Source organism: Pseudomonas khavaziana, from assembly GCF_036704165.1.
GTDB lineage: Bacteria > Pseudomonadota > Gammaproteobacteria > Pseudomonadales > Pseudomonadaceae > Aquipseudomonas > Aquipseudomonas khavaziana.
Genome location: NZ_CP129946.1, coordinates 3,345,369 through 3,458,430, shown reverse-complemented (window position 1 = coordinate 3,458,430; position 113,062 = coordinate 3,345,369). Strand labels below are relative to the sequence as shown.

The window sequence follows — 113,062 nt, the reverse complement described above, 5'->3', positions numbered from 1 at the left end:
GAGCCTGGGCATACTCCATGGCTTCAACGTGGTCGTAGATCTGCACCGAGACCACCCGGGTCTTGTCCGGGATATTGCCGCCGATCATCAGCACCACGCCGAACTCGCCAACGGTATGGGCAAAGCCGAGGATCGATGCGGTGATAAACCCCGGGCGCGCCAGGGGCAGGATCACTGTGACAAACGTGTCCCACGGATTAGCACGCAAGGTCGCGGCCACTTCCAACGGGCGGGTGCCGATGGCGGAGAAGGCGTTCTGCAACGGCTGCACCACGAAGGGCATGGAATAGATCACCGAGCCGATCACCAGCCCGGCGAAGCTGAAGGTGAGGGTGCCCAGGCCCAGCCACTGGGTGAACTGGCCGAAGTAACCGTTGGGGCCCATGGTCAACAGCAAGTAGAAACCGATGACCGTTGGCGGTAGCACCAACGGTAATGCGACCACTGCACCGATGGGGCCGCGCCACCACGAGGTGGTGCGCGACAGCCACAGGGCAATCGGAGTGCCGATGATCAACAGGATCACAGTAGTCAGTGACGCCAGCTTGATGGTCAACCAGATCGCGGAAAAATCAGCACTCGACAGGGGCATTTACAGCTCGTAACCGTAGGATTTGATTACAGCCGCTGCTTTCGGCCCTTTCAGGTAGTCAACCAGGGCCTTGGCGGCGGCGCTGTCCTTGCCCTTGTTGAGGATCACGGCGTCCTGTTTGATAGGATCATGCATGGATGCCGGAACAATCCATGCCGAACCTTTGGTGACTTTGCCGTCTTTGTAGATCTGCGACAAGGCGACAAAACCCAGCTCGGCATTGCCGGTGGATACGAACTGATAGGCCTGGGTAATGTTCTGGCCCTCGACGAGCTTGTCCTTGACCTGTTCGGTCAAGCCTTGCCTGGCCAGCACTTGGGTGGCGGCCAGGCCGTAGGGCGCGGCTTTGGGGTTGGCGATGGACAGGTGCTGGAATTGGTTTTTTTTCAGTACGTCACCCTTGGTATCCACGTAGCCTTCCTTTGCCGACCACAGCGCCAGGGTACCGACGGCGTACGTGAAGCGCGAGCCCTTGACGGTATCGCCTTCGGCTTCGAGCTTTTGCGGGGTGGTGTCATCGGCGCTGAGGAACACTTCAAACGGCGCGCCGTTCTTGATCTGGGTGTAGAACTGCCCGGTGGCGCCATAGGCGGCGACCAGTTTGTGGCCGGTGTCTTTTTCGAAGTCAGCGGCAATGGCCTGGATCGGCGCGGTGAAGTTGGCAGCCACCGCCACCTGCACTTCATCAGCGTGGGCCGAACCCAAGGCAAATACGGCAAGCAGGGGGGCCAGGCGTGAGATGCGGGTGATCATGGAGCAACTCCTTGGGATGTACGCTGTAGGCAAGTTGAAAGGTTAATCGCTATGTAGGTGAATATATAGCGAGTGGCCATTGTCGGTACAGCGCAATGTTGCCCAGGGGCGGTGCGATGCCAGTCAGTTAACGCTCTTGTAGGAGCGAGCTTGCTCGCGAAAAACTCACAGGCGCCGCGTTCATTCAGGAAGCACGCGTTATCGTTGACGTTTTTCGCGAGCAAGCTCGCTCCTACAGAGGGCAATGTACGCTCTGCGCGAGGTCAGTTACGCATGAGCCTGGTCAGTGCCTGCTCGGCCAGTTCGCAAGTCAGGTCATAGGTGGACCGGTCTTTGCCAAGCCTCAGGGCCTGGCCCGCCCATAGGTTGCTGAAACCCGCTTCATCCTTGGCCTTGAGCGGCATCAGTGCACCACCGGCTTTTGGGAACGCCGGCGCGACCGGGTTGATAGCGCCAAGTTCACGCATCACGCGGTTGACGATGCCCCGCGCCGGGCGGCCGGTGAACAGGTTGGTCAGTGCGGTTTCGCTGGCCTGGGCATGGCGCAGCGCGTGGTGATGGGAGGCGCTGATGCTGGCTTCGGGTGTGAACAAATACGCGGTGCCGATCTGCACCGCAGAAGCGCCCAAGGCCATGGCGGCGACAATACCCCGCGCATCACCGATGCCGCCTGCGGCAATCACCGGCACGCTGACCGCGTCGACAATCTGCGGCACCAGGGCCATCAAGCCGATCTGGCTGTTGAGGTCGTCACTGAGAAACAGGCCACGGTGCCCACCGGCTTCAACACCCATGGCGATAATCGCGTCGCAGCCGTGCTCCTCCAGCCAGATGGCTTCTTCGACGGTGGTCGCGGAGCAGAGCACCTTGGCACCGCTGGCTTTTACCCGGTCCAGCAAGGTTTTTTCCGGCAGGCCGAAGTGAAAACTCACCACCTCAGGGCGGAACTCCTCAACCACTTGGCAAGCAGCCTCGTTGAATGGTGCACGATTGGACACGGGCGTCGGCGCGTCAAAGTCGGCGCCCAATTCAAGATAGTAGGGCTCAAGCAAATCCTTCCAGCGGCGGTCACGGCCCTCATCGGCTTGGGGGGGCTGATGGCAGAAGAAATTCAGGTTCAGCGGGCGTGCACTGGCTTGGCGGATGACGGTCAGGGCCTCGCGCAGTTGCTCGATACCCAGCGCGGCGGCAGGCATGGAGCCCAGCGCGCCGGCTTGCTGGGCGGCAATTACCATTGCAGTGGTCGTTGCCCCAGCCATCGGCGCCTGGATAATCGGCACATCAATGCCGAGCAGCTCGAGAATACGGGTGTCTGGCCAGGTGCTCATGGGATGCGTCTCCAGCGTTAATAAGGCGTTTCGCTGTTTTAACAGGGCACCTGGTCGCCGGCCAGTCTGTTTTATTCACTGGACGAATGCAGTGTTTTGTGGAAACTGCATATCAGCGCAGCGTCTCGCGTTCCAGCAATTGGCGCTTGCGCTCCACGCCCCAGCGGTAGCCCGACAATTCGCCATCGCTGCGCACCACGCGATGACAAGGAATCGCCACCGCCAGGTGGTTGGCACCACAGGCCTGGGCCACGGCGCGAAAGGATTTGGGGGCGCCGATACGCTCGGCTATCTGCCCATAGCTGGCGGTGCTGCCCACCGGAATCTCGCGCAAAGCCTGCCATACGCGCTCCTGAAAGGCCGTGCCGCGCAGGTCCAGGGGCAGATCAAGGCCCAGGGCAGGGGCTTCGACAAACCCCACGACTTGGGCGATCAGCTGTTCGAAGCCCCGATCAGCGCCGACCAGTTCGGCCTTGGGAAACTGGTCTTGCAGGTCGCGCACCAACGTGTCCGGATCCTCACCGAGCAAAATCGCGCACACGCCACGTTGGCTCTGTGCCACCAGAATCGCCCCCAGCGAGCACTGGCCCACGGCAAAGTGAATAGTGTTATTGGCGCCGCCACCTTTGTAGTCGCGAGGCTTCATGCCGAGCAATTGATCGGCGGCTTCATAGAAACGGCTGTTGGAGTTGAAACCCGCGTCATACAGCGTGTCGGTCACCGAGTGCTGGCCCTTGAGGCCGTCGCGAACCTTGCGCGAACGCAGGGCACTGGCATAGCCCTTGGGCGTCAGGCCGGTGCCGGCTTTAAATACACGATGGAAGTGGAACGGGCTCAACCCCGCCTGACGGGCGAGCGCGCCCAGGCTCGGCGGCGTTTCAGCCTGTTCGATATGCCGGCACGCCTGGGCGACTAACTGCGCATGATGGGCGGCCAGTTGAGTTCGATCGCCAGCGGCGCGTTTGCTCGGACGATAACCCGCGGCTTCGGCCTGCGCCGGGGTGTCGAAAAATTCGATATTTTCCGGGCGCGGTAAACGCGAAGCGCTGCTGGGCCGGCAATATACGCCGGTGGTTTTCACGCCGTAGACAAACAGGGCGTCTGCCTTGGCATCGCGGGCAATGATGGCGGCCCAGCGCGGATCGTGTTCGTTGTTCATGGCCTGCACTCTTGACGGTTCACGAGCAGATTAACCGTGCCAGTTGCCCATGACACTCCGAAGCTTGCGGTCAAATCAGCCGGCAGTGCGAAAGGTCAGGTTGATGCGTTGCGGGCCCATGACGGGATGCTCGCCTTCCTTGATTGGCATCACCCCATGAAAGCGCAGGCGATCAACACCGCCCCAGACCACCACATCGCCATGGAACAGCGAGACCTTCTGCGGTTTGTCACTGCGCTGATGGCCACCAAACAGGAAAATAGCCGGCAGACCCAGGGACACCGAGACCACGGGTGCGCTGTAGCAACGCTCGTTCTTGTCCTGGTGCAGTGACATCTTTGCTCCAGGCACGTAGCGATTGATCAGGCAGGCGTCAGGTAAAAAGCCGCTGAAACCGGCCTCGACTGCCGCCGCCATTGCCAGTTGGCGCAAGGCGTCGGGCATGGCCGGCCAGGGTTGCTGGCTGCGTGGGTCAAGAGGGCTGTAGCGATAGCCGCGGGTGTCGGTGGTCCAGCCCAGCTCGCCGCAACTGCTCAGCGCCGCCGACATGGTGAAACCACCGGGGGTGACCATCTGCCGAAAAGGTGACTGGGCCAGGATACGCCGCAGTTCGGGCAGCAAACGATCAATCCAGGGCAGGGCGTAGCCCCGGAGTACGTAGGACTCTTCGCCAATCTGCTCGCGCCCCGCGGGTTGTTGCAGGGCACTATCGGCGAATAAATCGGCAGTCGGCCCCGACATGTCTTACAGCGCCTTGCTCACATTGATATCGGTGATTTCGTCACTGGCATCATGAATTTTCGCCAGGGCTTGCTTGGCTTCTTCGACGCTGTCGGTTTGCAATTGGGCAAATTCAAAGCGGCGCTCGCCGTTGAGTTTGTACTTGATGACGTATTTGGTTGTAGGGGTCACAGCTTTCTTCCTTTCAGGTGTTCAAATCAGCTCAACTTGGTGCTGGTGCGACGAACGATGCGAATCTTGTGGGACAGCGCCGGCTTGCGGGTCACGCTGATGGCACGACGGGTCACCACATCGAGGGTGATGTTCCAGAACCCAGTGCTGGGCGCGGTGATCTTGGCTGGGAACTTATCGAATGCGCCGCCGTGGTAGGTATGGCGGCCGCCATTTTTGAAGCTGCGGAAGTTCGCGTCGCTCATCAGGCGAATGTTGCAGGTCTGCGAGCATTCGATGACGACAATGTCTCCCTCGTTGAGGTGCTCACGCTGGTGGATGAATTTCATGGGGTGTCTCCAGAAGGGCTTTTTCTGAAAAATCAGAACGATACGTAGGTTAAGATGGAGTTTATCAGCCCCAGCGCGTTTATTATCGGGCCGTCGTCGACGACTTCGACAATTTAAAACAGTTATTTACCCTGTAATTAGAGATAAATCCTACGTTGGTGGGAGAAAATTACCATCCCCGCTGTCGTAGGGTCTTTATCGGAGGTTTTTGTATGAAGTGGAGTGTGTTGGTGCTGGCCTTGGCAATCAGTGGGTGTGCTTCGGTTGCAGATATCAAGCAGACCCCGCCCACATTGGTGGTCATCTCAGGCAAGAAGCCGCAGGAATACGCCGCGTGTGTGGTGCGTAAATTGGAAGCGACCCGCCGGCCACCGCAGATCGAGCCCCATAAAGACGGTATTCAGGTGATTGTGCCGCAGAAATTCTCGGCGGATCCTTCGGCGATCTTCGTAATCGAAGACCGCTCCAGTGGGAGCAGCATCAAGCTCTATGAGAGCATGTCCAATGTGCCGATTCGTCCCGGCGACGTGAAGAAAGCCGGGGAAGACTGCATTTCTGGCTGAGCCCCAGGCCTATCCTGCGCACCGGAGCCGATAAAAAAGCCATCACCCGTCAGTGGCGACATGCATTTGGGGCAGGGCATCCGTTAAACTGTCTGGCATTGACTATAAAGATGCCGCTCAGACCTTGGGTTTGAGCGGCATTTGTTTTTTCTGGAAAGCCTGTTATGAAACGCGAACTCGTCAAAGCCCGCCATGCTGAAGGTCAGATTGCGGCGACCCATGTCATTCAGAACCCCGCCGACCTGGGCGAGTGGATCGTATTCTTCAAGAAAAGCGGCGGTCGCAGCTACTTCCTGGTGGACGATCAGGATGAAGTCGAGTCATTCCCGCGCCTGGATGACCTGATCGAAATACTGCGTGGCCTGGGGATCAAGTTCGCCGAAGTGCATCTGTAGCACGCCGGCTTACTTGCAGACCACAACGACGCTACGGCCCTTGAAATTGCCCACATCCTGACCCAGGGTCTTGTCACTCTCCTTGAGCGCAGGCGTGCCATTGGTGCCGACGATACGGTAGCCGGTGCCCGCACAGGACGCGTCGGCTTTCTCGTAGCAACTGGCCCATGAGTTGGCCTCGCCCGAACAGTCGATTGTCAGGCCTTGCTCGCCATTTTTCAGCAGGGTGTCGGATGTGGTGGTGCAACCGGCCAGCGCCAGTACCGCAGTCAGTGCCAGGATCTTGTTCATAGTGGGTCATCGTTGAGAGAAGTGGAGGGCGCTGACACTGTCGTGGGGCGTTGGCGCGGATTATAGCGAACTGCCACCAAGTGCACAGTCCCGGATACAAGATCTTCGCCCGCGCCCCTTTTTTCTCAGCCCCGCCGATGCCTCATGGCACCCCCATCACCAGCACTCCACTGCCGCTTGTGGCGCCAGTCGCAGGCAGGGAACCCGCACGCCGAACCAGTGAAAACGTCACATCATCGCCGCCTACGCTATTGGTGATCCGAGTGAGGAATGAGCCATTGACCGAAACCGCAGAGCCCGCACGCACGAGGGCGGTCCCCAGGTTCGGATTGGTCATCATCAATAGCCGGTTGTCGAACGACGACTGTATGCCTTTGTAGGTAATGGTGATGGGCGAATCAATTCCGCCATCCGGGCACGAGTAGTTGAGCCTGCGGTTGACGCGAATAGGGGTGGTCAGGGGATCACTGCCCAAGGCGCGCTGAGGGACGTCGCCGAAGTTGATCTCGATTGGGTTGTTATTGTTGATCGTGCAGGTCGACGGCGACACGGTGAAGTCGTTGGCAGCGATATAGGTGACGGTCACCTGCGGTCGGGTGTGGTCCCAGTTGTTCGAGCTGCTGATGCGCAACATACCGAGTTCGTCATTGGCGACGACGTTGATCGGGTTGGAGGGGCTATTACGCATCAGAATGTAGGGGGTGATATTGATGGGATAAGCGACACCGTTATTGGGCATCGTCGCCACGCGGATACCCGAGGGCACCGGATTGTTCAGAAACGATCCGTTGATACGCAAACCGGCCCTTTCGTTACCGAAACGAGGGCCGGGGGTCCAGGGTGTCCCTGAGGCGTTCCCCGTTGCCCAGTAATCCTCCCCCCAGGCAGGGCCCTGGCCAGGGGAATACATGCATTCCAACCTGGCCCCCTCCATCATGATCCTCTGGCGGTCCGAGCTTAAGGTCACCATAACCGGAACGCGCAAGTTGGGATTACCCGTCTGCCACTGGCCACCATTGACTCGGCAATCGACGGCCAGCGCATTCGATGTCGTACCCATGAAGATGAGAAGCCCAGCGGCTTCACGCAGTCGTTTCATTGTGTTTTCTCGTTGCTGCACTATCGGTATTCCCACTTCTTTTGCCTGTTTCATGGCACACCCATCACCAGCACGCCGCTGCCGCTTATTGCCCCTGCCGTGGGGAGTGATCCCGCGCGGCGAACCAGTGAAAACGTCACATCGTCGCCACCTATGCTGTTGGTAATCTGGGTGAGGAATGAACCGTTGACTTCAACCGCTGCCCCCCTGCGGACCAGGGCTGTGCCCACGTCCGGATTGGTCATCAACAACAAGCGATTGTCGAACGACGACCGGGCCCCTTTGTAAGTGATGGTGATGGGGGCGTTAATTCCGCCATCTGGGCATGAGTAGGTAAGTCGGCGGTTGACACGAATGGGTGTTGTCAGGGGATCGCTGCCTATCGCCCGCTGACTGACGTCACCGAAGTTGATTTCGATCGGGTTGTTATTGTTGATCGTGCAGGTCGACGGGGAGATGTCGAAGTTGTTTGCGGCGATATATGTCAGTACCAGCCTCGTGCTGCCCAGGCTGTAATTATTGGTCTGTAGCAGATTCAGCGCGCCCAGGACGTCGTTAATCTGAACCTTGATGGGGTTGCTCGGGTCGTTTCGCAGCAGGATATAGGGGGTTACATTGATGGGGTACGCCCCGCCGTTATTGGGCATGGTAGCGATCCGGATGTTATACGGCACAGGCGTGTTATAAAACGCGCCGTTTATGCGTAAGCCGGTTCGCTGATTGCTGAAGTTAGGGCCGGGCACCCAGGGCGAACCGGCTTGCGCGGATGTCCCCCAATAGTCAATGCGCGTAGGGTGGGCAGGCGAGGGCGTAAAACGGCATTCCAGCCATGCACCTTCAAGAATGAGGCGGGTCTTGTCCGAATCCACACGGACATTGACAGGGACCTCCAGGTTCAGAATCCCGCCGTCCCCTACATATTGCCACTTGTCGCCATTGACTCGGCAATCAGCTGCTCGCACTGTTGTGGTAATACCCAGCAGTACGAACAGCACAATGGCTCCATAGAGTCGTTTCATCTTCATCACCCTTTAATCCTCTCCTCGACAGTCGCCCACAGGCATCCAGCCCGTGCACAAGTGCCCGGAAGAGATTGATGGTTTACCCAGGGCTGTGTTCAGCCCGTAAATGATCTACGGATAGTCCAGCGTGAACGTGGACGTCACCGTGTAGGCACCATGCCCGATGGTCTGGTCCTGGATGGCTCGCGGCTCTCCCTTCACATAGGCCTTGAGTTCGATCACATTGTTGCCATCGCTCAATACCTGTCTGTCGCTCACCGTATTCAGGGGCAGAGGCTTGTTAGCCAGTGTCTCGATGCCCACGCCGATGCCGGTGGCGCCGCTGCCACCATCAAGCGCGAGCAGCCCGGGCAGCGCCGGGTTTTCCCTGCCGCCGAAGGTGATCGTGACGGTGTTGCCCACCGTGGTGTCGCAGTCCACCAGATGAAGCTTGAAAGCCTTGCCCAGTGATCGCGTATTGAGGTACAGGTACTTGCTGGTCAGGTCCCAGAGTTCCAGGGTAATGGCCTCGTCCCCGGGACGAATGGTGCAAGCTTCTTCAACCAGGTTGCCTTTGAAACTGAGGTTGTCCGCAGCCTCGACGTCGGTGATCAAGCCCACACCAAGTACCAGTGCAGCGTAGGTCCAACCCTTGTGGATAGGTGTATGTCCCATGGTTTTCCAACTCCTACTGGTATTCGGCCAACAACGTGGCCACCGCGTTAAACCGGGCGGGGGTCAGGGTTGCGCCGGGTCGTTTGACCGGCACCACTTCCAATACCGGTGGCGACGACAGGCTGATTTCAAGCGGCGTATTGAGGGCAAACGGCTGGTTGTTCTGGAACACCCGGATGCCCAGTGCCGGCACACTGGTCTGCACGGCTGCGCCATCGAACGTTGTCGCGGTGCCGTTGACGCTCAACTTCAGCATCCAGGGCAGGGTGTCGGTGCCACAGCTGATGGTGTAGCTCAGGCCCTGGCGGTATTTCACACCGTCGACACGTTTTACCCCGACATCGCCAAAATCCACTTCAATGGTGTTGCCGGCATCGATGGTGCAGGGCGGCGGCTCGTTCAAGGTGCCGCTGAACGTCAGGTTGGCCGAGGCGCCACTGCACAGGCCGATGGCACACAGGGCGAGCAACGTTCGCTGCGGCCAAAAAGTCATGGTGCGTTTCTCTTCATGGTTGATCGGCTTCATTGGTAATCCACCACCAGGGTGGCGGTCGCATCGAAGGCGCCACCCGTCAATTTGCTGCCTGGGCGTTTGACCGGCACGGCCTGCACCACTGGAAAGTTGGGATAGGTAAACCTCACCGCGGTGTTCAAGGGCCAGTCAGCGCCATTGACGAACAGCTTCACGCCGAGATCGGGCTTGCGCGTCACCAACACCCGATTGTCGAACGCGGCGCCGGTGCCCTTGAGCTCCAGTGTCAGTGCATTGCTGTACGGCGCATCACAGGTGACGGTGTAGGGCACACCGCGACGGTAATTGACCCCGTCGATCCGTGAGGTGAGCAGGTCATTGCCAAACGGTACGTCGAGCGTACTGCCGCTGTTGATGACGCACGGCGGTGGTGCAATGATCACCGCGCGGATGGTCAGGCTGGTCTCGGCCTGCACCGCCTGACTGGCGGCCCACAGCAGGCCGCCTATAAACACGGCCCATGGGCCGTTTGACTTAGCCATTATTCTGCCCTTACTCATAGTTGAGCCTGAAATCCACCACGGCCCGGAACGCCCCGCTGGTCAACGGCGCCGAGGTGCGCGTGGGCCTGACCTTCCAGGTCTGTGTGTTGCCGCCCAGGGGCAGGAACAAAGGTTCGCCCCGTTGGCCCAGATTCACGTCCCGCCCAAGCACATCGGTCAACTGCAGGCCCATCCCAGTGATGCCTTGCACCTTGACCAGGCGTGGATCATCGGCATCGGCCGGTGCCAGGAACGCCACCGACAGCACCGGTTGAAAGGCACTCCAGGTCAGGTTCCCCGTGCGCTCGCTGCGGATGCTGCCGGCGATGCGGTTGCAATCGGTAAAGCGCAGTTGGAAAGGCACCGCCCTTGCCTGGTCACCGGGCCGGCGCAACTGGCTGGTGGAAACATCGCCCAGGTCAATGGTCTGGTGCAGCGAGGTCATCTCCAGGCTGCATGGGGTTTCATGCATGGACCCGGAAATATTCAGCCGGCCGCTCATGCCTTCTATATCGTCTTCTTCCTGGGCCTGTGCGCTGCCGACAATGGCCAGTAGCAGGCCGCCCAAGACCTTCACATAATGCGATTTCATCACTGACTCCGGCGGGCGTTACTGTGTGAGCGGGGCTGCTTGCGGGTTCACCTTGCAAGTCTCGCCGCTGCAGGTGAACCCCAGCAGCGGACGTCCGCCGTAGTCATTCACGTAGGCCAGGTAAGGCGCAGTGCCGAGTGCCTTGGCCGTCGGGCCCAGGGCCAGCGAGCCTTTGGGCGGCACCATCAGCGGCTCGAATCCCGGCACGGTCTTGCCGTCCTTGGTGCTGCGCGCATCCACCAGGGTTACGAAGTACGGCGTCGGGTTGTTCACCTGGTAATGTTCGCCCTGCCGGGAAAGAGTCAGCTTTTCCTGCCAGGGGTTGGACAGGTCTTGCTGGCTCGGCGTGATGGCTTGCGGTCGGTAGAACAACTTGATGCGGGTCTGCAGCGCGATTTGCAGGGTGTTGGCTTTATCGCTGCGCGGTGGAATTTCCCGCAGGTTGAAGTAGTAGACCGTCTCTCGATCCTGCGGCAAGGCTTTGGCCGCGGGCAACGCCTGGACTTTCACCTGGCTTTGTTTTCCAGGCTCCACGCGCTGCACCGGTGGCAGCACGATCAGCGGCGCGGTGATTTTCTGGCCTTGTTCATCTTCAATCCAGCCCTGGGCCAGGTACGGCAACTGGGTATTGTTGTTGGTGATGTTCACGCTGGTGGCGTCCTTGCCCCCGTCGAAGATCACGCGGGTACGGTCCAGCGCAATTGCGGCATTGGCGCCTTGGCATACGCCGATGGCCAGCAATGCGAGGGACGAAAGGGCAAGGCGGGTGTTGAGGCTCATGAGGATGTGTGCTCCGTGGCGGTGGGCTTGCCGGTCAGCTCTGCCGGCGAGGACAAGGTTTGATCAGTGGCTGCCATCCGGCAGTCCAGTTGCAGGGCATGGGTCAAGCCATCGGCCGGCAGGGCCTGCGGCAGTGTGAGGACGCAGCGTGAGCGTTCGCCCCAGCTGACGAACATTTGCTCGCCGGCCTGGATACCGCTCAGGTAGACGCTGCCGCCATCATTCACAATGCCGGTGTCCTGCTGATTGGCGTTCTTGACCTGCGCGCCGAAGGGCGGCGCACTGCCGTCTGATAGGCGCAGCACAGCCATGGCTTTCTCACCGGAAATCACTTCCAGGGACCGGTAGCCGATGGCGCCTTCGGTGAGGGTCACCTGCGTGACCGATTGGGTGGCCTCGACGTTCTTCGGCAGACGCTCCAGATCCACGCTGGCCGCCGTACGCTGGTAGCTGCTCAAATCGGCAATTACTGCTTTGCCAAAGGCGTTGCTGCGGGTCGGCGTGCCGTAACCGCGCACTGGCACATCGGCTACACCGCTGGTATCGACCATCAAGCGCGTGCCGCCCATGCTGCCGGTACGATGCAGTGCTGCGCCGTGGCGCGTGAGCGTGCCGCCGCCGCGAGCCGACATACTCAGGCTGGTGTTGCCTTGTTGGCGACTGGCTGCGAGTGTCAGGTCAGCCTGCTCACCCGTATGGCTGAGGTAACCACTGGCAGAATTGTCACTGGCACTGAGCTGGTAACTGTTGCGCTCATCCAGGCGATCGCTGTAACGCGTTGAAAAGCCATTCTTGCCTGCGGTCCGGTTGGCATCGAGCGACAGGGTGCCACTGCGTCCAAGTGGCAGGCTGACCGTCAGTGCCATGCCGTTATCCTTGTAGTTGTAGTCCTGAGTGCGATAAACGTTGAGGGACAGGCTCATGTTCTTGACAGTGCCGACATTAAAGTAACGAGACACTGATAAGTTCCAGCGCTGGCTGGCCGGCCGCGACCAGTAAGTTTGTTTGTTATAACTGGCGTACACCGTTGCGCCCAAGTCACGAAACTGCTTGTTGACGGTCGCGGTATACAGCGCCTTGTTGCCGCCAATCGGTTTGAATTCGCCAGCGTATTGACCAAACTCGTCGTATTTGCCGCGCCCTGCGAGTTCGCCGTTCATGCCGTAGTGACGCGCATCCAGATACTCGCTCATGCTCAGGAAGTTCTTATCGGAAAAGCGATAACCGGCGAAGGTTACTTGGCTGTCATATTGTTCAAAGTTCTTCGAATATTGCAGGCGATAGGATTTACCCGAGAGTGTTTGATTCCACACGTTTGCGTGGGACTGGGTGACGTCCAGGGATAAAGCGCCCAGCGCCAGCAGGTCACGACCCGCACCGACAGTGGCCGCACGGTAGTTGTTATCGGTGATGGCGCCACCGAACAGCGACCAGCCGTTGCTGATCCCCCAGGAGAACTCACCAGTACCGAAAAAGTTACCGTCGGCTCCATACTGAAGATCAGAAGGCCGTCCAGTCGCCAGCTTGTATCGAACCTGCCCCGGGCGCGTCAGGTAGGGAACGCCTGCGGTGTTGAGCTTGAAAGTCTGTACCGAGCCGTCCTGCTCTTCCACACGCACATCCAGCGTCCCGGTCACCGCATCATTGAGGTCCTGGATGCGAAAGGGGCCGGCAGCCACCAGGGTTTCATACAGCACACGCCCTTGCTGGCTGACCACCACCCTGGCATTGGTCTTGGCCACCCCGACGACCTCCGGCGCATAGCCGCGCAAGTTCGGTGGCAGTTGGCTTTCGTCCGAATTCAACGCCGCACCGGTAAAGCGGAAGCTGTCGAACAGGTCCGAATACAGGTAGTTTTCGCCGACCACCAGCCGCGCCTTCAATGAAGGAATGGCGCGATAAGCGTAGTAGCGGCTCCATTCCAGCTTCTGCTCCCCGGCTGACCGGTCCCTCGCGCTGTCGACGCGCCCCTGCCAATCGGCGCGCAGGCGCCAGGCTCCGGCATTGGCCCCCAGGGTGCCGTTGCCGCTGAGGTGATTGCGCGTGCGCTCGTTTTTCTGGGCGTTGGACTGCGCCGTCAGGTTGTAGTCCACCAGCAACCCCGGTACCCCCTCATCCCAGCGCGCGGGTGGATCCCAGTTCAGGGCGCTGTACTCGAGATAGGCATGGGGCAGGTTGATGTCCAGCGTGGAGGTCGCCAGGTCCGCGCTCACCTGCGCGCCCGGCAGGCCTTGAAGGTCCAGGCACTCGCCGTCTTTCCACGCGGTGAGTCTCGCGGCATCGGACGCCTTCAGGCCCAGCTGCTCCACCAGCGCGGGGGACACGCAAGCCTGGCTTCCCTTGGGATCATCTTCGGGGGGGTAGAACGCCACCGCTTGCTCGGAAATTGGTTGGCCATTGATCTGCACGAACATCGTGTAGGTGCCGGGCAGAATGAAACCGCCGCGTGCAAACCGGGACAAATCAATATTGCTGCGATCATTCAGATCAAGAACGTCGGTATTGAATTCGATATCGCCGGCACCCAAGGCAGTGCCTGCCAATGACATCAGCCCGCCAACCAGCCCGGGGCGAAGTGTATTTTTGATCTTCGACGCATTCAGCATGAAAGCAACCCATCAATGTTCAAAAGTATTCCAACTTGAACCGCACCGCGACACGGTGAGCACCTGGCGCCAGTGGCAGCCCGTTGCCGACCAGACGGAGCGTGTAGTGAAGTGTGATGTCACCCTCAGCCAGGGGATGCGGCGCCATCGGCTCGCCTGGCACGCTCTCCTGGCCAGCCGAGTCCCAGATATGGAAGGCCACTCCCTGTGAGTCACCGAAGGCGGCAAAGGAACGGCCGTCCCTGTCGCGAGGGCCGTCAAAGGTCACCCGCAGATGCTCCCAGTCAGGCAAGGTGGCGCCGGGCCGTGACGGATCCGGACGCGTCAGGGTGCAATTGACCAGGCGCAACTCAAACGGGTGCGGCTCCCCCAACGCATTGCGTAATAGCCTGCCTATGGGCTCGGGTGTCATCTCGATCGACTGGTCGGCACTGGTCAGTTCCAGCCCGCACGCGGAGTCGACGATCTCTCCACCGAGGGTGACGACGCCTTCGCCTTGCGACGGTTCCTGGGCAAACGCCCAGGGGCTGATGCACATCGTCAATGTGGAGGTGACTGCGAGGTTTAAGAGTGTTTTCACCGTTATCTCCCATCAGTTCCCCCCGCCACCCATGGGTGGCGGGGGGAAAGCCTTACTGATAAGCCAGGGTGAAGTTGGTGACCGCGCTGAAATCACCAGGGACGATGTCGCCGGTAGCGGCGCCTTGAACGTAGGCACCGAATTCCAAGGTGTTATCGCCGGTGGAAATCGCCTGCGGGGTGGTGGCGACACCCAGTTCAACGGGCTTGCCGCCATGGGTCATCATGATGCCGATGCGGCCAGCGCCACCGACGGTGCCGATCGCGCCCGGCACATCGTTGGAGGGAGCGGCGGTGAACGTGGTGGTCACCGTGTTATCGGTGAGATCGGTCAGGTCGCAGCCTTCCAGTTCGATTTTCACGCTGCGGGCTTCAGACTTGCCGCCTGCTTGCAGTTGATGCTTTGCGATTGCGCCAAGGTTGACGGTCTGGTCGATGGATTCAGGCTTGATTGAGCAGGCACCCGAGTGGACCGATCCCAAAAAAGTAACTGTTCCATCCGCCGCATGGGCAGCGGAGATCGAGCCCGCGAACAACCCGATGGTCAACAGCGCAGTTTTAAATTTAGTTTTCATTTGCAGATGCCTACATAAAAGATGTCATTGATTGAGCCTCGCCACGGTGTGAGCGGGACTTACTTCTTCGCTTCAAAAGTGGCTCGCGGAAAACCCGATCAAGCGTCTGGCGAGTTGTAGTCAAAAAACTGTTTTTCCAACTACTTGCATTGCAATTTCGCGTCACATTTGAGGCGAGGTGATTGTCCACGCTCGCCTTGAGTAAGTAAGTCGCCTGATTCGCTTAGTCGTGTAGCTGCACGGCATCACGTGCTATAGGAGGATTATGGCAATATGCCCAAACTTAAATTTAAGCTGTAAGAGATGGACTACATGCAGCTTAATGAGAATATTTTAGTTAGATGTGAGGCTGTAAGAAGGGGATTACAAAGCCTGAAAATTAACAGCGTCCAGGCGAGGCGAGCAACTTAGAGATGGTTTCAATGCACTACCAGGATCGACGCGCACAAAAAAGCCCCGTTAACCGGGGCTTCTTGTGCAGCCGGGGAGGCTTACTTGCTTTTCGGCCTTTTGCTCGATGCATGGCCCGCTTCATCCACAAACACTTCGGCGACCGCAATCGCCTGGCTTTCGGTGGCGAATGTGCCGGCAACACTGTCGCCGTGAAAATTGATCAAGTGCCAGCCGTCTGCTCGCTGCGTGATCAAGTAGCCGTTTACACCTTTTGGTTCTGACATCTATTGGCAATCTCGTGGTCGGGTTCAAGCTGTCCATGATAGCGCCAAATACCCAGGGGGCGGGCAAGATGTTGCAGGTCAGTGCTCGGCGGTTGAAAGCGTGCTAAAACGGTTGGCAGCCTTTTAAATAAAGGGGGCGGGCGTTTTTCGCCTGACCATTGGTGAAGCCCTTTGTAAGATCAGCGGAACTTACGCCGACATTTTTTCTCTATGATGACATCGCAACGCCAGCAGCCCCCATTGTAAGGTGACTGCGGCCTGATTAGACTGCGCCGAATTCCGTACGCACAGCCCTTTGTAAGGACTCATATGATCAAGAAATGCTTGTTCCCAGCAGCCGGTTACGGCACTCGCTTCTTGCCAGCGACCAAGGCCATGCCCAAAGAGATGCTGCCGGTGGTGAACAAGCCACTGATCCAGTACGGCGTCGAAGAGGCCCTGGATGCCGGCTTGAACGAAATCTCCATCGTGACCGGTCGTGGTAAGCGCGCCCTGGAAGACCACTTCGATATCAGCTACGAGCTGGAAAACCAGATCAAGGGCACCGACAAGGAAAAATACCTGGTCGGTATCCGTAAACTGCTCGACGAGTGCTCGTTCTCCTATACCCGCCAGACCCAGATGAAAGGCCTTGGCCACGCCATCCTCACCGGTCGCCCGCTGATCGGCGACGAGCCGTTCGCAGTCGTGCTGGCCGATGACCTGTGTGTGAACCTTGAAGGCGATGGTGTGCTGACCCAGATGGTCAAGCTCTACCAGAAGTATCGCTGCACCATCGTTGCGGTGATGGAAGTTGATCCATCGCAGACCAACAAGTACGGCGTGATCGCCGGTGACGATATTGGTGATGGCCTGATCCGCGTGCGCGACATGGTCGAGAAGCCAGCGCCGGAAGACGCGCCATCGAATCTGGCGATCATCGGTCGCTACATTCTGACTCCGGATATCTTCAAGCTGATCGAAGAAACCGAGCCAGGCAAGGGCGGCGAGATCCAGATCACCGACGCGCTGATGAAGCAGGCCAAAGATGGCTGCGTGATTGCCTACAAGTTCAAAGGCCAGCGTTTTGACTGCGGTGGTGCTGAAGGTTACATCGAAGCGACCAACTTCTGCTTCGAGCACTTCTACAAGACTGGCAAGGCTTACTGATTTACGCTTGCCCGTCTGTTTCAACAGAAAGCCACCTTCGGGTGGCTTTTTCGTTTTTCAGCCCCATGTAAGTCGGTATGCTGGCGTCCTGCCGAGGAGAATGAAATGGCCTACGATTTTGACCTGTATGTAATTGGCGCCGGTTCCGGCGGTGTTCGCGCGGCGCGCTTTGCCGCGGGGTTTGGCGCCAAGGTGGCCGTGGCTGAAAGCCGCTACCTGGGTGGCACCTGCGTGAATGTCGGCTGCGTGCCGAAAAAGCTGTTGGTGTACGGCGCGCACTTCGCCGAAGACTTCGAACAGGCCAGCGGTTTCGGCTGGTCGTTGGGTGAGGCGAACTTTGACTGGGCGACCCTGATCGCCAACAAGGATCGCGAGATCAATCGCCTCAACGGCATTTATCGCAACCTGCTGGTCAACAGCGGTGTAACCCTGCATGAAGGGCACGCACGCCTGGTTGATGCCCATCAGGTGGAGATCAACGGCGAGCGCTTCACCGCCAAGCATATCCTGATCGCCACCGGCGGCTGGCCGCAGATCCCGGAGATTCCAGGGCGCGAACACGCCATTGGCTCCAATGAGGCGTTCTTTCTTAAAGAACTGCCCAAGCGTGTGCTGGTGGTGGGCGGTGGTTACATTGCGGTTGAGTTCGCCGGCATTTTCCACGGTTTGGGCGCGCAGACGTCATTGCTGTACCGCGGTGATCTATTCCTGCGCGGCTTTGATGGCTCGGTGCGCAAGCATTTGCAGGAAGAGCTGACCAAGCGCGGCCTGGACCTGCAATTCAATGCCGACATCGAGCGCATCGACAAGCAAGCCGATGGCAGTCTCAAGGCCACTCTGAAAGATGGGCGTGTACTGGAGGCCGATTGCGTGTTCTATGCCACTGGTCGCCGCCCGATGCTGGACAACCTGGGCCTGGAAAATACCGGGGTCAAGTTGGATGAGCGCGGCTTCGTCGCCGTGGATGAGCTGTACCAGACTGCCGAGCCGTCGATCCTGGCCATTGGCGATGTCATTGGTCGTGTGCAGCTTACTCCCGTGGCGCTGGCCGAAGGCATGGCTGTGGCGCGGCGCCTGTTCAAGCCCGAGCAATACCGTCCGGTGGATTACGCCAATATCGCAACGGCGGTGTTCAGCCAACCGACTATCGGCACCGTAGGCCTGAGCGAAGAGGATGCGCGCGCCAAAGGCCACAAGGTGCAGATTTTCGAAAGCCGTTTCCGGCCGATGAAGCTGACCCTCACGGACTGTCAGGAAAAGACCCTGATGAAGTTGGTGGTCGATGCCGACACCGACAAAGTGCTGGGTTGCCACATGGTTGGCCCGGATGCTGGTGAGATCGTGCAAGGCCTGGCGATCGCGCTCAAGGCGGGCGCGACCAAGCAGCATTTCGACGAAACCATCGGCGTGCACCCTACGGCGGCGGAAGAATTCGTCACCATGCGCACGCCTGTGGCCGACTGATCAGGTTGGCTCCGTTGCCTCTGGCGCCGTCGCAACGGCGGCCGCCAGGCGCAGCGCGTCGATACTGGCCTGGGCCTTGATCAGGTCCAGTTCCAGCGCCTTGTTGTGCCGTTGGTGCTCAAGTAGCGCCTCCTGGCGTGACTGACTGTCCTGCATGGCAACACGTAAGCGTTCCTGAAGCAGGGTGCGCTCGCTGTCGATCCGGCTGAGCTGCTCGTTCAGTTTGAGTTGTGTGGCTTGATCCTTGCGGACCTGCTCTTGCAGCGCATTGAGTTCCTTGACTGTCACACGCTGCTCGATCAGCAGGCGTTCATTGTCCCGATGCAGCTGGGTGATTTCATCCTGGCGTACCAGTGCGTTTTGCTGGGCCTGGCGCAGCTCGGCCTGCACCTGTTGCAACTGGCCTTCATGGCGGCGCTGCTCCTGCTCGCGCTGCTCCTTGATCGCATTGCGGTAATGCTCAAGTGCATCCCGGGCATGCAGGTGCTTTTCTTCCAGGGAACGAATCTGCTCATCCTTGTCGCTGATCCTCAACTCGTAATCGCTGCACGCCTGGCTCAGCCCGGCGTTACGGGTCTGTTCGGCCTGCAGACTGGTACTGGCGGTTTGCAAGGCGGCGCTTTCTTCCGTCAGGGCCGCGGCCTGGATGTCCAATTGCTGCTTGAGCTGGACGTGCGCTTCTTCAAGGGCGTCAACCTGGGCGAGCAGGGCGGCTTTCTGTTGTTCGAATTGCGCCAGGGCCAGGTCAATCGGCTCCTGGGCTTTCTCTTTCAGGCGTTGGGCCAGGCGCGCGACCAGTTCGCCCAGCTCGTCGTCAATCGGCGCCTGGGTGATCGCCTGGCGGGTCTCGCTCTCGTCCAGCTCCTTCAAATAGCGATGAATGGTGGTTTTCGAGCCGGTATTGCCCATCTCGATACGTACGGCATCGATGCTGGGGTTTTCGCCGCGGGCGAGGATTGCCAGGCGTGCCGTCTGAACTACTGCTTTGTTTATGCCGCCGCGAGCCATGGGGTCTCCGTCGATTTGATAATGTGGTACGTAGTATGTATATACATACTATAACACGCTTGAAAACTCTTTGAAATTCATGATTTATCAGGTGGGATATTGGCGTATTATCCCGTGTCATAGCCATTTTCCTTGCCAACCCTCCCGCAAACAGTACGAAAGACGCCTATGAGCGACCTGGACCGATATCTCAACGCCGCCACCCGCGACAACACGCGCCGCAGCTATCGGGCGGCCATCGAGCATTTCGAAGTGACGTGGGGCGGGTTCCTGCCCGCCACCAGTGACAGCGTGGCGCGTTACCTTGTGGCGCACGCCGGCGTGCTGGCGGTGAACACTCTTAAGCTGCGGCTCTCGGCTTTGTCGCAATGGCATGTCAGCCAAGGCTTCGCCGACCCGACCAAGGCGCCGGTGGTGCGCAAGGTGCTCAAGGGGATCCGTGCGGTGCATCCGGTGCGAGAAAGACAGGCCGAGCCTTTGCAGCTCAAGCACTTGGAGCAGGTAGTAACGTCCCTCGAAAGTGAGGCCACGCAGGCCGCTGCGGATCAGGACATCCCTCGATTACTACGCGCCAAACGCGATACCGCACTGATCCTGCTGGGGTTCTGGCGCGGCTTTCGCAGTGATGAGCTATGTCGGTTGAGTATCGAGCATGTCCAGGTAGTGCCCGGTGCCGGCATCAGCCTCTACCTGCCCCGCAGCAAAAGCGACCGAGACAATCTCGGCAAGACTTACCAGACCCCAGCGCTGCTGCGCCTGTGCCCAGTACAGGCCTACAGCGAGTGGATCAGCGCGTCGGCCCTGGTGCGCGGCCCGGTCTTCCGCGGCATTGACCGCTGGGGCAACCTGGGCGAGGAGGGCTTGCACCCCAACAGTGTGATCCCCTTATTGCGCCAGGCCCTTGAGCGCGCAGGCATTCCGGCTGCGCAATACACCAGCCATTCCCTGCGCCGGGGCTTCGCTACCTGGGCGCATCGCAGTGGGTGGGATTTGAAGTCACTGATGAGTTACGTCGGTTGGAGCGACATGAAATCCGCCATGCGCTATGTTGAAGCGACGCCATTTCTTGGTATGACCCTGGCCACCCAACCGCTGTTGTGAGATTTCTTCTATTAATACTGTTACCTGATAGAGAAAGCCAATCGTCAACATCAGGTTTGCCAATGAGCCATCGACCGAGAGAGCCGGTAGGATTCACCTCATCAACTTACTAACCCCTGACGGAGAGTCAACGATGCCTATCATCAACAGCCAAGTAAAACCGTTTAAAGCCACTGCTTTCAAAAACGGCAGCTTCGTCGATGTGACCGACGCTGACCTGAAAGGCAAGTGGTCGGTGGTGTTCTTCTACCCAGCCGACTTCACTTTCGTCTGCCCAACCGAACTGGAAGACCTGGCTGACAACTACGCCGAATTCCAGAAACTGGGCGTCGAGATCTACAGTGTTTCCACCGACACCCACTTTGCCCACGCTGCCTGGCACAACACTTCGCCAGCCATCGGCAAGATCCAGTACACCATGATCGGCGACCCAACCCTGACCATCTCGCGCAACTTCGACGTGCTGATCGAAGAAGCTGGCCTGGCAGACCGCGGTACTTTCGTGATCAACCCAGAAGGTCAGATCAAGATCGTTGAACTGAACGACGGCGGTGTTGGTCGTGACGCTTCCGAGCTGCTGCGCAAGATCAAGGCTGCTCAATACGTCGCTGCCCACCCAGGCGAAGTCTGCCCAGCCAAGTGGAAAGAAGGCGAGGCCACCCTGGCGCCGTCCCTGGACCTGGTCGGCAAGATCTAAGTCTGTGAAGACGTATCAAGGGCGGGAATCCGCACTTAAGTAAGCTGCATCCGCCCTCAAAACGCCCGGGCGAGATTCGCTCGGGCGTTTTTTTTGTTTGCAATAAACCGAATCAATAGGAAATCGCCCGTATGTTGGACGCCAATCTTAAAGCTCAGTTGAAGTCATACCTGGAACGGGTCACCCAGCCGATCGAGATCGTCGCCTCCCTCGATGACGGCGCGAAATCCCAGGAAATGCTTGCTCTTTTGCAGGATGTCATCAGCCTCACCACGCTGATTACCCTGAAAACCGATGGCAATGATGCGCGCAGGCCATCGTTCTCCATCAACCGCCCGGGTGCCGATATCAGCCTGCGCTTCGCCGGCATCCCCATGGGCCATGAATTCACTTCGTTGGTGCTGGCCCTGCTGCAGGTCGGTGGCCACCCGTCGAAGGCCAGTGTCGAGGTGATTGAACAGATTCGTGCCCTCAAAGGCGAGTTCAGCTTCGAGACTTATTTTTCGCTGTCGTGCCAGAACTGCCCGGACGTGGTCCAGGCCTTGAACCTGATGGCCGTGCTGAACCCGAACATCCGCCACGTCGCCATCGACGGTGCGCTGTTCCAGGCCGAGGTCGACGAGCGCCAGATCATGGCGGTGCCGAGTGTCTACTTGAACGGGGTCAACTTCGGCCAGGGCCGCATGGGCCTGGAAGAAATCCTTGCCAAGCTCGACACCAGCGGCATCGAAAAAGCCGCGGAAAAGATCAGCGCCAAAGACGCCTTTGACGTACTCGTCGTCGGCGGTGGCCCGGCCGGTTCTTCGGCAGCCATCTATGCGGCGCGCAAAGGCATTCGTACCGGTGTCGCCGCCGAGCGTTTTGGTGGCCAGGTACTGGACACCATGTCCATTGAGAACTTTATCTCGGTACAGGAAACCGAAGGGCCGAAGCTGGCCAGCGCGTTGGAAGCGCATGTGCGCCAGTACGACGTGGACATCATGAACTTGCAGCGTGCCAGTAGCCTGATTCCGGCGAAAAATCCTGGTGAGTTGCACGAAATTCGCTTCGAAAGCGGTGCGACCCTCAAGTCCAAGACTGTGATCCTGGCCACTGGCGCCCGCTGGAGAGAGATGGGCGTTCCGGGCGAGCAGGAATACAAGGCCAAGGGCGTTTGCTTTTGCCCGCACTGCGACGGCCCATTGTTCAAGGGCAAGCGCGTGGCGGTGATCGGCGGCGGTAACTCCGGCGTTGAGGCTGCCATTGACCTGGCCGGGATTGTCAGCCATGTCACGCTGCTTGAGTTCGACAGCAAGTTGCGCGCTGATGCGGTATTGCAACGCAAGCTCTATAGCCTGCCGAACGTGGATGTGATTACCAGCGCGCTGACCAGTGAAGTCAAGGGCGACGGCCAGAAAGTCACCGGCCTTGCCTACAAGGATCGCGACAGTGGCGAGTTCAAGACCCTCGACCTGGAAGGTATCTTTGTTCAGATCGGCCTGCTGCCCAACACCGATTGGCTCAAGGGCACTGTAGAGCTGACTCCGCGCGGCGAGATTATCGTCGATGCCCGTGGCGAGACCTCATTGCCAGGCGTGTTTGCCGCCGGTGACGTCACTACCGTACCTTACAAGCAGATTGTGATCGCGGTGGGTGAGGGGGCCAAGGCTTCGTTGAGTGCCTTTGATCACTTGATTCGTACGTCGGCTCCGGCATAACCGAACCGTTGAAAAAAAAGCCCCACGATTGCTCGTGGGGCTTTTTGTGTTCTGTCGGAGTGAGGTTTACATCGGCGCTGGCTGGATAATCTCGACCCAGTAGCCATCCGGGTCCTTGATGAAGGCGAGGCTCTTCATGCGGCCATCCGTCAGGCGCTTCTGGAAGTCGCAGCCCAGTGCTTCAAAACGCTCGCATGCCGCGACAATATCCGGCACCGAGATGCAGATATGGCCAAAGCCACGCGGGTCAGTATTGCCGTTGTGATAAGCGAAGTCGGCGTCGTTTTCAGTGCCATGGTTGTGGGTCAGTTCCAGGATGCCCGGGATCGACTTCATCCACTGGGTGCGCTCGGCGGCGTCGGCCGGGATCTGGGCCTTGTCCACCAGGGCCAGGAAGTACAGGCTGAACTCGGCTTCCGGGAAGTCGCGTTTTTCAACCAGGGAAAACCCCAGGACACGGGTGTAGAAATCCAGTGACTGGGTGATGTTCTTGACCCGCAGCATGGTGTGGTTGAACACGAAGTTCGTCGTAGCGGTATCAGGCTGGGCGGTGACGCCCGGGAAAGTATTCAGATCGTGCAGGCTCATGGGCCCTCCGGAAAAATGGGGCAAAGCGGTCCCTTGGCTTGCGGCAGCCTCCGTGCAGCCGGACCATGATACGCAAGGCCTGCCCGCTGCGCCAAATGAAAAAGCGCACGCGGCCCTTGCGACCCGCACCGGCTGGGCCGCAAACTTTGCTGCTTGAACCTTGGGTGTTTTTTGCAATGATCGAGTTTCGTAGATTGCTGTTGAGCGCTGTGTGTGGGTTGCTGTCCAGTCCGTTGGTTCTGGCCGCCGACCCGGAGATTCACTGGCCCAGTGGCTGGCAGGTCGAGGAAGTCGTGCCTGACGGCGAAACACCCGCCAAGCCCCAAGCGGTGTCGCGCCAGCGTGCGATCAAGAATGATGAAAATGGCGCGACCCTGATGGTTATGGAGTTGACTGGTACACCGATTGAAACCGGACATGAAGTTAATCTTCCAGGCGTATTGCTGGAGATGCGCAAATCCATCCAGAAGGATTTTGCCCGAAGCGGTTATCAAAGCGTGTGCAGCAAGATGCATCCCAGCACATTAAGTCGTCTTGAAGCGCTCGAAACTACTTGTGTGATTACCGAGAATGGGCGGCACGTTCTGTCACAAACATTAGTCGCTGCAGTGGATGTCGATAGAGCCTATGTCTTTTCATACGCAGGCCAGGTGCAAGCCTATGAGGCGAGCAAGGATGAAGTGAGTTCGGTGCGTAATAGCCTGAAGTTATGACCCGCCCAAGTTGAGCGAATGTGAACAATGTTGAGGGTCAGACAAGTTCGCTTTCGAACCCATAAAGCAAAAGCCCCGCGTAAGCGGGGCTCTGTTTTAGTGGCTGTTGATCAGCCCCGAAGCCAGGAGTCTACAGTGGCGGCACCGTACTCTTCTTTCCAGGCTTTAAGGCCGCGGTGGTTGCCGCCCTTGGTCTCGATCAGCTCGCCGGTATGCGGGTTGTGGTAGACCTTGACGACCCGTGCACGCCGTTGTTTTGGCGCAGCGGCAACTGATGTGCCGCCTTTGCGTGGGGTTGGGTCAAGAATGGCGATGACGTCGCGCAGGCTTTTGCCGTAGCTGTCCATCAGCTTCTTGAGCTTTTCTTCGAATTCGATTTCTTTCTTCAGGCCTGCGTCGTTCTTCAAGGATTCCAGCTGCGCAAGCTGCTCTTGAAGGGCTTTTTCTGCTGCGCGAAATTCGGCGAGTCTGGACAAAATCTGTACTCCAATAGTGTAGTTGCTGATATCAACGGCAGACAAAGCAATCAGCCAGGAACGTTAAGATAACTCAACGGAAAACACCCTCTGCGAATTCTGCACAGGTAGGAAAAATTGTAGTAGTTAAATCATCTCGAGTAAATCATGTCTTTCGTCAAAAGAACAATCTTTCATCGACGCTGACGCGGGGCTATTCAATGATTGCTCAACGAGTTAATGAACTCGTCACAGGGTAACGGCCGGCCGAACAGATAGCCTTGTAAGAAATCCACACCTTGGGCAACGAGGTATTCGCATTGTTGTGCTGTTTCCACGCCCTCGGCAACAATGCCAAGGTCCAGCTTGCCGGACAGTTCTATGATGCTGTCCAGAATGTGCCCCGACAGCGCATCCACACCGATCATGGCGACAAAACTTTGGTCAATCTTCAAATAATCGACATTGAAGTTGCGTAAGTAAGCCAGGCTGGAGTGGCCGGTACCAAAGTCATCGATCGCGATCAGCACACCCAACTGGTGCAGGGCATCGAACAATTGGCGGGTGATATCGGTGGGCTCGATCAGCTCGCGTTCGGTCAACTCCAGCACCAGGCTTACCTGGCCAGGGGGGAAGGCGGCCAGGAACTGCCGACAGTCCTCCACCAACGCCAGGTCCTGGCAATGGCGTGCGGTGATGTTCACGCCAATATGGAAGCCTGGGCTGAAACGCGCGGCGTGGGGCGCCAGTTGCGCAGCGGTCTGGCGCAGCAGGGCGCGGGTCATCGGCACGATCAGGCCCGAGTCTTCGGCCAGGGGAATAAAAAGGTCGGGGCGCACCAGGCCCTCTTTGGGATGTTTCCAGCGCATCAGCACTTCACAGCCTGCCCATTGACGCGTGTCTCCGCGTACCACTGGCTGGAAATACGGGATGAATTCGTTGGCACTCAACGCACGCTGCAATTCCTGGGTGGGGGCGGACGAGCGTTTTTGCAGCCAATGCGCAAGGATGCCCGCCAGTACACCGAAGAACACCACCAGGCTGAACAACGCCGGATAGCGGGCCTGCATATAACGCCAGGTTTCCCCCTCGGGCATACCCGCCTCGACGCTGTAGTCATAACGCTCGGACGCCAGATGATGATGGGCCACGGCAAATTCCGGTACCACGCTGTCATGCACCTTGCCCTCGGCATCCAGCCAATGGGGGCCGACTTGCAAGACCAGATGGGTGTAACGGCTGATCAAGCGCAAGGCGTTGGTCAGGTGGTAGCTGTCAACCGAGGCGAACGCGCCCTGGTCGCCTTCCACCAGGCGATAGACCAGCAGCGCGGTATCTGGCGTGACAGGGTTGCCGTTCATCAGCCACAGCCGGCCATTCACATAGTCATTCGGGTTGACCGGCGACAGATGATTGCCGCCGAACAGCGAACTGCAATAAATGTTTTTCTGCCAGGACACTGTGGTGGCGCGTACAAACGGACGGCGCGTCACCTGTTCGCGCAGCGCCAATTGTGCCTGGCTGTCACATGGCTTACCCGCCAAAGGCAACAAAGATTGGGCGGCGAGGGCGGTATTGTCGAGCATCAGGTCGAACTGGCGCACCGCTTCTTGAGCGGTTTGGGCCGTGCTTTGCTCAAGCGTGCGCTCGGCTTGCCAGTAAAGAATTACAACCCCCAGCAGAACGGGCAGCAGCCCGCAGAGCGTGCTGATGAAATAGCGGGCGGCTCGGCTTCGTGGACCTTTGGCGGTCAGGGGCATAGAGGCAATCAATCGCAAAAAGAGAGTGGGCTATGGCGATGATAGATGGCATTTCGCGGCGCTGCTCGCTTGTTTGAAACCTGCTGACCTAGCCGTTCGGTCAGTTGTGGCGGGCACTTCGACTTGGCAACATAAACTTCGTTGCAAAACGTAAGAGACTCAGTAGCACTTAACCCCTACAGCCTCTTTCACAGCCACTCAGCCCAATTTTGGCGGGACGGTCCCGTCTCGCCCTTCGATTGTCGTGTCTTGGCTTGCAACACTTTTAATGACATTCACTAGGAAGTATCTGCAATGAAAACTATCGCATTGGCCGTTGTATTTCTGGCGGTCACCGGCGTTGCCGCCCTGCCTGCTGTTGCCGCAGACGGGAAGATCACCTTGACCGGTGAAATTACCGGCACCACCTGCAGCATCAGCGGTGGCACGGGCTCGGCGCCCGGCACCAGCCCGGATTTTTCGGTGCCGCTCAACAAGGTCCAGGCCAGCGCGCTCAAGGCGCCAGGCCAGACGGCCGGGGCGAAACCCTATTACATTCATGTCGGTTCCTGCCCGAAGGATACAACTGTCGCTGTGATGTATGAGAGCAGCAGTCCCGCGATCAACCCGGCGACCGGCAACCTGGTCAACCAGGCACCGGCAAAGCCGGAACCTGCCACCTTCGTTGAAGTGCAACTCGTGGACGGCGTCACCCACCGGCCCATGGACCTGCGCCTGGGCCAGAACTCGAGCCCCGCGAAAGTCCCTGCAAGCGGCGAGGTGTCGCTGCCCTTTGCTGCCCAATACATTGCCACGGGCACTGCGACGCCAGGCCCGGTCAGTACGCAAGTGCTGTATTCGGTGACGTTCCCCTGATCGAGGCCCGGTTGCCTGGCCGTGCGCCAGGCAAGGACAGACCAAATGCTTGCCCGGACATTGCTATTGAACCCCCTGCTGAGCGCACTGCTGATCAGTGTCGGGTTGCTGTCCGCCGCTCACGCCGGCGTAGTGATCGACGGCACGCGGCACATCTATCCGCAGCAGCGTCGGGAAATCACGCTGCGCCTGACCAATGACGATCAGCGAGCGCCGCGCCTGGTGCAAGTGTGGCTGGACCAGGGCGACCCGGCGCAAGCCCCCTCCGACAGCGAGGTGCCGTTCAGCCTTTCGCCGCCAGTGTTCCGCATGGACGCAGGCAAAAGTCAGGTGGTGCGACTGGTCTATACCCAGGATCCGCTGCCGGCTGACCGCGAATCGTTGTTCTGGCTCAACGCCCTGGAGATACCGCCCAAGGTCAACGTCGCACCGGACAGTCCGCAAGAGGCCTCCTCCAACCACCTGCAGTTCGCTTTTCGTATCCGCACCAAAGTGTTTTTCCGCCCGGCGCAATTGCCGGGCTCCGCGGACGAGGCGCCCACCCAATTACGCTGGTCCCTGCACCGGAGTGCCCAGGGGCCGCTACTGGAAGTGCACAACCCATCGGCTTATCACGTGACCTTCAATGAGGTTGCCTTGGCCATGGGTTCGGGTCCGGGTGCCCGCCTGTTACCGGCGGGAGAGGGCATGGTGGCCCCCGGCGGCAGCTTGAAGCTGCCCGTCAGGGACGTCGTACAGGCAATACCCGCGGACGCCCAGGTGCATTTCAAATACATCAATGATTACGGCGCATTCTCCGTGCCGCAGCGTGCTCTCCTGAAGTTCTGATCATGTATGCCTTACTGCAAATACCCGTTCACCGCGTCACTGCCTGGCTGTTCGCCAACCCCAGGGTGCTGTTATGGCTGGGCCTGCTCAGCACCTTGATAATGTCGGCAGAGGCCGCCCCCCTGTTGTTCGACATCGAGGCGTTCACCAGCGGCCTGTCCTCTTCGGCGGATATCTCACGGTTCAATACCAGTAACGTGCTGACGCCGGGTGTCTATCGCGTGGATGTGATGCTCAACGGGCAATCGATGGGACGTCGCGAGATCACCTTCGTTACCCGTGCCGGGCAGGACGACGCTCAGCCTTGCCTGAACGCTGCCGAGCTTGGCCAACTGGGGGTTTCTGTGCAGGCGCTGGGGGATAACACCGAGCATGCCTGTCGGGATTTTGCCGAGTGGATCCCCATGGCCAGCAGCCGCGTCGATATCGAGACCCTGACCCTGGATGTCAGCATCCCCCAGATCTATATCAATCGCTCCGCGCGCGGCTACATTGACCCGTCTCAGTGGGACAACGGCATTGACGCCGCGCTGCTCAACTACAACTTCAGTGCCGCGACGGCGACGGCGGGCACCGGTGAGGATCGTGGCTACCTGGGCCTCAACGGCGGTCTCAACCTGGGCGACTGGCGGCTACGCCATCAGGGTGGACAGGCATGGGCATCCAGTAGCGGCCTGGCACCTTATCAACACACCGCCACCTACCTGCAACGGCCCCTTGCCGCCTGGCGTTCACAACTGACCGTCGGCGACAGCTTCAGCAGTGGCCAGATCCTCGACGGTGTGCGTGTACGCGGCATAACCCTGGCCACCGATGACCGCATGCTTGCCCAGTCGCAACAAGGCTATGCGCCTCAGGTGCGCGGCATTGCCGACAGCAATGCAACCGTGACGGTGCGCCAGAACGGCTACACGCTTTACGAGACTACAGTGGCCCCAGGGCCGTTTGTCATCGATGACCTGTACCCCACCGGGTATGGTGGCGACCTGCACGTCAGCGTCACTGAGGTTGACGGTCGGCGCAGCACCTTCATCGTGCCATACTCCGTGGCGCCCTACCTGTTGCGTGACGGTGCCAGCCACTACAGCGCCACCCTGGGACAGTTGCAGCAACAGGGTGTCAGCGACGCCAGCCCTTTGATCTTCCAGGGTACGCTGCAGCATGGCTTGAGTGATCGCCTGAGCGCCTATGGTGGCAGCACGTTTTCCCAAGGCTACGGCCAGGGCAAGGCCGGCCTGGCGATGAGTACCGCGATTGGCGCGTTCTCCCTCGACAGCACCCACTCGCGCACCCAGGTACAGGGGCTGGGGGTCGTCGGAGGGCAAAGCTGGGGCCTGGCCTATAACAAGAACCTGCCGTTCTCGGGGACGCACTTTGCGCTGGGTGCCTACCGTTTCTCCACGGCCGGTTACCTGAACCTGCCTGACGCGCTTAATGTGCGCGAACTGGCCCACCAAGGCGCAAGTATCAATAGTTACGCCAGGCAGAAAAGCCGCCTCGACCTGACAATCAGCCAACAACTGGGCGCAGGCTCGCTGAGCCTGTATGGCAGTTCCATCGACTACTGGGCGGGCCGCCAAGGGCGCCAGACATCCTTCACCCTCAGTTACGCAGCCAATTGGAAGTCACTCAACTGGAACCTCTCGGCGCAGCGCTCGCGCGTCAGTGAAACCCACCCATTGAGCGATCACGAGCGCAGCGACGAGATCTTTTTTGGCCGCTCCGCGCAGGCCGGGCGCGTGGATAATCACCTGGTGCTGACACTGTCCATGCCATTGGGCGCGGGAACGCGTGCGCCGACCTTGAGCAGCAGCCTGTCGCGCGATGCTGGCGATTCACGCGGCAGCCAACATCAGGTGGGGATCAATGGTGTGCTGGGCAACGCCGGTGAAGCCAACTACGGGCTGACCGGAAGCCGTGGCACCGGCCACCAGGAAGGCTCCAGCTTCAATGCCTACGCCGGCTATCGTAGCCGCGCTGCCAGCCTGAGGGCTGGCTATGCCCAGGCCCGCGACAGCGCGCAACTGTCCATGAGTGCCGACGGCGGGCTGATTGCCCACGGGGGTGGCGTAACCTTTTCGCAGAATCTCGGTGAAGCCTCGGCACTGGTGTATGCGCCGGATGCACAAGATGCCCGGCTCGGCAGCAGCGGGGCGCGTATCAATAAGCAGGGCTATGCGGTGCTGCCAGCCCTCAGAGCTTATCAGCGCAATGACGTGGATATCGATCCCGAGGGCATGCCCATGGATGTGGAACTCAAGGAATCGAGTCACGCCGTGGTGCCGACGCTGGGGGCGGTCTCACTGGTCAGGTTCGAGACCGTCAGTGGCCGTGCCGTGGTGATCAAGGCCACCCATATGAACGGCCAGCCGCTGCCATTTGCCGCCCAGGTGTTTGACGAACGCGGCACTGAAATTGGAGTGATCGGCCAGGCGGGCAAGGCCTTTGTGCGCGGAGTCGCCGACCAGGGCCGGTTGACTGTGCGCTGGAATGCAGGGGCGGGTGACCAGTGCTTTATCCACTACCGTTTACCCCCGCGCAGGCCCGGACAACGCCAGGAAAACGCGGACCAGTTGGTCAGCCAGTGTTCGGACCACGGCGGCGCGGACAAGGAGCGCAGCTGATGAGCAAGCGACTGTTCAATACCATGTTCGGCATCGCCATGTCGGTACAGGCCGTGCTGGTCCATGGGGAAATCGTCATTGACCGCACCCGCATCATTTATATGGCCAGCGCACCGGGAGTGACGGTCAACCTGCGCAATGAAGCCGACGGCCCGCGATTGGTCCAGGTGTGGATTGATGCGGGCGACCCGCACGTCGTGCCTGAATTGAGTGATGTGCCCTTTACAGTCACGCCGCCGATCCTGCGCCTGGATGCCGGCCAGCGCCGCGTATTGCGGGTGATGTACCACGCACCTCAAGGCAAGGCTATTGCCGCGTCTCAAGAGTCGGTGTACTGGCTGAATGTGCTGGGGATCAGGCCGTCTGTCGACACCGGCAACCAGCTCCAATTTGCCTTTCGCACACGGATCAAGCTGTTCCTGCGCCCGGACGCCTTGTCAGGCCAGGCCCAGCAGGCGGTGGGAAGGTTGCAGTGGCACCTGGCGGACGACGGCGCGGTGCAGGTGCGCAACCCGAGCGCCTTCCATGTGAGTCTTTCCAGCGTGTTACTGACCATCGACGGGCTGGAGTATTGCAGTGAAGACCCGCCGATGCTGTTGCCGCAGTCGGTTGCCCGCATCCTGTTGAAGGGCCGGGCGCCGACGGGGCAGGGGACGGGCGCGGTGCGTTTTACCACCCTGGATGACCATGGCACGACACGCGAGCACACGGCGGTTGTTGGCCGCAGTAAGGAGTTGGCGCTATGAACGGTGTTCAATTGTTTCTGAGCAGGCTTTTACCGATTGGCGCGTGCCTGGGTGCTTGCGCATTCACCATGGACGCACAGGCGCATTTCAATGCAGGCGTCTGTACCCCGCAAGCCCCCGTGACGCTGTCTTTCCCACCCATCACCTTGCCTAACAACCTGCAAGTGGGCGAGGCGATTGGCTACCCGAGCGGTTATGACTTTGCCAGCAATGGCTTTGTCATGCAGTGTCGCTACACCGACTGGCCATTGTCGCAGCCGGTGTCGGCCAACCTCAGCGTGGTCAATTCGCCGGCAACCGGCATGACGTTCAACGCCAATGGGCTGACGTTGCCCGTCTACGCGACCAGCTATCCTGGCGTCGGATTCGTCATGATGGCCGGGGATCCGTCCCGGGATTTTAAAGTCATCACCCACACCGGCGTCACACTGTTGGACGCCAAGCACAACAAACCCAATGGCTGGGGCCTGCAAGGGCGCGTATACCTGGTGGCAACGGGCCCGATCACGTCGGGCACCCTCCCTGGAAACACAGTCGCCAGGTATGTGCTGACTAACGTCAGTATCGAGAGCCCCGGCGCTGGCTCGGTCAACTTTGCCGATACGGTGATACTGCCGCCGCAAAAACCGACTTGCCGGGTGACCACGCCGTCGCTTGCAATGCCGCTGGGGCTGGTGCCCAGCCGCGATTTCAAGGGAGTGGGCAGCCACGCCGGCAGCGTCAGTCGCAACATAACCCTGGACTGTGCCGGCGGCACCGGTGGCAACCTCGATGTCTGGATCACCGTGACGGACCAGACAGACCCCGGCAACCGCAGTAACCAGTTGTCGCTGACCCGCGACTCGGGCGCCCGTGGCGTCGCCCTGCAACTGCTCAGTGGCGACCGGTTGGTGAGCTACGGCCCCGATTCCTCCGGCGTGGGCAATCCGAACCAATGGCAGGTCGCAAGCACGGGCAACGGTACCCTGACGATTCCCTTGACCGCCCGCTACGTTCAAACCGCATCGACCATCAAGCCCGGGACCGCCAACGGCCTGGCCTCGTTTACCCTGAGTTACCGGTGAGTTGCGGGATCGGGGTACAGCGTTTGCGCCAGCGCGATAAACGCCAGGGTAGCGGGTGAGGCCTGGCGCCGATCCAGCACCGCCAGACCTATGCGCCGCCGTACGCTCGGCGACAAGGGGCGGGCAAGGTAGCGCGGGTGGGCATAGGTCGGCAGTGAGCCCTGGGCCACGATGCTCAGGCCGTCGCCGCGGCTGACCGCCTCCAAGGTGCTGAGCAACTGGGTGCAGCGATACCGCACTTTGGGCTGCAGCTGCGCTTGATCGAACAAACGCGTGACCAGCTCTAAGGAGCCTGCCTCGGTGAGGATGAACGGGTCATCGCACAACGCGTGCAAGGGTACCGCCGTGCTTGCCGCCAAGGCATGGTCGACCGGTATCAGCGCCACCAGTTGGTCTTCGAGCAGGGCCACGGTGTCGAAGCGTTCCTGCTCCAGTACCACGAAGCCCACATCCACCCGGCGCTGATCCAGCCATTGGATGACCTGCCGGTCTGGTCCTTCGTCCACATGCACCTCGATACCCGGGTAGTCCCGGCGAAAATGGCTGAGGATAGTCGGCAGCAAGTGGTTCGAAGCGGTTGGCCCGAACGAGCCTATGCGCAGCGTGCCGCGCTTCATCCCGCGGGCATCGGCGGCTTCCTGTTGCAAGGTATTGGCCAGGCCCAGCATGCCCCGCGCCCGCCCGAGCAACTGCTCGCCGATATCACTCAGTTCCACCAGGGTCTGATGACGGCGAAATAACTCCACCCCCAGCTCCTGCTCCAGGGCCTTGATCGCATGGGACACGGCCGACTGGCTGATGCCCAGGCGATGCGCCGCGCTGGTGAAGCCGCGCAGTTCGGCAACCAGTGAGAAGATTTCCAGCTGGGTCAGGGTCATGAGTAAAGCCTCATTTTACGATGACTGATCATTAGCCAAAGAATAACGCCATCCTCTCTCACGTTGAGCACATTCTTATGCATCCTGCCCGCGAAGGCCTCACTTACCTGAAGCTGGCCGCTGTCACCATGATCTGGGGCGGGACCTTCGTCGCCGGGCGCTTTCTGGCCGATCAAGTGGACCCGCTGCTCGCAGCCTGCCTGCGGTTTATCCTGGCCAGCCTGGCGCTGCTGCTGTTCCTGGCCTGCACACGGATCCCGCTGGCCCGCCCAAGTACAAGACAAATGGCACGGCTGATGCTGCTGGGGTTATGCGGCATCTTTTTCTACAACCTGTGTTTTTTCTATGGGTTGCACTACATCAATGCGTCGCGGGCGTCATTGATCGTGGCATTAAACCCGGCAGTGATTGGCTTGACATCGTGGCTGTTGTTCAACGAGCGCCTGGGCCGGGCCAAGTGGCTGGGCATCGGGCTGTGCCTGCTGGGGGCGGCGGTGGTGATTGTGAGCCGCAACCCCAACCTCCTGCAGGGAGCGCGCAACGCTTGGGTCGGTGACCTGTTGATCCTGGGTTGCGTAATCGCCTGGGGTGCCTATTCGCTGCTGTCCCGGGAGCTCAACCAGATGTTGGGACCGGTGCAAACCGTCACTTGGTCGGTGCTGTGGGGCACCCTGATGTTAACCCTTGCTACCCTCGCCACTGGCCGGCTGACGCTTCAAGGTGTCAGCGCGCTACTGCCGGCGCAGTGGTACAGCCTGCTGTACCTGGGTGTGCTGGGTTCGGCCCTGGCCTATATTGGTTATTACGACGGCATCCGGCGAATCGGCGCGACCCGCTCCGGTGTGTTCATCGCCCTCAACCCGCTGACGGCGGTGATATGCGGCACGTTGCTGCTGGACGAAGCCTTGACGGCGCCGATGCTGGCGGGTGGCGCGGTCATCCTGTTGGGCATCTACTTGTGCAATAAACCTCTTGCACGGGCCAGGGCAACAGGGATTTGATAAGAGTACGGACAAACTGGTTTACGCTGTGTAGAATCGATTTACGCATACAAGAATATGGACTTGCGCTCACGCAAGCCTCGGCCGTCAGAGACTGATGACACCATGAAGCTACTTGGCTCCCCACTCATCTTTGGTGACTTCCTCGCCCGCAGCGTGCGAGGCCTCTCCTGCGCGCCACCCTCGGACCTCATCCTTGCTTGCAACTAAACAATTGCTACCCACAAGAATGATGAGGCACCGAACATGACCGACCAATACGAAAACCCAATGGGCCTGATGGGCTTTGAATTTATCGAATTCGCCTCGCCCACCCCCGGTACGCTGGAGCCGATCTTCGAGATCATGGGCTTCACCAAGGTGGCGACCCACCGTTCCAAGGATGTGCACCTGTATCGCCAGGGCGAGATCAACCTGATCCTCAATAACGAACCGGGCAGCCTGGCGGCCTACTTTGCGGCCGAACACGGCCCGTCCGTGTGCGGCATGGCGTTTCGCGTCAAGGATTCGCAGCAGGCCTACAACCGTGCCCTTGAACTGGGGGCCCAGCCGATCCACATAGAAACCGGCCCGATGGAGCTGAACCTGCCGGCGATCAAAGGCATCGGCGGTTCGCCGTTGTACCTGATTGACCGTTTCGGCGAAGGCAACTCGATCTATGACATCGACTTCGTCTACCTCGAAGGTGTTGACCGCAACCCAGTCGGCGCCGGCCTCAAGGTCATCGATCACCTGACCCACAACGTCTATCGCGGCCGGATGATCTACTGGGCCAATTTCTACGAGAAGCTGTTCAACTTCCGTGAAGCCCGTTATTTCGATATCAAGGGCGAATACACCGGCCTGACCTCCAAGGCCATGAGCGCGCCTGATGGCAAGATCCGCATCCCGTTGAACGAAGAATCCTCCAAGGGCGCCGGGCAGATCGAAGAGTTCCTGATGCAGTTCAACGGCGAGGGCATCCAGCACGTAGCATTCCTCACCGACGATCTGGTCAAGACCTGGGACGCGCTGAAGAAGATTGGCATGCGCTTCATGACCGCGCCGCCGGACACTTACTACGAAATGCTGGAAGGCCGCCTGCCCAACCACGGTGAACCGGTGGACCAACTGCAATCGCGTGGCATCTTGCTGGATGGTTCGTCGGTCGCGGGCGACAAGCGCCTGCTGCTGCAGATTTTCTCGGAAACCCTGATGGGGCCGGTGTTCTTTGAATTCATCCAGCGCAAAGGCGACGATGGGTTCGGCGAGGGTAACTTCAAGGCGCTGTTCGAGTCGATTGAGCGTGATCAGGTGCGTCGTGGTGTATTGACTGCCGAGTGAGGCTGAACAAGCCCGGTCGAGGTCAACACTCGATCGGGCTTTTTATCGCGCGCCAATCAAGCTTTGCGCTGACGCACCAAATGCTTGAACCCTTCATATACCAGCACCATCACCGCCAGCCAGATGGGAATGTAAGTCAGCCATTGGCCACCCTCGATGCCTTCCCCCAGCAATAGCGCCACCGCCAGCAGCAACACCGGCTCGACGTAGCTGAGCAGCCCAAACAGGCTGAATGCGAGCAAGCGACTGGCAATGATATAGCTCACCAGCGCCGAGGCACTGATCAAACCCAGCATCGGAATCAAGGCGTACAGCTTGGGGTACAGATCGAGCACGGCAAAACCCTGTTCGCCGTTCTGCACAAACCACCACGCCACCGGCAGCATCAGTGCCATGTCCAGCCACAAACCACCCAAGTGATCGGTGGTCAGGTACTTGCGCACGACGAAATACACCGGGTAACCGATGATCACCACCAGGGTTGCCCAGGAAAAACCACCGGCCTGGTACAGCTCATTCAAAACGCCGAGCGCGGCCAGCACCACCGCGATCTGCTGCAGCCGCGACAAGCGTTCGCCATAGACCAGGCGCCCCGTCAGCACCATGGTCAGCGGCAACAGGAAATACCCCACCGACACATCCAGGCTGCGCCCATTCAGCGGCGCCCACATGAACAGCCACAATTGCACGCCCAGCAAGGCAGAAGAGACCAGCACACCGCCGACCAGGCGTGGCTTGGTCGCAAGCATGCGCAGCAGTTCCAACACCCTTCGCCATTCACCGCTGACGATCATGAACACCGTCATGCATGGCACTGTCAGCAGCATGCGCCAACCGAAAATTTCCAGGCCGCTCAGAGGAGTGAGCAATGACGTGAAGTAATACATCACGGCAAACAACACTGAGGCCAATACCGATAACACAACACCTTTAGACACGCTGCCCTCGCGAAAGCCGATTCATATCCAGTTCCAGGGGCGGAGTATGGCGGTTTTTGCGAGAAATAAAATGTGGCAGGGGCGGGCGACGATTCGTCTTGCTCCTGATAGGCAGTGTGGCAGCTACAGATGAACCGATTGCAGCACCGCTACCGGGAGCAACCCCCGCTCACCTTTTAATCTCCATGCATCAGGTAGATCTCAGCCAACTCGCCACGCCACACGGCCTGAGACGAAATGGCCGACATCGTTGAACCCTGGTGTGGATGAGTGCCCGGGTGTGACCAAGGAATCAATAAATGCCTCGTCTTCAGTAGTGATATTCACCGCCAGCGCCCCGGTGTACGCATCCCATTGCGCCTCGGTGCGTGGCCCGACAATCGCGGAACTCACCGCGCAATTGTTCAATACCCAGGCAATGGCAAACTCGACCATGCCCACGCCACGCCCTTGGGTGTATTGCTGGATCTGCTGGGCGATGCGCAACGACTCCGTCCGCCATTCGGTTTCCAGGATACGCTTGTCCTGGCGTGCGGCCCGGCTGCCGGGCTCGGGCGTCACGTCCGGCGCATATTTGCCGCTGAGCACCCCTCGGGCCAGCGGGCTATAGGGCACCACGCCCAACCCGTAGGCAGCCGCCGCGGTGATTTGCTCGACCTCGGCCTGGCGATTGACGATGTTGTATAGCGGCTGACTGATGACGGGTTTATCCACCCCAAGACGCTCGGCCATCCGAATCACCTCGGCGATACGCCAACCGCGGTAGTTGGACAGGCCCCAATAGCGGATCTTGCCTTGGCGGATCAGGTCGCCGATGGCCGACACGGTCACTTCCAGCGGCGTGTCATGGTCTTCACGGTGCAGGTAGTAGATGTCCAGGTACTCGGTATCCAGGCGCCCAAGGCTGGCTTCCACGGCGTTGAAAATACGCTTGCGGTTCAAACCACTGCGGTTGGGCAAGCCGTCGGCGGGTCCGAAGCCGACTTTGCTGGCCACGATCCAATCCTGGCGATTGCGCGCAATGGCTTCGCCGACGATCTCTTCGGAGCGCCCGCCAGTGTAGACGTCGGCGGTGTCGATAAAATTGATGCCCTGGTCCCAGGCCTTGTCGATGATGCGCAGCGAGTCTTCGGTACTGGTCTGTTCGCCAAACATCATGGTGCCGAGGGTCAATGCGCTGACCTTCAACCCGGATTGGCCCAGTGTGCGGTAAATCATGGAGAGCACCTCATCGCAGGGAAACGTGAGTACTGCAATACCAGAACCGACGCCTCTGGAACAAGCCCTGGGCGTGTTTGTTCATGCACCCAGTAACGTCTGGCAGCGGGCCTGTAGAAAACGGTGTAGCACTTTCACCCGTTCCGACACTTGCAGACGGTGGGGGCACATCAGGTTGAAAGGGGTCGGCTCGCCCTGCCAGTCGGGCAACAGCGCTACCAGCCGACCGGCCTGGATATCACGGGCAATATCCAGATTGGCTTTATAGGCGATGCCGTGGCCCGCCAGCGCCCAGCGGCGGACGATTTCTCCATCGTCGCTGAGGTAATCGCCGCTGACGTCGACCTCCTGGAGCAGCGCGCCCTGGCGGAAGTACCACGTGCTATTGGCCTGCCCGCGGCGCATGTAGCGCAACGTACTGTGCTGCGCCAAGTCCGCCGGCGTGCGCGGTGTGCCGTGGCGCGCGAGGTAGTCAGGGCTGGCGCAGGCCATGCGTTGGTGGCCGGGCACCACCGGCAATGCTACCAGGCTGGAGTCCCTTGGTACGCCAAAGCGCAGGGCAATGTCGACGGTATCTCGAAACAAGTCGGCATTGCTGTCGTTGAGCAGCAGTTGCAGGCGGATATTCGGGTGCACAAGCTTGAACTCATCCAGCCAGCCCAGTAACACATTGCGGCCGAAATCCGAAGGTGCCGCCAGCTGCAATAAACCGCTGAGGCTTTGGCCCTGTTGCTTGATGGCGTGTTCGCCCTCCGACAACGCTTCCAGCGCCACCCGCACGCTGTCCAGATAACGCCGGCCTTCTTCGGTCAGGCGCATGCTGCGGGTGGAACGGGCCAGCAGGCGGATACCGAGCCGGGCTTCCAGGCGCTTGAGGGCAATGCTGGCCGCTGCCGGTGTCAAGCCAAGCCCACGGGCGGCGGCTGTCAGGCTGCCGGTGTCGGCACTGCGCATAAAGACTTCAAGGTCGAGAATTGAGCTCATTATTAAAAATCCTTTAAAGATCTTGTCGTTTTACCGGGATTTTTTGCTGATTGCCAAGCTGGGAAGATCAACGCTCACTTTCTCATCCAGGTAGTTCTCCCCATGACATCTTCCCTCAGCGGTAAAACCATCATCGTGATTGGCGGCAGCAGCGGCATCGGCGCCGCAGTGGCCCAGGCAGCCACCGCTCGCGGTGCGCGCGTGGTGCTGGCCGGACGACGCTTGAACTCCGGCAGCGACAACGGTGTACGCAGTGAGCCGGTGGACGTCACCAACAGCGCGTCGTTGCAGCGCTTGTTCGAAACGGTGGGGCACTTTGACCACCTGGTCTACACCTCGGGGCCTTCGGTGCGGGCCAGGATCTTGAGCGAAACCGACCTTGACGAAGCCCAGGACAATTTCAATGTGAAACTCTGGGGCGCCCTACGTGCGATTCAACAGGCGCTGCCATTTTTGGGGGAGCACGGCAGCATCAGCCTGACTTCCGGTCAACTGGGGCGCAAGCTGGCAGCAGGGCAGCTCATCAAGACCGGCATCAACGCCGCGACCGAAGCCTTGGGCAAGCAACTGGCCAAGGAACTGGCGCCGCGTCGCGTCAATGTCATCAGCCCCGGAGTGATCGATACCCCAGCCTATGCAGGGTTGGCCGAAGAGCAGCGTTTGGCGATGTTCGCCAAGACCGGCGAGGCATTGCCGGTTGGCCGGGTAGGGCAGGCTGAAGAAGTGGCGGCGGGGTATGTATTGGCCATGGAGAACGGCTTCATGACCGGTGCCGTTATCGATATCGATGGCGGCGGTTTGCTGTAGATACAGGCCAAAGTGTGGGAGGGGGCTTGCCCCGATGGCGGTGGTTCAGTCACAGATGCGCTCACTGACACTAAATCCCCTCCACATTAAACCCAGTCAGGCCTTCAAGGTCCGCGTCATGCGCAACGCCAGCACACTACCGGCGACAATCACTGCCGCCAGCAGGTACAGCGCCACATCCGTGGACCCGGTGGCGTCTTTCACAAACCCCACGATATACGGGCTGAGAAAGCCCGCCATCTGCCCCATGGAGTTGATCAACGCCAGGCCACCCGCCGCGGCACCTGCGCTGAGCATGGCGGTAGGCACCGGCCAGAACATCGGCAGTCCGGTAAGGGCGCCCATGGTAGCGATGGTCAGGCCGAGGATGGCGATGGCCGGTGTGGTGGCGAAGTTCACCGCAATCAGCAAACCGATTGCACCCATCAGCATTGGCACCACCAGGTGCCAGCGACGCTCCTTGCGCAAGTCGGCCGAGCGGCCTACCAGCAACATGAACACTGCCGCCAACAGATACGGGATCGCACTGAGCCAGCCAATCACCAGGTTATCGCTGAAACCCAGGTTCTTGATGATCGATGGCAGCCAGAAGTTGATCGCATACACGCCGCTCTGGATGCAGAAGTAGATCAGGCCAAATGCCCAGATCGCCGGGTTCTTGAAAACATCGGCCAGGGAATCGCTGGTGGTTTTAGGCTTGTTCGCCACGTCCGTGGCCTGGTCGGCTTCCAGCACTGCGCGCTCATGGGGCGTGAGCCACTTGGCGTTGGCGAAGCTGTCACTGAGCAGGAAGTAGGCGAGGGCGCCGAGGATCACGGTCGGGATGCCTTGCAGCAGGAACATCCACTGCCAGCCCGCCAGGCCACCTTGACCGGCGGCAAAGTGGTTGAGAATCCAGCCGGAGAAGGGGCTACCGAGCAAGCCGGACACCGGGATCGCCGACATGAACAGCGCCATGATCCGTCCGCGACGGAAGGTCGGGAACCACTGCGAGAGGTACAGCACCACACCGGGGAAGAAACCGGCTTCAGCGGCACCGGTAAACAGGCGCAACGTGTAGAAATGCGTCGGCGTGGTCACAAACAGCAGGCAGGTAGACAGCGTGCCCCACACGATCATCATCAACGCGATCCAGCGCCGTGGGCCGAACTTGGTCAGCGCCAGGTTGCTCGGCACGCCACACAGCACGTAGCCGATAAAGAAAATCCCGGCCCCCAGGCCGTATACGGTTTCGCTGAACTTCAGCGCATCGAGCATCTGCAACTTGGCAAAGCCAACGTTTACCCGGTCCAGGTAGTTGAACAGGTAGCAGATAAAGATGAATGGGATCAGGCGCAGGGTGATGCGCTTGTAGATGGCGTTTTTATCGTCATCGCTGGCCAGTGCGGAAGTGGCGCTCTGTGACATGGGAATCTCTCTTTATTATGATTTTTCGCGGTGCGAGGTTAACGTTGACCGCCCCGACAGTCTCGATGACGTGATGGGCGACTGTCTTTGTGCTGGCGCACAGTGAAGCAGGCTTTGCGCTGTGCCAGTGAACAACCTGGTTTAGGAAATTAGCCCCATGTTCGAGCTCGATCACGCCTTGGCCCAGGAGATTGTCGATCGCACCATGGCCATCCTGCCCTATAACGTCAACGTCATGGACAGCCAGGGCCTGATCCTTGGCAGCGGCGAGCCGGAACGCATCAATACCCGCCATGAAGGCGCACAGCTGGTCCTGGCCAATGGCCGGGTGGTGGAGATCGATGGGCAGACTGCCAAGCATCTCAAGGGCGTGCAGCCGGGCATCAACCTGCCGTTGCTGCATGATCAACGCCTGATCGGTGTGCTGGGCATCACCGGTGAACCGGACGGGCTGCGCACCTATGCCGAACTGGTGCGCATGACCGCTGAAATGCTGGTCAGCCATCGCCACCAGCAAGCCGAGCAGCAATGGCGGCGCCAGCGCTGCGATGATCTGCTGGCCTTGCTGCTGGCCGACAGTGGCGACTCACCACGCCTGGTAGACGAAGCCCGGCAACTGGGGCTCAAGCCGCAGCTGTCGCGCACGCCGTACCTGTTCGAGCTGGGCCCGGGCCAAACGGCGGAAGACTTGAGTACATGGCTCACCAGCCGTTACCCGGACAGTTGGTGTGTCAGCCCTGCGCAGTTTTCCCTGCTGTGGTGCCGACCCGCCGCGTTGCAGGTCGACAACCCCCGCTTGCTGGAAAAGCTCGACGGCCTGGGTTGGAACATCCTGCGCGTTGCCATTGGTGGGCAAGCGGAGGGCTTGGCGGGGCTGCGCCGTTGTTATCGCCGGGTGGGCGATCTACTTGCGTATGGCCGCGATATCCTCCCGCAAATGCGGCTGTTGACCCTCAACCGTTATCGCCTGCCGGTCATGCTCTGGCGTCACCGCAATGACGATGCCCTCGACGAACTGCTCAACCCTTTGCGCAAAGTGCTGGCCAAGGACAGCAACGGGCAACTGCTCGCCACCCTGCGCAGTTGGTGCGAACACGACGGGCAAAGCCAGGCCTGCGCAGACGCGCTGGGCATTCATCGCAATAGCCTGCGTTATCGCATGGAACGCATTGCTGAACTCAGCGGCGTGGACCCGTTGACGCTCGATGGCATGCTGGCCTTGTACCTGGGCGTGCAGTTGTTGCCCCAGACTTTGTAGAAATGACCAACAAACCCTGTCCGCATCTGTGCAATTGACCGGCGTCATTACCCCAGCCAACTGGCAGCATGGGCATTATAAAAACCGGAGAAAGCCCATCATGAAGATCATCATCGCTCCCGACTCATTCAAGGACAGCCTCAGTGCTGCAGGCACTGCCCAGGCCATTGCCGAAGGGTTGGCCCAAGTCTGGCCGGATGCGCAGTTGATCGAGTGCCCTATGGCCGATGGGGGTGAAGGAACGGTGGACGCAGTGCTTGCCGCTTGCAACGGCGAGTTGCGCCGGCAAATGGTGCAAGGGCCACTGGGTGGCACCGTTGAGGCGCGGTGGGGCTGGTTGGCCGACAGCCATACCGCGATGATCGAAATGGCCGAGGCCAGCGGCTTGCAATTGGTCGCGCCGGAGCAGCGCGACGCGTGTTCCAGCACCACTTACGGAACCGGTGAATTGATCCGTGCCGCCCTGGACGCTGGGGCGCAACGCATCATCCTGGCGATTGGCGGCAGTGCCACCAATGATGGCGGGGCTGGGGCGATGCAGGCCCTTGGCGTGCAACTTCTTGACGCAGCCAGTCAGCCACTGCCTCCAGGCGGCCTGGCGTTGGCGCGTCTGTCGCGTATCAGTCTTGACACGCTCGACCCGCGCCTGGCCCAGGTGCGCTTTGAGATTGCCGCCGACGTCAACAACCCGCTATGTGGCCCTCACGGCGCCTCGGCAATTTTCGGCCCGCAAAAAGGTGCGAGCCCCGAGCAAGTGGCCCAACTGGACGCCGCCCTCGGCCACTTCGCCGACCACTGCGCCCAGGTGCTGGCCAACGACGTACGTGACCAACCAGGCAGCGGCGCCGCCGGCGGCCTGGGCTTCGCCGCCAAGGCCTTTCTCGGTGCACAGTTCCGCCCAGGGGTGGAGGTGGTGGCCGAACTGGTCGGCCTTGATGACGCCGTACGCGGCGCCGACCTGGTCATCACCGGTGAGGGCCGCTTCGACGCCCAGACCCTGCGCGGCAAGACCCCGTTTGGTGTGGCGCGCATCGCCCAGCGCCATGGCGTACCGGTTATCGTGATCGCCGGCACATTGGGCGAGGGTTACGAGCAGATGTATGCCCATGGCGTGGATGCGGCATTTGCCTTGCCGTCGGGGCCGATGAGCCTGGAGCAGGCCTGCCGTGAGGCGCCGCGCCTATTATGTGAGCGAGCTGCGGACATCGCGCGCGTTTGGCGCCTTGCATCTAATCACTAACCCCACGCGCTAACCGCTGCACCCACTGTGCCTGAAACTCCAGCAGCGCCTGTGCGGGCTGCTGCAACTGCACAAACTCCAGCATCGGGTCGTCCACCGCCGTGCGCACGCCGCTCAGTTCCTCCAGGGTCGCCAACCCACAAAACGGTACATAGGCCTCGCTGTAGCCGCCTTCGTGCACCAACACCAGGCGGCCCTGGCACAAGCGCTCGGCAGCCAGGCGCAGGGTGCGGGTCATCAGCCGGAACGATTCGCTGTGCAGCAGCATGCGCGCCAGAGGGTCGACGGCGCCTGCGTCATAACCGCAGGCGACGATGATCAGCTCCGGTTGGAAGCGCTCAAGGGCTGGCACCACGATGCGTTCCATCGCCTGCAAATAGGTGACGTGCCCACTGCCCGGCGGCAAGGGAATGTTGATGTTCGCGCCCAGGCCAGCGCCGCGACCACGGTCCTGTTCGCCGCTGTAGCCGGGTGGGTAGCAAGCATCCTGATGCAGTGAAATCGTCAACACATCGGCACGTTCCTCAAAGATCGATTGCGTGCCGTTACCGTGGTGCACATCCCAGTCGATCACGGCGACTTTGCCGAGCCCGTTATGGGCCTTGGCCGCTTCGATGGCGATGGCAATGTTGGCGAGAAAGCAGAAGCCCATGGCACTGTCTGCCAGGCAGTGGTGCCCCGGTGGCCGGGATAACGAATAGGCGTTATGCACCTGCCCCTTGAGCACGGCGTCCACGGCGGCGAGGGTCAAGCCTGCGGAGAGTTGCGCGATTTCATAGCTACCCGGTCCAATCGGTGCCTGGGGGCCAAGCTCACCGCCGCCTGCATCACTTAGCGCCTTGAAGCGCTTCAGGTAGGCGCGGCCGTGGACTCGCAGCAAGTCCTCTTCGGTGGCCGGTGGTGCGCTGCGCAGATGCAGATGGTGGGTCAGTCCGGACACGTCCAACAAGCTTTTCAAGCGGCGCTTGGTCTCCGGTGATTCGGCATGCCCACTGCCGGCCGGCGGCTGTACCCATCCGCCTACGGGCAGGGTCAGCGCGTGGGCGCCGGCGCTGTGCCACAGGCTCATTTCATCGAAGAAAAATGCGGTGGTTCGTTTCATACCGGCTCCAGCTCAGTGGGGTAATTGGGACGGCTGGTGAGGATCATCACCAGGGACAGTAGCGTGATAACGGCCGCGCCAAGCAGCAGTAGGGTGAACCCGCCGCTGGCCTCGATCAGGCGCCCGGCAATCGCCGGGCCGATGGCCAGGCCACCGCCGATCACCAGGTTGGAGGCGTTCATCAGCTTGCCGCTGTGATCGAGGTCGGCCAGGCAGGCCAGGACCAACGGCAGGATGAAGGTCCAGGTGAACTTGAACAGCAGCGCCGCCAGGGCAAAGCGCAGCAGCGTGGGCTGGCCGAGTAAAAGTAATACGGCAGCCGCCATCAGCGCATAGCCCACTAGCAACAGCATTCCACGCGGCAGGCGAGCGCTGATCAGTGATGCGCTTGCGGCACCGGCAATCCCCATCAGTGTGGCGATGGCAAGGACTTGGCCGCTGTGCGGCGCAGAGATCCCGGCATTGGCGCCCAAGGCACCGATAAAGGTCCAGACGCCACCGAGGCTGATGTAAAAACCCAGCACTGCGCCGATTCCCAGCATTGCTTTGCAGCGTGAGCCTGGCAAAGAACAGCCGCTGCTTGCCTCTGCCACAGGGCTACCGGCAGGAAACGCCTTGGCCAGAGGCAGCAACAGGGTCATCAAGCCCGCCAGGATCAGGTAACAGGCATTCAAGCCAAACTGTCCGAATAACCCCGGCAGTACCAGAAGACCGAGGGCGCCGACAATCAACTGCCCCATTACCCACAATCCGTAGACCCGAGCAGGATTGGCGCTGGCGGCGGCGCTGGCCAGGCAAATGATCATCAGTGAGCCGCCAGCCAGGGCGCTGGCAAAGCGCAGCAACAGTAGAGCTGCGTAAGTGTCGGCGAGCATTGACAACAGGTTGGCCACGATAAACACCAGCGCGGCGACCAGGGCTGCGCTTGGCCAGTCAACCCGCTTGAGCCAAAACCAGGCAGGCAAGGTCGCCAGGCTCATGGCACCCAGCTCAACGGAAAACAGGTCACCGATGCGCGCAGGGTTCAGTTGCCATTGGCTCGCCAGCTGCGCGGCCACGGCGGGGGCAGTCATCAAAATGGTCGGAGTGATCGCGGCAAACAGTACGATTGCCGCCAGCCGATAGGGTTGTGTGGGCATCTTCGAGCTCCAGGAGTGGCGGTCAGTACACATGGACCAGGCGCAACAATGCCTCGGTCCCGGCATAGCCGTTGGAGGCCGCGACGTTTTGCGAAAGGCTGACCATCAGTTGGTTCTGTGGGTCGAGCCAATGCCCGAATTCGAAGCCAAGTTGGGTGTAGCGCCTGTGGGTGTTGTCGATACGGCGATGGTCGATGCGCAGCGCACCGCCGTCGGCCTGGATCAGGCGCAGCGCCCCATAAGTGGCGGCGCTGAAGTCGTAGGAGGCAAAGGCTTGCAGGCGATAAAGCGGGTCTTGCTTGAGCTCGCTGCCGAAGTAGTCATCATTCCTGGCATAAAGCTGGGCTTCGAGGTTGGCTTCCAGCACCCATTTTTCGCCAACGCCCTGGGTATAGTTGTAGACAAAGGTGGCGCCCCAACGGTTGGTGCCGGGGGACACGTCCGGGGTTTGGCTGTGGTATTGGCCTACCGGCACGGTGATCAGACTCAACAGACCGCTGTAGGTGCGCGAGGCCGGATCGTTAAGGAAAAACACCGTGCCGCCTATCTGCGGGTCGCCCAAGCCGCGTTCACCGGTCCGTTGCTCGGCGCCGGGCAAGCGCGCCGTGATGTCGGCAAAGGGCAGGATCAATTGTGGTGTGCACAACGTGCCGCAGGCGTCGGTGAAATACACCTGGCGGTAAGCCAGGGCGTTGACCTTGAGGTCGGCCTTGCCGGTGCTGTCGGCGGGACCGTGGAAATTCCCGGCGCGGGTAGCAGGCAGGTACAGCACCCCCAGGTTGGTGCCCGGCGGGGCGCCGAAAAAATCCCGGGCGTTGAGATCGGCAGCCTGGCTGTCGAGGCTGAGCAAGGTGCCACCGAGCAGCACCGTCAGGTTACGTAGGCGTGTGTGAGTCATGGCAAGGTGTCTCATGTATTGGGAGGCCGAAAACTGGGCAGCAGCAGCCCGTGATCGTGAAAAACGACCCTGGTAGAACCGCGAGATAGGGGCGGGGATCAGTCCGGCGGGGCGTGCATCAAGTGCGCGATGCGCGCTTTGTCCTTGACCCCGAGCTTGGTGTAGATGGTGCGAATATGATGGCGCACGGTATTGGGCGAGAGGCCGAGGTCGCGAGCCACTTCCTTATAGGTCTTGCCCTCGCCAAACCCTTGGGCCACGTCGTTTTCCCGCGGGCTGAGCTGGGGCAGGGCGCGATTGATGCGCGCCGCCAACAGCAAATGGTCGCCCACTGCCGAAACCTGGATATGAATGCGCTTGCCATCATGCCCGTGCTCATCCAGCGGCACCGGTAGGGTGGGGCCGCTCCAGCGTGGCCATTCACTGAGCAACAGATCGATAAACCCGCGCTCGGCGCATTGCAGCACTCCCCGGGGATCGCATACGGCCAGGGCGAGATTGCGTGGGCTGGTGAGGGTTTCACGCATGGCCACCAAGGTGCGGATCTGGTTCGCCGAAACAGCCGCGACCAGGTGCAGCATCAGGTTGTTGAGCAACAAGCAATCATGGGCGCTGAACCGCGGCGCTCCAGGTGTGCGGTAGAGCGTCAGGTGGTCACTAAGGTGGGTTTGCGGGTCGATATGGATAACGCACAACAGCTCACCCAGACCGTGGCGTTGGCCCAGCCAATTCAACGCGGTGCCGTTGGCAGGGTCACGCATATCAATGATCACTGCTTGACCTGGCTTGGCATGCACCTGCGCAACAGTGACGTCCAGATGGCGGATCGACTGCCAGTCCGCCAGATAGCCCGGTGGCAAATGGTGCAGGTAGCTGCTGTGCTCTTCCGGCAAACCGTCGATCACCGCTGCGCGGCCCCACCAGGCGCTATCGAATGCCAGCAACTGGCTTAGCCGCCTCAAGGCGTGGTATTGAAAATGCTCGAGGTCCTGATGCTGGGCCAGGCGCTGCAGGTCCAGGGCCAGGGTGCTGAAGGCCTGCAACAGGCCAAGGGGATCAAGGCGACTCATGGATGTTCCTCTGTGGGACTATTTTTGTTGTTCTCGTCACAGGGTGAAGGCCACAACCTTGGTTAGAGGTGGCAGGGCCTGGGCTGAGTATCGGTGCTGTCAGGTTTGATCGCCATCGTTCAGATGCAGGAGGGTACGGTTGACGATGTGGGAAAGTTCCGGGGTCGTCAGACGGACAGCTTTGCTTCTACACTGGCCGGCCACGTGTCTTTCATAGGATGAAACGCAATGCACGCACCTGAACCCCATATCGTGATCCAGCGCTTTACCGAGGCCCATCTTGAGGGCGTCACCGCGCTCTACAACGAGCCGGCCGTGTGCCGTCAGGTGCTGCAAATGCCTTTCCAGTCAGTTGAGGCCTGGCGCAAACGCCTGGTGATGGATAATGAGCGGCGGCTACAGTTAGTAGCGTTGCATGGCGGTGAGGTCATTGGTCAGCTGGGGCTGGAGCAGTACCTGCGCGTACGCCAGAGTCATGTGGCTTCGTTTGGCATGGGCGTGTCGACTGCCTGGCAGGGCAAGGGCGTAGGCTCGCGGCTGTTGACCGCCGCGCTGGATGTGGCGGACAACTGGATGAACCTGCACCGCGTGGAGCTGACGGTCTACGCCGACAACGAGGCTGCGCATAACCTTTATCGCAAGTTCGGCTTCGAAGTGGAGGGGACGTTGCGCGATTACGCCCTGCGTGACGGTGTATTTGTCGACACCCTGAGCATGGCGCGCCTGCGCAAGTCGGCTTAATCCGCTAGAGCAAACGCCACCGCAGCCTGCGCATGCAGTGCGGTGCTGTCCAGCAAGGGCAGGTCGCTGTGTTCGGGCTGGATCAGCAGGCAGATTTCCGTACAGCCCAGGATGATCGCCTGGGCACCGCGAGCGGCCAGGCCTTTGATCACACGCTGATAACTCTGGCGAGAGGCGTCACGGATGAGCCCCACGCACAACTCTTCATAGATGATTCGATGCACCTCCTTGCGCGCATCCGAATCCGGCACCAGCACAGTCAGACCCTGGGCGGCGAGGCGGGACTTGAGAAAATCCTGCTCCATCGTGAATGCAGTGCCGAGCAAGCCTACTGTCAAGGTCCCGGCCTCCACGGCCGCGGCCGCCGTGGCGTCGGCGATATGCAGGAATGGAATCGACACCGCCGCTTCAATACGCGGTGCCACCAGGTGCATGGTGTTGGTACACAACACCACGCACTCGGCACCCCCTGCCTGCAAACGGCGCGCGGCGTCTTCCAGGATGAGCGCGGTATCGTCCCAGCGCCCTGCATGCTGGGCCTGCTCCACCGGGCCAAAGTCCACGCTGTACATCAGGATCTGCGCAGACCGCAGCGGGCCGAGTCGGTCGCGCACCTGCTGGTTAATGATGCGGTAATACTCGGCGCTGGACTCCCAGCTCATGCCGCCGATAAGGCCGATGGTGCGCATGCGATTCTCCGGAAAGGGGATGTGGCATCACCTTACCCATTGAAGGCTGATTAGTCACAGGCAGCTGCCAGCAAATTCACCGGAGCAGTTCAACTACGCCTGTCAGATCGCAGGTATGTCCACGAAAGGTGTTCGGCATGCCGGCTTATGACCGCCCATGCGCTTTTTCTCGCATCGTTTCAGACAGTTCTTATGCCGTTGGATCTTAATTTTCAAATAAGGTCAGGCACTTGAAGGCATTAATTCAAAAGGACCAACATGCCCCCGCCGTTCCGTAAAAGCGAACTCAACACTCGCGACAGCGCTCACTTACCGCCAATACCGCTCACTATTCCCCTGATACGACTTCCTTTCGCCGCTCCGCCACCGCGTTCCGACAATGAACAGTTACGCACATATGCTCTCGCCTGGGCGCAGCGATATCACCTAATTGGTCGCCGCGGTGCACATCGGTTGAGCACCACGCCACTGCTGGAGCTGGGAATCGCGTTGTGCGGCAGGGCGCCCACACAGCGAGCGCAGACGCTGGTGTGCTGGTACCTGTGGGCGCTCACCCTTGATGACCGCATTGACGATGGACCATGGGCGGAGAACGGCGCGTTGGAGCGGTTTATCAGCGCCGTGCAGGTTGTGACCGCGAGCGACGGTGCTGATTCTTCAGTAGAAACCAGCCGCTTTGAAGACCCGATGCTCGCGGTTCTGGTCGATGATCTGTGGCCACAGACCCAGTGCTGGGGAGGCGAGGGGTGGCGGCACAGGTTCGTCGGCCACTTGATCCAGCATCTGCGCGCGCAGGCGGCGTTGGTACGGGTGCGCGAAACCGACTCGGCGCTCACGCTGGCTGAGTATCTGCCGTTGCGACGGGATTCGTTTGGTGCGCTGTTCTTCTTCGATCTTATCGATGCGGCCGAAACGCTCGACCCGTACGCGCAGCAAGCGCACATTCAATGGTGGAACACACTGCGTGAACACGCTGCCGATATCATTGCCTGGACCAACGATATCCACTCGCTTGCCAAGGATGTGGTGTGTGGTGAGCGTTACAACCTGGTATCGATCCTCGCGGACACCGCTGGTATGGACTGGCCGAGTGCGCTTGAGTCCGCCCATCAAATGGTGAACACCGCAGTTGCGGACTTCACCGCGATCGCCGCCCAGCGGGTAGATCAGCAGGCGTGCGCCGCCACCGACCCGGACCGGTTGCGGCAGGTTGTGCGGGCAGCGGGCGATTGGCACCAGAGCGTTTCTCGCTATCACCTGCATGCCGCCGACTCTACGCCACAGAATCACCGGCAGGTGGACCTGAAACTTACCCCGCCGACGCTTAAATCCAGGCAGTTCGAAATCGACCCATACCCATTGTATGAACTTTTGCGTACCACGCTACCGATCGCCTACGACGAGCCCACCGATGTATGGCTGGTCAGCCGGCATGTGGATGTCAAAGCCGCATTGACCCACCCTGAGGCAAGCAACAACAATTACACTTGGCAGATCGGACCGTTGCTGGGGCACACGATTGTCACTATGGATGGCTGTGAGCACGCGCAACATCGCGCATTGCTCAGCCCTTCGTTTCGCAGCAAGGCCCTCGCAGCGCTTGAAACATCCATCATCTCGGTGACCACAGACCTGCTGGCGCGCATGCACGGCCGATCCCAGGTAGACCTCATCGCCGATTTCACCGCGGCGCTGCCGGTGCGGGTGATGGCTCATGCGCTGGGTCTCCCGGCTGAAACCCCTGAGGCGGTGGAACAGCTCAAGCGCTGGTGCGCCATTGGCTTTGCCTATATGGGCAATTATCGACAGGATCCGGCACTCTTGACCGGCGGGTTATCCAACCGTGACAGTTTCTATGACTTCATCCAGCCCTACATCGACGCTCGCCGTGCTGAACCCGCAGACGATTTGATCTCGCAGCTCTTGTTGGCCCGGATTGACGGTCAACCGTTATCCGAGTCGTTCGTGCGCTCCTACTGCGCGATCCTGATGACTGCGGGTAGCGAGACCAGTCACGGTGCCCTGGCGAACCTGATCGTCAATCTGCTGAACGAGCCTGGCGTCAAGGAGGCGGTGCTGGCTGACCCAGGCTTGATGGATAACGCGCTCGCCGAAACCCTGCGACGCAATCCGCCCTTGCAACTGGTACTGCGCGAAGCCCGTGAATCGCTGCACCTGCCATCGGGAACGATCCCTGCCGGGGCGACCCTGGCCTGTCTTATTGGTTCGGCCAATCGTGACCCGGACCAATTCGCCGATCCGGATACCTTCAATATGTCGCGCACTGAACCGGCCAGCAGTCATTTCGCTTTCGGCGCGGGACGCCACTTCTGCCTGGGGTCCATGCTGGCCCGGATGGAAATCACCATCAGCGCGCGCATGCTGCTACAGACCTTTCCAAACCTGCGCTGGGCTCCGGGCTTCGAGCCCATCGAACGGGGATTCCTAAACCGCTGCCCAGAGCAACTGGAGGTTGTACTGTGACCACGACTGACACCGCCGAAGGGCCCGGCTACACCAGCAGCTATCTCGCGGATCAGCACGCAGGTCAATTGGCGCGGTTGCGCACCCTGGAGCGTGCCTTTGACGGGGTGAGCCAAGCAGTTTTTGAGCAGTTGGACCTTTCGGGCAAGCCTGCCATCCTTGATCTTGGCGCCGGTGCCGGATCACTCGCCGCCTGGCTGAGCACGCGATATCCCGACGCGACTGTCACCGCCACCGACATCGACACCCGATTCCTGGCCGATATTCCTGGCATCCGGGTGATGACCCACAATGCCTCGACCGATGATTTTCCTGCAGCCTCCTTTGACGTAGTGCACGCTCGGGCGCTTCTGTGCCATCTCACCGAACGCGAAGAAATATTGACGCGCGCCGCCACCTGGGTGCGCCCGGGTGGCTGGTTGGTGATCGAGGACGTGAGCCTGCAACCGAGCTTGAATACCGCTAACCCATTGTTCCGCAAAGTGGCCGAGGCCGGGATCAGTCTGCTGGAACAGTCCATTGGTTCCGACATGCTCTGGGCCGATACTCTTGCGGACCGATTGCGTGAGCGGGGACTCTCCAACGTCGGGCAACGAACTGTTGAAGGCCGTATCGGCGACAACAGCGCAGCCGATACCTTCTGGGCCGCCACGACTGCCCAGGCAGCCCCGGCACTGCTGAAACTCGGGTTGCTCACCCAGAGCGACCTGGATGCCATGGCCAACCTACGTGCCGATCCAGGGTTCAGCGACGCAGCGTTGACATTAGTTAGCGCCTGGGGACAAGCCCGGGGTTGAATAGAAGGGCGTAACGCCAGCCTCGCACACCCTCAATAGTCTGTGAGATGCGCGCGTGGCGACACCGAAGAGAATACAGAATGAGCAATGATGTAATGTTAGTTGATGCGCAGGACGTGCAAATCGGAGTGTGTGATAAACGCGAGGCACACCTTGGAGTGGGCCGTCTGCATCGTGCATTTTCGGTGCACCTGATCGATAGCCAGGGGCGTCATCTGCTTCAGCGTCGTGCAGCCGGTAAAATGCTCTGGTCCGGTTTCTGGTCGAATGCGTGCTGCAGTCATCCGGCACCTGGCGAGATCATCGAGGATGCCGCGCATCGTCGTCTGCGCGAAGAGTTAGGCGTTCGGGCTGCCTGTCGCGCCCTGTACAGTTTTGAATACCATGCCCGCTTTGGTTCGATCGGTGCGGAGCACGAACTCTGTCATGTGTTGGTGGCCCACTCTGACGCAGTGGTCTCACCCGATGCCGATGAAGTCAGCGAGATCAAATGGCTGACCCGCGCTGAAATATCAGCCCAGCTGTCAGCATCCGAAGCGCAGTTCACACCCTGGTTTCGAATGCAATGGCGTCGCCTTCTATCGGACTACCCTTCGTTCGATACACCTGCCTTACATTCCCTTTGAGGCATGGGCTGATGTTTAGCCATACGCCAGGCCGCGGCATCTGCCATGATCACGCTTCGCAACCTGGCTCACCCAAGGAAATCCGCAATGGACGATGTACAGCAACTGGGCGAGATGCTTCGTCACTACGCCGATAGTGAAGCGCATAAAAAACAGCAATTTGACCTGCAGTCGGCGCGTTGGGCGCAGAAGCTCGGGGAGTTGTTCCAGCAGATTGAACAATGGCTGGAGCCGGTAAAGACTGTGGGTTTGCTGGACATCCAGCGTGAGGCCTACACCGCCACCGGCCCGAGCGTGCCGGTGGAGAATTCGCCGTTCAAGAGCGAAAAACTCAGCGTGCATATCACCGGCAAAAGCGTTGAGTTCGTGCCGGACGTCATGGGCGCTGGCGGTTTGATTTCGGTAGCGGTAATGGGGCTCACCGCTGCGCGCCATGGCAGCGTGTCGTTGGTACTGCCGGCCGATAAGAACGATTGGCTGTGGAAGAAAACCAACGGCCTCAAAGACCCCGACACCTTCGGTTTCGATGCCAACTTCCTGGCCTCGCAGTTGCAGAGCCTGATCCCACGCGAGCGAGCCTGACCTGCACGCTTTAATCGCAGGTAAATAACTCATGACTGGCGACGCGTTAAATTAGGTGTATTTGCCAAGCATTGGCTATACCTACAACTCATTCATCACGATGATGGTCGCCAGGGAGTTCCACGATGAAGCTAGGGCTAATGATCAGCACGCTATGCGTCGCCTCACTCGGCATGGCCGGTTGCGCGAGCAAGGTGCCGCAACCGGACGAGTACTCAGGGTTCCTTTCCAATTACAGCCAGCTCAAGGAGGCCAAGTCGCCGTCAGGGGCCGAGGTGATGCGCTGGGTTGACCCCCAACTGGACCTGAGCCGGTACACCTCGGTGTATATCGAACCCACCCAGTTCTACCCCAAGCCCCAAGCCACCACGAAGATTCCGGACAGTACCTTGCGCGGCATCAACGACTACTTTAACCAGGCCCTAAAGCGCGAGCTGGCCAAGTCGCTCCCCCTGGCCAATGCTCCCGGCCCCGGCGTGATGGTCGTGCGCGCGGCGATCACGGCCGTCAGCAGCAAGACCGAGAGCCTCAAACCCTATGAGTTCGTGCCCGTGGCCCTGGTTGCGGCGGCGGTAAGTACCGGTACCGGGATTCGTGACCAGGAAACAACCCTGGGCACCGAGGCGCAGTTCCTCGATGGCGCCAGCAATAAAGTGGTGGCCCAGGTGGTGCGTAAAGGCACCGGCAAGCCATTGGCCAATGACTCGCAGGTGATGAAGGCCGACGATGTGAAAAGCGTGATTGATGGCTGGGCCTCGGACCTGCATCAATCCTACCTGCGCCTGAAAAAGCGCTGATCCCAGCCGGCCCGTGGTGTTACTTCAGCGGTGTCAGCGGGGGCAGCTTCCACTGGCCGTTACCCACCTCGGGCTTGGGCAAGTAGATTCGCAAGATCGCATAGAACGGGCCGGGCGGGGCCGGCAACCAATTGCTCTGTTGCGCCTTCGGCGGCTCGTGGTGTTGTAACGCCAGGGTCAGCCCGCCGTCGGCGTCGCGCTTGAGAGCCGGTAGCATCCGCGAGTTGATCAGGTAACGCTTCTTGTGGTTTGGCACCAGCAGTTTGGTCTTGCCGTCATACATCGTCAGCGACCAGAACGCATCGGCCGGTGGCAACTGATCTTTGGCGAAGTGCAGGGTATAGCTGTGGCGCGCGCCATTGGCTGGCTTGCCTTCGCTGTCGAGGAGGTAGGTCAGGTAAGCGGCTTCATCGCTGGAATTGCCGAACATGCCCATTTCGGCGCCGGCGTAGCGGTACAGGTAGTTGTTCTGCAGGCGGTCGCGACTGCCGTACAAATCGCTGCGGGACACCTGGTGGGTGTCGACCTTGTCCTTCTTGAACGCGGTAAATTCGGTGCGGGCATCGGCGATGCCTTCTTCCAGGGCTTTGCGCTGCTCCGTACTCAACTGGTTGACCTTGAACGGCGCGCCCGGGGCGATACCGATCTTGGCAAAACGCGCGAGCAAGTCTTTTTCGCTGTCCTGGGGGACGGTGAAGGCCAACATAAAGTTCAGGTAGCGAAACAGTTGTGGGCCTTCGGTCATGGTCGCCGTTGGCTTGGGCCATTCGATCTTAGGCGCCTTGGCAGGAGCAGGTTGCTTCACGTAGCCGCTCAGGGGCTGCACTTTATAACCGCTCTGGATCTGCTTGACCTTGCCCAGGTCCTTGTCATCGAACAACTGCGTGCGGTACAGGGCATAGGCGATATTGCTTTCACTGTAGATCACGCGGTCAATGTCGACCGGTTGCTGACCTTTCCAGTCCGGGCCGGCGACCATGTAGTGGCCGCCGTTATTGCCGGTGCTGCGGGTGCCCAGATAGGCTGTGTTCTGGGTATAGAGGTCGACCAATTGAACCGAGTAGTAACGATCGTCTTCGATCTTGGGCAGGCTCAGCACCAATGGCTCTCTGCGCAAGTCCATCCATACGAAAGAGTAGGGCGTGTCGACGTTTGGGGTGGCGACTGCCGTGTCCTTGGGTGTGCTCAACTGGGCGGCGTGGCCGATATGGTTGAACGGCGCCTTGAAGTTGGCACCGCCTTTATCAACGGCCTGGGTGTAGAGCGTCTTGTACATCTGCACCACCGGGAAGCCGTACAGGTAGGCCTCCTTGGCGATGGCACGGGCTTCACTGGGACTGGCGGTAAAGTCGGCCCAGGCGCAGGTACTGATGACAATCGAGAGGCTCGCCAACAGCAGGCGCGTCGGTTTTCCAATCATGTTGTAGCGTCCTTCCAGAGTGCTTTTAAGGGGGCGTGGGGGCAAGGCGCTGAGTTTCCAGTTTTATTGGCCGCACGTCACGTTAATCCCTGCGACGCTTTTCAGCCTCGTCGGGCGCTTACTCACAGAAGGTCGGGGTTGTAAGGAAGAAATCAGGCCCCGGGCAGCATGGATTTGACCTTGTCACGCAATTGATCAATCGAAAACGGCTTGCCGATGACCTGCATTCCGGCCGGCACGTCGATGTTTTCGGCATAGCCGCTGGCAAACAGGATGGGCAGGGCTGGGCGCAATTTGCGGACTTTGTTCGCCAGTTCCTTGCCGTCCATATCCGGAAGGCCAACATCGGTCATCATCAGGTCGATCACCTGCCCGGTGTTTTGTACGGCTGTAAGCGCCTCAGCAGCGTCAGCCGCCTCAACCACCTTGAACTCCAATTCTTCCAGCACATCGACGATCAGCATGCGCACGATGGCGTCGTCTTCGACTACGAGGATGGTGGAGGCGGGTGCGGACATGGTGGATATTCCTGAAAAGTGAGAGCGTAGGGCTTAAAGGCAACTTGATTGTGAGTGACGGCAATGCCAGCAAGTTCCGCAGCAATTGATGGCATTGTGAACGCTGGGCGAGCGAATGTCCCGCCAGCCAGCCCTTATGGCGTCAATTGGATAAGAACCGTGCGGTTGGCGTTCTTTTTACCCGTCGCCGATGTTTCTTGCCGTCGTACCCCGTAGAAAAATAGCGTTCAGGCGCCACTTTGGGGCAAACTCCCGGTTTTTCCGTATTTGGCCAAGGCATGCCCATGACTCCCGCGTCGTCCGTCGATGAAAAGAGCTTCCGTACCCTGTTGAGCCGAAACGTGGCCTTGCCCTTGGGCGTGGGCGTGCTCAGCGCGGTGTTTTTCGTCTGCCTGATTACCTATTTGCTCTCGGTGATCCAGTGGGTGGAGCACACCGACCGAGTCATCAATAACCTCAATGAGTCGTCCAAGCTGACGGTGGACCTGGAAACCGGCATGCGCGGTTTCCTGATTACCGGCGACGAGCATTTCCTCGACCCCTATGAAGTGGCCAAGCCGCGGATCGTTGCCGACCTGCGTAATCTGCAGGAGCTGGTGGCGGATAATCCCCAGCAGGTCGACCGCCTCAAGCGTCTGGAAGGCTTGCAGGTCGAATGGAACAACTATGCCCAGTCGATGATTGATATGCAGCGCCAGAACGGCGACTACCGCAATGCGGTCAAGGCGGGCCGTGGCAAGCGCCTGACGGACGAGATCCGTAAGGAGTACGACGATGCGGTGGCGATGGAGCAGCAATTCCGTATCACCCGTAACGAAGAAGTCACTCGCACAACGGTGATCAGCGTCACCCTCTACCTGGTATTCGTACTTGGGTTGAGCGGCTTTCTTGCGTACATCGGGAGGAAAAATTTAGTCTCTCTTTCAGAAAGTTACAGCGCAAACCTCAAGTCTCAGCAGAAGATTGCTCGGCGCCTGGAACAGCAAGCGTGGCTGCGCAATGGCCAGACTGAGCTGGCTGAACAAGTCCTCGGCCAACTGACCCTGAATATGCTCGGGCGCAATATCCTGCAGTTCTTCGCCCAATACATGGGCTCGGCCGTGGCGGCGTTGTACGTGCGCGAAGAACATGGTGGCCTCAAGCGCGTGGCCACCTATGGTTTCTCCCGCGAGCAGGAACGACAGGAGCAGTCGATCTACAGCGACGAGGGCATCGTGGGCCAGGCTGCCCAGCTGGATCGCCTGATTCGCCTGGACGATGTGCCAGTGGATTATTTCAAGGTCAGCTCCGGCCTGGGCGAAGGCGCTACCCGCAGCGTGCTGGTGATGCCCACCAGCGATGAGGATCGCGTCAATGGTGTGGTCGAGCTGGGTTTCCTGCGTGCGCTGGATGAGCGTGATGTCGAACTGCTGGAGCTGATCGCCGGCAACATCGGTACTTCCATCGAAGCCGCCCGTTATCGTCAGCGCTTGCAGGAAGTGCTGGCCGAGACCCAGCAGCTCAACGAAGAGCTGCAGGTGCAGCAGGAAGAGCTCAAGACCGCCAACGAAGAGCTGGAAGAACAGTCGCGTATCCTCAAGGAGTCCCAGGCTCACCTGGAGACCCAGCAGGCCGAACTGGAGCAGACCAACGAGCAGTTGGCCGAACAGACCCAGACCCTGGCCGAGCAGCGCGACGCCATGGACCGCAAGAACGTCGAGCTGAACCAGGCCCAGCTCGAGCTGGAAGACCGCGCCGATGAGCTGCAGCGTTCCAGCAAATACAAATCCGAATTCCTCGCCAACATGTCCCACGAGCTGCGGACACCGCTCAACAGCTCGTTGATCCTGGCCAAGCTGCTGGCGGAGAACCCCCAGGAAAACCTCAGCGCCGAGCAGGTCAAGTTTGCCGAGTCGATCTACTCGGCCGGCAATGACTTGCTCAACCTGATCAACGACATCCTGGACATCTCCAAGGTCGAGGCCGGCAAGCTGGAAGTGCGCCCGGAGAACTCCAGCGTGGTGCGTCTGGTGGACGGCCTGCGCGGCATGTTCGAGCCGCTGGCGGCGGATCGCAAGCTGGGTTTCCAGGTGGATGTGCAGGAAGGCTCGCCGACCCTGCTGTTTACCGATCGCCAGCGCCTGGAGCAGATCCTCAAGAACCTGTTGTCCAACGCGATCAAGTTCACCGAACAGGGCGAGGTCAGCCTGACGGTGTCCCGTGCGCCAGGGGAGGGCATTGCCTTTACCGTGCGCGACTCCGGTATCGGCATTGCCCCGGACCAGCAGGAAAGCATCTTCGAAGCCTTCCGCCAGGCCGATGGCACCACCAATCGCCGCTATGGCGGCACCGGCCTGGGCCTGTCGATTTCCCGCGACCTGGCCACCTTGCTGGGCGGCTACATCAGCGTGACCAGTGAACCGGGCAAAGGCAGCATCTTTACTCTGGTACTACCTGAGCAGTACGTGGAACGTGAACAGGATGCTGCGCCTGTGGAGCAACCACGCCAAGCCGCGGTCGTGCCTGCCCCCGCGCCAGTGCGGGTTGCCCCACTGCCGATGGCCGACACCCAGCAGATTCCACGCTTTGCCGATGACCGCGAAAAGGCTCCGTTCAGCACCCGGTGCATCCTGGTAGTGGAAGATGAGCCGAACTTTGCGCGCATCCTGTTCGACCTGGCCCATGAACTGGGCTACCACTGCCTGGTCGCCCACGGTGCCGACGAAGGCTATAGCCTCGCCGAGGAATACATCCCCGACGCGATCCTGCTGGACATGCGCCTGCCGGACCATTCCGGGCTGACCGTGCTGCAGCGTCTCAAGGAACACGCCAATACCCGCCACATCCCCGTGCACGTGATTTCCGTGGAAGATCGCGTCGAAGCCGCCATGCACATGGGCGCCATCGGTTATGCGGTCAAGCCCACCACCCGCGAAGAGCTCAAGGATGTGTTCGCACGCCTGGAAGCCAAGCTGACCCAGAAGGTCAAGCGCGTACTGCTGGTGGAAGACGATGACCTGCAACGCGACAGCATTGCCCGCTTGATCGGCGACGATGACATCGAGATCACTGCCGTCGGCTTCGCCCAGGAAGCTCTCGACCTGCTGCGCAACAATATCTACGACTGTATGATCATCGACCTCAAGCTGCCAGACATGCTCGGCAACGAGCTGCTCAAGCGCATGGCCACCGAGGACATTTGCTCGTTCCCACCGGTAATCGTCTACACCGGGCGCAACCTGACCCGCGATGAAGAGGCCGAACTGCGCAAGTATTCTCGATCGATCATCATCAAGGGCGCCCGCTCCCCTGAGCGCTTGCTGGACGAAGTGACACTCTTTCTGCACAAAGTCGAATCGCAGCTGTCCCATGACCGCCAGAAGATGCTCAAGACTGCCCGCAGTCGCGACAAGGTCTTCGAAGGGCGCAAAATCCTGCTGGTCGACGACGATGTACGCAATATCTTCGCCCTGACCAGCGCCCTGGAGCACAAAGGCGCCGTGGTGGTGATCGGGCGAAACGGCCGCGAAGCCATCGACAAGCTCAATGAAGTCGAGGATATCGACCTGGTGCTGATGGACGTGATGATGCCGGAGATGGACGGTTATGAGGCCACCGCCTTGATCCGCCAGGACCCGCGCTGGAAAAAACTGCCGATCATTGCAGTAACGGCCAAGGCCATGAAGGACGATCAGGAACGCTGCCTGGCAGCAGGCTCCAATGACTACCTGGCCAAACCGATCGATCTGGACCGTCTGTTCTCACTGATTCGCGTATGGCTACCGAAGATGGAACGTATTTAAGTGGAGCAGTGTTATTTGGACAAAAGCAGCGATATTGAGCTGCGCCTGTTGATCGAGGCGATTTACCTCAAGTACAGCTACGACTTTCGCGACTACTCTGGCGCGTCGGTCAAGCGGCGGGTGGCCCATGCCTTGCGCCAGTTCGACTGTGCGACCATTTCCGCACTGCAGGAACGTGTACTGCACGACCCGGCAGCGTTCATGCAATTGCTGCAGTTCCTGACCATCCCGGTGAGCGAGATGTTTCGCGACCCGTCGCACTTCCTGGCCATCCGCCAGGAAGTCGTGCCGCTGCTCAAGACCTACCCGTCGATCAAGATCTGGATCGCCGGTTGCAGCACGGGGGAGGAGGTTTACTCCATGGCCATCCTGCTGCGTGAAGAAGGCTTGCTGGAGCGCACCATCATCTACGCCACCGACATCAACCCGGCATCGTTGGAGAAAGCCAAGCAGGGCATCTTTTCCTTGGAGAATGTACGTGCCTACACCGCTAATTATCAGCAGGCCGGCGGGCAGCGTTCATTTGCCGACTACTACACAGCAGCTTACGATTACGCGATCTTCGACAAGACACTGCGCGAGAACGTGACGTTTGCCGACCATAGTCTGGCGACCGACAGTGTTTTTTCAGAAACTCAGTTAATTTCATGCCGCAACGTGCTGATTTATTTCAATAAAAAGTTGCAGGATCGGGCATTTGGATTGTTTCATGAGTCACTGTGTCATCGCGGCTTCCTGGTGCTGGGCAGCAAGGAAACCCTGGATTTTTCCGCCTACAGCAAGCAATTCGTGCCCTTGGTCAAACAGGAACGGATCTACCGAAAATCATGAGCGACGTGCCAGACACCCCGATTCAAGGGATTGAAGCCATCGTCGTCGGCGCTTCCGCCGGCGGCGTCGAGGCGCTGCTGACAATTTTCGGCCAACTGCCAAACACCTTCGCCTTGCCGATCATTGCCGTGCTGCACCTGCCGGATGAACGCCGCAGCCAACTGGCGGAGGTCTTTGCGCGGCGCCTGAACATCCCAGTCAAGGAAGCCCGGGATAAAGAGGCCGTGGAGGCGGGCACCTTGTATTTTGCCGGCCCCGGTTATCACTTGTCGGTGGAGCATGACCGCAGTCTGTCCCTGAGCCAGGAAGATCGCGTGCACCACTCAAGGCCTGCCATCGACTACCTGTTTGCCTCGGCTGCTGACGTGTATGGGCGCCGCCTGCTGGCGATCCTGTTGACCGGCGCCAACCAGGACGGCGCGAGCGGCCTGGCCCACGTCAAGCAGTCGGGTGGCACCACCGTCGTCCAGGACCCACAGGAGGCGCGCATTGCCGTGATGCCACTGGCTGCCCTGGCCTTACACACACCCGACCATATTCTTTCCTTGGGCCGTATCGGCTCATTGCTGGCTTCCCTGGAACCCTTCCCATGTTAAGTACTGTCCAGGCCAAACTGCTGATCGTCGACGATCTGCCGGAAAACCTGCTGGCCCTTGAAGCGCTGATCAAGCGCGAGGATCGCCAGGTGTTCAAGGCATTGAGTGCCGACGAGGCCTTGTCCCTGTTGCTGGAACACGAATTCGCCATGGCCATCCTCGACGTGCAGATGCCCGGCATGAACGGGTTCGAGCTGGCCGAACTGATGCGCGGCACCGAAAAGACCAAGAACATCCCGATCGTGTTCGTCAGCGCCGCCGGCCGCGAACTCAATTACGCCTTCAAGGGCTATGAAAGCGGCGCCGTAGACTTCCTGCACAAGCCGCTGGATATCCACGCGGTAAAGAGCAAGGTCAACGTGTTCGTCGACCTGTATCGCCAGAGCAAGGCGATGAAGCTGCAAGTGGAAGAGCTGGAGCGCAGCCGCCGCGAGCAGGAGCTGTTGCTGACGCGTCTGCAGGCCACCCAGGCCGAACTGGAGCAGGCGGTGCGCATGCGTGACGACTTCATGTCGATTGTCGCCCACGAAGTGCGCACGCCCCTTAACGGGCTGATCCTGGAGACCCAGCTGCGCAAGATGCACCTGGCCCGGGACAACGCCGCCGCGTTTACCCTGGACAAGATGCACGCCATGGTCGACCGCGATGAACGCCAGATCCAGAGCCTGATCCGCCTGATCGAAGATATGCTCGACGTGTCGCGTATTCGCACCGGCAAGCTGTCGATCCGTCCGGCCCGTTTTGACCTGGCCCAACTGGTGCGCAACCTGGTGCAGAATTTCGCACCGCAGGTGGCCGCCGCCGAATCATCCATGCAGTTGCAGGCCGACAGCGCGGTGGAAGGCAATTGGGATGAATTCCGGATCGAGCAGGTGATCACCAACCTGTTGACCAATGCCCTGCGCTACGGGGCCAAGAGCCCGGTGGAAGTGCGGGTGTATAGCGAGCATGGCGAAGCACGGGTAGAGGTACGTGACCATGGCATCGGTATCAGCGAAGAGAACCAGAAGCGTATTTTCCAGCAGTTCGAGCGGGTTTCCGCCAGCCACGTGGCGGCGGGCCTGGGCCTGGGTTTGTTTATTTCCGAGCAGATCGTGGCGGCCCACGGCGGCACCATTGAGGTCGAGAGCCAGATAGGCGAAGGCGCGCTGTTTCGCGTGTGCCTGCCCCTTGAGGCGAGCGAGTGAAATCAATCGTCACCTCGACGCAACCTCTGCGTGACCCTATGGTCGTAACTGCAGCTATTGACCGGACAAAGGCTTCCCATGAGTGAAGATGCACAAGATGTCGTACTGATCGTCGAGGACGACGAATCCATTATGTTTGTGCTGGGTGAGTACCTGGCAGGCTTGGGTTACCGGGTCTTGAAGGCGATCGATGGGGAGCAGGCCTTCCAGATCCTCGCGACCAAGCCGCACCTGGACCTGATGGTCACCGACTATCGCCTGCCGGGCGGGATTTCCGGGGTGCAGATCGCCGAACCTGCGATCAAGTTGCGCCCGGAATTGAAAGTGATCTTTATCAGTGGCTACCCACAGGAAATTCTCGACTGCAACAGCCCGATCACGCGCAACGCACCGATCCTGGCCAAGCCGTTCGACCTGGATACATTACAGGAGCATATCCAGCGCTTGTTGGCGTAATCCGCTCAATGCCATCCATTCAATGTCTGGCCGCGCAGGTTCTTCCCGGTACGCCGTGAAGAACCTGGGCAGTGTTTTTCTACACTTATGTGGAAGGCACGAAATCCTTCAAAGGAAGACCATAGGGCTGCTTGGTGACAGGGTTCAGGGCATACCATTTGCCATTCTTCTGCGTAGCGGCGACGTCTTCCACTTCACCTTGCACGTTGGCTTTGCCTATTGTGGCACTGTCGACGTCCCTGAAGGTTTTGACCACGTCATATTTGACAACAGGCCTGGAGCCGTTTTTGTCGCCTGCGCGCGAATGTCGATCCAGTGCTTCCAAACCTGTTTGTACGCCTGCCAACCCAAGACCCACGGGGTCTATGGGGTTGAGTGCACCTATGGCGCCACGCGCCAGCTTTTTCGCCCCCTGTGCCAGCACCTGGCCGGTAGTTGTTCCAGCTTGCACGCCGGCGCTGGCTACCTTTGCGGCTCCGCCGGCCCCCGAAAGGAGAAAGCCTAGGGCATCGAATGACAAATCAGTCAGGCCTTCACGCCACTTGCCGTCAATAAAATTATTGATGGCGTTATAACCTGGAATCAGTCCTCGCACGAACTTCTCGGCTTTGGCCCAAAAAGGCGTTTCGGTATCAAACGTGGTTGTTCCGCGCAGCTCGTTTGCAAAATCCCGGATACCCAGGTTTTTTGTCATTGCATCAGCGATGTACCCAGTCTTTTCGCTGAAATAACTGTTGGGCGTGTCGTTGACAGTGTTGAGGGATGAGGCCTGAAGTATATTTTCAGGGTATTCGCCTTCAGGAACAACGGATTCAAGGTATGTCGATCTCGTACCTGCTCTGAACTCGTCAGGCAGCGCAGTGATGTCTTCATCGTTCAAGTCATCGCGCTTTTTAATGGTGTTGGACGTCATGTTTATTTCATAGGTATGGGTGCTTTCATTACCGTTCCTGTCCGTGAATTCGCTGCGCACGATTAGAGAACCGGATGCTGTGGTCTTATCAGTAACCCCGGAATTATTTGTATCAGTCGTCACTTCTTTGCCGACCGAAATTTTTCCATGCTCAATGATTTGTCGGTCTTCAATGGGCAGTGTCGAAATCAGGTATTTGGTTTGCGTCTGCGCAGCCGCCTCAAATCGGTTGAAGTACAGCTCAAGGCTATTTTCAAAACGGGACTTCAGCTCGGCCCTTGAAAAAGGTTTAAAGGCGATTGTCGTGAGATCAATGGAGTCATTGCGAGAGGTATAGTCATTAAAGTCGATGTCTTTAAGATGGTCGCGTGTGTTGAGGAATATATCCAGCAGCGAGTAGGGGCCTGGAAATTCCAGAAAACCGGCCTCTTTTGTATCGATGGATTTTTCTTTGATTTGCTCTTCCGACAAATGTGGGTTCTGTTGCTTTATTTCGGCCAGCGCCCACTTGTGAAGGTCGGGAACCTCCATTGCAAAGGTATCCGAGGCTTTACTCAACTCAGACACCTGTTTGCTGAACGCAAAGCGTATTTCGTTCATCTTCGTGTCTGGGTATTTATCTTCCGCGTTGCGTCGCAGCAAGCCGTTACCGCGGCCCCAGTCTTTCAGTCCGTCAGTTTGCGCCAGTGCTTCAATCATCTGGTCCGCCAGCGTTATGGGGGCCAGTTCATATCGCTCCATGATCTGCGCATACGTCATCAAGCGGGTCGAGCCTGGCGAATGGGCCTCAATACGAGCCACTGCCGTGGTAAAAGTGACCCATGCGTGGGAGCCTTTGACCAATGTCTCGGGTATGTCCTTGACCAAGAGCTCCGGCGCCTTACGTGAAAAAAGTATAAACAAGGCAAGGTCGACGGTTTTCGGCGTCGCTTTTCCGGTCTGGATCAAGTAATCGGCCAGCGCTGCACGCATGTAGGAAACGCTTTGCCCGGCGAAGCTATTCAATTCGACCCCCGCGACATGGGTTCGCGTTGAGAATGACGGATCGGTGAAGACACTTTGCTTATCCAGCGACACATAGAGCGCTGCCAGAACCCAGTCATTGATAGGTTCTGGCGACGCGATCTCACCTATTGCCTGTTCGGCGGCGCGACCTATGGCTTGAGCGTTGCTGGACTTGAGGATGTCGTCAATGATGCGACCCGGATCATCCTTCAGGGTCTTTTCATCCAGGTTCAGATCACGGGTCAAGTGCTCAAGCAGGTTGTCTTCCGGCTCGTTTTTCAAGGCATCATCAATGACGCGACTGAGTGTGCGTTGATCCTTATTGCTCAACAGCGTGGGCCATGAAAGGGCTCCACCCATATTGCCGTGCTCAGGGCTTAGCGGTGGTGGACTAGCCAGGGACTGCGCAATGGCTGCCAGCTCCGAAGGGGCCTTTGGAACCAGCAAGCCATTACCCACCAGATACTCCCGCAGGGTCACCGGTACGCCCGGCTTCAGGTCGTGATCCCGGGCATAGGACGAGGTAGGGTCTATTTCGACCGGCGTGTCCAGCGCCTCCTGCATCCGCTGGCGGGTGGCTTGCTTGGATACCTCCAGATATTCGTCTTCGGTAAGGGTGGGGGTTTCACGAGCGGCAGCAGCAAGATCTTGCGCAATACTGCTGGCGGCGTCAGCTGCCAGCTTAGGTATAACCGCAACTACAGCCCCTCGATTGTTCTGGTCGCCAAGTTTCGAAGCATGACGTTCCAGATCAGCCTGGGAAGGGTGGCTGGCCGTATCAGAGATGAGCGTACCTTTGCGCTCCCAACCAGCGATGTAGTCGGTGATGGATGCGTCTTGCTCTGAGGGCGAAAGGGAGGGGTCAAAAGGCAGGGAGTGGCGATAAAATTGGGCGATGTCCGACACCCTTGCCGTGGTGGCTGTGTCGAACCTTACGGAAGTGCCAGAGCCTGCCAATGCCGTAGCGACGTCCTTGAGCAAAGGCCAGCCCGGAAAGTCGCGCAGGTCAACGGTTCCAAAACCGAACGAGCCCGGGACGTAGAGCGTGCCACTTATATCAATCACATTACGAGCTGACAGATTGATGCCTTTCTCTGCTGCCCAACTTTTCATTTGCGCACTATCAAGAATTTTATGAAGAAGTGTCCTCAATTGCCCGAAAGAAGATGTAGGCGGGATATCCTGGACGGTCAGCAGTTCAGGCTTTTCATCAGACTCTGGCAGTTGTTTCAACACTTGCGCATACAACTTGGCCAGACCTCGCTCACCCTTGTCCTGGGGTGATTCGACGTCGTATTTTGAAACTTCTGTATCAACAAGCGTCAATGGCGCGGGGGAGGGATCTGCATTGATCAGCGCGGGCATAGACAATTCGTGCAGCCGTGAATTAGCAATAATAGTCATCAGAAATGCTCAAGGTCGATGTAGTTTGATTTCTTTATATAAGTAGTTCGCAACCTTATGTGGAAAGAAAACGGCATCGATTCCATCTGACGACTTTTAAACCGTGACCGCCTGTTGCGAGTCACGACCGCTCTACGCCTGGATCATCTCCCGCACCTTGGCCGTCAATAAATCAAAGGTAAACGGCTTGGTGATCAACTGCATCCCGGGGTCCAGGAAGCCACCGCGCACCGCCGCATGTTCGGCGTAGCCGGTGATGAACAACACCTTGAGTGCCGGGCGAATCTGCCGGCCGATTTCCGCCAACTGCCGCCCGTTCATACCGGGCAAGCCGACATCGCTGATCATCAGGTCAATGCGTTGCCCGGACTCAATGATCGGCACTGCGGCATCCGCATCGCCCGCCTCGACAAATCCATAACCCAACTCTTTGAGTACGGCGCTGACCAACACCCGTACCGCCGGGTCGTCTTCGACGATCAATACGGTTTCACCTGCATTGGCAAACGGCAGCAATGTCGGGTTGATCGGCTCCTGTGCCTGCATTTCGCCAATGAAACGCGGCAGAAACAAACTTACCGTGGTGCCTTTGCCGAGTTCGCTGTGAATCGTCACATGACCGTGGGATTGGCGGGCGAAGCCGTAGATCATCGACAATCCCAGCCCCGTGCCCTGGCCGATGGGTTTGGTAGTAAAAAACGGGTCGAACACGCGGCTCATCAGATGTTCCGGTATGCCGCAGCCCGTATCGCTGACGCTCAGCTCAACGTAATCGCCAGGCTCCAAGGTGCCGTAGGCCGCAGTGAATACGTTGTCCAGATGCCGGTTACACGTTTCCACGGTCAACTTGCCGCCGTTGGGCATCGCATCCCGCGCATTGATGACCAGATTGAGCAAGGCACTTTCCAGTTGATTGGGGTCGGCTTCGGCAGTCCACAGCGTGCTGGCCAGGCGCATGTCCAATGCGATGCTTTCGTTGATGCTGCGTTGCAGCAACTCGCCCATGGAGGACACCAATTGGTTGATCTCCACGGGTTTTGGATCCAATGACTGGCGCCGCGAGAAAGCCAGCAGGCGATGGGTAAGGGCGGCAGCACGGTTTGCCGAAGTGACGCCCAAGTCGATCAGGCTGTCCAGATCATCCAGTTTGCCCCGGGACACGCGCCTGCGCAGCAATTCCAGGCTGCCAATGATCCCGGTGAGCATATTGTTGAAGTCATGGGCGATACCGCCAGTCAACTGGCCGACGGCTTCCATTTTCTGCGACTGGCGCAGGGCTTCTTCGTTATTGCGCAATTGGGCCGTGCGCTCTTCGACTTGCTGTTCAAGGGTTTCCAAGGTGCGTTGCAGGCGCAGTTCGCTTTCGCTCAGGTCGATCAATCGGTCGCGTGCTTCGTATTGGCGCCGTCGACCGCGCAGCGCCGTGCTGACCAGGCTGATGAGCGTCACCGGGTGAAAGGGGCGCTCCAGGAACGTTACATTACCCAGCAAGCCACTCAAGTGTGAGGTGCCGTTCTGCTCCTTGCCGCCGTGATGGGTCATCAGCACGATAGGCAGGTCGGACCAGGCTGGCTGCTGATGCAAATGGTTGAGCAGCGGCTCAAGATCTACGCCACGCAACGCCTCGGCCGCAATGATCAGCATACCGGCGCCTTGCTCCATGGCTTCGCACAGTGCGCCGAGGTCGCTGACGACCACGCCGCTGTAGCCGGCTTCTTTGAGCATCATCAGCGCCAGTGCGCCGTCGCGGCCCATGGGCGCCAATACGATGGCGCGTTCTGAGATGGGAGAAAGGGCCAGCACTAGCCCTCATCCTTCAATAGCGGGGAACCGGCACCCATATAAATCGGAATACCGCGCAGTACGCCCTGGAAATTGTCCAACGGTTCCCCAACCGTCATGCCGCGGCTGCCGATACGGTATTCGCGAATGGTCGACTCGTGTGAGCCGGTCCTTTTCTTGATGATTGAAATGGCTCGGCGGACTTTGCCCAAGGCTTCAAAATAGCGCAGCAGAATCACGGTGTCGGCCAGGTAGGTAATGTCGACGGGGGTTTGCATATCGCCAACCAATCCATGTTGGGCCACGGTCATGAAGGTCGCGGCACCGCGGCGATTGAGGTACAGCAGCAGCTCGTGCATGTGCAGGATCAGCGCGTTCTCTTCCGGCATGGCGGCCTGGTAGCCGTTGATACTGTCGATGACCACGGTCTTGATGCCACCTTCATCCACGCAGCGGCGTACCCGGTGCGAGAATTCGCCGGGGGACAGCTCGGCGGCATCGACCTGCTCGATCAGCAGGTTGCCGGTGCCTTGCAGTGCAGCAAGGTCGATGCCCATGTTTTTCATGCGCTCGAACAGCAGGCCCAGCTCTTCATCAAAAATAAACAGTGCGGCTTTCTCGCCACGCGCCACTGCGGCGGCGGCGAAGATCATCGAGATCAGCGACTTGCCGGTGCCGGCCGGGCCCAGGATCAGGCTGCTGGAGCCAGTCTCGATACCGCCGCCGAGCAGCGAATCCAGTTCCGGGATGCCACAGGTCAATGTCTGGCGGTTGTAGCCGCCACGATGCTCAGCTGCCACCAGGCGCGGGAAGACGTGGATGCCGTCGCCCATGATGGTGAAGTCGTGAAAGCCGCCACGGTACTTCTGGCCGCGGTATTTCACCACCCGTACGCGGCGGCGCTCGGCACCGTAGTTGGGGGTCAGTTCCTCAAGGCGGATCACCCCGTGGGCAACGCTGTGCACGGTTTTATCCAGGGATTCGGTGGTCAGGTCGTCCAACAGTAATACAGTCGCGTCATAGCGCACGAAGTAATGCTTGATGGCCAGAATCTGCCGGCGGTAGCGCAGGGAGCTTTGCGCCAGCAGGCGGATTTCCGAGAGACTGTCGACCACCACGCGGGTCGGCTTGACCCGTTCTACCACTTCAAAAATCTGGCGGGTGGCCTCACCCAGTTCGAGGTCGGAGGAATACAGCAGGCTTTGCTGGTGCTCGGCGTTGAGCAGGCTCTCAGGTGGGGTCAATTCGAAAATAAAGATATTGTCATCCAGGTCCCAGCCATGGGACTTGGCACCCTGGCGCAATTCGCGCTCAGTCTCCGACAGGGTGATATACAAGCAGCGTTCACCGTTTTGCGCGCCGGCCTGCAAGAAGTGCAGCGCCACGGTGGTTTTACCGGTGCCGGGTTCGCCTTCCAGGAGGAACAGATGGCTGCGCGATAGCCCCCCGGCAAGAATGTCATCAAGACCTTCGATGCCGGTGGCCGCCTTTTCACTGAACAGCTCTTTGGATGTAGACAAGAAGTGCCCTCGGGTCACGTACAAGTAGAGGGGCGCGCCGAGAGGGACGCGCCATATTTACTTGACCGTAGTGGCCAGTGGCGGTTCAACGTTTCGTAAAAATTGCACCAGGCCCCCGGTACGGCACGAGCAAGCTCGCGCCTAAAGGCCTTGTTGCAGCGCCGGGTCGTCCGGGTTCTGCTGCTCCAGTTGCGCGAGCAGTACCTGGACGTTCTGCAGTTGCCCGGTTTCTTTCCAGTAGTTGACCAACAGCACGCGGGCCTTACGGTTGGCCGGATGGCGCTGGACGATTTCCTCCAATTGACGTTGGGCAGCCTCGACTTCCTCTTGGGCATGCAGGGTAGTGGCCAGGTCGTAGCGGTAATCCTGATTGTCCGGCTCAAGCTCTACCGCCTTGGACAGGCCGAGCAGCGCATACGGGCGCTCGCCATGGTGCAGCAGCCACATGCCCAGGGCATGCTGCAGGTAAGCCGACTCCGGATGCGCCGCCAATTGCCGCGCCAACAGCTGGCGCGACTCGTCGCTCTTGCCTTGCTTGTCCAGCAGTTCGATCTGCGACACGACCGCCTGCAAGTTATCCGGCTGCAAACGCATGGCCTGCTCCAGGGCGTTTTCTGCCTGCGGCAACAGGGCGCTGTGGATGTACAGGCGCGCCAGTTGAATCCAGCCTTCGGCGGTCTCGGGCTGGGCCTTGAGGGTTTTCACGAATTCATCGAGCACCTGCTGCAGCGGGCCGAAATACAAGCCCAGGGTGTCTGGCGACAGGCCGAGCAGGGCATTGGCGGCGGCAAAGCGCACTGGCTGTTCGGGATCATCCAGGACCGGGCCAAGCAGCAAGGTGCGCTGGCCGCTGGGCACCAGGCCGACGATGCTGTGAATCGCCGCCTCGCGCACCAGAGGCGACTCATTGGCCAGGTCTTTATCCGCCAGCTTAAGGGCTTGAGGGCTGGGGTAATTGGGCAGCTCGGCATGCAAGGCGGCGCGGCGTTCAGGCGACAGATCCGGGCGCCCCAGCTGTTGATACAGCACCCGCGCCGCGCCCGGTTCACCGTTGTGTGCCTGCTTCAATGCCTTGGAGTAACCATGGGCAATGGCCGGTGCCACGGCGACCGGTGCGGTGCGGGAAAAAAACCAGCTGACCAGTACGATCAGCGACAGGGCACACAGGCCGATGATGGAATAACGGCGTGACTTTGACATGCGGGTGTCCGAAAGATCGAGCAGCAAAGCCCCAAGCTTCGGTCAGTGCAAGGCGGGTGTCAAACCGGCGTCAGGTCAGCACGTAATCCAGCGGCTCAAGGGCAGGGGGCAGGTCGTCTTCGCCAAGGGCCGCGAGGATCTCGCGCTCCAGGGTACGCAGGATGGCGTCGCACGGCAGGTCGTTTTCGTCGAAGCCGAACGGGTCCTCCAATTCGTCGCCGATCGCATCCAGGCCAAAGAAGGTGTAGCTGACGATAGCGGTGAACACCGGCGTCAACCAGCCCAGCGGCTCGGCCATGGCGAACGGCAGCAGGATGCAGAACAGGTAGATCGTACGGTGCAGCAGCAGGGTGTAGGGGAAGGGCAGCGGTGTGGTCTTGATACGCTCGCACGACGCCTGCACCCGGCTCAGGCTGACCAGCCGGGCTTCCAGCTGGGTGTAGCGCCACTCGCTGATCACACCCTGGCAGGCCAGTACGGAAAACCGCGCACCGAGTGTTTGCAGAACACTGTCAGGCAGGTTGGGGTGACTGGCTTGCACTGCAATCCAGGGCACTATCGCGCGGGTTTCATCTTCATGGCGCAAATGGGCGATCAAGCCGTGGGCAAAACCGCACAGGCCGCGCAACACGCCGGCACGCTCGACGGCGTCGCCCAGCACCTGGGTTTCGCGGATCAGCGAGCGCACCTCAATGATCATTTGCCCCAATTGTTTGCGGCCCTCCCACCAGCGGTCGTAACAGGCATTGTTGCGAAAGCTCATGAAGATCGACAACGACAAACCCAGCAGGGTGAAAGGGGTGGCATTGACCTTGGAAAAGTACGCCGGGTGCAGGGTTTCCACCAGCACGATCACTGAGGCGAGCAGCGTGACCATCAGGCTGCGCCAGGCAATGCGCTTGGCAATCGAGCCCTTGAGGGAAAACAGGATACCCAGGAGGTTGGGCTTGGGACGAACGATCATGGCAGGCTTCTTCGATGGTGCAGGCCGTCAGGTTAGAAGCTGGCGGGCAGAGCGTCCAATCACTTGGGTCAACCGCCTGATCATTGGCATCGATCAGGGGGAGGGCAGCTCTGGCGTGCCCCTGAGTTTGCGACGAGGGAACTTGATTTCGGGGCGGACTGATTGACTGCACTCGGTAAACATGTGGGAGGAAGCTTGCCCCAATGGCTATAGGTATCTACGCAATTTCTGGTATGGCGCTGTACCTGTGGGAGGGGGCTTGCTCCCGATGGCGGCCTCAGGGCCGACCAGGATGTTGGATCATACCGAGTACATATCCATTGCTGCGGTAACGGCGGCTATTGGTTCCGCCCTGACGGCGGGTCACTTTGGAAAAGAGCCCCAAAGTAACCAAAGGGCTCTTGCCCCACCACTCGGCACCTCGCTTCGGCTCGGTGTGCCCGTAATCCGCCAGTGATTTGGGGGGCCGCCGCCACGCGCCATCCATGGCGCGGGGCGGCTAAACCGGCATCCCTGCCGGTTTACCCCCCAAATCCCTGTCGAATTCCGGCCAGCGTGGTTTAACGGGGCGCCTGAGATCAAAAGCAGATCAAGATCAAGAGCGGCTCGCTGCGCATCGTGGTTACCGTCGGCTACTACACAGTTGCGTAGATACCCACCGCCATCGGGAGCAAGCCCCTCCCACATTTGGTTCGCGGCGCATCAGGCAAATACTCGGTGGCTGTCAGGCCTTGGCCGCCATCGCCGTCACTTCAACACGCATGCCTTCCACAGCCAGCGCAGCAACGCCCACCGCAGCGCGTACCGGCCATGGCTTGGCGAAAAAGCGCTTGTAGACTTCGTTGAACGCCGCACGGTCGGCCATGTCGGTGAGGTAGATGGTCAGGTGCATGACCCGGTCCATGGAGCTGCCGGCTTTTTCCAGCGCGACTTTCAAGGCTTGCAGGGTGCACTCGCTTTGCAGGGTGATATCGCCCAGTTCCAGGCTGCCGTCGGCGCGGGTTGGCACTTGGGTGGAGACTAGAATGCCGTTGAAACCGATTACGTCGGAGGAAATTGAATCGGCATCCGGGTCGGGGGTGTAGGACAGGTCGTGGTTGGCCATGGGCACCTCTTGTTGGCAGGAACACAAAGGCGCCATGGTCCGCGAAATTTACCCCAGGGGCAAACCCCTGATCATGTCCAACGTCGGAACAGCACACTGGCGTTCACACCGCCAAAGCCGAAGCCATTGGACAGCGCATATTCAATCGGCATCGGCCGCGCCGCAACGCGCACCATGTCCAGGCCGTCGGCGAGGGCGTCCGGGTTTTCGAGGTTGAGCGTCATCGGTGCAATCTGGTCACGCAGGGCCAGCACCGTGAACACCGCTTCGATACCCCCGGCCGCGCCGAGCAAGTGGCCGGTGGCGGATTTGGTCGAGCTGATGGCCGGCCCGCTGCCGGTACCGAAGACTGTCTTGATCGCCGCCAGTTCGCCTTTGTCACCTACCGGCGTGGAGGTCGCGTGGGCGTTCAAGTACTGCACCTGCGACGCGTCGATGCCTGCCTGGCGCAACGCCTGCGTCATCGCCCGCCGCGCGCCATCACCATCTTCGGGCCCGGCTGTCATGTGATAGGCGTCGGCACTGGTGCCATATCCCACCAGCTCGGCAATCGGCTGCGCACCGCGGGCCAGTGCATGTTGCAGTTCCTCGATCACCAGGATGCCGGCGCCTTCGCCCATCACGAAACCATCGCGTGCCTGGTCAAAGGGCCGTGAAGCATGCTCCGGCGCGTCATTGAACGCGCTGGACAACGCCCGTGCCGCGGCAAAGCCGGCAAGGCTGACCCGATGAATCGCCGCTTCGGCACCGCCGCAGACCGCCACATCGATTTCCCCGGCGCGGATCATGCGCGCTGCGTCACCGATGGCCTGGACGCCGGCCGCACACGCAGTTACCGGCGCGCCCAGGGGGCCCTTCAGACCGTAGTTGATCGACACGTGCCCGGCGGCCATGTTGCTTAAAAACGACGGAATGGTGAATGGCGACAACCGACGCGGGCCTTTGCTGTCTGTGGTGCGCACCGCGTCGGCTATCGCCGGGAAACCACCGACACCGGAAGCGATGATGGTTGCGGTGCGTTCCTGCTGCTCGGGCGTTTTCGGTGCCCAATCGGCTTGCTTCAAGGCTTCATCCGCCGCCGCCAGGGCGAACAGGATAAAACGATCCATCTTGCGCTGTTCCTTGGCGGCCAACAGTCGATCAGGGTCAAATCCGGCTTCGGGGTCTTGCTCCATGTTTTGCACCTGGCCGCCGATACTGATCGCCAAATCACCGACCAATGCCTGCGGCAAACGACGGATGCCCGACTGTCCGTCCAGCAAGCGTTGCCACGTGGATTCCACGCTCGACCCCAGTGGCGTCAGCGCGCCCATGCCCGTCACGACGATACGTTTACTCATGATCAATCGACTCCTGTTGCTTGAGGGATACCTAGCGTATGGACGTCACTATCATCATGAAAGTAACATGGCGCCACACAAGTGTGTACTTGCACCCAGGACTTCTTATGCAGCGCAAATCCCTCATCAGTGACGAATGCCCGATCGCCCGCAGCCTTGAGCGGGTAGGGGAGTGGTGGAGCATCTTGATCATGCGCGACGCGTTGCACGGTTTGCGGCGTTTCGATGAGTTCTCGCGCAGCCTCGGTATCGCGCCCAACATGCTGACGCGCCGCCTCAATGGCTTGGTCGAGGCGGGGATGCTGGAGCGCCGCCCCTACAGTGAGCGGCCGCCACGCTACGAATATGTGCCGACGGCCAAGGGTGAAGACTTCCGTATGGTGCTGATGTCATTAGTGGCGTGGGGCAACCGGCACTACGCCGAAGAGGGCGCCAGTGTCGAGGTGGTGGAGCGCGAGACCGGCCGTCCGGTGCAGCCGATGATGGCAACGGCAGAGGGCGCGGTGGTGCCGCTGGACCAGTGCCTTGTACAGGCCGGTCCGGCCGCCAGCGCAGGCATGCGCAAGCGGCTGGCCCCTGACTGATTGAGGCAGTACCGCTGCGGTAATTACTCTTTAACGTCCATGAACTCTTCGGCCCACGCCACATAGCTTTCGGGCAAGGTGTAGGTGTGGGTCAGTTCCGTTGCACTGAGGTTCGAAGTGCTGTGGGTCAGCTGGCGCTGCGCACGCAGGCTGTCGTAGGTGGCTTTGATCGCGGCGAAGTAGGCGCCATGCCCGGCCACCACGATGCGTACGCCCAGGCTGGCCAGGCGCTCGCTGTCGTGCAGTTGCGGGTTGCCGTAGGTCACCAGCATCAGCGGCACGGTGAGGTTCTCTGCGATCTGCTCCAGGTGCTCGAAGTCTTTGACCCCGACCATGCAAATCCCATCGGCACCGGCCTTTTCATAGGCCTTGGTGCGCGCAATCACGTCTGCGGTGGGCAGCACACCTGCGTTGGTGCGGGCAATGATCGACAGCTCAGGGTCAACCCGCGCTTCAAGGGCGGCCTTGACCTTGCCGATGCCTTCCTCCACCGAAATGAGATCTGTGGATTTGCGCCCGAATTGTGCAGGCAGCAGGGTGTCTTCAATGGTCAGCGCCGCGACGCCGGCACGCTCCAGCTCTTCGACGGTGCGCATCACATTCAGGGCATTGCCGTAGCCATGGTCGGCGTCGGCAATGAACGGCAACTGGGCGACACGGCCGATGCGGGTGGCCTGCTCAACGAACTCACTCAGGGTAATCAACGCAAAATCGGGGGCCGCCAGTACCTGCAGGGAGGCGACCGAGCCACCCAGGATCCCGACTTCAAAACCCAGGTCGGCCGCGATGCGGGCAGACATGGGGTCGAATACGGAAGCGGTTTCAACGCAGATGGGGGTTGCAAGCAGGTCACGGAAGTTGCGGCGTAGCGCTGAGTGAGAAATCTTGGGCATGTTCTTTCCTGGCTTTGGTCATCGTCAAGTGACGATCAATGTCTATTCGTGGTGGCGTGAGATTACCACGCAGACGCCCGCAGGATTATGACGTTTGAGCATGGCTCGCGTAGCAAGCCCATGACGGGGCGGTTAAAGGGGTGAGGATGAAGAACCCGGCCACAAGATCGATTAGATGCAATACCTGCATTATTGTAGAATTACGTTATGCATTATAGGTATTTTACATCTGATCAATGGAACCTCATCGTATCGACCTGACAACCATTGCCGAGACCGCGCGCGCGGATCGACTTGAAATGCCCTGACCGGGCATCTGGAGACGAACGTGCGTTACCTGACAACACTGGCGGCGGGGTTCACCGCCGCCTTGCTGTGCCTGACGGCACAAGCACAAACCCTGGTCGTCGGCGACCAGAGCTACAACGCCCAGGCCGTGATGGAAGCAGCGGGGGTGCTGGATGATCTGCCCTACACGCTGGATTGGAAGCAATTCACCGCCGGCTCCCCGGTGGCCGAGGCGCTCAACGTCGGCAGCCTGGATATAGGCCTGCTGGGGGATGCGCCGGTATTGTTCCTGGGCGCATTGGGTGCGCCGATCAAGGTGATCGCGGTCAGCCGACAGAACCTCGAGGGCGTGGCGATCCTGGTGAAAAAGGAATCGTCGATCCACAGCCTGGCCGATCTTGCTGGTAAACGCGCAGCGATCTGGAAAGGCTCCTGGAGCCAACAACTGTTGCTGACCGCCCTGGATAAAGCCGGGGTTGCGCGGGACTCCCTGGAGTTTCGCTACCTCAGTGCGTTGGACGCCTCCCATGCACTGGAAGGCGGTGCTGTTGACGTCATCGCCACCTGGGAACCCTACGTCACGCAACAGGAGCGCCAGGGTGCGCGGGTACTGGCGACCGCTGAGGGGTTGATTCCCGCCCAAAGCTTCATTGCCGCCAATGCCGGTGCCGTCGAGGCCAAGCGTGGGCCCATCAGCGATTTTCTCCAGCGCCTGAAAAAAGCCCGTGACTGGGCCCGGCAGAACCCGGCCAACGCCAATGCGTATGCCGACGCCTGGGCCAAGCGCACCCGTGCTGACGCCGACATCGCCCGCGCCTGGTTTGCCCGTGCGCGCACCACCGTCGAGCCATTGACGGCCCAGACGCCTGTGGAAGCGCAAAAGACCGTGGAGTTTTTTGCGAGCCAGGGCCTGGTCAAGTCCTACCCGGCCGCCACCTTGTTCGATCCTTCATTCACGGCGTCCTTGCAGCCCGCCGTGGCCGAAGCCCAGCCCCGGACGCTTCAAGGAGCCCCTGCACAATGACTCAAAGACAGCTCAAACTCGGCGCCCTGACCATGGGTTGCGGTGGGCCGGGCCGGCATAACCTGTGGCTTGACCCGCAATTGCCAGCCGATGCCAGCGTCAACGTCGACTGGTACATCGAGATTGCGCGCCAGGCCGAGGCAGCGCTGTTCGATTTGATGTTTATCGTCGACAGCCAGTTCATCACCGAGGGCTCGCCGTCCCATTACCTCAATCGCCTGGAACCGCTGACGCTGTTATCGGCACTGGCGGTGAGCACCCGGCATATTGGCCTGGTCGGTACGCTGACCACCTCCTACAACTCACCCTATAACGTCGCCCGGCGCCTGGCGTCCCTGGACCTGATCAGCAAAGGCCGCGCCGGCTGGAACGTGGTGACCAGCGGCGATGCCGGCACTGCGGGCAATTACAGCCGCGACGAACATTATGACTATGCCACGCGCTATGGCCGCGCCGCTGAACATGTGCAAGTGGTGCAGGGCTTGTGGAACTCCTATGAGGAAGATGCCTTTGTGCGCAACCGGGCTACCGGCCAGTTTCTTGATCCGAGCAAGCTGCACAGCCTGAATCATCAGGGCGAACATTTCTCCGTGGTTGGGCCGCTGAATATCCAACGCTCACCCCAGGGCCAGCCGGTGATCTTCCAGGCCGGTGACTCAGAGCCCGGCCGTGACCTGGGCGCCGCCACGGCGGATGTGATTTTCACCCATGCGGCCAGCATCGAGCAGGGCCAGGCGTTTTACCGGGATATCAAGGGCAGGGCGCTGCAACGGGGGCGCGATCCGGAGCAGATATTGATCATGCCCGGGGCAGAAATCTACGTGGGCGATACCGATGTGCACGCCAGGGAAATCGAGCAGCACTACCATCAGCTCGACCATAGTTTTGAGCTGGCACTCAAGGAATTCGGACGTAACTTCGGCTGGCATGATTTCAGCCAGTACGACCTGGATGCGCCATTCCCTCAAGAGAGCCTGGAGGCGGCGCGCAGCAGTTTTTTCACTGCGGCCAAGCGCATCGCTGATCACGCCCGGGACGAAGGTTTTTCCCTGCGCCAAGCCGTCGAGTTTGGCCGGCAACTGCGCCCGGGTGCCTTCGTTGGCAGCGCGGCCACAGTCGCAGAGAAGATGGCTGGCTGGCTGCAAGCGCGGGCTGTGGATGGGTTCAATATCTATATCGGGCACCCTGGGCAGTTTGATCGATTTACCCGGGAAGTCATTCCGTTGCTGCAGGAGCGCGGTGTCTACCGCACGGCGTATGAAGGCTCGACGTTGCGTGAGAGCCTGGGTTTGTCGATTCCAACCTGTACGCCGGGCCGGGTTCAGGCGCGCTAGGAGTGAATGAAGCTGGTGACGAATTCTGCCTTGATGAGCGTCGGCTCAATGCCATGGATCAGGCCGCAGGCCATGGCCTGGTGCGGATCGAAGATGCGCGGCGCAGCGATCAGGTACTTTTCGGTTTCCAGTTGTTCGATGGCATCGTGGGTACGTTCGGCCACGATGCGTGCGTACAGATGCAGGTCGTAGTCCAGACTCATGGTGTACTCCGACATGCGCGAATGGTCTACGGCGCCTTGCAGGTGCCAATGAAACGGATGAAACAGGAATTTGCTATGGGCGCAGGCAGTCCTGCGCTCACCGGCCAGGAAAATAATGTTGCCCATCGACTCCACCGTGCCCAGGTTGTGGGTATGCACGGGAATCGGCAGGGCCAGCAGAAAGTTGTACATCGTAAAACCGTAGCTGCACTCTCCGCCCATGGTCGCAATATTCAGCACCAGGCAGCTGGCACCCTGCTGTACGGCAACCGTGGCCTTTTCGATGAGTTGGCTACAGGTCGATGCATTGATCGGGCCGGTGAAGTTGATAGCGTGTAGAGGCATGTCGTCCCTCGCAAATGAATCCTGCATTAACCGCATTAACTATCAAGTTAAAGTCTGTTTTGCAGTCTTGCTCAGACTAATTACAATCTGCCGCTTTTATGAGCGGTGGTTATAAGCGCTTTTCGCATAAAGGTAGCGCACGCTCAGTACCAACAGTAATTTCAGCCTGTTTGGCAACCTGCGAATGTTCATAACATGAGTGCGGGTTCGAACGCACTGCCGTTTTCGGTTCGGTTCGTCCTTCCATAATAGCCTCACGAGATAAGTCGTCAGGCTGCACATCAACTGGCGCTTGCATGTTCAACTCCTTGCTGTCGAAAAGAAGGGGCGGCACTGCCGCCCCCCACCGTCGCGTCAATTACGACTTGCGGCCGCCGCCATGGCTCTGTTGCCCACCTTTACGGCCGGCTTCCGACGCCTTCTCACGGTCGTTGGCAAAGTTACCGCCAGATGCCTGGCCACCTTTCCTACCTGCCTCGGAAGCTTTTTGTTGATCGTTGGCGAAGTTTCCAGGGTTTTTATTACTTGTGGTCATGATCGCTCTCCAAAAGTAAGTGTCGTTTCGCTAGTTGCCCATTGATGCAGCGGGCATTTACTTCGAGAAGAGCGACCGCGAAAACGTTTTGAAAATTTTTCGGCGCGGCGATGAATGGTAGTGCAGTGCAAAAACTTGTACAAGTCAGCGCTAATTCGTGCCGCTTCGTATAACTTTTGCGATCCATTCAAGCGCGCCGAAACTGAGCCTATAGGCTCAACGGCCGCTTCGCTTAGTTGCCTTTATATTGAACCTCTCGCACTCGCCCTTGACCTAACTTGCATCACTGACCTGGAGGTGCAGCATGCAAACCACGTATTTCTGGATAGGCCTGGCAGTCATCCTCGTATTACTCGACCTGTGGATCATCAACAGCGTATGGCGCAGCGACAAAACCTCGGGCACCAAGGCCGGATGGACTGCGCTCGTGGTGGTGCTGCCATTTGTCGGTGCGGTGATATGGAGCGTGGCCGGCCCCCGTGGCGTAACCAAAGGCCCGTCGTCGCCGGAACACAGCAAGGGGTGAAAGCGGTAAAGGCGCGCTGATCCGAATGTGCGCAAATGAAGCTGAACTAACCCTGGCAGCGTGCCCTCGCAAGACTATGCACGACGGCAGGGACTTCTATTCTCTGAAATAAAGGAGAAAACCATCCGATGACAATGACAGTAAGCGACTTTCTGGTTGAACGGCTCAGCGAGTGGGGCGTAACGCGTATTTTCGGTTACCCCGGCGACGGTATCAACGGCGTGTTCGGCGCCTTGAATCGGGCCAAGGGCAAGATCGAATTCGTCCAGGCGCGCCATGAGGAAATGGCCGCTTTCATGGCCTCGGCCCATGCCAAGTTCACCGGTGAACTGGGGGTGTGCATCGCCACCTCCGGCCCGGGCGCTGCGCATTTACTCACCGGCCTGTATGACGCGCGTATGGACCACATGCCGGTGCTGGCTATTGTTGGGCAGCAGGCCAGGGCCGCACTGGGCAGTCATTACCAGCAGGAACTGGACCTGCTCTCGATGTTCAAGGATGTCGCCGGGGCTTTTGTGCAACAGGCCTCGGTCCCGGCGCAGGTGCGCCATCTAGTGGACCGCGCGGTGCGCACCGCTGTGGGCGAGCGCAGGGTCACCGCGATCATCCTGCCCAACGATCTACAGGAGCAGCCTTACGAAGCGCCAGCCCGAGCCCATGGCACTGCGCATTCCGGCGTCGGCTACGCCAAGCCCAGGGTACTGCCCTATGCCAATGACCTGGAGCGCGCCGCCGAGGTGCTGAACGGCGGCGAAAAGGTCGCCATCCTGGTTGGCGCCGGTGCCTTGGGAGCCACCGATGAAGTCATCGCCATTGCCGAGGCGCTGGGCGCCGGAGCCGCCAAAGCCCTGCTCGGCAAGGCCGTGCTGCCTGACGACTTGCCGTGGGTCACCGGTAGCATTGGCCTGCTCGGCACCGAGCCCAGCTACAAGCTGATGACCGAATGCGACACCTTGTTGATGATCGGTTCGGGGTTTCCCTATTCTGAATTCCTGCCCAAGGAAGGCCAGGCCCGTGGTGTGCAGATCGACCTGCAACCGGACATGCTGAGCCTGCGCTACCCCATGGAAGTCAACCTGGTGGGTGACGCTAAGGAAACCCTGGCGGCATTGCTGCCGTTGCTGGAACGCAAGAGCCAGCGCAAGTGGCGCAAGCAGGTCGAAGGCTGGCGTGACAGTTGGGAAAAGACCCTGGAAAAACGCGCCCTGGCCAAGGCCAAGCCGATCAACCCGCAGCGCGTCGTGCATGAACTGTCGCCACGCCTGCCGGACCACGCGATCATCACCTGTGACTCCGGCTCCTGCGCCAACTGGTACGCCCGCGACCTGAAGATCCGCCGCGGCATGCAATGCTCGCTGTCCGGCGGCCTGGCGTCCATGGGTGCCGCCGTGCCCTACGCCATCGCGGCAAAATTTGCCCATCCACAACGCACCGTCGTGGCTCTGGTGGGGGATGGGGCGATGCAGATGAACAATCTGGCCGAGTTGATCACTGTGGCCAAGTATTGGCGACAGTGGCAAAACCCGAAGTGGATCTGCGCCGTGTTCAATAACGAAGACCTCAACCAGGTCACCTGGGAGCAGCGGGTCATGGAAGGCGATCCGAAGTTCGAAGCCTCGCAGAATATTCCCGATGTGCCGTACCACCTGTTCGCCATTTCCCTGGGGCTCAAAGGCATCTTCGTCGAGCATGAAGACGACGTCGCCGCGGCGTGGGAACAGGCGCTGGCATCGGATATCCCGGTGCTGATCGAATTCAAGACCGACCCCAACGTGCCGCCACTACCGCCGCATATCAAGCTGGAGCAGGCGAAGAAATTTGCCTCCACATTGCTTCAGGGGGATCCGCAGGAGGCCGGGGTAATCGTGCAAACCGCCAAGCAGGTGCTGGCCAGCGTATTGCCGGGGGGCGCGAAGAAATAGACGGGCCAGGCCGCATGAGCGACGGCCCTGTAAGATCAGGGCCGCCAGCAGCGGTTTTAATCGTCCACAGTGAACGTGACCCAGCCCGGCCCATCGGTGGGTCTTTGAATTTCAACAATCACCCCGCTCACAGAGGCGCCGTCGGGCAAATTGACCGTCACGAAGTTCGGGTGGCCTGGCCACTCAAGCGGGGTATCGAATGCCAAGTGCACCACGGTGGGTTTACCGCTGCTGCTCATGTGGATGTCTACCGAGTCATTCAGGCATTCATCTGAGCCGGTGCCTAGATGGCGCGATGCGGTGATAACACTTGCAGAACCTTCATAGTCGTAAGACATACTTGCGTACCTTCGTATTAAGAGTGCGGGCGTAGTAAGCGTGCGGGGGCGCAGGCAGTTATCTGCGGCGTTGAATGCTCATCCGACAGGCACGCGCAATCGCAATGCCGGCGACCAGCAAGGCAGCGCCTGTTGCAATCAGTAAGTAGGGTGGCTGACTGGTTTTTCGCCTGCCGGTCGCTTCCCGGCGTTGACTGGCCGGTGCGGATTCAAGCGCCTGGGTGGGGGCGTCGACCTGCATTTCCTGCAGTTTCAGGCGTGCGCCATCGTTCAACACCAGGGTCAAGTCTTCGATAGTGCCGGCGACCCGATCGGGAAACACCGGCTCGCCGTTGGCATCCAGTTCGTCATACAGGAACTTCTGGCCTTCCAGCCATCCCACCGCAGTCATCAGCTCGGGACCGAGGTAGTACTTTCCATCCAGGAAGAATCCACCGAAATTCTTCGTGCGCTCCAGGTTTTGCACGGTGTAGCGCTGGCCGGGTCTCATTCCGGTTGCTGAGTCGATCATGATGACTTCCTCCATTTACATGTCCTGCGATAGAGGAGGTTGGGTAAATGATCGTTCAATCCAAATGACCGAAAGGCACTACAACGCTTGCCAGCGTTCCCATCTTGCACAACTGCTGTGCAGCGCCAGGGGTTAATCCGCTGAGCCGCCATGCCTATAGTTCCCTCACTAGCGCAGACCGAGGTGAGCCTGATGAACCGTGAATTGCAACCCGCACCAAGCGACATGAACCAAGTGGACGCCGAGTACTTCGAATACAGCAAGGCGGCCAACCCCATCAGCGCCAATCTCATCCCGCGGATTCCCTACCACAGCTTTCCTGCCTCGCTGTATGCCAGCGGCCCCTCGCGGTTGATACCGCTGGACCTCAGCGACGCCCTGGGCTGTGAAGGGCCGGCAACCGGGCCCGGGCTGTGCGCGAACTTCATGCGCCTTAATCGGGGCGACACCCTCAGCCTGCAACCGAATGCGACCTCCCAGGTGTTCTACGTGATTGCCGGGGAGGGCAGCGTGGTCCAGGGGGCGTATGAGATTCAATGGTCCAAAGGCTGCTTTATCGCCTTGCCCGGCTTGCAGGCGGCGCACTTTCGCGCAAGCCGGGATGCGCGTCTTTACTATGTGCACGATGAACCATTATTGCGTTACCTGGGGGTGACACGCAGCGCAGATCGTTTTACGCCGACGCTGTACCCCGCGGAACTGGCCAACGCAAAACTGCGTGAAGCGGCGGATGATCCCCGTGCCCAGGACCGCAGCCGCATCAGCATTCTGCTGGGCAATCGCCACTTCCCGCAGACGCGCACGGTGACCCATGTGTTGTGGGCGATGTACGGGATCCTGCCGGCGGGTTCGGTGCAGAAACCCCATCGGCATCAGTCGATTGCGCTGGACTTCATCATTGATTGCCCGGTGGGGTGCTACTCGCTGGTAGGCACCGAGCTGGATGCGGATGGGCAGATCCGCAACCCGCAGCGGGTGGATTGGTCGCCAGGCCTGGCGTTTGTCACACCGCCTGGGTACTGGCACGCGCACTTCAATGAATCAGACACCGAGGCGTTCCTGATCCCGATCCAGGATGCCGGGCTGCAAACCTACCTGCGCTCGCTGGATATTCGTTTCAGTTGAGTCATTTCCAGTCAGGTGCCTGGCCCAGTCGCTCAACGATGAAGTCGATAAAACACCTGACCTTGGACGACACGATGCGCTTGGGCGGGTAGACAAACCACACGGCAAACACCCGCTCGACATCGCGAACGCGCCACTGCGGCAACCACACCACAAGCTCGCCGGTGTCGATGCTGCGGGCCACCAGCCAATCCGGCAGCAGCGCAAAACCCAGTCCTTGGCGCGCAGCGATCAACTGCGCGTCGAGGTCGTTGATGCGAATACAGGCGTCATGCACCAATGGTAACGCCAGGTCGCCGTTCACAAAGGTGATAGCGCTGGAAGTCGTACCCACCACGGCAGGCAAACCGGCCAGGTCGGTGGGCGTTGACGGGGGCGGGTACTGCATCGCGAACGCCGGACTGGCCACCACAAAGTACCGGCCGTCGCTGAGTTTACGGGCCTTGAGCGTGGAATCGGCCAGCGCGCCAATGCGAATGGCGAGGTCGACGCCGGCATGGATCAGGTTGACCTGGGCGTTATCCAGCACCAGCTCCACGCTGATTTGCGGGTAGCGCACGCGAAAATCGCTCAAGGCCGGGAGGATGTGATGCCGGGCAAATGCCGGCGGCAGGTTGAGTTTCAACAAGCCTCGGGGTTGCTGGTTCAACGCCGAGGTGGCGGCCTTGGCGTGTTCCAGCTCATCCAGCACCCTGCGAGCGTGCATCAGGAAGGTCTGGCCACCTTCCGTCAGGTGCAGCGTGCGTGTGGAACGGTTGAACAACGCGATGCCCAGGTCTTGCTCAAGATCCTTCACGTAGCGCGACACCGTAGACGCCTTGATGCCCAGGCGCTCGGCGGCGCGGGAGAAGTTATTGCCTTCGGCGGCTTCGACGAAGGCGGTGAGAGCGGCGAAATAGTCCAAGGGCAGCCTCGTTGTCGAGCATGGCGCAATTAAAGGGCGACGGGGGGAGGGCGGCTCACATGCGTGGCTGAATACTGTAGACGCAACGCCGATCCCCGGAAATCAGGTATTCACAACGCTCGACCACGACGCTGTCGCCAAGGGCCGCGCGGAATATCTGCAGTTCCGACCGGCAGAAACCCTGGCATTTGCGGGCCGCTGCGCAGATCGGGCAGTGGTTTTCGATCAGCAGCCAGCCGTCGCCCGCCGCCTCCATTTGCGCCATGTAACCGGCACGTTCACGGATGCCCACCAGGATGCGTACCTTTTCTTCCAGGGATGAGGCTTTCTCGCAGGCCTGGAGGTATTCGCGTCGATTGGTCGTTTCCATGCTGGCGATTATCTTCTCGACCCCCTCGGTGCCGAAAACCCCTTCGATGGATTCGATCAGGTGCAGGGTCAACACGCTGTGGGCGTCCGGAAACTTGCCGTGGCCGGAATCCGTCAGCGCCCATCTCAGGGACGGCCGGCCGGCGCCGCTGGTCGGCGCGGAAATGCCGGTGATCAACGCTGACGCCTGCAATTTCTGAATGTGCTGCCGGGTGGCTTCGAAGGTCACTTCAAGCAGGGTCGCCAGTTCAGTGGTCTTCAAGGGGCCACGGGTCTTGAGCATGAACAGGATGCGATCGGCTGTGGAGGCCTGGGTGTCGTCGTTAGCTCTGGTGGTCATAGGTTGCGCGTAACCATGGGAAATGAAGGCATCACTGGCGTCCGTCGACTGTGGAGTACCCCATTGCATAAGGGCGAGGGCCTGCCAGCATAGTCAGTTTTGACGGTCAGGAAAATCACTTAAAAAAGGCAGGCTAATTACACAAGGTTTATCTTTTGTAATACAGTGATCCCAGGTTAATCAGACTTGGATATCAGGATGACATCTACTACAGGTTGGTCAGCGCTACTCCTTGGGAAGAACGGATTACGCTCTGCGGCGTTGGCGGGAGGCGTCGCACTTCACGCCATCAACGTCTATCTGGTGACAACCATACTGCCGTCAGTGGTAGCCGATATCGGTGGGCTGGACTACTACGCCTGGAACACGACCTTGTTTGTGTTCGCCTCGATCATTGGCTCGGTGCTGTCCACCAAGTGCCTCACGGCCCTGGGCGCCAGGGCCGCGTATGCCTGGGCCGGGGTAATCTTTGCCATTGGCAGCGGGGTGTGCAGCCTGGCGCCGGATATGGCGGTCATGATTCTTGGCCGCACTATTCAAGGCCTGGGCGGGGGGCTACTGTTCGCGCTGCCTTACGCAATGATTCGCCTGGTTTTCGCCGAGCCTTTGTGGCCACGGGCGATGGCGCTGATCTCAGGCATGTGGGGTGCTGCAACGCTGATCGGGCCTGCGGTGGGCGGGGTATTCGCCGAGTACGATGCCTGGCGTGCCGCATTCTGGGCCCTGATTCCGGTCACCGCGTTGTTCATGGTGCTGGCCTGGGCGCTGCTACCGAAGAAAAGCACGGATACGTCCCGGCCTGTAGGGGTGCCGTGGGCGCAACTGGTGCTTCTGAGCGCCGTGGTGTTGGCCATTTCGGTCGGCAGTATCAAGCCTGAGGCGATCTACAGCGTGCTCGGCCTGGCCGTGGGTTTCTTGCTGCTCTATATGGTTTATCGCGTAGAGGTCCGCTCGACCTGGCGCTTGATGCCCAAGGGCGGCCTGGCTGCCCGCGGTGCGTTACTGCCGCTTTACGTGTCCATGAGCCTGATGGTGATCGGCATGACCAGCGAAGTCTTTGTGCCGTATTTCCTGCAAGTCTTGCACCTGCAGACACCGTTGCTGGCGGGCTATATCAGTGCCTTGATGGCGGCGGGCTGGACCTTGGGGGCGCTTTACAGTTCCGGGCTGAAATCCACTACCGCGCTGCGTGCCATTGGCATCGCGCCGTTTTTCATTGTTGCCGGGTTGGTATTGGCGTTGGTATTCGTACCACGGTTCGATCCATCACTGCTCAATGTGGCAGGCGTGTGTGCGGGAATGCTGGCGGTCGGCGCCGGGATCGGCCTGGCATGGCCGCATCTGCTCACACGGGTGCTGGAAAGCGTGGCCGAGGATGAAAAGGAGTTGGCGGGCGCTTCGATCACCACGGTTCAACTGATCGCTACGGCGATCGGGGCCGCATTGGCCGGCATGATCGTCAACCTTGGCGGCTTCTCTTCACCCGGGGGCGTGACGGGTGCATCGAGTGCCGCAGCCTGGCTCTTTGGGGTGTACGCCGCGCTGTCGCTGCTCATATTCATCAGCGTCCGGCCGGTTATACGAAGCAAAGCCGAGCGCGCAGCGCTGGATGCAGCGTGATTATTTCTTCGAAGGGAGTTCGAGCATGAACCGCTTGTGTTCATCTGAGTTAGTGGCCGATGCGGATATCGCCGCACAGCTGTCCAGCCTTGAAACCCGGGTACTGGGTGGGCGGGCCATCGGCATCGTCAACAACCACTTCATTGATTTGCCCAGCGCCATCGGGGGCAGTGGGACGATCTTGAATAATGACGACCCGAGCGATATCCGTCGAGAAAATCTCTCTCGCTTGCGCTATGCCCTCGGCACCAGTGGAGAGCTGGTACGTGGACCGATCAAGGCAGGCTTCGGTCGCTTGGCCATACCCGCTCGTAAGCTGGCTGATCCGGTAGCTGGCATTGAACACGCCATCGGTGGTATCGACCCGGACAGTCCGTTCCGCTATCTACCGCTGGGGCATACCGCACAGGTGCCCAACATCTCGCTGGACTCCATTGAAAACGCCGCCACCTTACTGATCCTTTCACATTGGCCATCGAACCACACACCGCAGCGTTATAAAGCCAACCTGTCGACGCAAAGCGCATTCCGTTACCTGCGCGAAGGCAATCCCGTGGGTGAGGCAAGGATTGTCACCAGCGATCATTTCGACTTGGATGGGCTGGCTTCGATTTATGCGTTTCTGTCGCCTGCCAGCGCACTGCGGCACCAGGACTTGTTGATTGATGTGGCCAGGCTTGGCGACTTCTCTAGGGGAACGTTGCCCCAAGCGTTGAGAGTGGCCTTTACCCTCAATTCATTGGCGGCCCAAGCGAAACGGCCGGGCGTTCTCGATGCCGATACGGCCTTGCTGCAGACCTACCGAGCTGTGTTGCCGAAGGTGGGCCACGTTTTGGAGCATCCCGGACAGTACGCCCATTGCTATGTCGAAGGCATGCATCACCTGGCGCGCAGTGAGCGCTTGTTGAGCCATCCCGAAACGCGGCTGGTGGAATACAAGGATGTCGATCTGGCGGTGTTCCATCTGCCAGCTGCGCTCGTTTCGGATCATTTGAACCATCAGCAGCCTTATTTCGGCTTGTCGAACATCGCCTTTCACAACCGGACACGCTGTGGTGTCGTGGCGATTGTCCACGGTGCGGCACTGGAAGTCAGGCAGCGTTACGAGAGCTGGGTGGAGCGTATTTCAGGAATTCCTCGGCCACGTCGGGATCTGTCGATCTTTACCCGGGCCCTTCAGCAGGATGAACGAGAAGGCTGTACCTGGCACTACGGCGGCGTGGAAAACATCATGCCGGCGTTGAAATGCGCCAACTCAGGCGCTACGCGGTACTCGAGCGAGATGTTACTGATGGAGCTGAGGCAGTTCCTGGCCGTTGCACCCGTGGCCTGGCGCGGATCGCGCTCAGGTTCGGCGAGCGGGGCAGGTTGAGCGCCTCACTTGAGCGGTTCAAGGTTCCTATCACTGGCAATGCGACCGCCCAGCCAGTAGAACAACCCACCGGCGACGATGAACAGCATCAGCATGTAGAAAATATACTGCGCCGGTTGCGTCGCCAGCACGAGACCGCATAGCACCGGCCCGAGCGCGGCGCCGATGTTGCCCAGGTTCTGCGCCGCGTAATACATGCCCCGCAGGTGGTTCGGCGCAATGCTGTCGATGAACATGTATTCGGCTGGGAAGACGATGATTTCACCGAGGGTGAAGATCGCCATGGCAATCACCCACACCACCAGCGTGGTCGACAGGGCAAAGCCGCCCAACCCAACGATAAACAGGCTCAGCCCTGCCGCCAGCCAGGCGTTCAGGTGCCGACGGGAGATGCGCTTGCCGAGGCTGTATTGCAGGCTGATCACCATCAAGGCGTTGGTCGCCACCACGGTGCTGATGATCCGGTAGGTGGTCTCGGGCGTGGTGGTCACCACCAGATACTGCGAGAGGTAAGCGGTGAACTGGCCGAACACCACCGCACTCAATAAACCACCCAGCGTAAAGCACACCAGGCGGTAATCACGCAGCAATACCTTGCCGACCGCCAGGAATGGCGTGGCTGGTTGGCCCGTTTCCACAGTCGCCAGGTTTTTGTCGCCCCCTACGCAGTAGATCAGCCAGTAGCCGGCCCCAAGCCCCGCCGACAGCAGGAACGGCAGGCTGGTGTCCAGGCTGGCCACCCCAGCGCCGAGAAATGGCCCGACGGCATAGCCGATATTGGTCAGGGTGTACTTGATCGAAAACGCTTCGCTGCGCTGATCGACGGGGAGCAGGCTGCCGAATCCGGACTTGACCGCGATATCAATCACCGCATACGCCAGGTTGACCAATACCAGGCACAGGTAGAACAGCCACAGCTGGGACGCGCCGTACGCGCCAAGAAAAGCCAGGGTGAATACTGCGCAGCAGGTGAGAATCAGCGGGTAACTGCGTACGCGATCCACCAGGAATCCGCCATACAGGCTCAGTAACGAGCCGATGATCAGCGTGCTGCCGATGACCAGGCCGATGTCGGCAATGCCCAGGTCAAAGTTGCCCGACAAGTAGATCACCAGATAGGGCAGGGTGACTGCCCGGGCGAGGGTCAGTACCAATGAAGCGCACAGCAGCAGGTTGAGGGTAGCGGGGTAGGTTTTAAGCGTGGCGAGCATTCGAGCCTCATCGTCCATTGACCAAGTGCAAGCGCCATGGGCCGCTTGTATGGATAGACATAGTTTACTGGTGCCATGAATTCTGATTTAGGATGCTTTTTACAACGACTCAGGAATTGAATTCATGAATAAGGACCGTCTATGTTTGCCTCCGAACGTTTGAAGGGCATTGACGTGTTTGTCTGCGTTGCGCAATGCGGCAGTTTCACCGCGGCTGCCGAAAACATGGCCCTGACCGCGTCTGCCGTGAGTAAATCCATTGCCAGGCTGGAAAAGCGCCTGGGCGCCCGACTGTTCCAGCGTACGACGCGTGTATTGGCATTGACCGATGCGGGCACGGCGTTTCTGCGTACCTGCACCGGGGTGCTGGCTGACCTGGAAGAAGCCGAGCTGTCCCTGCAAGCGGAAAATACCGAGCCGCGTGGACGAGTGCGCATTGACCTGCCAGGCACATTCGGTCGCACCCAGGTGCTGCCATTCCTTGTTCCATGGATGCAGGCGCATCCGCTGCTGGTGCCGCACCTGACCTTCTGTGATGGCCTGGTCGACCCGTTCCGGGAAGGCGCCGACATCGTCGTGCGCATCGGCAATGCTAATGAGTGGCCGCAGACGCTAGGGCACAAGGTGCTCGCCCATGAATGGCATGTCTTGTGCGCCGCCCCGGCGTACCTGGCCCGGCATGGCACACCGGTGTCGGAGCACGACCTCGCACACCATCAGTGCATCGCCTATGGCTGGGTGGATGGGCGTATCAGCCCGTGGCGCTACACCGGCGAACAGGGTATGACGCTGCACAAGCATGCTGCGCCGCAGTGGGTGGTGGGCAATGGTGAAGGGCTGCTGATGGCCGCGTTGGCTGGCTGCGGTATCGTCCAGTTGCCGACGTGGCTGGCCAAGCAACAGTTGCACGACGGGACATTGGTCCAGGTCTTGCCGCAATTGGCGACAGCAGGGTTTGAGATCAACCTGGCCTGGGTCAAGAGCCGCCAGGCGCAGCCCAAGGTTCGCGTGGTGCTCGATGCGTTGATCGCCGGGCTGGGCACGCAAGATTGATCCTGATCAGGTGACCGTACCGGCGAGCGCTATAATCTTGTGATTCCATCAAAGGCCAGGGACGGCTCAAGGAGTGTCTCTGGCCGCGCATTCTCAAGGAAGAGTCAGCCATGCGATCATTGAAGATCCTCTTGTTATCATCGGCGTTCAACGGTTTGACCCAGCGCGCCTGGCTGGACTTGCGCCAGGCAGGTCACGACCCCAGCGTGGTGGTGTTCACCGATGAAGCCTCGGTGTGCCGGCACGTCGAGGACTCAGGCGCCGACCTGGTGATCTGTCCCTTTCTCAAGGACCGTGTGCCACGGCAGCTGTGGAGCGATGTGCAGCGCCCGGTAGTGATCATCCACCCGGGCATTGTCGGCGACCGTGGCGCCAGTGCACTGGATTGGGCCATCACCGGGCAGCTCAGCCGCTGGGGTGTCACAGCCCTGCAAGCGGTGGAGGAGATGGATGCCGGGCCGATCTGGTCCACCTGCGAATTCGACATGCCCACTGATGTGCGCAAATCCGAGTTGTACAACGGCCCGGTGAGTGACGCCGCGATGGTGTGCATCCGCGATGTGGTGCAAAAGTTTGCCAACGGCTTCGTCCCGGTGCCGCTCGACTACACACAACCCAACGTCATCGGGCGTTTGCAGCCAAACATGACCCAGGCCGACCGAACCTTCAGTTGGTTCGATTGCGCAAGCTTCATCAAACGTAGCATCGACGCCGCCGATGGCCAGCCCGGCGTGCTTGCAAGCCTAGAGGGCGGGCAGTATTACCTGTACGACGCACACCTGGATTCACGCCAGGGTACGCCGGGAGCAATCCTCGCGGTACAGGACGACGCCGTGCTGGTGGCGGCCGGCGACCGCAGCCTATGGATCGGCTCGCTCAAACGCAAAGCCCAGCCAGGGGAGGAGACCTTCAAGCTGCCGGCACGGCAGGTCCTGGCTGAGCAGTTGGCCGGCGTGCCGGTGCTCGATAGCTCCATCGCCCACCAAGCGTTTAATACGCTGGTCTATCAACCGATTCGCTACCGCGAAGTCGGGCACGTCGGCGAACTGACATTCGAGTTCTATAACGGCGCCATGAGCACCGAGCAATGCCAGCGCCTGGTGGCTGCATTGCGCTGGGCCAAGGCGCGAGATACCCAGGTGTTGCTGATCAAGGGCGGGCGCGGCAGTTTTTCCAATGGCGTTCATCTCAACGTCATCCAGGCCGCCAAGGTGCCGGGGCTGGAAGCCTGGGCCAACATCCAGGCCATCGACGATGTGTGCCTGGAGCTTCTAACAGCCAGGCAACTGGTAATCAGCGGCCTGACCGGCAGCGCTGGCGCAGGCGGCGTGATGCTGGCGCTGGCCGCTGATGTTGTATTGGCCCGTGAGGGTGTCGTGCTCAACCCGCATTACCAAACCATGGGGCTTTATGGCTCCGAATATTGGACCTACAGCCTGCCACGGGCCGTCGGCAGTGAAATCGCGCATAAACTCACCGAAGAATGCCTGCCCATCAGTGCCCTCCAAGCCAAGCAATACGCAATGATCCAAGGCATCGGGCCGCGTTGCCCAGACGCATTCGGCCTGTGGCTCATGCAGCAGGCCAGCAGTGCGTTGAGCGATGAGAAATACCTTCACGCACGCGCACGTAAAGCCGCGATGGATATTCAGCAGGTTGAACGCTGCCGCGAACAGGAACTGGCACAGATGCAGTTGGATATGGTGCAGAACCGTCAACAGTTTGCGCAAAAGTGCCAGGGTTTTGTGCTCAAGCGTAAAACTTGCCAGAGTCCGCAGCGGTTGATGGCGGCTTGGGCGTTGAGCCCACATCCGACAGTACAACAGAACCGGGAAAGCGCTTAAGAGCGAAATCCCCCCAGCCGCGCAGGCTGGGGGCGATTGGGTGTGGTTCAGGACTGGGAGTGCGTAGGCTCGCCACTCAATGCATCGACCATGGGCGGATGATCCTGCGCCGCCTGGCGCAGATCTTCGGTCACGCGCAATTCAGCACCGGTCGGCGAGAAGGTTGCCGCAGCGGTAAAAGGTGCTGGATTGGACGGGGCGGGGCGTTTGTTACGGCGCCATAAGAAAAAGCTGACCATGCACAGGTTGACCAGCGCGAACACCCAGAACAGCCCACTTGGGCCGAACGAATTCATCACCGGTGAGATCATCATCGGACTGATCGCCGAGCCCAACGAGTTGATCAGCAGCAGGCCCTGGATCATCGGTACCAGCGCTTCGGCAGGGGCGCGGTCGGCGGCATGGCTGACGGCAACCGGGTAGAGCGCAAACACCGCGCCGCCGAGCAGGAACAGCAGCACGGCCAGCATCAGCGACGACAACGGCAGCAATACGATCACCAGCGACAAGACCGTGCAGGCCAACGCCAGAATAGTCAGCACCTGCAAGCGATCCTTGTGGTCGGACCAGCGCCCGACCGGGTACTGCAGAAGCATGGCGCCGAGGATTGTCCAGGCCATCATGCTGCCGACTTCACCGATGTCCAGGCCGGCGCGTTGCAGGTACAGCGGCAGCAAGGTGTAAATCGCCGCAATGCTGACCCCCGAGCCAAAACACCCGATCAGCCCGGTCGGCGTCACACCCAGCAGTTGTCGTGGCTTGAGGGGTTCAACCTGATCCAGCAGCGGCGACACCCGTGGCAGGATCACAATAGGCAGCACCGACAACGAAGCGAGCATGCCGGCCACCATAAACGGCGCACTGTCGCTCAAGCCGGTGATCTTCCCCAGCGCTGCCTGGCCCAGCACGCCCGCGCCATACAGCACGATCATATACAGCGCGAGCAAGCGCCCACGGATCTTCGCGTCGCCGGCCAGCAACAGCCAGCTCTCGATCACCAGAAACACCCCGACCGTGGCCCAGCCGTTGATCAGACGCAGCGCGAACCAGCCCCACGTGTCATAGAACAACCCTTGCAGCAGGATGCTCACCGCGATCAACGAGGCAAAGCTGCCGTAGGCGCGGATATGGCCGATGCGCAGAATCAATCGATCATTAAAGACGGCACCCAGCGTCAGGCCAATAAAGTACGCCGATGAAACGATACCGATCATGGTGGCCGAGGCACCGGCGGCGTCCAGTCGAAGGGTGGTCAGGGATGAAAGAAAGCCGTTGCCCAGAGCAACAATGAACAGCCCGAGCAGGGGCGCCAGCGCCATGGCCAGCAAACGCGGAGACATATAGACCTCTAGAATCGAACAGCGAAACAGGCACAGGCGTGCATGCGATTGCCAAACCGAAGTGTGTTGTGCAAATGAGGGTGGTTGAGTCGGACACACATTGACGAATGTGTGGCCAGTCATTCAGGTACGCGTTGCTAGCCTCCAGTCATCGACCCCGACGACTGCAAGCGAGCGCGCGATTCTAAGGCTTGTGTGGGATTTTCCAAGAGCTGACTGCTGCGACGTTAGGACGCAGGTAGCGGACACAGGTATCTACATAACCTTTGGGCACGGCGCGGAATCTGTGGGAGGGGGCTTGCTCCCGATGGCGGTGGCTCAGTTATTGATGCATTACTGGCACGCCCTCATCGGGAGCAAGCCCCTCCCACATTTGGCCGAGATGGGGCACGGCTACTCAGGGCTGCAAACGCCGCACCTTCCAGCCTGTATCGCTGCGGTCATACCGCAACCGCTCATGCAAGCGCTCCTGCCCATTTCCCCAGAACTCCAGCGATTCAAGGCGCAACTCGAACACGCAATATCCCTCGGGACGCGGCAGTGGACCTTGCAGCTCGGCCAGTTGCCTGGCGGCGTTGCGCATGGCCTGCACGTCCTGCAGTTCTTCACTCTGGCGAGACACCGATGACATCGGGTGCGTGGCATAAGGGCGCTTGAGCCAGGCATCATCGGCCTTGGCGTTCGGCAAGCGCACGGCCTGGCCATTGAGGATGATTTGCTGACTGGTTTCGCGCCAATACAGCACGCCCGAAGCCCAGGGGTTGTGGAGCAGTTCACGGCCTTTCTGGCTGCCGGCATGGGTGCTGAACACCACGCCAGCGTCACTGATCTCGCTGATCACCACGATCCGCGTGGAGGGCCGGCCCTGGCTGTCGGCGGTGGCCAGCGCCAGCGCCCTGGGCTCGCGGATGCCCACGCGGCGCGCACGCTCCAGCCAATTGTGCAGCACGCTCATGGGGTCGGCGGGCAGTGTCTGATATTCGGGGAAGGGCGCATCCAATGTGCCGGTGAGGGATTCCGACATGCCTTTACCCAACAGCGGCTTGCCTTGTATTGAGCCGTTCATAGCACGATGGTCCCCCGTCCAAATGTAACGCCATTACCTGATACCTCGACTCGCGTCAGCTGCTCTGCGCGGCCCTCAGCTTTGGCGAACATCAGTGAGGGGCGGCCGATTTCCACACCCTGTAAAATCTCCACGGGCTGGCCAAACTCAATCTGGCCATGGCGCGCCAGATGAATCGCCAATGGCCCGGCGGCGGAGCCTGTGGCCGCATCCTCCACAACGCCGTAGGCCGGTGAGAACATGCGGCTGCGCCAGCGCCGTCCTGCGCCGGCAAAACAGTTGATCGCCATGTCATGGAAGTTGGACAGTGCTCGGTGGTCGGGGTGCAGGGCCGATAACGCTGCAATGCTCGGCAGGCCGACAAACACATGGCGCGGGCCGTTGTGATAGATCTCGATGGGAAAGGTCGAGCCACTGATGCCCAAGGCTTTGAGCAGTTCAGCGTCACGGCCCAGGGCCGTCCAGGTCGGGATCGGCTGGTCCATGCTGGCGGCGATGACGCTGCCGTTCTGGCGCTCCAGTTCAAAGGCGATGGTGCCCATCTGGGTTTCCAGATACAGCCGGTGGTTGTCGGTATGCGCTCCCAGGGCAATCGCCGTACCCAGCAACGGGTGCCCGGCAAAAGGCAGTTCGTTGACCGGTGTGAAAATCCGGATCAGCGCATCTCCACCGTTGCGCGGCTTGAGCACAAAAGTGCTCTCCGAGAGGTTCATTTCTCGGGCGATGCGCTGCATTTGCGCGGGCGGTAAATCATCGGCGTCAAAGAACACCGCGACCGGATTGCCTTCCAGCGGGACGCTGGCAAAGGCGTCGATAATGACGTAGTTGTGCATGGTTATCTCCCGGCGGCCGAAACGCTGCTGTCGACAGGCGTGTGGATGAGGGCGTGCCGCAGCAGGTCGGCGATGATGCGCGGGCCTTCCTGGGTCAAAAGCGACTCGGCATGAAACTGCATGGAGGCAAACGCCGGCCCACGCAGGGCATGTACCTCGCCGGTCTCGCTGTCGCGACTGATTTCCACGGTGCCGATACCGTCGATGTCCAGGCGGTCACTGGAGCTGCGCGCCGCGAACGTGTTGTAGAAACCTACTCGTTCGGCGTTGCCGAACAGGTCGATCTGTTTTTGCACGCCCTGGTTGGGAATGGCCTTGCGTTGCAATTCCAGGCCCAGGCACAGGCTCAACACCTGATGGCTCAGGCACACCGCGAGGAACGGTCGCTGCTGGTTGAGCAGGGAACGGATGGCCACATGCAGATGGTCGATTTTCGGCAGTTGCACATCGCTCGGATTGCCAGGGCCAGGGCCCATGATCACCAGGTCGTAACCGTCGAAACTGTACTCGTCACTGAAACTGCGCACCGTCACCACCAGCCCGAGAGCCCGCAGCTGTTTGGCGATCATCGAGGTGAACGTGTCTTCGGCGTCGACGATCAGCACCTGGCGGCCGCTGAAGTCGGACTGGGTCTGTTGCCGTTGCTGGCTGTTCATCAGCCAGAAATCCGAGACGTAGGCATTGCGGCTGGCCAATGCCGCGCGCACCTGCAGGTGGTCGCCGAAGCGCGAGGCCGCCTGGTTTTTCAGCGCGGCGATCAGGCCCGCAGCCTTGGCCCGGCTTTCGGCGGCTTCGGTCAGCGGTTCGGAGTGCCGCACGATGGTCGAACCCACACTGATCCGAACCTGCCCGCAGTTATCGATGTCGGCGGTGCGAATCAGAATCGCCGAGTCCAGGGAGCGTCCGCCCTTGCCATCGCTGCCAATCAGCGCGGCCATGCCGCTGTAGTACGCCCTGCCTTGCGGCTCATAGCGCTCGATCACCCGGCAGGCGCTTTCCAGCGGGCTGCCGGTGACCGTCGGGGCGAACAGGGTTTCGTGCAGGATTTCGCGCACATCGCGGCGGGTCCTGCCTTCGATGAAGTATTCGGTGTGCGCCAGATGGGTCATTTCCTTGAGGTAGGGACCGAGGACGTGTCCGCCGTCTTCACAAATACGCGCCATCATTTTCAGTTCTTCATCGACCACCATATACAGCTCATCGGCTTCCTTGCGGTCGGCCAGGAAGTCCATGACCTCCGTCAGGCTGGGGCCGGCAGGAGGGTAGCGGTAAGTGCCGCTGATGGGGTTCATCACCGCAAGCCCATCCTTGACGCTGATGTGGCGCTCGGGAGACGCACCGACGAAGGTGCGGCTGCCGGTGTGAATGATGAATGTCCAATAGACGCCTTTCTCTCGTTCCAGCAGATGACGAAAGAAAGACAGCGCACTGGCCGGCTGGTACTCGCTGATCTCCGCCAGGAAGGTGCGCTTGATCACGAAGTTGGCGCCTTCCCCGGAACCGATTTCGTTGGCGATCACCTGGCTGACGATCTCGGCATAGCTGGCGTCGCTGAGGTCGAAGCGTTCGTTATTCAACTGGATCGGCACGTTGGGCAGTAACGCCAGCATCTGCTCGATGCTGATGGTTTGCTGCTCGGTAATGTTCATCGCCAGCAGCGGCGACTGGTCGTCCACCGCCGCAAAGCCCCGTTCGGCGATCTGGCAGTAGGGAATCAGCGTCAGTACATCCAGGCGAGGGGCACCGATTGAGGGGGCGGGCAGGTCGATATCGGCCAGGACCTGCGGCTGCGACATCTCGCCAATCAGCACATTCAGCAGCCCGGGGCCGCTGGACTCCGGGCGATACAAGAGCGCAAAGGGTTCGGGTACCGGTTGCAGGATGCGGTCCATGAGGCGGGCGGCGGCTTGGCTCATAGCACCACCTCATCGGTGGTGATGACCATGGCGCAACGGCTGGCGGCGTATTCCATGGCCATCCAGTGGTGCTCCTTGCTGAAGTCGGCAATCGCGTCGGCAACGAGGAAGGGTTGGATATCGTTGGAGTACGCATCCACGCTGGAAATCAATACCCCGACATGGGCATACACCCCACACAGGATCAACTGATCGCGCCCGCTGGCGTGCAGGCGTTGCAGCAAGTCGGAGTTGAAGAATGCGCTGTAGCGCCACTTGGTCAGCAGCCAGTCACCGGGCTGGGGGGCGAGGGCGTCGACGACCTCACGGTCGGTCGGGCTGGCCTTCATGCCCGGGCCCCAGAAGTCCTTGAGCAGCCCGCGTTGCTCCTCGTTCATGCTGCCCGGTTGAGCGGTGTAGGCCACTGGCACGCCGTTGTCGGCAGCCCACTGGCGAATGCGTGCGGCATTACCCACCACTTGGTCACGCAAGGCATCCGGCAAGGGCCGCAGGAAGTAGCGCTGCATGTCATGCACCAACAGTACGGCGCGTTCGGGGTCGATGTGCCATTGCGCGAGGTTGGCGGGCAGGTCGCGAGAAGTAGGCAGAGCGTAAGGGACGATCGATGGAATGCCGGTCATGGCGACAAACTCCAGTCAAAGGGAAACAAAAGAGGGAGGAGGGCAGGCTTTCCAGGCCATCACCGCAGTAATGGCTTGCCAGGGGTTCAGGCGCGGGTCGCACAGGCTTTTGTAGTGGCTGCCAACCTGGCCCAGGCCGGCGGCATCGGAGGCGCACTCGCTGACGTCATCGGGAGTGGTTTCCAGATGCAGGCCGCCGGCCACGCCACCGGCCGAGACCACCGCATGTTTGAAGGCGGTGATTTCGTCGGTGATGGTCTGCACCATGCGGGTCTTATTGCCGCAGGGCGCGACGATGGTATTGCCGTGCATCGGGTCGCTGAGCCAGATGATCTTATGGCCGGCACGGCGCACCGCTTCAACCAGCGGTGGCAGGCGGTCGGCCACCTTGTGGGCGCCCATGCGGGCAATCAGGGTCAGCCGGCCGGGTTCGCGCCTGGGGTCCAGGCGCTCGCACAGGCTCAGTAACTGATCCTGGGTGATATCCGGGCCGACCTTGCAGGCCACCGGGTTGAGCACTTCGCTGAGCAGCGCTACGTGAGCGCCCGTCAACTGACGGGTACGCTCGCCAATCCACGGCCAGTGGGTAGAACCGAGAAATGTGCGGCCCTGTTCGTCCCGGCGTACTTGCGGCAGTTCGTAGTCGAGCACCAGCATCTCGTGACTGGTCCAGGCAGGGGAGCCGGTGAGCTGCTCCTGGCCGGACGGTTCCTTCCATCCCAGGTGTTGCATGATGTCCTGGGCGGCGCGATAGCCTCGTACCAAGCGTTGCGCATCATGCTGGCGATGGCCGAGGACAGCGTCGCGACCGTTGACCATGTCGCCGCGGTACACCGGCAACTCGACATCGCCGATGCGTTCGCTGTGGTTGGAGCGAGGCTTGGCAAACTGCCCGGCGATTCGCCCCACCCGCACCACCGGTTGCTGGGTGACCAGCCTGAACGTCCCGGCCAGCATATCCAGCAGCGCGGCTTTGCGGGTCACATGGTCGGCAGCGCTTTCATCCATGTCCTCGGCGCAGTCGCCGCACTGGATGATCATCGCTTCGCCAGCCGCGACCCTGGCCAGGGTGGCGCGCAAAACCAGGATATCTTCGACACGAATCAGTGACGCGCTGTCCCTGAGGTAGGCCTGCGCGTCATGCAATTGCGAGGGTTCGCTCCATTGAGGCTGCTGCAACGCTTCACACTTCAGAACCCGTTTCAGTAAGTCTTCCATGATGCGATCGCTCTCCCAAAAGGATCAGGCAGGAATGCCTTCACGCTTGATGTGCGGCACTGGAATACCCAGGGCGCGCAATTGTTGAAAGACATTCATGAATTCGCGATTGCGTTTTACTTTGCCGTCTTGCAGCTCGAAGGAGTGCAGGAAGTGGTTCTCGTAATAACCCTCCGGGTAACCAGGAAAGAGAATCTTGCCGTGGCCATCACACTCGACCCAGATATGGTTGGGGTCATCGGTTTCAAATACCTTGACGTTGTACCATTCCCAATCCGGGAAGCACTTGAGTGACCAAACAGCATGTTCGGCCAACTTGGCTTTGCCACTGATTACAATCGGCGCACCCGTGTCGGTGGTCCATAAGCCGCCTGAACCGTCTTCGGTAAACAGTTCATGCCGGCGCAGGCGGTCCTGGCCTTTGGTGCGCATGTATTGTTCAACCGTGGCGCGATTCTTGCGGCGTAGTTCCGTATCGTCAGTGATGGGTTGTTGCACTGTGCCATCAGGCATGTTCAATCTCCAATGGATAAAGGACTTATGAGGCGGGGATACCTTCACGCTTGATTTTTGGCACCGGGATGCCCAAGGCACGAAGTTGTTCAAACGGGTTCATGAATTCACGGTTTTGCGTGATCTTGCCGTTGTCCAACTCGAAGGAGTGGATGTAATGGTTTTCGCAATAACCTTCCGGGTAACCAGGAACTCGAGTGGTGCCGCGGCCGTCACTTTCCACCCAGAAGTGGTTGGGGTTGTCGGTTTCAAACACCCGGACGTTGTGCCATTGCCAGTCCGGGAAGCACTGTTGCAGCCATACGCCGAGTGCGGCCAGCTTCGCGTGCCCCTTAAAGACAAGGGGTTCACCGGTTTCGGTGTTCCAGGAGCCGCCACTGCCATCCGGCGTGAATAACTCATGGCGGCGCAGGCGATCTTCGCCGTTGGTGCGCATGTACTGATCAACCGTGGCGCGGTTTTTTCGGCGAAGTTCAAGATGGTCATTAAAGCCGCCAGATGAAAGCGAACCGGGCATAGGCAGTGTTCTCCTTAGTTGACTGAAATTACGCGCAATCAATTAAATAATTAGTTAATTGCATGCGACGAAATTGAATGCTTGAACTGTTTTGCACTGATCGTTTTGTGCGGTGTCGTTTATACACCTGCGTTTCTGGGGCTTGGAACTACCAGATCTTGTAGTGGCCCAGGGCGGGCGCGATCGGTCGGAGGGAGTGTTGCATTATTATGAATAGGCAGGCTCATTCGTCGGCTGATAAACAGTGGCCTATGGCTAGTTAGTTGGGTTAGACATAAAAAACATGTCGCTAGTGCGAAGCAGTCTATGACCGTTGATTTTGGCAGTTGACAGGCGCTCAGGTTGGTTTAGTCTCACGACTCCCTTGGAGTGTTATAGGTGTTCAAAATGGAATTAGGACAGCTGTTGGGATGGGATGCTTATTTTTACAGTATCTTTGCACAAGCCATGAACATGGAGGAGTTTACTGTTGTTGCATTGAGAGCCTTGCGTGAACTGCGGTTCGACTTTTTTGCCTATGGCATGTGCAGCGTAACGCCGTTCATGCGGCCCAAGACCTATATGTACGGCAACTATCCGGAGCACTGGCTACAACGCTATCAAGCCGCTAACTATGCGCTGATCGACCCCACCGTGAAACACAGCAAGGTCTCGTCGGCCCCCATTTTATGGAGCAACGAGTTGTTCCGAAACTGCCCGGACCTGTGGTCAGAAGCCAACGACTCAAGTCTTTGCCATGGCCTGGCCCAACCTTCGTTCAACACCCAGGGCCGGGTCGGGGTGTTAAGCCTGGCACGCAAGGACAACGCCATCAGCCTTCAGGAATTCGAAGCATTGAAGCCAGTGACCAAAGCGTTTGCGGCGGCGGCCCTGGAGAAAATTTCCGCGCTGGAGACCGATGTTCGCGCGTTCAACACGGATGTAGAGTTCAGCGAGCGCGAATGTGATGTGTTGCGCTGGACCGCCGATGGCAAGACCTCGGAGGAAATTGGCGTGATCATGGGTGTGTGCACCGACACCGTTAACTACCATCACCGCAACATCCAACGCAAAATCGGCGCCAGCAACCGCGTACAGGCCGTGTCTTACGCCGTCGCGCTGGGCTATATCTGAGGTTCATCTGCTGCGCCGAGTCGCCCAAGAGGACGACTCGGCCGTTATCAAGCAGTCTCTTCCAATAACGCCTCAGACGTGAAGCCTGAAGGTAAGCGGGCGCCACGGTGGTGTTCGCGGTGAGCCGAGAGTTTGATGGCGAGGATTTTTTCGTTCTGATGGTCGATAACCGACCCCAGGCGTTCGTACTTGACCCCGTTGATCTTGTAATAGCGTTCCATCGTGCTGTTGACGATTCCGACGATGGCATCGGCACCCGCCAGGCTCGCGGTCTTGAGGGTTTTCCAGAACAAAGGCATGGCCAGTTGCGGTTCGCGGGTGGTGAAGCGTGTCATTTCCCAAATGGCGGGATGCCTGGGTGGTGCGCCTGCGCAGGCATGGCTGAATACACCCTCCAGCAGATTAGGGAATGTGGTAGGTATCAGCCGGGCGCAGCCGACGATTGAACGATGCTCGTTGAACGCCAGGAGGTAGCGGGCGTGCTCGGTGTCGTATTGATCCCATTCATAACCGGCCTGGTGCGGTGGAATAGGTAATCGCCACCCTAGTTTTTCGACGAATTGTTCATGCCGAAAGCGACCCAGCATGAGTTTAAGCTCGTCGTCCATTGCGCTCAGCGCGTGCTCTTCCATGTGCATGGCAGGGGATTCCTTGGGGGAGGGGGGAAGTGCGGTTTTTTATAGAGGACTTGTGGAGGGTTAGCGACTACAAGATCTTGTAGGGCGGGCTGGTGTGGTCGGCGGGGCTGGAGTGCAAACGAGGCGCGAAGAGTTCGAGCAGGAATCCAGCGGTCACCTCAAGAGCCTCAACCACTTTGAACTTATGCTGACGCTCATCCCCCTAATGCTGTGCAGCTAGCGCCTGGCTCAGGTTGAACCTGAGCTCACTAATTACACGCAAAGGTTTGGTGACTTATGAAGAGTGAACAAGTTGAAGGTGTTGCAGAAAAGGTTGCTGGAAAGGCGCAGAGCGTCGTCGGCAAGCTGTTTGGTGATTCCAAGCTGGAAGCAGAAGGCGCTGGTCGTCAAGCTGCCGGTCAGTTGACCCAGACCTACGGCGACGTATTGGACGGCGTATCTACGTTTGTTAAAGAAAAACCAGTTGCTGCAATCGCGATTGGTGCAGTGGCGCTGCTGGTTCTAGATCGTCTCTTTCGCCGCTGAGTCATAGAGAAAGGGCGTTCCGTCAGGAACGCTCCCTGCGGCCTCGATGCCCTTTGCCGGGCTTGATGGGCTGAAAAGCCCTTATATTTTCCACGTCCCAGAAAAGCCAATGCCCCGACAACACGGGGCATTGGCTTTCTTATGAGCGAGTGGTGGGTTTGTATCGTTTTGTATCTGCGCTTTGGATAGATACACAGCGATTCTTTTAAGTCGGTTGATGACACATACGGGATACCTGCGGGGCTTTAAATGAACCCATCGAGAAGGCGCAAACCTTTTCCAATGGATGACTCATTTAACTCGCGGCTATCTCTGCGCGTTTCGCGACGTTGTCGACCAATGACTTATAGGAAATTCAAAATGCCTGCAGCTACGTTCGGTTTGACCTGGCGCCATTGTCTGGCTTCTTCCGTGAGGATGGGCGTTTTGGGGTTGGCCCTGATAGCCGGCAGCGGTGGTGCCTGGGCTGCTGGCCCGGCCGCCGATGCGTCAGTTGCCAGCTCGGCCTCGACCAATCCCGAATCGATTCGACCTTATCGAATTCACGTCGATGAAGCTCAATTGACCGATCTGAAAAAGCGCATTGCGGCGACCCGCTGGCCGGACAAAGAGACCGTCAATGACGTTTCCCAAGGCGTGCAGTTGGCCCAGGTCCAGGCGCTGGTGAAGTATTGGGGCAGCGGCTATGACTGGCGCAAGGCCGAAGCAAGGCTTAATGCGCTGCCTGAATTCATCACGACTATTGACGGCGTCGATATTCAATTCATCCATGTTCGCTCGCCAAACCCCAACGCGATGCCGCTGCTTCTGACACACGGTTGGCCTGGCTCACAGTTTGAGTTCCTGAAGACCATCGGCCCGCTGACGGATCCCGTTGCTTACGGCGGTAAGGTTGAAGATTCGTTCGACGTGATCATTCCATCGATTCCGGGACACGGTTTTTCCGGTAAGCCAACTGAATTGGGCTGGGGACCGGATCGAGTCGCGAAGGCTTGGGATGTGCTCATCAAGCGTCTGGGTTATACCCACTATGTTTCCCAGGGCGGAGATCACGGTTCGGTGATATCGGATGCTTTGGGCCGCCTGAATCCGCCGGGTCTGTTGGGCATTCACTTGAACATGCCGGCCACCATCCCGCCCGAATTGGTCAAGCCGATCAATAGTGGTGCCCCGGCCCCTGTCGGGCTCACTGAGCCTGAACGCAAGGCGTTTGATTCCTTGAGCACCTTCTTCGGCCGCAATGCAGCATACGGCGCGATGATGGTTACGCGCCCGCAGACTATCGGTTACCTGCTGGCCGATTCGCCTACCGGTACTGCGGCGTGGATGTACGAAAAAATCGCCGCGTGGACGGACAGTGACGGTCAGCCTGAACGGGTATTGACCCGTGACGAGATGCTGGACGATATCAGCCTGTACTGGCTGACGAACGCAGGCGCATCGTCATCGCGTTTCTACTGGGAAAACAACAACAACAATTTCAGCGCTGCCGCGCAGAACACCGCAAGCATCAAGGTGCCGGTGGCGATCACGGTCTTCCCGCACGAGATCTATCAGGCGCCAAAAAGCTGGGCGCAACGCGCTTACCCATCACTTTCCTACTACAGCCAGGTTAACAAGGGCGGCCACTTCGCTTCCTGGGAGCAACCTCAATTGTTCAGCGAAGAGTTGCGGGAGGCTTTCCGGCCGCTGCGCGCCAAGCTGAGCGCAACGAACACAGCCCAGTAGCTCACACGCCATCGAGTCAACACACCGGGCCGCTATTCGGCGGCTCGCTACGGAGAAACACCATGGAGATGACCTTGCTGAACAACCAACATAAATCCAGCCGCCTGCGGGGTCTTGCCCCATCACTGTTGGCAGCAGCGGTGCTGCAATTCGCAGCGGTGGCTGTCGGTTTTTCCCAAGCCAGCGGGGCTGATGTACCCGCGTCCACCATTGGGGCTATTACGCCGGGAGCTCACAACTCTCTCGGTGCTCTTAAGCATGTGAAAGCGGGGCTGCTGGACGTTTCTTACGCGGAACTCGGCCCAGCCGAAGGCCCTGTGGTCATTTTGTTGCACGGCTGGCCCTACGATATCAACGCATACGCTGATGTCGCTCCTGCTTTGGCGGACAAGGGATATCGGGTGTTGATCCCTTCTGCGCGTGGTTATGGCGATACGCATTTTCTCTCGGCCAAGACAGTTCGCAATGGTCAACCTGCTGCGCTGGCGGCCGACCTGATCGACTTCATGGATGCGCTGAAGATCAAGACGGCGGTGCTGGGTGGGTTTGACTGGGGCGCCCGCACTGCAGATATCGTTGCCGCACTGTGGCCGGAAAGAGTGAAAGCTCTGGTCGCTGTGAGCGGTTACCTGATAGGCAGCCAAGAGGCGGGCAAGGCGCCATTGCCGCCAGCCGCCGAACTGCAGTGGTGGTACCAGTTCTACTTCGCGACCGAGCGCGGGCGCCTGGGCTACGAGAAAAACACCCATGACTTCGCCAAGCTCATCTGGAAGCTGGCGTCGCCACAGTGGAATTTCGACGACGCCACTTATGAGCGCAGCGCGGCGTCCTTGCAAAACCCTGATCACGTGGCCGTGTCGATTTTCAACTATCGCTGGCGCCTGGGGTTGGTCAAGGGCGAGGCCAGATACGACGCACTGGAAAAGAAACTCGCGGCATTTCCATCCATCAGCGTGCCCACCATCACCCTGGAAGGTGATGCGAACGGCGCACCGCATCCACCTGCCGAAGCGTACGCCAAGCGCTTTACTGGCAAGTATGAGTACCGATTGATCACCGGTGGTGTTGGTCACAACTTGCCGCAGGAAGCGCCGAAAGCCTTCGCCCAGGCAGTGATCGACGCCGATCATCTTTGAAAACCGGATGAGAGGAGGGCGATGATGAAGCTGAAATTTCTTGCCGCGATGTCGGCTGCCATTGCAATCGCAGCGTTGACCGCTACCGGTGTTGCCTCGGGCGACGCCAGTACTGGCGGCGCCTCACCGATCTATGGCGTGAAATTGCCTGAAAACTACCGCCTATGGCCGCTGATTGCGCCGGCGCAGGAAGCAGCACCCCTGAATGAACTGCGAGCCGTGCTCGGAAATGACTCGGCCATCAAGGCTTATCAGGACTCAACGCTGCCATTCCCCGATGGCACGGTGCTGGTAAAGCTGGCCTGGAAACATGTGCAGTCCCCGGAATTCGAGCCGGCGTCCATCCCGGGGCCGGCCACGACCGTGCAGGTGATGGTCAAGGACTCGAAAAAATATGCAGCAACCGGTGGTTGGGGATTCGGGCGGTTTATCAACGGTAAACCGGCCGATGAAGCCCAACACGAAACCTGCTTCGCCTGTCACCAGGCGCGAGTGCGTAATCACGACTTTGTGTTCACTCGCTTCGCTCCCTGATTCCCGTCAAACCTGGAGTTAACAATGAAAAAAGTAATAACCGCACTGGCCGTCGCCGTCAGCCTGAGCATGGCGACACACGCCTGGTCGCAAACTGAAAAACCCACGATTGTGCTCGTGCATGGCGCCTTTGCCGATGCGTCGAGTTGGAATGGCGTCGTGAAGATTCTCGAGAAGGACGGTTACCCGGTGGTTGCCGCTGCCAACCCATTGCGCGGTGTAAAGAGCGATGGTTCGGCAATATCGGCATTGCTGACGAGCATTCATTCGCCGGTGGTGTTGGTCGGCCATTCCTATGGCGGCAACGTTATCAGTGATGCGGCCAACGATCATGTCAACGTCAAAGCCCTGGTTTACGTCAGTGCGTTTGCACCTGAGGCCGGGGAAACCGTCGCCGGGCTGGCCGGCAAATTCCCGGGCAGCACGCTGGGCCCAACGCTGGCTGCGCCTGTACCGCTGGCCGATGGGGGCAAGGACTTGTACATCCAGCGGGACAAATTTCACAACCAGTTTGCCGCTGACGTCCCCGCGAAAGAGGCGGCATTGATGGCCGCCACCCAACGCCCGGTAACGGAAGCGGCGCTCAACGAAGCGTCCGGCAGCCCCGCCTGGAAACATATTCCGTCCTGGTACATCTACGGCGACAAGGACAAGAACATTCCCCCGCAAGCCATGGCATTCATGGCCAAGCGCGCCGCTGCCAAAGCCGTGGAAGTAGTCAAGGGCGCTTCACATGTCGTGATGGTATCGAACCCGGAACCGGTTGCCCGCCTGATCGAAAAAGCCGCCACGGCGAAATGACACGCCAAGGGCGAAGCGGCGTTTTCAGCGCTCTACGCCGAGGCGGGTTTTACACGTCGCCCGGCGGGTTTCGTTCTGAAGTTGTGCAACTGGTGGAATTTTGAGGCTATCAACTCGTGATGATGGCAGCGCAAGGCCTGGTTCAGGAGGTGCACGCCTTCAACCGTGAGCCGATGCCCGGCTGAAACGCGGGAGAGGGGGGATTCGACGCGGCAACGCCTGGGCATACCGGGCGTTGTGCTTATCGCGGGCAACCGCAGTCAATCAGGTACGCCACGAGACCATGAAGCGAGTGAGTCTGTCGCTCACGGGGAAGTCGGCCTCTATCATCCTGGATGACGCCGATCTCGACATCGCCATTGCGCTGGCTCTGAATGGCGCGACGTTGATTATCGGCGGGCAGACCGGCCGGTTTGGATAAGGGCTATTTCGTCAGGCCTACGGTCTTTGCCGACGTCAGCAATGACATGGACATCGCGCAAGAGGAGATTTTTGGCCCGGTGCTATCGATCATTGCGTATGACTCGCAAGAACAAGCGATCGCTATTGCCAATGCCAGTCTCTACGGCTTGCAAGCTTATGTGTTTTCCCGGCAACCGGAACGTGCCCAACGCCTGGCGAACCAGCTGCAGGCCGGCTCGGTGTTGATCAACAGAATTTCGCCAGAGCTGCTGGCGCCGTTCGGCGGGGTAAAGCAGTCCGGTGTCGGCCGGGAGTTTGGAGTCTTTGGGCTGGAAGCATTTCTTGAGGCCAAAAGCATCGTGTCCGATTAACCTGGGGGGAGCGGGAGAGTGTGGTCGCGCAACCCATGCCGCAGGAGAAAAAGCTAATGGCCCACAGCGCGTTGCCTGTGGGCCATGGATTTTCAAGGGTTACGCGGCTGGAGCTTTCGCCTCCTGCAGCAGTTGCTGAATCATCTTTTCCTGCGTCTCGTAGCCACCTTCTCCGAAGTGGGTGAAACGCACTTGCCCTTTGGCGTCGATCAGGTAGTGCGCGGGCCAGTACTGGTTATCGAAGTTGCGCCAGATCGCGTAGTTGTTATCGATGGCCACCGGGTAAGTGATGCCGAGCTTTTTCACCTCATCCCTGACATTGCTGATGATGCGTTCAAAACCGTATTCCGGAGTGTGGACGCCGATTACCACCAAGCCATCCTTCTCGTATTTCTGCGCCCAGTCCCTCACATATGGCAGGGCGTGCTGGCAATTGATGCAGTCGTAAGTCCAGAAATCGACGAGCACCACTTTGCCTCTGAGCGACTCACTGGTCAGTGCGGGCGAATTGAGCCATTCCACCGCGCCGGACAGCGACGGCATCGGGCCTTGGGCGTTGTCGAGGGTGGGTTCGGCCTTGGCCTTGCTTACCAGGTATTCGACGACTTTGGGGACGCGTTCCAGCACGTCTTTTTCCAGCACGCTGACGCCTTCGGACGACGCCCCGGCCAACAGCGTCTTGTCGGCACCGGTAGAAATCATCAGCGCTGCGGCCAGGACCGCAAAACCGGTGGCTCGACGCAGCCAGCCGGTGACCGGAATCGAGGCCTTCAGGCGATTGACTAAACCGCGTCCGGCGAAAATCAGCGTACCCAACGACAGTGCACTGCCCAGGCCGTAGGCTGCCAGCAGCAGGCTGGTTTGCGCATTGGCGCCTTGCAGCATGGCGCCGGTAAGGATCACCCCGAGAATAGGTCCGGCGCACGGCGCCCAGAGCAGGCCGGTGGCGACGCCGATCATCAGCGAACCCAGCGGCCCGGACATTTTGCGCGTCTGGGGGTCGAGTCGATTGCCCAGTAACACGAACGGGCTGGCCAGCCAGCCACTGATTCGCGCCGAAATCAGCGACAAGGCAAACAGCGCGAGCACCACCAGTGCCACATGACGCCCGGTGTTGTTGGCCTGAATCACCCATTCACTGCTGACCACGGCCAGGCTGGAAATCAGCGCGAAGGTCAGGACCATGCCGCCAAGGGTAAGCAGGATCGATGAGCGTGTGCGGTCGATACCGGCGAACAGAAATGGCACGACCGGAAGGATACAAGGGCTGAGGACGGTCAATAAGCCGCCCAGGAATGCGATGAGGAACATAAGGGTCTCCTGATGAAATGTGTGGGCCGGGCTCAGTTATCGCTGTGGCATTCGGCAAATTTGCGGTAGTTCAGGATCTCGGTCTTGCCCTGCGAATTCAGGTAGGTCAGTTGGGCATCGACAATGCCGCAGGAAGCCCCGGCATCCTGTGTCAATGCCACCACTTTCCGGATGTCCAGGTGCGTGCCGTAGGTGTAGGTTTGCGGCGTGACGTCGGCTTCGGCGCGGGCCGAGAAGGTGCAGATATTCAGGGCGGCAAACAGGCAAGTGGCATAGAGGGTATTGGTGTTCATGGTCGTTTCCTCAAGGCTTCAATGGTTGGGGCGTTCAGTTGAGCCGAGGCGCTTGGGTTGGCCTCGATATGGCTCATTAGAAGCCCGCGAGGTATCTCGTCTGTGTCAAAAACAGGCGCGGATAAATCGGTTCGTATCAGGACCCCGTCCCGATACACAGCCATACAAAACCCCGGAAATTGTTGTTTTTGCCTCTGCATGTATCCTTCGCCAGAGCAGATACACTGCAATACAAACCGCCGCGGGCGAACGGGCTCAGTCTCTATAGACTGAGCCGCAATTCCCATTGACAGAGGCTTGGCCCATGGAACACGTTGATCACATCCTCATCGTGGACGATGACCGTGAGATTCGAGAGATGGTAGGCAACTACCTGAAGAAGAACGGCCTGCGCACTACCGTGGTTGCGGATGGCCGCCAGATGCGCTCGTTTCTCGAGACCACGCCGGTGGACCTGATCGTGCTGGACATCATGATGCCCGGCGACGATGGCCTGGTGCTCTGCCGCGACATTCGCGCCGGTAAACACAAGGCCACACCGGTGCTGATGCTGACCGCCCGCAACGATGAAACCGATCGCATCATCGGCTTGGAAATGGGCGCCGACGATTACCTGGTCAAGCCGTTCGCCGCCCGCGAACTGCTGGCGCGCATCAACGCTGTGCTGCGCCGTACGCGCATGCTGCCGCCCAACCTGGTCGTTACCGAAACCGGAAGGTTGCTGGAGTTCGGGCGCTGGCGCCTGGACACATCCGCCCGTCATCTGCTTGATGAAGACGGCACCATGGTCGCCCTCAGCGGCGCTGAATATCGCCTGCTGCGGGTGTTCCTCGACCATCCGCAACGGGTACTCAATCGCGACCAGTTGCTCAACCTGACCCAGGGCCGTGACGCCGACCTGTTCGACCGTTCCATTGATCTGCTGGTCAGCCGCCTGCGCCAACGCCTGCTTGACGATGCCCGCGAGCCGGCTTACATCAAGACCGTGCGCAGCGAAGGGTATGTCTTCTCGCTGCCGGTGCAAGTGCTTGGAGCACCGGCATGAAACCTGCGCTGCATTGGCCTCGAACCCTCGTCTCGCGGCTGTCGCTGATCTTTCTGGTAGGGCTGACCCTGGCGCAGGCCTTGTCCTTCGGCGTGCAGTATTACGAGCGTTACGAAACCGCAAAAAACACCATGCTAGGTAACCTGGAAACCGATGTGTCGACGTCCATTGCCATCCTTGACCGCTTGCCCGCCGAGGAACGCATGAGTTGGTTGAAACAACTGGATCGACGCAATTACCGCTATTTGCTCGATGAAGGCTCGCCAGGCGTCGCTCTGCGTGACACGCCGATTGCAGTGACCTCGATCAAGGAGGCCATCGGCAAGGATTACCCGATGACCGTGACAGACATTCCCGGGCCTATCAAACACTTCCAGGTCCATCTGAAACTGGCCGACGGCAGCCCGGTGACCATCGACGTGCGCCCCTCAATGGTGCCGTTGTCGCCGTGGCTGCCGTTGGTTTTGCTGGGCCAGTTGGCCTTGATGATTCTGTGCGCGTGGCTGGCCGTGCGCATTGCCATACGCCCGCTGACCCGCCTGGCCCAGGCCGTGGAAAACCTCGATCCCAACACTCACCCGGTGCATCTGGATGAACAAGGCCCGTCCGAAGTCGCACACGCTGCCATCGCCTTCAATGCCATGCAGGCGCGCATTGCGGCCTATCTGAAAGAGCGCATGCAACTGCTGGCGGCGATTTCCCACGACCTGCAAACCCCGATCACGCGCATGAAGCTGCGTGCCGAATTGATGGACGACTGCGGCGACAAAGACAAATTGTGGAATGACCTTGGCGAGATGGAGCATCTGGTGCGTGAAGGCGTTGCCTATGCCCGCAGCGTGCATGGCGCCACCGAGGAAAGCCGCCGTACCGATCTTGATTCATTCCTCGACAGCCTCGTGTTCGACTACCAGGACATGGGCAAGGACGTGCAGCTCAGCGGCAAAAGCGCCGCGGTGATTCACACGCGGCCCCACGCGCTGCGCCGAGTGCTGGTAAACCTCACGGATAACGCGCTCAAATTCGCCGGTGCAGCGCAGCTGCGGGTCGAATCGAAGGACGGCGACAGCCTCTCGGTGACCGTCATGGATCGTGGTCCCGGCATCGCCGAAGAGGAGCTGGCCCGTGTGATTGAGCCATTTTACCGCGTGGAAAATTCGCGCAACCGCAGCACCGGCGGCACGGGCCTGGGCCTGGCTATCGCCCAGCAACTGGCACAAGCTCTTGGCGGCTCCCTGACCTTGAGAAATCGCGAAGGCGGCGGACTTTGCGCTGAACTGAGATTACCGACGCGCTTATCGTAGGAGGAGCGAATCATGCAGGATACGTTCAATCTGTCCCGTTTCGTCGAGGCTCAGCGCCCGGTGTTCAGTCGAGTCATGGACGAGCTGCGCGCGGGCCGCAAGACGAGCCATTGGATGTGGTTCGTCTTCCCGCAATTGCAGGGGCTCGGTCGCTCCGATATGGCCGGACGCTTCGCGATTTCCGGCCTTGCCGAGGCTCGTGCCTATCTCCAGCATGAGTTACTGGGGCCACGACTGGAGGCGTGCGTCGCGGCCGTTTTGCAGCACCGAGGGGTGAGTGCCGAGCGGATATTCGGCTCGCCCGATGACCTGAAATTGCGCTCCTGTCTTACGCTGTTCAAGAATGTCCCGTCCAGCCCCGCTGTGTATCAGCAGGCGCTCGAGCAGTTTTATTCAGGTGAGCCGGACCGCAAGACACTGCTCTTGCTTGGGCAATCGGCGTGAGTGCTAAACGTTGATGTGTATCTGGAGCAGCCTGAAGGCGAGGGCGGCTATGCCCCCAACGGGGCAAGCTCCTAATCTTGCATCCTGTAGAGCATGGTGAGGAAAGACCAGGTCGGCCATCTGTGCCTGATCTGCATAGGCGATCGAACTAGATATCACTGCTTTTGTGACGCATCACTGATGATCCATTGAGCTGCAGATACTTACAGAAACATCAGGGGGCGAGTGACGGGGTTCCTTCATGATATCCAATTTAACATAATATACATTATGCGAACCATTGGGACTGTCCCTCAGGGGCTCTGTTCGTCGCATTTCACTAATGCGACGATCACCGCGCCCCAGATTCAAAAGCAGCCATCGTCGCCCTCACTGACCTGCC

Annotated in this window: 110 protein-coding genes and 2 pseudogenes (1 of these 112 running past the window's edge); 50 read left to right on the top strand and 62 right to left on the bottom strand. The window is 59.7% G+C overall.

Annotated features, from left to right (window positions below; translation table 11 throughout):
• From modB to QYQ93_RS15140, 7 genes are all read right to left on the bottom strand, one after another.
• Positions 1-592, bottom strand: partial view of a molybdate ABC transporter permease subunit gene (modB, locus tag QYQ93_RS15170; RefSeq protein WP_043051680.1) — the 5' portion only. 89 nt of this gene lie to the left of the window's left edge; only the first 592 of its 681 coding nucleotides appear in the window; it begins with the start codon at positions 590-592; its stop codon lies off the left edge, out of view.
• The gene (modA, locus tag QYQ93_RS15165) at positions 593-1,345 is read right to left on the bottom strand and encodes a molybdate ABC transporter substrate-binding protein (protein WP_043051679.1); all 753 of its coding nucleotides are present in this window, start codon (positions 1,343-1,345) and stop codon (positions 593-595) included. It abuts the gene before it with no gap.
• Between the two features lie 263 nt (positions 1,346-1,608).
• On the bottom strand, positions 1,609-2,673 hold the full coding sequence (locus QYQ93_RS15160; protein ID WP_338474930.1) for a nitronate monooxygenase: 1,065 nt from the start codon (positions 2,671-2,673) through the stop codon (positions 1,609-1,611).
• Between the two features lie 112 nt (positions 2,674-2,785).
• On the bottom strand, positions 2,786-3,832 hold the full coding sequence (gene ada / locus QYQ93_RS15155) for a bifunctional DNA-binding transcriptional regulator/O6-methylguanine-DNA methyltransferase Ada (protein WP_338474929.1): 1,047 nt from the start codon (positions 3,830-3,832) through the stop codon (positions 2,786-2,788).
• Positions 3,833-3,907: 75 nt separating this feature from the next.
• Complete coding sequence (gene alkB, locus QYQ93_RS15150) at positions 3,908-4,573, bottom strand: DNA oxidative demethylase AlkB (protein ID WP_043051524.1); 666 nt, start codon at positions 4,571-4,573, stop codon at positions 3,908-3,910.
• A gap of 3 nt (positions 4,574-4,576) precedes the next feature.
• Entirely contained in the window at positions 4,577-4,744 is a 168-nt protein-coding gene (locus tag QYQ93_RS15145; RefSeq protein WP_164486648.1) for a hypothetical protein, read from the bottom strand.
• A gap of 26 nt (positions 4,745-4,770) precedes the next feature.
• Positions 4,771-5,073, bottom strand: a complete 303-nt coding sequence (locus QYQ93_RS15140; RefSeq protein WP_003173824.1) for a DUF1883 domain-containing protein — start codon at positions 5,071-5,073, stop codon at positions 4,771-4,773.
• Positions 5,074-5,285: 212 nt separating this feature from the next.
• Between QYQ93_RS15140 and QYQ93_RS15135 the strand changes: the two genes are divergently transcribed.
• Positions 5,286-5,636 carry a hypothetical protein gene (locus QYQ93_RS15135; RefSeq protein WP_043051523.1) on the top strand — a complete coding sequence of 117 codons (351 nt, stop codon included), beginning with the start codon at positions 5,286-5,288 and terminating at the stop codon, positions 5,634-5,636.
• A gap of 164 nt (positions 5,637-5,800) precedes the next feature.
• Complete coding sequence (locus QYQ93_RS15130) at positions 5,801-6,031, top strand: hypothetical protein (RefSeq protein WP_043051522.1); 231 nt, start codon at positions 5,801-5,803, stop codon at positions 6,029-6,031.
• Positions 6,032-6,040: 9 nt separating this feature from the next.
• On the opposite strand, the gene QYQ93_RS15125 is transcribed toward QYQ93_RS15130, so the two are convergent.
• From QYQ93_RS15125 to QYQ93_RS15070, 12 genes are all read right to left on the bottom strand, one after another.
• On the bottom strand, positions 6,041-6,322 hold the full coding sequence (locus QYQ93_RS15125) for a hypothetical protein (RefSeq protein ID WP_005788201.1): 282 nt from the start codon (positions 6,320-6,322) through the stop codon (positions 6,041-6,043).
• Positions 6,323-6,464: 142 nt separating this feature from the next.
• The gene (locus QYQ93_RS15120; RefSeq protein ID WP_043051521.1) at positions 6,465-7,421 is read right to left on the bottom strand and encodes a fimbrial protein; all 957 of its coding nucleotides are present in this window, start codon (positions 7,419-7,421) and stop codon (positions 6,465-6,467) included.
• Between the two features lie 50 nt (positions 7,422-7,471).
• On the bottom strand, positions 7,472-8,440 hold the full coding sequence (locus QYQ93_RS15115) for a fimbrial protein (protein WP_080889135.1): 969 nt from the start codon (positions 8,438-8,440) through the stop codon (positions 7,472-7,474).
• Between the two features lie 114 nt (positions 8,441-8,554).
• Positions 8,555-9,097: a fimbrial protein gene (locus QYQ93_RS15110; protein WP_043051519.1), complete on the bottom strand. Its 543-nt coding sequence runs from the start codon at positions 9,095-9,097 to the stop codon at positions 8,555-8,557.
• A 13-nt stretch (positions 9,098-9,110) separates the two neighbouring features.
• Entirely contained in the window at positions 9,111-9,590 is a 480-nt protein-coding gene (locus QYQ93_RS15105) for a fimbrial protein (RefSeq protein ID WP_043051529.1), read from the bottom strand.
• A gap of 29 nt (positions 9,591-9,619) precedes the next feature.
• A complete protein-coding gene (locus QYQ93_RS15100; RefSeq protein WP_043051518.1) occupies positions 9,620-10,111 on the bottom strand; it encodes a fimbrial protein in 492 nt (163 codons plus the stop codon).
• A 10-nt stretch (positions 10,112-10,121) separates the two neighbouring features.
• Positions 10,122-10,703 carry a fimbrial protein gene (locus tag QYQ93_RS15095; protein ID WP_043051517.1) on the bottom strand — a complete coding sequence of 194 codons (582 nt, stop codon included), beginning with the start codon at positions 10,701-10,703 and terminating at the stop codon, positions 10,122-10,124.
• Between the two features lie 18 nt (positions 10,704-10,721).
• Positions 10,722-11,483 carry a fimbria/pilus periplasmic chaperone gene (locus QYQ93_RS15090; protein WP_043051516.1) on the bottom strand — a complete coding sequence of 254 codons (762 nt, stop codon included), beginning with the start codon at positions 11,481-11,483 and terminating at the stop codon, positions 10,722-10,724.
• Complete coding sequence (locus QYQ93_RS15085) at positions 11,480-14,089, bottom strand: outer membrane usher protein (RefSeq protein ID WP_152625191.1); 2,610 nt, start codon at positions 14,087-14,089, stop codon at positions 11,480-11,482. Before QYQ93_RS15085 ends, QYQ93_RS15090 begins: the two co-directional genes overlap by 4 nt.
• A gap of 19 nt (positions 14,090-14,108) precedes the next feature.
• Positions 14,109-14,669, bottom strand: a complete 561-nt coding sequence (locus QYQ93_RS15080; RefSeq protein ID WP_043051527.1) for a fimbrial protein — start codon at positions 14,667-14,669, stop codon at positions 14,109-14,111.
• 52 nt (positions 14,670-14,721) lie between these two features.
• Positions 14,722-15,243 (bottom strand): fimbrial protein, encoded by a 522-nt coding sequence (locus tag QYQ93_RS15075; RefSeq protein ID WP_043049883.1) that lies wholly within the window; start codon positions 15,241-15,243, stop codon positions 14,722-14,724.
• 491 nt (positions 15,244-15,734) lie between these two features.
• Complete coding sequence (locus QYQ93_RS15070) at positions 15,735-15,920, bottom strand: hypothetical protein (protein ID WP_043049884.1); 186 nt, start codon at positions 15,918-15,920, stop codon at positions 15,735-15,737.
• 309 nt (positions 15,921-16,229) lie between these two features.
• Here QYQ93_RS15070 and galU point away from each other — a divergent pair, with 309 nt between their 5' ends.
• Entirely contained in the window at positions 16,230-17,069 is an 840-nt protein-coding gene (galU, locus tag QYQ93_RS15065; RefSeq protein WP_043049885.1) for a UTP--glucose-1-phosphate uridylyltransferase GalU, read from the top strand.
• Positions 17,070-17,174: 105 nt separating this feature from the next.
• The gene (gene gorA / locus QYQ93_RS15060) at positions 17,175-18,533 is read left to right on the top strand and encodes a glutathione-disulfide reductase (RefSeq protein WP_043049886.1); all 1,359 of its coding nucleotides are present in this window, start codon (positions 17,175-17,177) and stop codon (positions 18,531-18,533) included.
• Here gorA and QYQ93_RS15055 read toward each other — a convergent pair whose 3' ends face one another.
• Entirely contained in the window at positions 18,534-19,541 is a 1,008-nt protein-coding gene (locus tag QYQ93_RS15055; protein WP_338474928.1) for a DNA-binding protein, read from the bottom strand.
• 168 nt (positions 19,542-19,709) lie between these two features.
• On the opposite strand from QYQ93_RS15055, the gene QYQ93_RS15050 reads away from it, so the two are divergent.
• From QYQ93_RS15050 to ahpF, 3 genes are all read left to right on the top strand, one after another.
• On the top strand, positions 19,710-20,642 hold the full coding sequence (locus QYQ93_RS15050; RefSeq protein ID WP_043049888.1) for a site-specific integrase: 933 nt from the start codon (positions 19,710-19,712) through the stop codon (positions 20,640-20,642).
• Positions 20,643-20,775: 133 nt separating this feature from the next.
• A complete protein-coding gene (gene ahpC / locus QYQ93_RS15045; protein WP_003191303.1) occupies positions 20,776-21,339 on the top strand; it encodes an alkyl hydroperoxide reductase subunit C in 564 nt (187 codons plus the stop codon).
• 131 nt (positions 21,340-21,470) lie between these two features.
• A complete protein-coding gene (ahpF, locus tag QYQ93_RS15040; protein ID WP_043049889.1) occupies positions 21,471-23,036 on the top strand; it encodes an alkyl hydroperoxide reductase subunit F in 1,566 nt (521 codons plus the stop codon).
• Between the two features lie 66 nt (positions 23,037-23,102).
• Here the strand turns inward: ahpF and gloA are convergent, their stop codons facing one another.
• Complete coding sequence (gene gloA / locus QYQ93_RS15035) at positions 23,103-23,624, bottom strand: lactoylglutathione lyase (RefSeq protein ID WP_043049890.1); 522 nt, start codon at positions 23,622-23,624, stop codon at positions 23,103-23,105.
• A 176-nt stretch (positions 23,625-23,800) separates the two neighbouring features.
• Between gloA and QYQ93_RS15030 the strand changes: the two genes are divergently transcribed.
• On the top strand, positions 23,801-24,337 hold the full coding sequence (locus QYQ93_RS15030) for a DUF4946 domain-containing protein (RefSeq protein ID WP_043049891.1): 537 nt from the start codon (positions 23,801-23,803) through the stop codon (positions 24,335-24,337).
• 110 nt (positions 24,338-24,447) lie between these two features.
• On the opposite strand, the gene QYQ93_RS15025 is transcribed toward QYQ93_RS15030, so the two are convergent.
• On the bottom strand, positions 24,448-24,813 hold the full coding sequence (locus QYQ93_RS15025) for a histone-like nucleoid-structuring protein, MvaT/MvaU family (RefSeq protein WP_043049892.1): 366 nt from the start codon (positions 24,811-24,813) through the stop codon (positions 24,448-24,450).
• 197 nt (positions 24,814-25,010) lie between these two features.
• Positions 25,011-26,552 carry an EAL domain-containing protein gene (locus QYQ93_RS15020; protein WP_338474927.1) on the bottom strand — a complete coding sequence of 514 codons (1,542 nt, stop codon included), beginning with the start codon at positions 26,550-26,552 and terminating at the stop codon, positions 25,011-25,013.
• A gap of 294 nt (positions 26,553-26,846) precedes the next feature.
• Between QYQ93_RS15020 and QYQ93_RS15015 the strand changes: the two genes are divergently transcribed.
• The 5 genes from QYQ93_RS15015 to QYQ93_RS14995 are packed head-to-tail and all read left to right on the top strand — an operon-like array spanning position 26,847 to position 32,669.
• Complete coding sequence (locus QYQ93_RS15015; RefSeq protein ID WP_043049894.1) at positions 26,847-27,407, top strand: fimbrial protein; 561 nt, start codon at positions 26,847-26,849, stop codon at positions 27,405-27,407.
• A gap of 45 nt (positions 27,408-27,452) precedes the next feature.
• A complete protein-coding gene (locus QYQ93_RS15010) occupies positions 27,453-28,235 on the top strand; it encodes a fimbrial biogenesis chaperone (protein ID WP_338474926.1) in 783 nt (260 codons plus the stop codon).
• A gap of 2 nt (positions 28,236-28,237) precedes the next feature.
• The gene (locus tag QYQ93_RS15005) at positions 28,238-30,859 is read left to right on the top strand and encodes a fimbria/pilus outer membrane usher protein (protein WP_338474925.1); all 2,622 of its coding nucleotides are present in this window, start codon (positions 28,238-28,240) and stop codon (positions 30,857-30,859) included.
• On the top strand, positions 30,859-31,605 hold the full coding sequence (locus QYQ93_RS15000; protein ID WP_338474924.1) for a fimbrial biogenesis chaperone: 747 nt from the start codon (positions 30,859-30,861) through the stop codon (positions 31,603-31,605). Before QYQ93_RS15005 ends, QYQ93_RS15000 begins: the two co-directional genes overlap by 1 nt.
• Positions 31,602-32,669, top strand: a complete 1,068-nt coding sequence (locus QYQ93_RS14995) for a fimbrial protein (RefSeq protein WP_124421728.1) — start codon at positions 31,602-31,604, stop codon at positions 32,667-32,669. The genes QYQ93_RS15000 and QYQ93_RS14995 overlap by 4 nt, the downstream gene beginning before the upstream one ends.
• On the opposite strand, the gene QYQ93_RS14990 is transcribed toward QYQ93_RS14995, so the two are convergent.
• Positions 32,660-33,547: a LysR family transcriptional regulator gene (locus QYQ93_RS14990; RefSeq protein WP_338474923.1), complete on the bottom strand. Its 888-nt coding sequence runs from the start codon at positions 33,545-33,547 to the stop codon at positions 32,660-32,662. The two genes, QYQ93_RS14995 and QYQ93_RS14990, sit on opposite strands and share 10 nt — an antisense overlap.
• A 77-nt stretch (positions 33,548-33,624) precedes the next feature.
• On the opposite strand from QYQ93_RS14990, the gene QYQ93_RS14985 reads away from it, so the two are divergent.
• Both QYQ93_RS14985 and hppD read left to right on the top strand, forming a co-directional pair.
• Positions 33,625-34,548 carry a DMT family transporter gene (locus QYQ93_RS14985; protein WP_338474922.1) on the top strand — a complete coding sequence of 308 codons (924 nt, stop codon included), beginning with the start codon at positions 33,625-33,627 and terminating at the stop codon, positions 34,546-34,548.
• 246 nt (positions 34,549-34,794) lie between these two features.
• Complete coding sequence (gene hppD, locus QYQ93_RS14980) at positions 34,795-35,871, top strand: 4-hydroxyphenylpyruvate dioxygenase (protein ID WP_043049899.1); 1,077 nt, start codon at positions 34,795-34,797, stop codon at positions 35,869-35,871.
• 56 nt (positions 35,872-35,927) lie between these two features.
• Here hppD and rarD read toward each other — a convergent pair whose 3' ends face one another.
• From rarD to QYQ93_RS14965, 3 genes are all read right to left on the bottom strand, one after another.
• Positions 35,928-36,809: an EamA family transporter RarD gene (gene rarD / locus QYQ93_RS14975; RefSeq protein WP_043049900.1), complete on the bottom strand. Its 882-nt coding sequence runs from the start codon at positions 36,807-36,809 to the stop codon at positions 35,928-35,930.
• Between the two features lie 201 nt (positions 36,810-37,010).
• The gene (locus tag QYQ93_RS14970; protein WP_338474921.1) at positions 37,011-38,027 is read right to left on the bottom strand and encodes an aldo/keto reductase; all 1,017 of its coding nucleotides are present in this window, start codon (positions 38,025-38,027) and stop codon (positions 37,011-37,013) included.
• A gap of 81 nt (positions 38,028-38,108) precedes the next feature.
• Positions 38,109-39,011: a LysR family transcriptional regulator gene (locus QYQ93_RS14965; RefSeq protein ID WP_043049902.1), complete on the bottom strand. Its 903-nt coding sequence runs from the start codon at positions 39,009-39,011 to the stop codon at positions 38,109-38,111.
• Positions 39,012-39,113: 102 nt separating this feature from the next.
• Between QYQ93_RS14965 and QYQ93_RS14960 the strand changes: the two genes are divergently transcribed.
• Entirely contained in the window at positions 39,114-39,818 is a 705-nt protein-coding gene (locus tag QYQ93_RS14960) for an SDR family oxidoreductase (protein ID WP_338474920.1), read from the top strand.
• A 96-nt stretch (positions 39,819-39,914) separates the two neighbouring features.
• Here the strand turns inward: QYQ93_RS14960 and QYQ93_RS14955 are convergent, their stop codons facing one another.
• Entirely contained in the window at positions 39,915-41,225 is a 1,311-nt protein-coding gene (locus tag QYQ93_RS14955; RefSeq protein ID WP_338474919.1) for an MFS transporter, read from the bottom strand.
• Between the two features lie 157 nt (positions 41,226-41,382).
• Between QYQ93_RS14955 and QYQ93_RS14950 the strand changes: the two genes are divergently transcribed.
• On the top strand, positions 41,383-42,483 hold the full coding sequence (locus QYQ93_RS14950; protein ID WP_338474918.1) for a sugar diacid recognition domain-containing protein: 1,101 nt from the start codon (positions 41,383-41,385) through the stop codon (positions 42,481-42,483).
• A 100-nt stretch (positions 42,484-42,583) separates the two neighbouring features.
• Positions 42,584-43,723 carry a glycerate kinase gene (locus QYQ93_RS14945; RefSeq protein WP_043049906.1) on the top strand — a complete coding sequence of 380 codons (1,140 nt, stop codon included), beginning with the start codon at positions 42,584-42,586 and terminating at the stop codon, positions 43,721-43,723.
• Here QYQ93_RS14945 and QYQ93_RS14940 read toward each other — a convergent pair.
• The 4 genes from QYQ93_RS14940 to QYQ93_RS14925 all read right to left on the bottom strand — a co-directional run bounded on the left by QYQ93_RS14940 (position 43,713) and on the right by QYQ93_RS14925 (position 47,932).
• Positions 43,713-44,825 (bottom strand): class II histone deacetylase, encoded by a 1,113-nt coding sequence (locus QYQ93_RS14940; protein ID WP_338474917.1) that lies wholly within the window; start codon positions 44,823-44,825, stop codon positions 43,713-43,715. The genes QYQ93_RS14945 and QYQ93_RS14940 overlap by 11 nt on opposite strands.
• The gene (locus tag QYQ93_RS14935) at positions 44,822-45,964 is read right to left on the bottom strand and encodes an MFS transporter (RefSeq protein WP_338474916.1); all 1,143 of its coding nucleotides are present in this window, start codon (positions 45,962-45,964) and stop codon (positions 44,822-44,824) included. The genes QYQ93_RS14940 and QYQ93_RS14935 overlap by 4 nt, the downstream gene beginning before the upstream one ends.
• Before the next feature lie 22 nt (positions 45,965-45,986).
• Positions 45,987-46,862: a transporter gene (locus QYQ93_RS14930; protein ID WP_338474915.1), complete on the bottom strand. Its 876-nt coding sequence runs from the start codon at positions 46,860-46,862 to the stop codon at positions 45,987-45,989.
• Between the two features lie 98 nt (positions 46,863-46,960).
• A complete protein-coding gene (locus QYQ93_RS14925) occupies positions 46,961-47,932 on the bottom strand; it encodes a helix-turn-helix transcriptional regulator (RefSeq protein WP_043049910.1) in 972 nt (323 codons plus the stop codon).
• A 228-nt stretch (positions 47,933-48,160) separates the two neighbouring features.
• On the opposite strand from QYQ93_RS14925, the gene QYQ93_RS14920 reads away from it, so the two are divergent.
• Positions 48,161-48,673: a GNAT family N-acetyltransferase gene (locus QYQ93_RS14920; RefSeq protein ID WP_338474914.1), complete on the top strand. Its 513-nt coding sequence runs from the start codon at positions 48,161-48,163 to the stop codon at positions 48,671-48,673.
• On the opposite strand, the gene QYQ93_RS14915 is transcribed toward QYQ93_RS14920, so the two are convergent.
• On the bottom strand, positions 48,670-49,362 hold the full coding sequence (locus tag QYQ93_RS14915) for an aspartate/glutamate racemase family protein (protein ID WP_043049912.1): 693 nt from the start codon (positions 49,360-49,362) through the stop codon (positions 48,670-48,672). The genes QYQ93_RS14920 and QYQ93_RS14915 overlap by 4 nt on opposite strands.
• A gap of 453 nt (positions 49,363-49,815) precedes the next feature.
• Between QYQ93_RS14915 and QYQ93_RS14910 the strand changes: the two genes are divergently transcribed.
• From QYQ93_RS14910 to QYQ93_RS14890, 5 genes are all read left to right on the top strand, one after another.
• Positions 49,816-51,846 carry a cytochrome P450 gene (locus QYQ93_RS14910; RefSeq protein WP_338474913.1) on the top strand — a complete coding sequence of 677 codons (2,031 nt, stop codon included), beginning with the start codon at positions 49,816-49,818 and terminating at the stop codon, positions 51,844-51,846.
• Positions 51,843-52,643: a class I SAM-dependent methyltransferase gene (locus QYQ93_RS14905; protein ID WP_043049914.1), complete on the top strand. Its 801-nt coding sequence runs from the start codon at positions 51,843-51,845 to the stop codon at positions 52,641-52,643. The genes QYQ93_RS14910 and QYQ93_RS14905 overlap by 4 nt, the downstream gene beginning before the upstream one ends.
• Positions 52,644-52,723: 80 nt before the next feature.
• Entirely contained in the window at positions 52,724-53,269 is a 546-nt protein-coding gene (gene idi, locus QYQ93_RS14900; protein ID WP_052501154.1) for an isopentenyl-diphosphate Delta-isomerase, read from the top strand.
• Positions 53,270-53,356: 87 nt separating this feature from the next.
• Positions 53,357-53,851 (top strand): hypothetical protein, encoded by a 495-nt coding sequence (locus QYQ93_RS14895; protein ID WP_043049916.1) that lies wholly within the window; start codon positions 53,357-53,359, stop codon positions 53,849-53,851.
• Positions 53,852-53,976: 125 nt separating this feature from the next.
• Positions 53,977-54,648: a DUF3313 domain-containing protein gene (locus tag QYQ93_RS14890; RefSeq protein ID WP_043049917.1), complete on the top strand. Its 672-nt coding sequence runs from the start codon at positions 53,977-53,979 to the stop codon at positions 54,646-54,648.
• Positions 54,649-54,667: 19 nt separating this feature from the next.
• Here the strand turns inward: QYQ93_RS14890 and QYQ93_RS14885 are convergent, their stop codons facing one another.
• Both QYQ93_RS14885 and QYQ93_RS14880 read right to left on the bottom strand, forming a co-directional pair.
• Positions 54,668-56,068: a DUF1254 domain-containing protein gene (locus QYQ93_RS14885; protein ID WP_338474912.1), complete on the bottom strand. Its 1,401-nt coding sequence runs from the start codon at positions 56,066-56,068 to the stop codon at positions 54,668-54,670.
• A gap of 152 nt (positions 56,069-56,220) precedes the next feature.
• Complete coding sequence (locus QYQ93_RS14880) at positions 56,221-56,586, bottom strand: response regulator (RefSeq protein ID WP_043049919.1); 366 nt, start codon at positions 56,584-56,586, stop codon at positions 56,221-56,223.
• A 284-nt stretch (positions 56,587-56,870) separates the two neighbouring features.
• Here QYQ93_RS14880 and QYQ93_RS14875 point away from each other — a divergent pair, with 284 nt between their 5' ends.
• From QYQ93_RS14875 to QYQ93_RS14855, 5 genes are all read left to right on the top strand, one after another.
• Entirely contained in the window at positions 56,871-60,368 is a 3,498-nt protein-coding gene (locus QYQ93_RS14875) for a response regulator (RefSeq protein WP_043049920.1), read from the top strand.
• On the top strand, positions 60,369-61,199 hold the full coding sequence (locus QYQ93_RS14870; RefSeq protein WP_422394023.1) for a CheR family methyltransferase: 831 nt from the start codon (positions 60,369-60,371) through the stop codon (positions 61,197-61,199). It abuts the gene before it with no gap.
• Positions 61,196-61,795 (top strand): chemotaxis protein CheB, encoded by a 600-nt coding sequence (locus QYQ93_RS14865; RefSeq protein ID WP_338474910.1) that lies wholly within the window; start codon positions 61,196-61,198, stop codon positions 61,793-61,795. The genes QYQ93_RS14870 and QYQ93_RS14865 overlap by 4 nt, the downstream gene beginning before the upstream one ends.
• Complete coding sequence (locus tag QYQ93_RS14860; protein WP_043049922.1) at positions 61,789-62,982, top strand: hybrid sensor histidine kinase/response regulator; 1,194 nt, start codon at positions 61,789-61,791, stop codon at positions 62,980-62,982. The genes QYQ93_RS14865 and QYQ93_RS14860 overlap by 7 nt, the downstream gene beginning before the upstream one ends.
• A gap of 78 nt (positions 62,983-63,060) precedes the next feature.
• Positions 63,061-63,438, top strand: coding sequence for a response regulator (locus QYQ93_RS14855; RefSeq protein WP_043049923.1), 378 nt, complete (start codon positions 63,061-63,063; stop codon positions 63,436-63,438).
• A gap of 85 nt (positions 63,439-63,523) precedes the next feature.
• Here the strand turns inward: QYQ93_RS14855 and QYQ93_RS14850 are convergent, their stop codons facing one another.
• From QYQ93_RS14850 to fabF, 7 genes are all read right to left on the bottom strand, one after another.
• On the bottom strand, positions 63,524-66,760 hold the full coding sequence (locus QYQ93_RS14850) for a hypothetical protein (RefSeq protein WP_338474909.1): 3,237 nt from the start codon (positions 66,758-66,760) through the stop codon (positions 63,524-63,526).
• 132 nt (positions 66,761-66,892) lie between these two features.
• A complete protein-coding gene (locus QYQ93_RS14845; protein WP_043049925.1) occupies positions 66,893-68,563 on the bottom strand; it encodes an ATP-binding protein in 1,671 nt (556 codons plus the stop codon).
• Positions 68,563-70,062, bottom strand: coding sequence for an ATPase domain-containing protein (locus QYQ93_RS14840; protein WP_043049926.1), 1,500 nt, complete (start codon positions 70,060-70,062; stop codon positions 68,563-68,565). The genes QYQ93_RS14845 and QYQ93_RS14840 overlap by 1 nt, the downstream gene beginning before the upstream one ends.
• A 141-nt stretch (positions 70,063-70,203) precedes the next feature.
• The gene (locus QYQ93_RS14835) at positions 70,204-71,262 is read right to left on the bottom strand and encodes a tetratricopeptide repeat protein (RefSeq protein ID WP_338474908.1); all 1,059 of its coding nucleotides are present in this window, start codon (positions 71,260-71,262) and stop codon (positions 70,204-70,206) included.
• 70 nt (positions 71,263-71,332) lie between these two features.
• A complete protein-coding gene (locus tag QYQ93_RS14830; RefSeq protein ID WP_338474907.1) occupies positions 71,333-72,226 on the bottom strand; it encodes a bestrophin family protein in 894 nt (297 codons plus the stop codon).
• A 724-nt stretch (positions 72,227-72,950) separates the two neighbouring features.
• Positions 72,951-73,331 (bottom strand): RidA family protein, encoded by a 381-nt coding sequence (locus QYQ93_RS14825; protein WP_043050195.1) that lies wholly within the window; start codon positions 73,329-73,331, stop codon positions 72,951-72,953.
• A gap of 71 nt (positions 73,332-73,402) precedes the next feature.
• Positions 73,403-74,671, bottom strand: coding sequence for a beta-ketoacyl-ACP synthase II (gene fabF, locus QYQ93_RS14820; RefSeq protein WP_338474906.1), 1,269 nt, complete (start codon positions 74,669-74,671; stop codon positions 73,403-73,405).
• A gap of 107 nt (positions 74,672-74,778) precedes the next feature.
• Between fabF and QYQ93_RS14815 the strand changes: the two genes are divergently transcribed.
• The gene (locus tag QYQ93_RS14815; RefSeq protein ID WP_043050193.1) at positions 74,779-75,255 is read left to right on the top strand and encodes a winged helix-turn-helix transcriptional regulator; all 477 of its coding nucleotides are present in this window, start codon (positions 74,779-74,781) and stop codon (positions 75,253-75,255) included.
• Positions 75,256-75,278: 23 nt separating this feature from the next.
• Here the strand turns inward: QYQ93_RS14815 and QYQ93_RS14810 are convergent, their stop codons facing one another.
• Complete coding sequence (locus tag QYQ93_RS14810) at positions 75,279-76,148, bottom strand: isocitrate lyase/PEP mutase family protein (RefSeq protein ID WP_034119553.1); 870 nt, start codon at positions 76,146-76,148, stop codon at positions 75,279-75,281.
• 328 nt (positions 76,149-76,476) lie between these two features.
• Between QYQ93_RS14810 and QYQ93_RS14805 the strand changes: the two genes are divergently transcribed.
• Positions 76,477-77,460 carry an ABC transporter substrate-binding protein gene (locus tag QYQ93_RS14805; RefSeq protein ID WP_338474905.1) on the top strand — a complete coding sequence of 328 codons (984 nt, stop codon included), beginning with the start codon at positions 76,477-76,479 and terminating at the stop codon, positions 77,458-77,460.
• On the top strand, positions 77,457-78,794 hold the full coding sequence (locus QYQ93_RS14800) for an LLM class flavin-dependent oxidoreductase (RefSeq protein WP_338474904.1): 1,338 nt from the start codon (positions 77,457-77,459) through the stop codon (positions 78,792-78,794). The genes QYQ93_RS14805 and QYQ93_RS14800 overlap by 4 nt, the downstream gene beginning before the upstream one ends.
• Here QYQ93_RS14800 and QYQ93_RS14795 read toward each other — a convergent pair.
• From QYQ93_RS14795 to QYQ93_RS14785, 3 genes are all read right to left on the bottom strand, one after another.
• Positions 78,791-79,342: an ATP-dependent Clp protease proteolytic subunit gene (locus tag QYQ93_RS14795; RefSeq protein ID WP_043050190.1), complete on the bottom strand. Its 552-nt coding sequence runs from the start codon at positions 79,340-79,342 to the stop codon at positions 78,791-78,793. The genes QYQ93_RS14800 and QYQ93_RS14795 overlap by 4 nt on opposite strands.
• 109 nt (positions 79,343-79,451) lie before the next feature.
• Positions 79,452-79,640: a hypothetical protein gene (locus QYQ93_RS14790; RefSeq protein ID WP_338474903.1), complete on the bottom strand. Its 189-nt coding sequence runs from the start codon at positions 79,638-79,640 to the stop codon at positions 79,452-79,454.
• Positions 79,641-79,700: 60 nt separating this feature from the next.
• Positions 79,701-79,877, bottom strand: a complete 177-nt coding sequence (locus QYQ93_RS14785) for a general stress protein (protein ID WP_043050189.1) — start codon at positions 79,875-79,877, stop codon at positions 79,701-79,703.
• 304 nt (positions 79,878-80,181) lie between these two features.
• Between QYQ93_RS14785 and QYQ93_RS14780 the strand changes: the two genes are divergently transcribed.
• Both QYQ93_RS14780 and QYQ93_RS14775 read left to right on the top strand, forming a co-directional pair.
• Positions 80,182-80,403: a PLDc N-terminal domain-containing protein gene (locus QYQ93_RS14780; protein WP_043050188.1), complete on the top strand. Its 222-nt coding sequence runs from the start codon at positions 80,182-80,184 to the stop codon at positions 80,401-80,403.
• Positions 80,404-80,531: 128 nt separating this feature from the next.
• On the top strand, positions 80,532-82,325 hold the full coding sequence (locus tag QYQ93_RS14775; RefSeq protein WP_338474902.1) for a thiamine pyrophosphate-requiring protein: 1,794 nt from the start codon (positions 80,532-80,534) through the stop codon (positions 82,323-82,325).
• Positions 82,326-82,381: 56 nt separating this feature from the next.
• Here the strand turns inward: QYQ93_RS14775 and QYQ93_RS14770 are convergent, their stop codons facing one another.
• On the bottom strand, positions 82,382-82,663 hold the full coding sequence (locus QYQ93_RS14770; RefSeq protein ID WP_338474901.1) for a hypothetical protein: 282 nt from the start codon (positions 82,661-82,663) through the stop codon (positions 82,382-82,384).
• Between the two features lie 58 nt (positions 82,664-82,721).
• Positions 82,722-83,174, bottom strand: coding sequence for a short chain dehydrogenase (locus QYQ93_RS14765; protein ID WP_338474900.1), 453 nt, complete (start codon positions 83,172-83,174; stop codon positions 82,722-82,724).
• Between the two features lie 192 nt (positions 83,175-83,366).
• On the opposite strand from QYQ93_RS14765, the gene QYQ93_RS14760 reads away from it, so the two are divergent.
• The gene (locus tag QYQ93_RS14760) at positions 83,367-84,299 is read left to right on the top strand and encodes a cupin (RefSeq protein WP_338474899.1); all 933 of its coding nucleotides are present in this window, start codon (positions 83,367-83,369) and stop codon (positions 84,297-84,299) included.
• Position 84,300: 1 nt separating this feature from the next.
• On the opposite strand, the gene QYQ93_RS14755 is transcribed toward QYQ93_RS14760, so the two are convergent.
• A complete protein-coding gene (locus tag QYQ93_RS14755) occupies positions 84,301-85,203 on the bottom strand; it encodes a LysR family transcriptional regulator (RefSeq protein WP_338474898.1) in 903 nt (300 codons plus the stop codon).
• A 55-nt stretch (positions 85,204-85,258) separates the two neighbouring features.
• Complete coding sequence (locus tag QYQ93_RS14750; RefSeq protein ID WP_338474897.1) at positions 85,259-85,912, bottom strand: metalloregulator ArsR/SmtB family transcription factor; 654 nt, start codon at positions 85,910-85,912, stop codon at positions 85,259-85,261.
• A 198-nt stretch (positions 85,913-86,110) separates the two neighbouring features.
• On the opposite strand from QYQ93_RS14750, the gene QYQ93_RS14745 reads away from it, so the two are divergent.
• Positions 86,111-87,532, top strand: a complete 1,422-nt coding sequence (locus QYQ93_RS14745) for an MFS transporter (RefSeq protein WP_338474896.1) — start codon at positions 86,111-86,113, stop codon at positions 87,530-87,532.
• Positions 87,522-88,904 (top strand): DUF6687 family protein, encoded by a 1,383-nt coding sequence (locus tag QYQ93_RS14740; protein ID WP_338474895.1) that lies wholly within the window; start codon positions 87,522-87,524, stop codon positions 88,902-88,904. The genes QYQ93_RS14745 and QYQ93_RS14740 overlap by 11 nt, the downstream gene beginning before the upstream one ends.
• Positions 88,905-88,909: 5 nt before the next feature.
• Here the strand turns inward: QYQ93_RS14740 and QYQ93_RS14735 are convergent, their stop codons facing one another.
• Positions 88,910-90,115 (bottom strand): MFS transporter, encoded by a 1,206-nt coding sequence (locus QYQ93_RS14735; RefSeq protein WP_338474894.1) that lies wholly within the window; start codon positions 90,113-90,115, stop codon positions 88,910-88,912.
• 141 nt (positions 90,116-90,256) lie between these two features.
• Between QYQ93_RS14735 and QYQ93_RS14730 the strand changes: the two genes are divergently transcribed.
• The gene (locus tag QYQ93_RS14730) at positions 90,257-91,168 is read left to right on the top strand and encodes a LysR family transcriptional regulator (RefSeq protein WP_338474892.1); all 912 of its coding nucleotides are present in this window, start codon (positions 90,257-90,259) and stop codon (positions 91,166-91,168) included.
• Between the two features lie 110 nt (positions 91,169-91,278).
• The gene (locus QYQ93_RS14725; protein ID WP_338474891.1) at positions 91,279-93,012 is read left to right on the top strand and encodes a hydrogenase maturation protein; all 1,734 of its coding nucleotides are present in this window, start codon (positions 91,279-91,281) and stop codon (positions 93,010-93,012) included.
• Between the two features lie 47 nt (positions 93,013-93,059).
• On the opposite strand, the gene QYQ93_RS14720 is transcribed toward QYQ93_RS14725, so the two are convergent.
• The 8 genes from QYQ93_RS14720 to QYQ93_RS14685 all read right to left on the bottom strand — a co-directional run bounded on the left by QYQ93_RS14720 (position 93,060) and on the right by QYQ93_RS14685 (position 101,035).
• Positions 93,060-94,352 (bottom strand): MFS transporter, encoded by a 1,293-nt coding sequence (locus QYQ93_RS14720; protein WP_043050177.1) that lies wholly within the window; start codon positions 94,350-94,352, stop codon positions 93,060-93,062.
• A gap of 397 nt (positions 94,353-94,749) precedes the next feature.
• Positions 94,750-95,418, bottom strand: a complete 669-nt coding sequence (gene phzG / locus QYQ93_RS14715) for a phenazine biosynthesis FMN-dependent oxidase PhzG (RefSeq protein ID WP_338474890.1) — start codon at positions 95,416-95,418, stop codon at positions 94,750-94,752.
• Positions 95,415-96,251 carry a PhzF family phenazine biosynthesis protein gene (locus tag QYQ93_RS14710; protein WP_338474889.1) on the bottom strand — a complete coding sequence of 279 codons (837 nt, stop codon included), beginning with the start codon at positions 96,249-96,251 and terminating at the stop codon, positions 95,415-95,417. Before QYQ93_RS14710 ends, phzG begins: the two co-directional genes overlap by 4 nt.
• Positions 96,252-96,253: 2 nt before the next feature.
• Complete coding sequence (locus QYQ93_RS14705) at positions 96,254-98,143, bottom strand: anthranilate synthase family protein (protein ID WP_404822077.1); 1,890 nt, start codon at positions 98,141-98,143, stop codon at positions 96,254-96,256.
• Between the two features lie 20 nt (positions 98,144-98,163).
• Complete coding sequence (locus tag QYQ93_RS14700; protein WP_043050173.1) at positions 98,164-98,787, bottom strand: isochorismatase family protein; 624 nt, start codon at positions 98,785-98,787, stop codon at positions 98,164-98,166.
• Positions 98,788-98,802: 15 nt separating this feature from the next.
• Positions 98,803-100,005, bottom strand: a complete 1,203-nt coding sequence (locus QYQ93_RS14695) for a 3-deoxy-7-phosphoheptulonate synthase (protein ID WP_043050172.1) — start codon at positions 100,003-100,005, stop codon at positions 98,803-98,805.
• A 24-nt stretch (positions 100,006-100,029) separates the two neighbouring features.
• Entirely contained in the window at positions 100,030-100,518 is a 489-nt protein-coding gene (locus QYQ93_RS14690; protein WP_338474888.1) for a PhzA/PhzB family protein, read from the bottom strand.
• A gap of 25 nt (positions 100,519-100,543) precedes the next feature.
• Complete coding sequence (locus QYQ93_RS14685) at positions 100,544-101,035, bottom strand: PhzA/PhzB family protein (RefSeq protein ID WP_124377947.1); 492 nt, start codon at positions 101,033-101,035, stop codon at positions 100,544-100,546.
• A 387-nt stretch (positions 101,036-101,422) separates the two neighbouring features.
• Between QYQ93_RS14685 and QYQ93_RS14680 the strand changes: the two genes are divergently transcribed.
• Entirely contained in the window at positions 101,423-102,148 is a 726-nt protein-coding gene (locus tag QYQ93_RS14680) for an autoinducer binding domain-containing protein (RefSeq protein WP_043050196.1), read from the top strand.
• A gap of 47 nt (positions 102,149-102,195) precedes the next feature.
• Here QYQ93_RS14680 and QYQ93_RS14675 read toward each other — a convergent pair whose 3' ends face one another.
• On the bottom strand, positions 102,196-102,786 hold the full coding sequence (locus QYQ93_RS14675) for an acyl-homoserine-lactone synthase (protein WP_043050169.1): 591 nt from the start codon (positions 102,784-102,786) through the stop codon (positions 102,196-102,198).
• A gap of 276 nt (positions 102,787-103,062) precedes the next feature.
• Here QYQ93_RS14675 and QYQ93_RS14670 point away from each other — a divergent pair, with 276 nt between their 5' ends.
• The 7 genes and pseudogenes from QYQ93_RS14670 to QYQ93_RS14645 all read left to right on the top strand — a co-directional run.
• The gene (locus QYQ93_RS14670; RefSeq protein ID WP_043050168.1) at positions 103,063-103,311 is read left to right on the top strand and encodes a CsbD family protein; all 249 of its coding nucleotides are present in this window, start codon (positions 103,063-103,065) and stop codon (positions 103,309-103,311) included.
• A 360-nt stretch (positions 103,312-103,671) separates the two neighbouring features.
• Positions 103,672-105,039 (top strand): epoxide hydrolase family protein, encoded by a 1,368-nt coding sequence (locus tag QYQ93_RS14665; RefSeq protein WP_338474887.1) that lies wholly within the window; start codon positions 103,672-103,674, stop codon positions 105,037-105,039.
• Between the two features lie 62 nt (positions 105,040-105,101).
• Complete coding sequence (locus tag QYQ93_RS14660; RefSeq protein ID WP_338474886.1) at positions 105,102-106,175, top strand: alpha/beta hydrolase; 1,074 nt, start codon at positions 105,102-105,104, stop codon at positions 106,173-106,175.
• 24 nt (positions 106,176-106,199) lie between these two features.
• Positions 106,200-106,709, top strand: coding sequence for a cytochrome P460 family protein (locus QYQ93_RS14655; RefSeq protein ID WP_338474885.1), 510 nt, complete (start codon positions 106,200-106,202; stop codon positions 106,707-106,709).
• Between the two features lie 24 nt (positions 106,710-106,733).
• Positions 106,734-107,510, top strand: coding sequence for an alpha/beta hydrolase (locus QYQ93_RS14650; protein WP_338474884.1), 777 nt, complete (start codon positions 106,734-106,736; stop codon positions 107,508-107,510).
• Positions 107,511-107,522: 12 nt separating this feature from the next.
• Positions 107,523-107,624, top strand: a pseudogene (locus tag QYQ93_RS28600) (creatininase family protein); the annotation flags it as partial.
• Between the two features lie 163 nt (positions 107,625-107,787).
• Positions 107,788-108,283 (top strand): annotated as a pseudogene (locus QYQ93_RS14645) (aldehyde dehydrogenase family protein); the annotation flags it as partial.
• Between the two features lie 99 nt (positions 108,284-108,382).
• Here QYQ93_RS14645 and QYQ93_RS14640 read toward each other — a convergent pair.
• The gene (locus tag QYQ93_RS14640; RefSeq protein ID WP_338474883.1) at positions 108,383-109,594 is read right to left on the bottom strand and encodes a cytochrome c biogenesis protein DipZ; all 1,212 of its coding nucleotides are present in this window, start codon (positions 109,592-109,594) and stop codon (positions 108,383-108,385) included.
• A gap of 32 nt (positions 109,595-109,626) precedes the next feature.
• A complete protein-coding gene (locus tag QYQ93_RS14635; protein ID WP_043050161.1) occupies positions 109,627-109,887 on the bottom strand; it encodes a DUF2790 domain-containing protein in 261 nt (86 codons plus the stop codon).
• Between the two features lie 304 nt (positions 109,888-110,191).
• Here QYQ93_RS14635 and QYQ93_RS14630 point away from each other — a divergent pair, with 304 nt between their 5' ends.
• From QYQ93_RS14630 to QYQ93_RS14620, 3 genes are read left to right on the top strand one after another with little or no spacing between them, the layout of a single operon-like run.
• Positions 110,192-110,932 carry a response regulator gene (locus tag QYQ93_RS14630; protein WP_124377939.1) on the top strand — a complete coding sequence of 247 codons (741 nt, stop codon included), beginning with the start codon at positions 110,192-110,194 and terminating at the stop codon, positions 110,930-110,932.
• Positions 110,929-112,236 carry a HAMP domain-containing sensor histidine kinase gene (locus tag QYQ93_RS14625; RefSeq protein ID WP_338474882.1) on the top strand — a complete coding sequence of 436 codons (1,308 nt, stop codon included), beginning with the start codon at positions 110,929-110,931 and terminating at the stop codon, positions 112,234-112,236. Before QYQ93_RS14630 ends, QYQ93_RS14625 begins: the two co-directional genes overlap by 4 nt.
• A 12-nt stretch (positions 112,237-112,248) precedes the next feature.
• Positions 112,249-112,680 (top strand): DUF1810 domain-containing protein, encoded by a 432-nt coding sequence (locus QYQ93_RS14620; protein WP_338474881.1) that lies wholly within the window; start codon positions 112,249-112,251, stop codon positions 112,678-112,680.
• Positions 112,681-113,062: the final 382 nt, after the last annotated feature.

Bases quoted from the DNA above. Each gene is read 5' to 3' on its own strand.
- modA (WP_043051679.1), bottom strand. From the start codon at position 1,345: ATGATCACCCGCATCTCACGCCTGGCCCCCCTGCTTGCCGTATTTGCC.
- QYQ93_RS15160 (WP_338474930.1), bottom strand. From the start codon at position 2,673: ATGAGCACCTGGCCAGACACCCGTATTCTCGAGCTGCTCGGCATTGAT.
- ada (WP_338474929.1), bottom strand. From the start codon at position 3,832: ATGAACAACGAACACGATCCGCGCTGGGCCGCCATCATTGCCCGCGAT.
- alkB (WP_043051524.1), bottom strand. From the start codon at position 4,573: ATGTCGGGGCCGACTGCCGATTTATTCGCCGATAGTGCCCTGCAACAA.
- QYQ93_RS15140 (WP_003173824.1), bottom strand. From the start codon at position 5,073: ATGAAATTCATCCACCAGCGTGAGCACCTCAACGAGGGAGACATTGTC.
- QYQ93_RS15135 (WP_043051523.1), top strand. From the start codon at position 5,286: ATGAAGTGGAGTGTGTTGGTGCTGGCCTTGGCAATCAGTGGGTGTGCT.
- QYQ93_RS15130 (WP_043051522.1), top strand. From the start codon at position 5,801: ATGAAACGCGAACTCGTCAAAGCCCGCCATGCTGAAGGTCAGATTGCG.
- QYQ93_RS15125 (WP_005788201.1), bottom strand. From the start codon at position 6,322: ATGAACAAGATCCTGGCACTGACTGCGGTACTGGCGCTGGCCGGTTGC.
- QYQ93_RS15120 (WP_043051521.1), bottom strand. From the start codon at position 7,421: ATGAAACGACTGCGTGAAGCCGCTGGGCTTCTCATCTTCATGGGTACG.
- QYQ93_RS15115 (WP_080889135.1), bottom strand. From the start codon at position 8,440: ATGAAACGACTCTATGGAGCCATTGTGCTGTTCGTACTGCTGGGTATT.
- QYQ93_RS15110 (WP_043051519.1), bottom strand. From the start codon at position 9,097: ATGGGACATACACCTATCCACAAGGGTTGGACCTACGCTGCACTGGTA.
- QYQ93_RS15105 (WP_043051529.1), bottom strand. From the start codon at position 9,590: ATGACTTTTTGGCCGCAGCGAACGTTGCTCGCCCTGTGTGCCATCGGC.
- QYQ93_RS15100 (WP_043051518.1), bottom strand. From the start codon at position 10,111: ATGGCTAAGTCAAACGGCCCATGGGCCGTGTTTATAGGCGGCCTGCTG.
- QYQ93_RS15095 (WP_043051517.1), bottom strand. From the start codon at position 10,703: ATGAAATCGCATTATGTGAAGGTCTTGGGCGGCCTGCTACTGGCCATT.
- QYQ93_RS15090 (WP_043051516.1), bottom strand. From the start codon at position 11,483: ATGAGCCTCAACACCCGCCTTGCCCTTTCGTCCCTCGCATTGCTGGCC.
- QYQ93_RS15085 (WP_152625191.1), bottom strand. From the start codon at position 14,089: ATGCTGAATGCGTCGAAGATCAAAAATACACTTCGCCCCGGGCTGGTT.
- QYQ93_RS15075 (WP_043049883.1), bottom strand. From the start codon at position 15,243: ATGAAAACTAAATTTAAAACTGCGCTGTTGACCATCGGGTTGTTCGCG.
- QYQ93_RS15070 (WP_043049884.1), bottom strand. From the start codon at position 15,920: ATGTCAGAACCAAAAGGTGTAAACGGCTACTTGATCACGCAGCGAGCA.
- galU (WP_043049885.1), top strand. From the start codon at position 16,230: ATGATCAAGAAATGCTTGTTCCCAGCAGCCGGTTACGGCACTCGCTTC.
- gorA (WP_043049886.1), top strand. From the start codon at position 17,175: ATGGCCTACGATTTTGACCTGTATGTAATTGGCGCCGGTTCCGGCGGT.
- QYQ93_RS15055 (WP_338474928.1), bottom strand. From the start codon at position 19,541: ATGGCTCGCGGCGGCATAAACAAAGCAGTAGTTCAGACGGCACGCCTG.
- QYQ93_RS15050 (WP_043049888.1), top strand. From the start codon at position 19,710: ATGAGCGACCTGGACCGATATCTCAACGCCGCCACCCGCGACAACACG.
- ahpC (WP_003191303.1), top strand. From the start codon at position 20,776: ATGCCTATCATCAACAGCCAAGTAAAACCGTTTAAAGCCACTGCTTTC.
- ahpF (WP_043049889.1), top strand. From the start codon at position 21,471: ATGTTGGACGCCAATCTTAAAGCTCAGTTGAAGTCATACCTGGAACGG.
- gloA (WP_043049890.1), bottom strand. From the start codon at position 23,624: ATGAGCCTGCACGATCTGAATACTTTCCCGGGCGTCACCGCCCAGCCT.
- QYQ93_RS15030 (WP_043049891.1), top strand. From the start codon at position 23,801: ATGATCGAGTTTCGTAGATTGCTGTTGAGCGCTGTGTGTGGGTTGCTG.
- QYQ93_RS15020 (WP_338474927.1), bottom strand. From the start codon at position 26,552: ATGCCCCTGACCGCCAAAGGTCCACGAAGCCGAGCCGCCCGCTATTTC.
- QYQ93_RS15015 (WP_043049894.1), top strand. From the start codon at position 26,847: ATGAAAACTATCGCATTGGCCGTTGTATTTCTGGCGGTCACCGGCGTT.
- QYQ93_RS15010 (WP_338474926.1), top strand. From the start codon at position 27,453: ATGCTTGCCCGGACATTGCTATTGAACCCCCTGCTGAGCGCACTGCTG.
- QYQ93_RS15005 (WP_338474925.1), top strand. From the start codon at position 28,238: ATGTATGCCTTACTGCAAATACCCGTTCACCGCGTCACTGCCTGGCTG.
- QYQ93_RS15000 (WP_338474924.1), top strand. From the start codon at position 30,859: ATGAGCAAGCGACTGTTCAATACCATGTTCGGCATCGCCATGTCGGTA.
- QYQ93_RS14995 (WP_124421728.1), top strand. From the start codon at position 31,602: ATGAACGGTGTTCAATTGTTTCTGAGCAGGCTTTTACCGATTGGCGCG.
- QYQ93_RS14990 (WP_338474923.1), bottom strand. From the start codon at position 33,547: ATGACCCTGACCCAGCTGGAAATCTTCTCACTGGTTGCCGAACTGCGC.
- QYQ93_RS14985 (WP_338474922.1), top strand. From the start codon at position 33,625: ATGCATCCTGCCCGCGAAGGCCTCACTTACCTGAAGCTGGCCGCTGTC.
- hppD (WP_043049899.1), top strand. From the start codon at position 34,795: ATGACCGACCAATACGAAAACCCAATGGGCCTGATGGGCTTTGAATTT.
- QYQ93_RS14970 (WP_338474921.1), bottom strand. From the start codon at position 38,027: ATGATTTACCGCACACTGGGCCAATCCGGGTTGAAGGTCAGCGCATTG.
- QYQ93_RS14965 (WP_043049902.1), bottom strand. From the start codon at position 39,011: ATGAGCTCAATTCTCGACCTTGAAGTCTTTATGCGCAGTGCCGACACC.
- QYQ93_RS14960 (WP_338474920.1), top strand. From the start codon at position 39,114: ATGACATCTTCCCTCAGCGGTAAAACCATCATCGTGATTGGCGGCAGC.
- QYQ93_RS14955 (WP_338474919.1), bottom strand. From the start codon at position 41,225: ATGTCACAGAGCGCCACTTCCGCACTGGCCAGCGATGACGATAAAAAC.
- QYQ93_RS14950 (WP_338474918.1), top strand. From the start codon at position 41,383: ATGTTCGAGCTCGATCACGCCTTGGCCCAGGAGATTGTCGATCGCACC.
- QYQ93_RS14945 (WP_043049906.1), top strand. From the start codon at position 42,584: ATGAAGATCATCATCGCTCCCGACTCATTCAAGGACAGCCTCAGTGCT.
- QYQ93_RS14940 (WP_338474917.1), bottom strand. From the start codon at position 44,825: ATGAAACGAACCACCGCATTTTTCTTCGATGAAATGAGCCTGTGGCAC.
- QYQ93_RS14935 (WP_338474916.1), bottom strand. From the start codon at position 45,964: ATGCCCACACAACCCTATCGGCTGGCGGCAATCGTACTGTTTGCCGCG.
- QYQ93_RS14930 (WP_338474915.1), bottom strand. From the start codon at position 46,862: ATGACTCACACACGCCTACGTAACCTGACGGTGCTGCTCGGTGGCACC.
- QYQ93_RS14925 (WP_043049910.1), bottom strand. From the start codon at position 47,932: ATGAGTCGCCTTGATCCCCTTGGCCTGTTGCAGGCCTTCAGCACCCTG.
- QYQ93_RS14920 (WP_338474914.1), top strand. From the start codon at position 48,161: ATGCACGCACCTGAACCCCATATCGTGATCCAGCGCTTTACCGAGGCC.
- QYQ93_RS14915 (WP_043049912.1), bottom strand. From the start codon at position 49,362: ATGCGCACCATCGGCCTTATCGGCGGCATGAGCTGGGAGTCCAGCGCC.
- idi (WP_052501154.1), top strand. From the start codon at position 52,724: ATGAGCAATGATGTAATGTTAGTTGATGCGCAGGACGTGCAAATCGGA.
- QYQ93_RS14895 (WP_043049916.1), top strand. From the start codon at position 53,357: ATGGACGATGTACAGCAACTGGGCGAGATGCTTCGTCACTACGCCGAT.
- QYQ93_RS14890 (WP_043049917.1), top strand. From the start codon at position 53,977: ATGAAGCTAGGGCTAATGATCAGCACGCTATGCGTCGCCTCACTCGGC.
- QYQ93_RS14885 (WP_338474912.1), bottom strand. From the start codon at position 56,068: ATGATTGGAAAACCGACGCGCCTGCTGTTGGCGAGCCTCTCGATTGTC.
- QYQ93_RS14880 (WP_043049919.1), bottom strand. From the start codon at position 56,586: ATGTCCGCACCCGCCTCCACCATCCTCGTAGTCGAAGACGACGCCATC.
- QYQ93_RS14875 (WP_043049920.1), top strand. From the start codon at position 56,871: ATGACTCCCGCGTCGTCCGTCGATGAAAAGAGCTTCCGTACCCTGTTG.
- QYQ93_RS14865 (WP_338474910.1), top strand. From the start codon at position 61,196: ATGAGCGACGTGCCAGACACCCCGATTCAAGGGATTGAAGCCATCGTC.
- QYQ93_RS14860 (WP_043049922.1), top strand. From the start codon at position 61,789: ATGTTAAGTACTGTCCAGGCCAAACTGCTGATCGTCGACGATCTGCCG.
- QYQ93_RS14855 (WP_043049923.1), top strand. From the start codon at position 63,061: ATGAGTGAAGATGCACAAGATGTCGTACTGATCGTCGAGGACGACGAA.
- QYQ93_RS14850 (WP_338474909.1), bottom strand. From the start codon at position 66,760: ATGACTATTATTGCTAATTCACGGCTGCACGAATTGTCTATGCCCGCG.
- QYQ93_RS14835 (WP_338474908.1), bottom strand. From the start codon at position 71,262: ATGTCAAAGTCACGCCGTTATTCCATCATCGGCCTGTGTGCCCTGTCG.
- QYQ93_RS14830 (WP_338474907.1), bottom strand. From the start codon at position 72,226: ATGATCGTTCGTCCCAAGCCCAACCTCCTGGGTATCCTGTTTTCCCTC.
- QYQ93_RS14825 (WP_043050195.1), bottom strand. From the start codon at position 73,331: ATGGCCAACCACGACCTGTCCTACACCCCCGACCCGGATGCCGATTCA.
- fabF (WP_338474906.1), bottom strand. From the start codon at position 74,671: ATGAGTAAACGTATCGTCGTGACGGGCATGGGCGCGCTGACGCCACTG.
- QYQ93_RS14815 (WP_043050193.1), top strand. From the start codon at position 74,779: ATGCAGCGCAAATCCCTCATCAGTGACGAATGCCCGATCGCCCGCAGC.
- QYQ93_RS14810 (WP_034119553.1), bottom strand. From the start codon at position 76,148: ATGCCCAAGATTTCTCACTCAGCGCTACGCCGCAACTTCCGTGACCTG.
- QYQ93_RS14800 (WP_338474904.1), top strand. From the start codon at position 77,457: ATGACTCAAAGACAGCTCAAACTCGGCGCCCTGACCATGGGTTGCGGT.
- QYQ93_RS14795 (WP_043050190.1), bottom strand. From the start codon at position 79,342: ATGCCTCTACACGCTATCAACTTCACCGGCCCGATCAATGCATCGACC.
- QYQ93_RS14790 (WP_338474903.1), bottom strand. From the start codon at position 79,640: ATGCAAGCGCCAGTTGATGTGCAGCCTGACGACTTATCTCGTGAGGCT.
- QYQ93_RS14785 (WP_043050189.1), bottom strand. From the start codon at position 79,877: ATGACCACAAGTAATAAAAACCCTGGAAACTTCGCCAACGATCAACAA.
- QYQ93_RS14780 (WP_043050188.1), top strand. From the start codon at position 80,182: ATGCAAACCACGTATTTCTGGATAGGCCTGGCAGTCATCCTCGTATTA.
- QYQ93_RS14775 (WP_338474902.1), top strand. From the start codon at position 80,532: ATGACAATGACAGTAAGCGACTTTCTGGTTGAACGGCTCAGCGAGTGG.
- QYQ93_RS14770 (WP_338474901.1), bottom strand. From the start codon at position 82,663: ATGTCTTACGACTATGAAGGTTCTGCAAGTGTTATCACCGCATCGCGC.
- QYQ93_RS14765 (WP_338474900.1), bottom strand. From the start codon at position 83,174: ATGATCGACTCAGCAACCGGAATGAGACCCGGCCAGCGCTACACCGTG.
- QYQ93_RS14760 (WP_338474899.1), top strand. From the start codon at position 83,367: ATGAACCGTGAATTGCAACCCGCACCAAGCGACATGAACCAAGTGGAC.
- QYQ93_RS14750 (WP_338474897.1), bottom strand. From the start codon at position 85,912: ATGACCACCAGAGCTAACGACGACACCCAGGCCTCCACAGCCGATCGC.
- QYQ93_RS14745 (WP_338474896.1), top strand. From the start codon at position 86,111: ATGACATCTACTACAGGTTGGTCAGCGCTACTCCTTGGGAAGAACGGA.
- QYQ93_RS14740 (WP_338474895.1), top strand. From the start codon at position 87,522: ATGCAGCGTGATTATTTCTTCGAAGGGAGTTCGAGCATGAACCGCTTG.
- QYQ93_RS14735 (WP_338474894.1), bottom strand. From the start codon at position 90,115: ATGCTCGCCACGCTTAAAACCTACCCCGCTACCCTCAACCTGCTGCTG.
- QYQ93_RS14730 (WP_338474892.1), top strand. From the start codon at position 90,257: ATGTTTGCCTCCGAACGTTTGAAGGGCATTGACGTGTTTGTCTGCGTT.
- QYQ93_RS14725 (WP_338474891.1), top strand. From the start codon at position 91,279: ATGCGATCATTGAAGATCCTCTTGTTATCATCGGCGTTCAACGGTTTG.
- QYQ93_RS14720 (WP_043050177.1), bottom strand. From the start codon at position 94,352: ATGTCTCCGCGTTTGCTGGCCATGGCGCTGGCGCCCCTGCTCGGGCTG.
- phzG (WP_338474890.1), bottom strand. From the start codon at position 95,418: ATGAACGGCTCAATACAAGGCAAGCCGCTGTTGGGTAAAGGCATGTCG.
- QYQ93_RS14710 (WP_338474889.1), bottom strand. From the start codon at position 96,251: ATGCACAACTACGTCATTATCGACGCCTTTGCCAGCGTCCCGCTGGAA.
- QYQ93_RS14705 (WP_404822077.1), bottom strand. From the start codon at position 98,143: ATGGACCGCATCCTGCAACCGGTACCCGAACCCTTTGCGCTCTTGTAT.
- QYQ93_RS14700 (WP_043050173.1), bottom strand. From the start codon at position 98,787: ATGACCGGCATTCCATCGATCGTCCCTTACGCTCTGCCTACTTCTCGC.
- QYQ93_RS14695 (WP_043050172.1), bottom strand. From the start codon at position 100,005: ATGGAAGACTTACTGAAACGGGTTCTGAAGTGTGAAGCGTTGCAGCAG.
- QYQ93_RS14690 (WP_338474888.1), bottom strand. From the start codon at position 100,518: ATGCCTGATGGCACAGTGCAACAACCCATCACTGACGATACGGAACTA.
- QYQ93_RS14685 (WP_124377947.1), bottom strand. From the start codon at position 101,035: ATGCCCGGTTCGCTTTCATCTGGCGGCTTTAATGACCATCTTGAACTT.
- QYQ93_RS14680 (WP_043050196.1), top strand. From the start codon at position 101,423: ATGGAATTAGGACAGCTGTTGGGATGGGATGCTTATTTTTACAGTATC.
- QYQ93_RS14675 (WP_043050169.1), bottom strand. From the start codon at position 102,786: ATGCACATGGAAGAGCACGCGCTGAGCGCAATGGACGACGAGCTTAAA.
- QYQ93_RS14670 (WP_043050168.1), top strand. From the start codon at position 103,063: ATGAAGAGTGAACAAGTTGAAGGTGTTGCAGAAAAGGTTGCTGGAAAG.
- QYQ93_RS14665 (WP_338474887.1), top strand. From the start codon at position 103,672: ATGCCTGCAGCTACGTTCGGTTTGACCTGGCGCCATTGTCTGGCTTCT.
- QYQ93_RS14660 (WP_338474886.1), top strand. From the start codon at position 105,102: ATGGAGATGACCTTGCTGAACAACCAACATAAATCCAGCCGCCTGCGG.
- QYQ93_RS14655 (WP_338474885.1), top strand. From the start codon at position 106,200: ATGAAGCTGAAATTTCTTGCCGCGATGTCGGCTGCCATTGCAATCGCA.
- QYQ93_RS14650 (WP_338474884.1), top strand. From the start codon at position 106,734: ATGAAAAAAGTAATAACCGCACTGGCCGTCGCCGTCAGCCTGAGCATG.
- QYQ93_RS14640 (WP_338474883.1), bottom strand. From the start codon at position 109,594: ATGTTCCTCATCGCATTCCTGGGCGGCTTATTGACCGTCCTCAGCCCT.
- QYQ93_RS14635 (WP_043050161.1), bottom strand. From the start codon at position 109,887: ATGAACACCAATACCCTCTATGCCACTTGCCTGTTTGCCGCCCTGAAT.
- QYQ93_RS14630 (WP_124377939.1), top strand. From the start codon at position 110,192: ATGGAACACGTTGATCACATCCTCATCGTGGACGATGACCGTGAGATT.
- QYQ93_RS14625 (WP_338474882.1), top strand. From the start codon at position 110,929: ATGAAACCTGCGCTGCATTGGCCTCGAACCCTCGTCTCGCGGCTGTCG.
- QYQ93_RS14620 (WP_338474881.1), top strand. From the start codon at position 112,249: ATGCAGGATACGTTCAATCTGTCCCGTTTCGTCGAGGCTCAGCGCCCG.